General features: G+C 71.6%; 90 protein-coding genes, 8 tRNA genes and 1 pseudogene (2 of these 99 cut by a window edge). 36 read left to right on the forward strand and 63 right to left on the reverse strand.

The window, feature by feature from the left end:
• From ACGFNH_RS20540 to ACGFNH_RS20555, 4 genes are all read right to left on the reverse strand, one after another.
• Positions 1 to 1,839, reverse strand: partial view of a DEAD/DEAH box helicase gene (locus ACGFNH_RS20540; RefSeq protein WP_393655668.1) — the 5' portion only. Its footprint begins 456 nt before the window's first position; only the first 1,839 of its 2,295 coding nucleotides appear in the window; the start codon lies at positions 1,837 to 1,839; its stop codon lies beyond the left edge, outside the window.
• A gap of 617 nt (positions 1,840 to 2,456) precedes the next feature.
• Positions 2,457 to 3,080, reverse strand: coding sequence for a hypothetical protein (locus ACGFNH_RS20545; protein ID WP_393655670.1), 624 nt, complete (start codon positions 3,078 to 3,080; stop codon positions 2,457 to 2,459).
• Positions 3,081 to 3,484: 404 nt separating this feature from the next.
• Entirely contained in the window at positions 3,485 to 3,859 is a 375-nt protein-coding gene (gene crcB / locus ACGFNH_RS20550; protein WP_393655672.1) for a fluoride efflux transporter CrcB, read from the reverse strand.
• Positions 3,856 to 4,419 carry a fluoride efflux transporter FluC gene (locus ACGFNH_RS20555; RefSeq protein WP_393655674.1) on the reverse strand — a complete coding sequence of 188 codons (564 nt, stop codon included), beginning with the start codon at positions 4,417 to 4,419 and terminating at the stop codon, positions 3,856 to 3,858. The genes crcB and ACGFNH_RS20555 overlap by 4 nt, the downstream gene beginning before the upstream one ends.
• Between ACGFNH_RS20555 and ACGFNH_RS20560 the strand changes: the two genes are divergently transcribed.
• Complete coding sequence (locus ACGFNH_RS20560; RefSeq protein WP_393655675.1) at positions 4,402 to 4,626, forward strand: hypothetical protein; 225 nt, start codon at positions 4,402 to 4,404, stop codon at positions 4,624 to 4,626. The two genes, ACGFNH_RS20555 and ACGFNH_RS20560, sit on opposite strands and share 18 nt — an antisense overlap.
• Here ACGFNH_RS20560 and ACGFNH_RS20565 read toward each other — a convergent pair.
• Positions 4,617 to 4,967 (reverse strand): metallopeptidase family protein, encoded by a 351-nt coding sequence (locus tag ACGFNH_RS20565; protein ID WP_393655677.1) that lies wholly within the window; start codon positions 4,965 to 4,967, stop codon positions 4,617 to 4,619. The two genes, ACGFNH_RS20560 and ACGFNH_RS20565, sit on opposite strands and share 10 nt — an antisense overlap.
• A gap of 138 nt (positions 4,968 to 5,105) precedes the next feature.
• On the opposite strand from ACGFNH_RS20565, the gene ACGFNH_RS20570 reads away from it, so the two are divergent.
• The 4 genes from ACGFNH_RS20570 to ACGFNH_RS20585 all read left to right on the forward strand — a co-directional run bounded on the left by ACGFNH_RS20570 (position 5,106) and on the right by ACGFNH_RS20585 (position 7,261).
• Positions 5,106 to 6,812, forward strand: a complete 1,707-nt coding sequence (locus ACGFNH_RS20570; RefSeq protein ID WP_393655679.1) for a metallophosphoesterase — start codon at positions 5,106 to 5,108, stop codon at positions 6,810 to 6,812.
• A gap of 183 nt (positions 6,813 to 6,995) precedes the next feature.
• Positions 6,996 to 7,068 (forward strand) — tRNA-Glu (locus ACGFNH_RS20575).
• A gap of 40 nt (positions 7,069 to 7,108) precedes the next feature.
• Positions 7,109 to 7,183, forward strand: a tRNA-Asp gene (locus ACGFNH_RS20580).
• A gap of 4 nt (positions 7,184 to 7,187) precedes the next feature.
• Positions 7,188 to 7,261 (forward strand) — tRNA-Phe (locus tag ACGFNH_RS20585).
• 1,014 nt (positions 7,262 to 8,275) lie between these two features.
• Here the strand turns inward: ACGFNH_RS20585 and ACGFNH_RS20590 are convergent.
• Positions 8,276 to 9,922, reverse strand: a complete 1,647-nt coding sequence (locus tag ACGFNH_RS20590) for a hypothetical protein (RefSeq protein ID WP_393655681.1) — start codon at positions 9,920 to 9,922, stop codon at positions 8,276 to 8,278.
• A 577-nt stretch (positions 9,923 to 10,499) separates the two neighbouring features.
• Positions 10,500 to 11,708 (reverse strand): Ig-like domain-containing protein, encoded by a 1,209-nt coding sequence (locus ACGFNH_RS20595; RefSeq protein WP_393655683.1) that lies wholly within the window; start codon positions 11,706 to 11,708, stop codon positions 10,500 to 10,502.
• Between the two features lie 292 nt (positions 11,709 to 12,000).
• Between ACGFNH_RS20595 and hrpA the strand changes: the two genes are divergently transcribed.
• The 3 genes from hrpA to ACGFNH_RS20610 all read left to right on the forward strand — a co-directional run bounded on the left by hrpA (position 12,001) and on the right by ACGFNH_RS20610 (position 16,715).
• Complete coding sequence (gene hrpA, locus ACGFNH_RS20600; RefSeq protein ID WP_393655685.1) at positions 12,001 to 15,987, forward strand: ATP-dependent RNA helicase HrpA; 3,987 nt, start codon at positions 12,001 to 12,003, stop codon at positions 15,985 to 15,987.
• 259 nt (positions 15,988 to 16,246) lie between these two features.
• Positions 16,247 to 16,321, forward strand: a tRNA-Asp gene (locus ACGFNH_RS20605).
• A 115-nt stretch (positions 16,322 to 16,436) separates the two neighbouring features.
• Entirely contained in the window at positions 16,437 to 16,715 is a 279-nt protein-coding gene (locus tag ACGFNH_RS20610; protein WP_393655687.1) for a DUF6274 family protein, read from the forward strand.
• Between the two features lie 393 nt (positions 16,716 to 17,108).
• On the opposite strand, the gene bldC is transcribed toward ACGFNH_RS20610, so the two are convergent.
• Positions 17,109 to 17,315, reverse strand: coding sequence for a developmental transcriptional regulator BldC (gene bldC / locus ACGFNH_RS20615; protein ID WP_003949541.1), 207 nt, complete (start codon positions 17,313 to 17,315; stop codon positions 17,109 to 17,111).
• Positions 17,316 to 17,784: 469 nt separating this feature from the next.
• Complete coding sequence (locus ACGFNH_RS20620) at positions 17,785 to 18,621, reverse strand: hypothetical protein (RefSeq protein WP_393655689.1); 837 nt, start codon at positions 18,619 to 18,621, stop codon at positions 17,785 to 17,787.
• A 191-nt stretch (positions 18,622 to 18,812) separates the two neighbouring features.
• Between ACGFNH_RS20620 and ACGFNH_RS20625 the strand changes: the two genes are divergently transcribed.
• Positions 18,813 to 19,919: a Leu/Phe/Val dehydrogenase gene (locus ACGFNH_RS20625; RefSeq protein ID WP_393655691.1), complete on the forward strand. Its 1,107-nt coding sequence runs from the start codon at positions 18,813 to 18,815 to the stop codon at positions 19,917 to 19,919.
• Positions 19,920 to 20,227: 308 nt separating this feature from the next.
• Positions 20,228 to 20,488 (forward strand): DUF3073 domain-containing protein, encoded by a 261-nt coding sequence (locus ACGFNH_RS20630; RefSeq protein ID WP_393655693.1) that lies wholly within the window; start codon positions 20,228 to 20,230, stop codon positions 20,486 to 20,488.
• A gap of 116 nt (positions 20,489 to 20,604) precedes the next feature.
• Here the strand turns inward: ACGFNH_RS20630 and purM are convergent, their stop codons facing one another.
• The 4 genes from purM to ACGFNH_RS20650 form a co-directional block, all read right to left on the reverse strand.
• On the reverse strand, positions 20,605 to 21,678 hold the full coding sequence (gene purM, locus ACGFNH_RS20635) for a phosphoribosylformylglycinamidine cyclo-ligase (RefSeq protein ID WP_393655695.1): 1,074 nt from the start codon (positions 21,676 to 21,678) through the stop codon (positions 20,605 to 20,607).
• 35 nt (positions 21,679 to 21,713) lie between these two features.
• Positions 21,714 to 23,273, reverse strand: a complete 1,560-nt coding sequence (purF, locus tag ACGFNH_RS20640) for an amidophosphoribosyltransferase (RefSeq protein WP_393655697.1) — start codon at positions 23,271 to 23,273, stop codon at positions 21,714 to 21,716.
• Positions 23,274 to 23,927: 654 nt separating this feature from the next.
• Entirely contained in the window at positions 23,928 to 25,724 is a 1,797-nt protein-coding gene (locus ACGFNH_RS20645; protein ID WP_393655699.1) for a hypothetical protein, read from the reverse strand.
• Positions 25,725 to 26,147: 423 nt separating this feature from the next.
• Positions 26,148 to 26,945, reverse strand: a complete 798-nt coding sequence (locus ACGFNH_RS20650; protein WP_393655701.1) for a sterol carrier family protein — start codon at positions 26,943 to 26,945, stop codon at positions 26,148 to 26,150.
• Positions 26,946 to 27,061: 116 nt separating this feature from the next.
• Between ACGFNH_RS20650 and ACGFNH_RS20655 the strand changes: the two genes are divergently transcribed.
• Entirely contained in the window at positions 27,062 to 27,457 is a 396-nt protein-coding gene (locus ACGFNH_RS20655; protein WP_393655703.1) for a nuclear transport factor 2 family protein, read from the forward strand.
• A gap of 373 nt (positions 27,458 to 27,830) precedes the next feature.
• Here ACGFNH_RS20655 and ACGFNH_RS20660 read toward each other — a convergent pair whose 3' ends face one another.
• The 5 genes from ACGFNH_RS20660 to purS form a co-directional block, all read right to left on the reverse strand.
• On the reverse strand, positions 27,831 to 28,739 hold the full coding sequence (locus tag ACGFNH_RS20660; RefSeq protein WP_393655705.1) for a M23 family metallopeptidase: 909 nt from the start codon (positions 28,737 to 28,739) through the stop codon (positions 27,831 to 27,833).
• Between the two features lie 83 nt (positions 28,740 to 28,822).
• Complete coding sequence (locus ACGFNH_RS20665) at positions 28,823 to 29,335, reverse strand: ArsR/SmtB family transcription factor (protein ID WP_393655707.1); 513 nt, start codon at positions 29,333 to 29,335, stop codon at positions 28,823 to 28,825.
• Positions 29,336 to 29,465: 130 nt separating this feature from the next.
• Positions 29,466 to 31,715: a phosphoribosylformylglycinamidine synthase subunit PurL gene (gene purL / locus ACGFNH_RS20670; protein WP_393655709.1), complete on the reverse strand. Its 2,250-nt coding sequence runs from the start codon at positions 31,713 to 31,715 to the stop codon at positions 29,466 to 29,468.
• Between the two features lie 88 nt (positions 31,716 to 31,803).
• Complete coding sequence (gene purQ / locus ACGFNH_RS20675; protein WP_393655711.1) at positions 31,804 to 32,484, reverse strand: phosphoribosylformylglycinamidine synthase subunit PurQ; 681 nt, start codon at positions 32,482 to 32,484, stop codon at positions 31,804 to 31,806.
• Positions 32,481 to 32,726, reverse strand: coding sequence for a phosphoribosylformylglycinamidine synthase subunit PurS (gene purS / locus ACGFNH_RS20680; protein WP_393655713.1), 246 nt, complete (start codon positions 32,724 to 32,726; stop codon positions 32,481 to 32,483). The genes purQ and purS overlap by 4 nt, the downstream gene beginning before the upstream one ends.
• A gap of 298 nt (positions 32,727 to 33,024) precedes the next feature.
• Between purS and ACGFNH_RS20685 the strand changes: the two genes are divergently transcribed.
• The 8 genes from ACGFNH_RS20685 to ACGFNH_RS20720 all read left to right on the forward strand — a co-directional run bounded on the left by ACGFNH_RS20685 (position 33,025) and on the right by ACGFNH_RS20720 (position 37,994).
• On the forward strand, positions 33,025 to 33,342 hold the full coding sequence (locus tag ACGFNH_RS20685; protein ID WP_393655715.1) for an Lsr2 family protein: 318 nt from the start codon (positions 33,025 to 33,027) through the stop codon (positions 33,340 to 33,342).
• A 184-nt stretch (positions 33,343 to 33,526) separates the two neighbouring features.
• Positions 33,527 to 33,598: transfer RNA gene (locus ACGFNH_RS20690), tRNA-Gly, on the forward strand.
• A gap of 77 nt (positions 33,599 to 33,675) precedes the next feature.
• Positions 33,676 to 33,751, forward strand: a tRNA-Gly gene (locus ACGFNH_RS20695).
• A 225-nt stretch (positions 33,752 to 33,976) separates the two neighbouring features.
• Entirely contained in the window at positions 33,977 to 34,912 is a 936-nt protein-coding gene (locus ACGFNH_RS20700) for an ABC transporter ATP-binding protein (RefSeq protein ID WP_393655717.1), read from the forward strand.
• Positions 34,909 to 35,733: an ABC transporter permease gene (locus ACGFNH_RS20705; protein ID WP_393655719.1), complete on the forward strand. Its 825-nt coding sequence runs from the start codon at positions 34,909 to 34,911 to the stop codon at positions 35,731 to 35,733. The genes ACGFNH_RS20700 and ACGFNH_RS20705 overlap by 4 nt, the downstream gene beginning before the upstream one ends.
• Positions 35,734 to 35,765: 32 nt before the next feature.
• Positions 35,766 to 37,256 (forward strand): sensor histidine kinase, encoded by a 1,491-nt coding sequence (locus ACGFNH_RS20710; protein ID WP_393655721.1) that lies wholly within the window; start codon positions 35,766 to 35,768, stop codon positions 37,254 to 37,256.
• Positions 37,253 to 37,888 carry a response regulator gene (locus ACGFNH_RS20715; protein WP_393655722.1) on the forward strand — a complete coding sequence of 212 codons (636 nt, stop codon included), beginning with the start codon at positions 37,253 to 37,255 and terminating at the stop codon, positions 37,886 to 37,888. The genes ACGFNH_RS20710 and ACGFNH_RS20715 overlap by 4 nt, the downstream gene beginning before the upstream one ends.
• Positions 37,889 to 37,921: 33 nt before the next feature.
• A tRNA-Gly gene (locus ACGFNH_RS20720) sits at positions 37,922 to 37,994 on the forward strand.
• Between the two features lie 207 nt (positions 37,995 to 38,201).
• On the opposite strand, the gene ACGFNH_RS20725 is transcribed toward ACGFNH_RS20720, so the two are convergent.
• The 5 genes and pseudogenes from ACGFNH_RS20725 to purD all read right to left on the reverse strand — a co-directional run bounded on the left by ACGFNH_RS20725 (position 38,202) and on the right by purD (position 45,292).
• The gene (locus tag ACGFNH_RS20725; protein ID WP_393655724.1) at positions 38,202 to 39,101 is read right to left on the reverse strand and encodes a phosphoribosylaminoimidazolesuccinocarboxamide synthase; all 900 of its coding nucleotides are present in this window, start codon (positions 39,099 to 39,101) and stop codon (positions 38,202 to 38,204) included.
• 142 nt (positions 39,102 to 39,243) lie between these two features.
• Positions 39,244 to 40,872 carry a N,N-dimethylformamidase beta subunit family domain-containing protein gene (locus ACGFNH_RS20730; protein WP_393655726.1) on the reverse strand — a complete coding sequence of 543 codons (1,629 nt, stop codon included), beginning with the start codon at positions 40,870 to 40,872 and terminating at the stop codon, positions 39,244 to 39,246.
• 108 nt (positions 40,873 to 40,980) lie between these two features.
• Positions 40,981 to 41,340, reverse strand: a pseudogene (locus ACGFNH_RS20735) (PT domain-containing protein); the annotation flags it as partial.
• 27 nt (positions 41,341 to 41,367) lie between these two features.
• Positions 41,368 to 43,329, reverse strand: coding sequence for a hypothetical protein (locus ACGFNH_RS20740; protein ID WP_393655728.1), 1,962 nt, complete (start codon positions 43,327 to 43,329; stop codon positions 41,368 to 41,370).
• Between the two features lie 709 nt (positions 43,330 to 44,038).
• Positions 44,039 to 45,292 (reverse strand): phosphoribosylamine--glycine ligase, encoded by a 1,254-nt coding sequence (gene purD / locus ACGFNH_RS20745; RefSeq protein ID WP_393655730.1) that lies wholly within the window; start codon positions 45,290 to 45,292, stop codon positions 44,039 to 44,041.
• Between the two features lie 654 nt (positions 45,293 to 45,946).
• Between purD and ACGFNH_RS20750 the strand changes: the two genes are divergently transcribed.
• Positions 45,947 to 46,699 (forward strand): SLATT domain-containing protein, encoded by a 753-nt coding sequence (locus ACGFNH_RS20750; RefSeq protein WP_393655732.1) that lies wholly within the window; start codon positions 45,947 to 45,949, stop codon positions 46,697 to 46,699.
• 179 nt (positions 46,700 to 46,878) lie between these two features.
• Here ACGFNH_RS20750 and ACGFNH_RS20755 read toward each other — a convergent pair whose 3' ends face one another.
• The 5 genes from ACGFNH_RS20755 to ACGFNH_RS20775 form a co-directional block, all read right to left on the reverse strand.
• Positions 46,879 to 47,529, reverse strand: a complete 651-nt coding sequence (locus ACGFNH_RS20755) for a hypothetical protein (RefSeq protein ID WP_393655734.1) — start codon at positions 47,527 to 47,529, stop codon at positions 46,879 to 46,881.
• Between the two features lie 182 nt (positions 47,530 to 47,711).
• The gene (locus ACGFNH_RS20760; protein WP_393655736.1) at positions 47,712 to 49,667 is read right to left on the reverse strand and encodes a glycosyltransferase family 2 protein; all 1,956 of its coding nucleotides are present in this window, start codon (positions 49,665 to 49,667) and stop codon (positions 47,712 to 47,714) included.
• The gene (locus ACGFNH_RS20765; protein WP_393655738.1) at positions 49,664 to 50,446 is read right to left on the reverse strand and encodes a dolichyl-phosphate beta-glucosyltransferase; all 783 of its coding nucleotides are present in this window, start codon (positions 50,444 to 50,446) and stop codon (positions 49,664 to 49,666) included. Before ACGFNH_RS20765 ends, ACGFNH_RS20760 begins: the two co-directional genes overlap by 4 nt.
• A gap of 282 nt (positions 50,447 to 50,728) precedes the next feature.
• Positions 50,729 to 51,445, reverse strand: coding sequence for a GntR family transcriptional regulator (locus ACGFNH_RS20770; protein WP_393655740.1), 717 nt, complete (start codon positions 51,443 to 51,445; stop codon positions 50,729 to 50,731).
• Positions 51,446 to 51,843: 398 nt separating this feature from the next.
• Complete coding sequence (locus ACGFNH_RS20775; protein ID WP_393655742.1) at positions 51,844 to 53,205, reverse strand: aspartate aminotransferase family protein; 1,362 nt, start codon at positions 53,203 to 53,205, stop codon at positions 51,844 to 51,846.
• 529 nt (positions 53,206 to 53,734) lie between these two features.
• Between ACGFNH_RS20775 and ACGFNH_RS20780 the strand changes: the two genes are divergently transcribed.
• The 4 genes from ACGFNH_RS20780 (at position 53,735) to ACGFNH_RS20795 (ending at position 58,591) form a co-directional block, all read left to right on the forward strand.
• On the forward strand, positions 53,735 to 55,633 hold the full coding sequence (locus tag ACGFNH_RS20780) for a DUF4328 domain-containing protein (RefSeq protein WP_393655744.1): 1,899 nt from the start codon (positions 53,735 to 53,737) through the stop codon (positions 55,631 to 55,633).
• A gap of 90 nt (positions 55,634 to 55,723) precedes the next feature.
• On the forward strand, positions 55,724 to 56,356 hold the full coding sequence (locus ACGFNH_RS20785) for a DJ-1/PfpI family protein (RefSeq protein ID WP_393655746.1): 633 nt from the start codon (positions 55,724 to 55,726) through the stop codon (positions 56,354 to 56,356).
• Between the two features lie 125 nt (positions 56,357 to 56,481).
• Positions 56,482 to 56,922, forward strand: a complete 441-nt coding sequence (locus ACGFNH_RS20790) for a MarR family winged helix-turn-helix transcriptional regulator (RefSeq protein WP_393656150.1) — start codon at positions 56,482 to 56,484, stop codon at positions 56,920 to 56,922.
• A gap of 70 nt (positions 56,923 to 56,992) precedes the next feature.
• Positions 56,993 to 58,591: a serine/threonine-protein kinase gene (locus ACGFNH_RS20795; protein ID WP_393655747.1), complete on the forward strand. Its 1,599-nt coding sequence runs from the start codon at positions 56,993 to 56,995 to the stop codon at positions 58,589 to 58,591.
• A gap of 76 nt (positions 58,592 to 58,667) precedes the next feature.
• Here ACGFNH_RS20795 and ACGFNH_RS20800 read toward each other — a convergent pair whose 3' ends face one another.
• Positions 58,668 to 59,528 carry an arylamine N-acetyltransferase gene (locus tag ACGFNH_RS20800; RefSeq protein WP_393655749.1) on the reverse strand — a complete coding sequence of 287 codons (861 nt, stop codon included), beginning with the start codon at positions 59,526 to 59,528 and terminating at the stop codon, positions 58,668 to 58,670.
• A gap of 161 nt (positions 59,529 to 59,689) precedes the next feature.
• Positions 59,690 to 60,973, reverse strand: a complete 1,284-nt coding sequence (locus ACGFNH_RS20805) for an adenylosuccinate synthase (RefSeq protein WP_393655751.1) — start codon at positions 60,971 to 60,973, stop codon at positions 59,690 to 59,692.
• A 166-nt stretch (positions 60,974 to 61,139) separates the two neighbouring features.
• Here ACGFNH_RS20805 and ACGFNH_RS20810 point away from each other — a divergent pair, with 166 nt between their 5' ends.
• Positions 61,140 to 62,117, forward strand: a complete 978-nt coding sequence (locus ACGFNH_RS20810; RefSeq protein WP_393655753.1) for a hypothetical protein — start codon at positions 61,140 to 61,142, stop codon at positions 62,115 to 62,117.
• A 63-nt stretch (positions 62,118 to 62,180) separates the two neighbouring features.
• Here the strand turns inward: ACGFNH_RS20810 and ACGFNH_RS20815 are convergent, their stop codons facing one another.
• Complete coding sequence (locus tag ACGFNH_RS20815) at positions 62,181 to 62,720, reverse strand: GbsR/MarR family transcriptional regulator (RefSeq protein ID WP_393655755.1); 540 nt, start codon at positions 62,718 to 62,720, stop codon at positions 62,181 to 62,183.
• A gap of 106 nt (positions 62,721 to 62,826) precedes the next feature.
• On the opposite strand from ACGFNH_RS20815, the gene ACGFNH_RS20820 reads away from it, so the two are divergent.
• A complete protein-coding gene (locus ACGFNH_RS20820) occupies positions 62,827 to 63,822 on the forward strand; it encodes an ATP-binding cassette domain-containing protein (RefSeq protein ID WP_393655757.1) in 996 nt (331 codons plus the stop codon).
• Positions 63,819 to 65,462, forward strand: coding sequence for an ABC transporter permease (locus tag ACGFNH_RS20825; protein ID WP_393655759.1), 1,644 nt, complete (start codon positions 63,819 to 63,821; stop codon positions 65,460 to 65,462). Before ACGFNH_RS20820 ends, ACGFNH_RS20825 begins: the two co-directional genes overlap by 4 nt.
• A 74-nt stretch (positions 65,463 to 65,536) precedes the next feature.
• Here ACGFNH_RS20825 and ACGFNH_RS20830 read toward each other — a convergent pair whose 3' ends face one another.
• The 15 genes from ACGFNH_RS20830 to ACGFNH_RS20900 all read right to left on the reverse strand — a co-directional run bounded on the left by ACGFNH_RS20830 (position 65,537) and on the right by ACGFNH_RS20900 (position 82,321).
• Positions 65,537 to 66,754, reverse strand: coding sequence for a cytochrome P450 (locus ACGFNH_RS20830; protein ID WP_393655761.1), 1,218 nt, complete (start codon positions 66,752 to 66,754; stop codon positions 65,537 to 65,539).
• Between the two features lie 9 nt (positions 66,755 to 66,763).
• Positions 66,764 to 67,432, reverse strand: a complete 669-nt coding sequence (locus ACGFNH_RS20835; RefSeq protein ID WP_393655763.1) for a response regulator — start codon at positions 67,430 to 67,432, stop codon at positions 66,764 to 66,766.
• The gene (locus tag ACGFNH_RS20840) at positions 67,429 to 68,736 is read right to left on the reverse strand and encodes a sensor histidine kinase (RefSeq protein WP_393655765.1); all 1,308 of its coding nucleotides are present in this window, start codon (positions 68,734 to 68,736) and stop codon (positions 67,429 to 67,431) included. Before ACGFNH_RS20840 ends, ACGFNH_RS20835 begins: the two co-directional genes overlap by 4 nt.
• Before the next feature lie 209 nt (positions 68,737 to 68,945).
• Positions 68,946 to 69,950, reverse strand: a complete 1,005-nt coding sequence (locus tag ACGFNH_RS20845; RefSeq protein WP_393656152.1) for an alpha/beta hydrolase — start codon at positions 69,948 to 69,950, stop codon at positions 68,946 to 68,948.
• A gap of 195 nt (positions 69,951 to 70,145) precedes the next feature.
• A complete protein-coding gene (gene kynU, locus ACGFNH_RS20850) occupies positions 70,146 to 71,453 on the reverse strand; it encodes a kynureninase (RefSeq protein ID WP_393655767.1) in 1,308 nt (435 codons plus the stop codon).
• Positions 71,446 to 72,324 (reverse strand): tryptophan 2,3-dioxygenase family protein, encoded by an 879-nt coding sequence (locus ACGFNH_RS20855; RefSeq protein ID WP_393655768.1) that lies wholly within the window; start codon positions 72,322 to 72,324, stop codon positions 71,446 to 71,448. The genes kynU and ACGFNH_RS20855 overlap by 8 nt, the downstream gene beginning before the upstream one ends.
• A 266-nt stretch (positions 72,325 to 72,590) precedes the next feature.
• Positions 72,591 to 73,004, reverse strand: a complete 414-nt coding sequence (locus ACGFNH_RS20860; RefSeq protein ID WP_393655770.1) for a DUF3151 domain-containing protein — start codon at positions 73,002 to 73,004, stop codon at positions 72,591 to 72,593.
• Between the two features lie 419 nt (positions 73,005 to 73,423).
• Positions 73,424 to 75,064, reverse strand: coding sequence for an MFS transporter (locus tag ACGFNH_RS20865; RefSeq protein ID WP_393655772.1), 1,641 nt, complete (start codon positions 75,062 to 75,064; stop codon positions 73,424 to 73,426).
• Between the two features lie 158 nt (positions 75,065 to 75,222).
• On the reverse strand, positions 75,223 to 76,245 hold the full coding sequence (gene fbaA / locus ACGFNH_RS20870; RefSeq protein WP_393655774.1) for a class II fructose-bisphosphate aldolase: 1,023 nt from the start codon (positions 76,243 to 76,245) through the stop codon (positions 75,223 to 75,225).
• Between the two features lie 220 nt (positions 76,246 to 76,465).
• Positions 76,466 to 77,005, reverse strand: coding sequence for an orotate phosphoribosyltransferase (pyrE, locus tag ACGFNH_RS20875; protein ID WP_393655776.1), 540 nt, complete (start codon positions 77,003 to 77,005; stop codon positions 76,466 to 76,468).
• Between the two features lie 25 nt (positions 77,006 to 77,030).
• Positions 77,031 to 77,846 carry an aldose 1-epimerase gene (locus ACGFNH_RS20880; RefSeq protein ID WP_393655778.1) on the reverse strand — a complete coding sequence of 272 codons (816 nt, stop codon included), beginning with the start codon at positions 77,844 to 77,846 and terminating at the stop codon, positions 77,031 to 77,033.
• 111 nt (positions 77,847 to 77,957) lie between these two features.
• Positions 77,958 to 78,998 carry an SRPBCC domain-containing protein gene (locus ACGFNH_RS20885; RefSeq protein ID WP_393655780.1) on the reverse strand — a complete coding sequence of 347 codons (1,041 nt, stop codon included), beginning with the start codon at positions 78,996 to 78,998 and terminating at the stop codon, positions 77,958 to 77,960.
• A gap of 244 nt (positions 78,999 to 79,242) precedes the next feature.
• Positions 79,243 to 79,893: a PepSY domain-containing protein gene (locus tag ACGFNH_RS20890; RefSeq protein ID WP_393655782.1), complete on the reverse strand. Its 651-nt coding sequence runs from the start codon at positions 79,891 to 79,893 to the stop codon at positions 79,243 to 79,245.
• Positions 79,894 to 79,930: 37 nt separating this feature from the next.
• A complete protein-coding gene (locus ACGFNH_RS20895) occupies positions 79,931 to 81,697 on the reverse strand; it encodes a spermidine synthase (RefSeq protein WP_393655784.1) in 1,767 nt (588 codons plus the stop codon).
• A gap of 81 nt (positions 81,698 to 81,778) precedes the next feature.
• Entirely contained in the window at positions 81,779 to 82,321 is a 543-nt protein-coding gene (locus ACGFNH_RS20900) for a DUF2617 family protein (protein ID WP_393655786.1), read from the reverse strand.
• A gap of 831 nt (positions 82,322 to 83,152) precedes the next feature.
• Here ACGFNH_RS20900 and ACGFNH_RS20905 point away from each other — a divergent pair.
• Entirely contained in the window at positions 83,153 to 84,331 is a 1,179-nt protein-coding gene (locus ACGFNH_RS20905) for a pyridoxal phosphate-dependent aminotransferase (protein ID WP_393655788.1), read from the forward strand.
• Positions 84,332 to 84,596: 265 nt separating this feature from the next.
• Positions 84,597 to 85,826 carry a hypothetical protein gene (locus ACGFNH_RS20910; RefSeq protein ID WP_393655790.1) on the forward strand — a complete coding sequence of 410 codons (1,230 nt, stop codon included), beginning with the start codon at positions 84,597 to 84,599 and terminating at the stop codon, positions 85,824 to 85,826.
• A gap of 159 nt (positions 85,827 to 85,985) precedes the next feature.
• Here the strand turns inward: ACGFNH_RS20910 and ACGFNH_RS20915 are convergent, their stop codons facing one another.
• The 8 genes from ACGFNH_RS20915 to dnaK form a co-directional block, all read right to left on the reverse strand.
• A complete protein-coding gene (locus ACGFNH_RS20915; protein WP_393655791.1) occupies positions 85,986 to 86,522 on the reverse strand; it encodes a YbjN domain-containing protein in 537 nt (178 codons plus the stop codon).
• Positions 86,523 to 86,618: 96 nt separating this feature from the next.
• Positions 86,619 to 89,309, reverse strand: a complete 2,691-nt coding sequence (locus tag ACGFNH_RS20920; RefSeq protein WP_393655793.1) for an ATP-dependent Clp protease ATP-binding subunit — start codon at positions 89,307 to 89,309, stop codon at positions 86,619 to 86,621.
• 332 nt (positions 89,310 to 89,641) lie between these two features.
• Positions 89,642 to 89,935, reverse strand: a complete 294-nt coding sequence (locus ACGFNH_RS20925) for a hypothetical protein (protein ID WP_393655795.1) — start codon at positions 89,933 to 89,935, stop codon at positions 89,642 to 89,644.
• Between the two features lie 14 nt (positions 89,936 to 89,949).
• Positions 89,950 to 90,309, reverse strand: coding sequence for a cupin domain-containing protein (locus ACGFNH_RS20930; protein WP_393656154.1), 360 nt, complete (start codon positions 90,307 to 90,309; stop codon positions 89,950 to 89,952).
• A gap of 216 nt (positions 90,310 to 90,525) precedes the next feature.
• Positions 90,526 to 90,987 (reverse strand): heat shock protein transcriptional repressor HspR, encoded by a 462-nt coding sequence (locus ACGFNH_RS20935; RefSeq protein WP_393655797.1) that lies wholly within the window; start codon positions 90,985 to 90,987, stop codon positions 90,526 to 90,528.
• A gap of 17 nt (positions 90,988 to 91,004) precedes the next feature.
• On the reverse strand, positions 91,005 to 92,201 hold the full coding sequence (gene dnaJ / locus ACGFNH_RS20940) for a molecular chaperone DnaJ (protein ID WP_393655799.1): 1,197 nt from the start codon (positions 92,199 to 92,201) through the stop codon (positions 91,005 to 91,007).
• Positions 92,202 to 92,246: 45 nt separating this feature from the next.
• The gene (grpE, locus tag ACGFNH_RS20945) at positions 92,247 to 92,957 is read right to left on the reverse strand and encodes a nucleotide exchange factor GrpE (protein WP_393655801.1); all 711 of its coding nucleotides are present in this window, start codon (positions 92,955 to 92,957) and stop codon (positions 92,247 to 92,249) included.
• Positions 92,954 to 94,810, reverse strand: a complete 1,857-nt coding sequence (dnaK, locus tag ACGFNH_RS20950; RefSeq protein ID WP_393655803.1) for a molecular chaperone DnaK — start codon at positions 94,808 to 94,810, stop codon at positions 92,954 to 92,956. The genes grpE and dnaK overlap by 4 nt, the downstream gene beginning before the upstream one ends.
• Before the next feature lie 321 nt (positions 94,811 to 95,131).
• Between dnaK and ACGFNH_RS20955 the strand changes: the two genes are divergently transcribed.
• Positions 95,132 to 97,396, forward strand: coding sequence for a (Fe-S)-binding protein (locus tag ACGFNH_RS20955; protein ID WP_393655805.1), 2,265 nt, complete (start codon positions 95,132 to 95,134; stop codon positions 97,394 to 97,396).
• 187 nt (positions 97,397 to 97,583) lie between these two features.
• Here the strand turns inward: ACGFNH_RS20955 and ACGFNH_RS20960 are convergent, their stop codons facing one another.
• Positions 97,584 to 100,295 carry a SpoIIE family protein phosphatase gene (locus ACGFNH_RS20960; protein WP_393655807.1) on the reverse strand — a complete coding sequence of 904 codons (2,712 nt, stop codon included), beginning with the start codon at positions 100,293 to 100,295 and terminating at the stop codon, positions 97,584 to 97,586.
• 468 nt (positions 100,296 to 100,763) lie between these two features.
• Between ACGFNH_RS20960 and ACGFNH_RS20965 the strand changes: the two genes are divergently transcribed.
• The 5 genes from ACGFNH_RS20965 to ACGFNH_RS20985 all read left to right on the forward strand — a co-directional run bounded on the left by ACGFNH_RS20965 (position 100,764) and on the right by ACGFNH_RS20985 (position 108,538).
• Positions 100,764 to 102,308 carry an FG-GAP repeat protein gene (locus ACGFNH_RS20965; protein ID WP_393655809.1) on the forward strand — a complete coding sequence of 515 codons (1,545 nt, stop codon included), beginning with the start codon at positions 100,764 to 100,766 and terminating at the stop codon, positions 102,306 to 102,308.
• A 779-nt stretch (positions 102,309 to 103,087) separates the two neighbouring features.
• A complete protein-coding gene (locus ACGFNH_RS20970; RefSeq protein WP_393655811.1) occupies positions 103,088 to 104,197 on the forward strand; it encodes a hypothetical protein in 1,110 nt (369 codons plus the stop codon).
• A 177-nt stretch (positions 104,198 to 104,374) separates the two neighbouring features.
• Positions 104,375 to 105,892, forward strand: a complete 1,518-nt coding sequence (locus ACGFNH_RS20975) for an FG-GAP repeat domain-containing protein (protein ID WP_393655813.1) — start codon at positions 104,375 to 104,377, stop codon at positions 105,890 to 105,892.
• Between the two features lie 249 nt (positions 105,893 to 106,141).
• On the forward strand, positions 106,142 to 107,095 hold the full coding sequence (locus ACGFNH_RS20980; RefSeq protein WP_393655815.1) for a YIP1 family protein: 954 nt from the start codon (positions 106,142 to 106,144) through the stop codon (positions 107,093 to 107,095).
• A 327-nt stretch (positions 107,096 to 107,422) separates the two neighbouring features.
• Positions 107,423 to 108,538 (forward strand): DUF2235 domain-containing protein, encoded by a 1,116-nt coding sequence (locus ACGFNH_RS20985; RefSeq protein WP_393655817.1) that lies wholly within the window; start codon positions 107,423 to 107,425, stop codon positions 108,536 to 108,538.
• 376 nt (positions 108,539 to 108,914) lie between these two features.
• Here the strand turns inward: ACGFNH_RS20985 and ACGFNH_RS20990 are convergent, their stop codons facing one another.
• Entirely contained in the window at positions 108,915 to 109,412 is a 498-nt protein-coding gene (locus ACGFNH_RS20990; RefSeq protein WP_393655819.1) for a phosphoribosyltransferase, read from the reverse strand.
• Between the two features lie 55 nt (positions 109,413 to 109,467).
• Positions 109,468 to 110,043, reverse strand: coding sequence for a dCTP deaminase (gene dcd, locus ACGFNH_RS20995; RefSeq protein WP_393655821.1), 576 nt, complete (start codon positions 110,041 to 110,043; stop codon positions 109,468 to 109,470).
• 864 nt (positions 110,044 to 110,907) lie between these two features.
• Between dcd and ACGFNH_RS21000 the strand changes: the two genes are divergently transcribed.
• A tRNA-Gly gene (locus ACGFNH_RS21000) sits at positions 110,908 to 110,981 on the forward strand.
• Between the two features lie 63 nt (positions 110,982 to 111,044).
• Here the strand turns inward: ACGFNH_RS21000 and ACGFNH_RS21005 are convergent.
• From ACGFNH_RS21005 to ACGFNH_RS21030, 6 genes are all read right to left on the reverse strand, one after another.
• On the reverse strand, positions 111,045 to 112,202 hold the full coding sequence (locus tag ACGFNH_RS21005; RefSeq protein WP_393655823.1) for a tyrosine-type recombinase/integrase: 1,158 nt from the start codon (positions 112,200 to 112,202) through the stop codon (positions 111,045 to 111,047).
• A 32-nt stretch (positions 112,203 to 112,234) separates the two neighbouring features.
• A complete protein-coding gene (locus ACGFNH_RS21010) occupies positions 112,235 to 112,441 on the reverse strand; it encodes an excisionase family DNA-binding protein (RefSeq protein WP_393655825.1) in 207 nt (68 codons plus the stop codon).
• Positions 112,434 to 113,597, reverse strand: coding sequence for an AAA family ATPase (locus ACGFNH_RS21015; protein WP_393655827.1), 1,164 nt, complete (start codon positions 113,595 to 113,597; stop codon positions 112,434 to 112,436). Before ACGFNH_RS21015 ends, ACGFNH_RS21010 begins: the two co-directional genes overlap by 8 nt.
• Complete coding sequence (locus ACGFNH_RS21020; RefSeq protein ID WP_393655829.1) at positions 113,594 to 114,481, reverse strand: bifunctional DNA primase/polymerase; 888 nt, start codon at positions 114,479 to 114,481, stop codon at positions 113,594 to 113,596. The genes ACGFNH_RS21015 and ACGFNH_RS21020 overlap by 4 nt, the downstream gene beginning before the upstream one ends.
• A gap of 87 nt (positions 114,482 to 114,568) precedes the next feature.
• Positions 114,569 to 115,165, reverse strand: coding sequence for a hypothetical protein (locus ACGFNH_RS21025; protein ID WP_393655831.1), 597 nt, complete (start codon positions 115,163 to 115,165; stop codon positions 114,569 to 114,571).
• 13 nt (positions 115,166 to 115,178) lie between these two features.
• On the reverse strand, positions 115,179 to 115,343 hold the 3' portion of the coding sequence (locus ACGFNH_RS21030) for a hypothetical protein (protein ID WP_393655833.1). Its footprint extends 24 nt past the window's final position; only the last 165 of its 189 coding nucleotides appear in the window; the start codon falls outside the window, past its right edge — the gene reads right to left on this strand; the stop codon is at positions 115,179 to 115,181.

A 115,343-nucleotide genomic window follows, 5' to 3' on the forward strand; every position in this document is an offset into this window, starting at 1 on the left:
CTGGAAGCTCCCGCGGTCGTCACGGCGCTGGAACCCGCCGCGGTCGTCACGGCGCTGGAAGCTTCCGCGGTCGTCACGGCGGTCGCGGTTGAACGGGCGGTCGCCGCGCCGGTCGTCGTCCCGGCGGTCCCGGTCGCGGTCGCGACCGTAGGAGCGGGGCGCGTCACGGCGGTCGTCCCGCCGCTCGTCACGCCGCTCGTACCGGTCGTACGTGCTGCGGCGCGGCGCCTCCTGCGCGGCCGGCGCACCCGCCGAAGCCTGGGCGTTGTCCTGGGTCGCGGCGGCAGCGGCGCCGTCCACAGCGGTCGGAGCCGCCTGTGCGGGCACCTCGCCGACGACGGTCGCGGTGGCAGAGCCCTCGACGTCCGTACCGGCCACGCCCGTCTCGGCCGCGGTCCCGGAGGCGGACGCCGCCTGGTCGGCGACCGGCTCATCGCCCCGCTCGCGCGCCGCGCGCGACGTCAACCGGTCGGCCTCGTCGCGGAGTTCGGCAGCACGCCGCTGCGCCTTCTCCAGCTCGCGCGTCAGGTCGTGCACCTCGCGCTCCGCCTGCTTCGCGGCGTTCGACGCGGACTCGGCCTGCACCTCGGTGAGCGACCGGGCGCCGGTGATCAGGGCCACGTCCTCGTCGAAGGCGCCGGCACCACCGACGATGTGGCGCGAGGCGTCCACGCCCGCGTCCTCCATCAGCCGGAAGATCTGCCGCCGCTGGTGCGGGAGGGCCAGCGACACAACAGTGCCGCTCTGGCCGGCGCGGGCGGTGCGGCCCGAACGGTGCAGGTAGTCCTTGTGGTCACCGGCCGGGTCGACGTTCAGCACCAGGTCGATGCCGTCGACGTGGATGCCGCGCGCGGCGACGTCGGTGGCGACGAGCACGTTGACGTACCCGTCCTTGAAGTCGGCGAGCGTACGGGTCCGGGCGCCCTGCGTCATACCGCCGTGCAGCGCGTCGGCCCGCACCCCGGCGTCCTGCAGCTGCTCGGCGACGCGGTCGGCGCCGAGCTGCGTGCGGACGAAGATGATCGTGCGGCCCTTGCGGGCGGCGATGGCGGCCGTGACCGGCGCCTTGTCCTTCGGCTTCACGACGAGCACGTGGTGGGTCATGGTCGTGACCGCGCCCTGCGCCGCGTCGACCTCGTGCGTGACGGGCTCGGACAGGTAGCGCTTGACGAGCGTGTCGATTTCGTTCTCCAGCGTCGCGGAGAACAGCATGCGCTGACCGCCCGGCGGGACCAGGTCCAGGATCTCGGTCACCTCGGGCAGGAAGCCCATGTCGGCCATCTGGTCGGCCTCGTCGAGGACGGCGATCTGCACCTTGTCGAGCGAGGCGGCGCGGCGGTCGATCAGGTCGCGCAGACGGCCCGGGGTGGCGACGAGGATGTCCACGCCGCGCTCCAGGGCGCTGATCTGGTTGCCCATCGACGTACCGCCGCACACGACCTTGAGCTTGAGGCCGAGCACGTCGCCGTACGGCTGGAGCGCGTCGGAGACCTGCATCGCGAGCTCGCGGGTCGGGGTGAGGATCAGGCCGCGGGGGCGCTTCTTCTCGGTGGAGCCGCCGGCGAGCTGGGTCAGCAGCGGGAGGCCGAAGGAGAGGGTCTTGCCGGAGCCGGTACGGCCACGGCCGAGGATGTCCCGACCGGCCAGGGCGTCCGGGATGGTCGCGGCCTGGATCGGGAACGGCGTCGTGACGCCGTTCTGGGACAGCTTGCGGACGACGGGCTCGGCGAGCCCCAGGTCCGCGAAGGTGGTGGTCGGAGGCGCCTCGGGGGCCTCGACGACCTCGGCGACCTCACCGTTCTCGGGCACGACGGCGTGGTCAGAAGTGGAAACAGACATGCGAAATGCGAACCTTCCGGAGTCTCGGCACGCGCCCAAACTCCGTGATTCGCATACGACCGCCTCAATGCGGTCAGCCACGGGAAGGAAAAGGAACGCGCCATTCGCGGCGCGCTTCGGTTTCGGCGCCGGGCAACATGGGATCAAACGATCTACCACCATACGCACCTCGAACCCCCCGACGCAAACCGGGCGAGGGAGACCTGCGACACCCCGGAGGGCGTCGGGTGGGCGGTTCGGCCCAGCGCCACTGTGGCGCTGGGACAAGGGAGTTCGGGTACGCGGGCGGGAGCCGCGGTGCACGGTGGTGCGGAGCGCACGATCACGTCCGGGCGTATGCCTCCCGGTTACGTCCGTGCCGGTCTCCCGGTTACGCCTCCGTGCCGGTCTCCCGCGTACGCCCAGCCCTGGCGCTCGTACGGACATGTGCGCAGGCGAGAGGCCCGGTACCGCGGGCGCAGGCGAGACGCCCGGCCGCCCGTGCACAGACGAGATGCCCGGCTGATCCGCGGTCGGGGCACTGTGCGGGTTGCCGCACACAGCACGCGCCGAGATCCGTACGGCGACGAGGAAGGCTCACGTACGCGTCGGTGGAAGGAAGACCCGTGTGTACGGCGTCAGCGGCAGCTGAGTTCGTGGCACGAGGACCCGGCGCGGGCCCCCAGCCATCCCGACCCGGCCCCGGACCCGGCCACCGCCCCGGACCCGTTTCCGGACCCCGTCGTGGACTCCGGCTCGCTCTCCCCCGACGACGGGTCCTGGCCGGTCGGCGTGACCGACGGGGACGCGGATCCACTCGGCAGCGTGCCCGACGGGGACGGCTGGGGCGACGACGCGCTGGGCACCGCCGACGGCGCGCCCTGCGACGGCGAGGCGGACGGCGACTGCGACGGCTGGGAGGGACGGGGCCGGGTGTGCTCGACCCCCGAGCGCGTACGGTCGCCCGACGGGCGCGTCGATCCGCCCGCAACGGGCCGCTCGCCTCGCGCACCCCCGTCCCGTGCGCCGCCCTTGGCGTCGGCCATGCCGCTACCCCGGCCGTGCCGGGTGTCCCCTCCGGTGCCGCCCTTCGTCTGGGTGCCGCCGCCGTCCGGCGTCGACTTGCCCTCCCGGTGCCCCACCGAACCGGTCCGCTGCCCGTCCTCGGGATCGCTCACGCTCATGCAGCCCGTCGCCGCGGCGATCGCAAGAACCGCGGCGCCGAGGCGGCTCGGCGTGCCGGTGCCGTGCCGACGCGCCACGGAAGGAGCGGAGTCGACGGAGGGAGCGGAGTCGACGGAGGGAGCGGAGTCGACGGAGGGAGCGGAGTCGACGGAAGACGTGGACGGACAGGAGGAGCGGAGGCGGCGGCGGTCGGGAAACAGGAGCACGTGCGGGCACCTCCGGCGCGGCAAGAAATAGGGGGTTACCCGTGCTCAACTGCCCCTCCCCCGGCCAGGACACGGCCCGGATCCTCCCCCGGGACGCCTTCGCCCACCCCCGGCGCACGCCGAGCACGGCGGCCCGCAGCCCGCGCCGGGTCACGCACCACGTCCGCCCCCGGCACGGGCGTACGCGTCGCACCGGCCCGTCGCGCCCCAGCCACAGCGCGCCTCAGCCGAAGGCCTCAACCCAAGATCTCAACCGAGGGGCTCAACCGAACGTCTCAGCCGAAGAAGGTCTCGGCCGCGATCACTCCGAGCCAGGCCGCGCCGAGCCCCGCGCCCAGCGAGCCCACCGCGTTCGCCACCGCCAGGACCGCCCGGCCGCGCTCGGCGAGCCGCAGCGACTCGTACGAGAACGTCGAATACGTCGTCAGCGCCCCGCACAGTCCCGTCCCCAGCAGGAGCTGCAGCCGCCCGGACGCGGCGCCCGCCGCGACCGCACCGGTCACCAGGCCCAGGACCAGGCTCCCCGCGAGGTTGACGACGAAGGTCCCCCACGGAAATACCGAGTCGTGCCGGGCCTGGACCGCCCGGTCGACGAGGTAGCGGAGCGGCGCGCCCACGACGGCGCCGGCCACCACGAGCAGCCAGTTCACCGGGACGGCTCCTTCCGGGCCTTGCGGGCCTTCCGCTCCGGCTGATCCCCGCCCGGCCGCGACTCCCCACGGAACACCGCGCGGGTCAGCGCGGCCGCGGCCCAGACTGCGCCGAGCGCTGCCGTGAGCGTTCCGACGGCGTACGCCACCGCGACACCCGCCTCGCCGCGCCGCAGCAGGCCGACCAGATCCACGGCGTACGTCGAAAAGGTGGTGTAGCCGCCGAGCACGCCCGTACTGAGGAACGGCCGCAGCAGCGGATGGCCCGCGCCGCGCTCGCTCACCAGCACCATCAGCACACCGATCAGCGTGCAGCCGGAGACGTTGACCCAGAAGACGTCCCACGGGAACGCGCTCCTCGGCGTCGGCCATGCCAGCGAGGCCCCGTACCGCGCGCTCGCTCCGGCCGCGCCGCCCGCTGCGATGACCGCGAGCACCTGCCAGAGGCGGTGCGGCGCGGTCTCGGCGCGGTCGGCCGGGACGTGGAGATCGACGTCGGGGTCGACGGGTTCCCCGCGATGGGCGGTCGCGGCGGACGCCCCATGAACTGCCCGCCCCACAGGGGCCGAGACGTCAGCGCCCCGACTGCCCGGGCCGTCCCCGCCGGTGACGCCGTCACCCGTAGCGTCGTCACCGCCAGAGCCGCCGTCACCCGTAACGCCATCACCGCCACGGTCGCCGTCACCCGTAACGCCGTCATCACCCGGACCGTACGGGTCGCCGCTGTCCGGCCCTCCGTCACCCTGCGAGCCGCCGCTCACCCGTAGCCCAGGGCATGCAGACGCTCGTCATCGATGCCGAAGTGGTGCGCGACCTCGTGCACCACGGTGACCTCGGTCTCGGAGACGACCTCCTCGCGGGTGTCGCACATCCGCAGCGTGGGCCCGCGGTAGATCGTGATCCGGTCGGGCAGCACGCCCGCGTACCACTCCCCTCGGTCGGTGAGCGGCGTCCCCTCGTACAGCCCGAGCAGCTCGGGATCGTCCGCCGGCGGTTCGTCCTCGACGAACACGGCGACGTTGTCCATCAGCCTTGTCAGCTCCGGCGGGATACGGTCCAGGGCCTCGGCGACCAGTCCCTCGAACTCCTCGCGCGTCATCTCCAGCACGCCCCTCATTCTCCGCCACGCGACCGGATTCGGGCCCACCACCCGCCCGATCACCACCACCGGCGCATTCGAAGCCCCTCACCCCACAGTCCGCCCGCCGCCCGCATGGGCCTCGTGGCGCCTGGGCATACGGCCACAATGGATCGCGAACCATTCCGGTCGCCTCATCCGTCGTCCCGCTCGTCATCCCGTCCGTCGCCCGGCCGTTCGGCCACTCTGCGCGCCCTGAGCGCTCTGAGCGCCCTGAGCGCAGCAGTGCTGCGTCGCCGGTGGACACGGCTCCGCCCCCGGGACGGCTCCCCGGCCCTCGCACTCAGCCGTGGCCCGCACCCGTACGTCCGTGCCGTCGGCCTCATTACCGTGGTCCTGCTCGGCGCATGGCTCGGGCTGCTGATCGTCGGCAGCGTCCGTACGCCCGTCGGCCCGATGGACACGCGAATGACCCTGCGTCCCTCCTTCACCGGTGGCACCAAGATCAACGTGTCACCGCTCGGTTCGCTGGAGATGCAGAGCCACACCGGCCCCCTCAGGCTCGACGTCGACGTCGACCAGCTCGACCCGGACCGCTCCGCCGCGCTGGTCGACCACCCCGAGCGCATCGCCGGACTCCAGGACGAGGTCTCCCACGACGTCACCGCGGGCACCCTGGACCTGGCACTGCGCTCCTGCGTGGCCGTGGTCTCCGGCTCGTGCGCCCTCGGACTCGCCGTCTACCGCAGGCCGCGCCCCGCCCTCGCCGCGGGCGGTCTCGCGCTGGCCCTGCTCACCGCGTCCGGCGGCCTCGCCTACGCGACGTGGAACCCGAAGTCCGTCCTGGAACCCAAGTTCTCCGGGCTCCTGTCCTCCGCTCCCAGCGTGGTGGGCAACGCGCGCAGCATCGTCAGTGATTTCGACGTCTATCAGCAGGAGTTGGCGCGTCTGGTCACCAACGTCACCAAGCTGTACGACGTCACGTCCACCCTGCCCGCGTACCAGCCGGATCCCACCACCGTCCGCGTGCTGCACGTCTCCGACATCCACCTCAACCCGGCGAGCTGGCACATCATCGAGTCGCTCGTCGAGCAGTACGAGATCGATCTGATCGTGGACACCGGCGACACCATGGACCACGGCACAGCGGCGGAGAACGGCTTCCTCGACCCGGTCTCCAGCCTGGGCGCGCCGTACGTCTGGGTGCGCGGCAACCACGACTCGGGCGCGACGCAGAAGTCGATGGAGGGGCGGAAGAACGTCCACGTCCTGGACCACGGGAAAACGGTCGAGGTGGCCGGGGTGCGGCTGGCGGGCATCGGCGATCCGCAGTTCACGCCGGACCGCTCGGTCGTCACCGCCGGCAACCCGGCCGAGGAACGCGCGGGGCGCGAGCTGGCCGCATCGCTGCGCGTGCAGACCGCCGTCGGCCGGCCCGCCGACATCGCGCTGGCGCACAACCCGGTCGCCGCCGAGCAGACCGACGGCACGGTCCCCCTGGTCCTGGCCGGCCACATCCACCGCCGTACGAACCAGCTGCTGGACGGAGGCACCCGGCTGATGACGCAGGGCTCGTCGGGCGGCAGCGGACTGCGCGCGGTCGAGGGCAAGGAGCCGGATCCGGTCGAGGCATCGGTCCTCTACCTGGACCGCGACGCACACACGCTCCAGGCGTGGGACGAGATCACGCTGGGCGGTCTCGGCCTGTCGAAGGCGGAGGTCAGCCGCCATCTCCCGGAGAGCAACTCACCTGACGCGACGCCCTCGCCCAGCGATTCCGGAGCGGGGCCGGGGCAGGAGTCCGCGCCTGGATCGCCGCGGGAGTCCACGCCGGGTACGGGGGCGAGCCCGCCCCCGCGCGCCCGCCCGGAATGACATCAGCGACCAGAACGAGGGGGTGAGCCGGAACGGCCGGGGAAGGGGCCGGGTCCGTCGCCGTGCGGGGCGGCGCATGACGGCGCCGATTCGGATGGGAAACCGTTTTGGCGATCGCTCCTCCCATCCCATATGCTTCTCACGTCCCCGACGGCGCCGACAAGCGCTGCAGGTGGGCCATCAGCCCTCATCGTCTAGTGGCCCAGGACGCCGCCCTTTCAAGGCGGTAGCACGGGTTCGAATCCCGTTGGGGGCACGCAAGATCCTGTGCGAGACTTGTCCTCGCACAAGCTCTTGGTCCTGTGGAGCAGTTTGGAGTGCTCGCCACCCTGTCAAGGTGGAGGCCGCGGGTTCAAATCCCGTCAGGACCGCTGCGGCTGGGTAGCTCAGTTGGTACGAGCGTCCGCCTGAAAAGCGGAAGGTCGCCGGTTCGACCCCGGCCCCAGCCACCGCCGCCCACCAGGGCAAACGGCCCCACCGAAGATCACCGGTGGGGCTGTTCTCGTGCCGCTGCGCCAACGCGTACGCGAACGGTTCTCAGCTCGTTGGACCACGGTTGCGGGCCAGTAGGTCCGGTACTCCTCCAGCTCCATGTTCGTGTCCGGCACGGGAATGCGTGGTTCTCCTGCGCCTGGAGATCGGTGATCTTCTTCCGCACGTCATCCCGCGACGTGCCGTAGACCGAGACACACGTGCGGGACGCCGCGGGTCGTCGTCACGTACACGCGACCGTGATCCGTGCCGTGTTCTGCGAAGGGTGCTCCTGCCTTCGCCGTTGGCACGCTGAGTGGCGTCGGCGCTCGAAGTCCTTCGGGGTTGATCACGCGGCGGGCGGGCGGAGGATTCTTCCTGCCGGTCGAGTGCGTGCCGGTCGAGCCGGACCAGCAGTTCGTCCAGGTCAGAGGTGGCGAACCTGCACTGGAACGGCCGTGCCGTGGCTCGGTGGCGCGGTCTTCGAGTACGCGAGGCCGATCCCGGACCTCACCGAGGTACGGGAAGTCATCGGACGAGACGCCCTTGCGTTGGACGAGCCAGGAGAAGATCTCGATCTGGTTCGCCCCGTGGGCGTGCATGGCAGCCTTCGGAAACGCCCTGGTGAGGCGGTCCATGGCCTTTTGGTAGGCGGACCTGTGCTCAGGCAGCGATGAGCGGGCCCGCCCACGTCCTTGGGCGGAACACCATCTGCGCCGGCGTTCTACCGGGCCATGACGCCCCCTCCCCAGTCGGATGGAGAGGTAACTCGTAACGCAGTGACCGACTGCCCTATCTCTTTCACGTTACGAGTCACCTCTGAAGCGACTGCCGACCGCCGATGTCTGCATGAGGAATGCGGAATCCCGCCACGTCAGCAGCGGCAACCCGCAGTCCGAGGAACCCTTGGGTGACCCATGAGGCGGGTTTCAGGGGCGTTGATCGGCCGGCGAGGCCGCTCGACGGTGGCGCACATCCGGCGACGGCATCCGCTACCGGTAAACGGAGCTGATATTGGTCGAGTGGTCAGCCGCCTGGCACTGGCTGGTGTCGCGGGCGCCGGAGGCGGTGAGCGCCAGGTTGTTGAGGTTGGCGCAGCTGTTGTTCTGCCGTCCTTCTTGAGCAGTGTTCTGCTGGACGAGCGAGGCGGCACTGGAGCCGCCGTCGGCCTCGGCACCTCCGCCGATTTCGGCAGTACCGACGTTGCTGGAGCGGTCTGCCGCGTCACAGCTGATGTCCCTGCGTGCTCCGCTCAATTCCTCTTGCACAAGGTTGAGGTTTCCGCAGTTGGTGTTCTGGCGCCCCTCTTGGGCGGTGTTCTGCTGGGCCACACTGGACCCTGTGGTGGACCCGCCGTTGGCGTCGGCGCCACCGCTCCTGACCACGGCGGCACGGCTGAACGAGGAATCCCCGCTGCTGCACTCGGTCCCCACGGCTCCCCCGGTCACCGCGATGTTGCCTGAGGCGTTGAGGTTGCCGCAGTTGGTGTTCTGACGCCCCGCTTGGGCGGTGTTCTGCTGAGTGACGAAAATATCGCTACTGCCGCCGTTGGCGTTCGCTCCGCTGCCCTCAGCAAGAGTCCGAAGGCTGCGCGAACCGTCGGTGTTCCGGCACGCCGTACCTGACCGGCCCCCGGTCAGGATGATGTCCCCGGTGCCGTTGGGGTTGCCGCAGTTGGCGTTCTGCCGTCCCTCCTGAGCAGTGTTCTGCTGGTTCATGGCGCTGCCCGAGCCGCCGTTGGCGTTGGCGCCCCCGCTGCTGGTGAGGGCGTGATCACTGAGCGAAGTATCCCTGTTTCGGCACCGGTCGTCCGTCCGCCCGCCGGTCAGCTCGAAGGTGCTGCCGCCGAGGCTGGCGCAGTTGGTGTTCTGGCGCCCCTCCTGCGCGGTGTTCTGCTGGTTCATGATGGTGAAACCTTCATTGTTCACCCCGCCCCCGTTGGCGGCGGCCCCGCCGCTCGTGTGCTGCGTGTACTTGCTGCGCGAGGCATCGTCGTTCTCGCACTGCCCCTCGGTTCGAGCTCCGCTCAACGTCGTGTCGAACGCATTGTTCTGATTGACGCAGTTGTTGTTCTGACGGCCTTCCTGCGCGGTGTTCTGTTCGTTCACGTCGACGGTGAAGGCGCCCGTTCCTGAACCGCCGTTGGCCTCGGCGCCACCGCCGTGGACGAGAGTGTGGTCGCTGAGCGAAGTGTTCCGGTCGGTGCACCGACCCTCGACACGGCCACCGTTGAGGCTGAAGCCGGACTCGTTGAGATGGGCGCAGTTGTTGTTCTGCCGCCCGCGCTGTGCCGTGTTCTGCTGGGCGAGCGTCGTCAGTCCCGAGCCCCCCGCGGCGTCCGCACCACCGCTGCGGACCTGGGAGAACTTGCTGAGTGAGCCGTCGGCAGTCACACAGCGGCCCTTGAGCCGCCCACCACTGAGCGTGATGGTCTCCTCATTGTTGTTCGCGTGCACGCAGTTGTTGTTCTGACGGCTGGACTGCGCGGTGTTCTGCTGGAAGGCATCGGCTGCCGTCGAGGAGCCTCCGGTAGCCGTGGCGGTCGGGCCGTCGGCGAACGCCGTTCCTGCGCCGAGCGACGCCATGCCGCTCACCGCCAGGACTACCAACGCGGCTGTCGCGACTCTCTGTACCTGCATGCTGCCTCCCGGGAGGGACCTGCCAAGGTTCTGAACTTGCTCTGCCAACGGCACGCCCCGTCGCCCTGATACGGCAGTACCTCTGTCATCCCCCGAACAGCCCACCAGCCGTGGCAGGGAGGGTTCAGAAGGCCGCACCGTACGAGCTCGCGAGTGGCCGCTCGCTGGGCACCTCCCCGCCCGCGAGGGCTGTCACAGAGCGGGGGTGCGGAGCCGCGCCTGACGAGGCGCCGTCGAGTCGGCCGATTGCTCGCGTATGTCGCGCAGCACCCGGTCCTCGGGCACCAAAACGCTCAGGCTCGCCGACCAGCGCGCTCAGTCACCTGTGGCTGAGCGCTCCGGTCGGTCAGCCGTGCGCACAGTCCCGCTCCAGTCGTGCCGCCAGGTGTGCTCGCTTCGCTCAGCCGCGCCAAGGCCCGCCGCTCCGGGGATGAAGCAGCCCCGCCCTGCAGGCGTCGCTTGCCCACAGCGGCGAGGCCGCGTCGTCGTCCTGCCCCGACGGGGGTGCGCTGCTCGCGATCGGCCGGACCGGTCGTCGACGTTCTCGACGACCCGTCGCCGCATCCGCGAACGGTGGCTACTTGAGGGCGCTCAGGCCCTGCCACTGCGACCAGCTCGGGTTCCAGTCCCCGAAGCCGTTGCCCGTGGCGATCGTGTCCTCCGTCGAGCCCGAGACCTCGAAGACGTCGCCGACGTTCAGCTGCTCGTACAGCCAGGCCGCGTCGGAGGTGCTCATGCCCACGCAGCCGGAACTGTCGTTGACGACACCGAACTTGCCCGCATTCCACGGCGCGGCGTGCGCGTACGTGCCCGAGTGGCTGAGCTTCATCGAGTAGTCGACCATCTTGTCGTAGGCGTCCCCCAGGCCGACCGTCTCGGAGTTCATCCGGATGGTGCCCTCCTTGGCCATCAGCACCATCGTGCCGTTCCAGGTCGCGTTGGCCGGGCGGCCCGCTGAGATGGGGAGGGTGCGGACCGTCTCACCGTCGCGGATCAGGGTCAGCTTCTTCGCCTGCACGTCGACCTTGGCGATCTGGCTCCGGCCGATCGTGAACGACACGTCGTAGTTCTTGGCGAAGTAGCGGCCGCCACCGCCGTTCACCCCGCTCAGGTTCGCCTTCAGTGCGACCTCGGTCCCGGCCTTCCAGTACTCCTTCGGCCGCCAGTCGGCGCGGTCCCGGCCGTCATGGTTCTTCACCCAGCCCCAGGAGCCCTCGGTCCCGGGTGTGGCGGAGACCTTCAACTGCCGCTCGACCGCCGCCTTGTCGGTGACCGGGTGGTCGAAGGTGATCGACACGGGCTGTCCGACACCCACCGTGGCGCCCTCGGTGCCCGGGGACAGCGTGACCTTGTTGACGTTCGCGTCGGTCGCCGTCGTGGTGGAGAAGGATGCCTTCGAGGAGCTCTGCGCGCCGCCCTCGTTCTCGGCCTTGGTCCGCACTGTGTACGTGGCGCCCGGCGCGGTCCGCGACGAGGACTTCCACGCTGTGCCGCCGTCGGAGAGCGAGCCACCGATCTTGTTGCCCTTGCCGTCGGTGACGGTGACCTGGGTCAGCTCGCCGCCCTTCGCCGTGACGGCTATTCGCCGGCCCGGCTCGACGTCCTTCGCGCCGTCGCCCGGGTTCACCGACACCTTCGCCTTCTCGGCGGCCTCGGCGGAGGCCGGCCCGCCTCCCGAGCCGCCGCAGGCGGACAGGGCGAGCACGCCGGTGACGGCGAGGGCGGCGGCACAGGCCCTGACGAGCGCGTGCGGGCGGCGGGGACGGTGGGGGACGGGCGATCGCATGACGTGGCGGCCTTCCTGGGTGCGGCGTGACACCGGGCAAGACGGCCGCGCGGGGGGTCAGGTTCTGCTCTTTTCGGTCCGGTTTTCCACGGAACGTCACGAAGCTGTCACCAACGTGACGGAACGTCGACCTCCGGGCCGAGGACTGTGCCGCCGGCCGACCACGGAGACCTCTCCGTCCGCCGGCACGGGTAGGCACAGCCCCCAGGACAACCCTGTGGATCCGTGCGCCGCGCCCCGCCGGTGAATTCGTTGGCCGAGGGAATCCGCGAAGTGAGATCCTTGACCAGGTATGCCTACTTCCCCACCTTCCCCCGTCGCCGTCGCCGCCCTGCACGAGCGGCTCCGCGAGCTGACCCTGCGCGACGAGCGGAAGCTCGGGCGCAGGCTCGACGGTGCCCGGCGCATCCGTAAGCCCGACGCACGGCAGTCCGTGCTCGAGGAGATCGCGGCGGAGATCGACCGGGCCGAGGCCCGGCTCGTCGCCCGCCGTTCCGCCGTGCCCGAGGTCACCTATCCCGACGCGCTGCCGGTCAGCCAGAAGCGCGACGCCATCCTGGAGGCGATCCGTGACCACCAGGTCGTGATCGTCGCGGGCGAGACCGGTTCCGGGAAGACCACGCAGATCCCCAAGATCTGCCTGGAACTCGGCCGCGGCGTCCGCGGACTGATCGGGCACACCCAGCCGCGCCGGATCGCGGCTCGTACGGTCGCCGAGCGCGTGGCGGAGGAGCTGAACACGCCGCTCGGCTCGGCAGTCGGCTGGAAGGTCCGCTTCACGGACCAGGTGGGCGACGACACCCTCGTCAAGCTGATGACCGACGGCATCCTGCTCGCCGAGATCCAGACCGACCGCGAGCTGCGCCAGTACGACACGATCATCATCGACGAGGCCCATGAGCGCAGCCTCAACATCGACTTCATCCTCGGCTACCTCGCGCAACTCCTCCCCCGGCGCCCCGACCTGAAGGTCGTCATCACCTCGGCGACGATCGACCCGCAGCGCTTCTCGCGGCACTTCGGGGAGGCCCCGATCGTCGAGGTCAGCGGCCGTACGTATCCCGTCGAGGTGCGCTACCGGCCGCTGCTCGAGGAGGGTGCCGAGGACAGCGACCGCGACCAGATCACCGCGATCTGCGACGCCGTCGACGAGCTCCAGGCCGAAGGGCCGGGCGACGTCCTGGTGTTCCTCTCCGGTGAGCGGGAGATCCGCGACACCGCCGACGCCCTCACGAAGAAGAACCTCCGTCACACCGAGGTGCTCCCGCTCTACGCCCGGCTGTCGCACGCCGAGCAGCACCGGGTCTTCCAGCGCCATACGGGCCGCCGGATCGTGCTGGCCACCAATGTCGCCGAGACGTCCCTGACCGTCCCCGGCATCCGGTATGTGGTCGACCCCGGCACCGCACGCATCTCCCGCTACAGCCACCGCACCAAGGTCCAGCGGCTGCCCATCGAACGCATCTCGCAGGCCAGCGCGAACCAGCGCAAGGGCCGTTGCGGCCGTACGTCGGACGGCATCTGCATCCGGCTCTACTCCGAGGACGACTTCGTCGCCCGCCCGGAGTTCACGGACGCCGAGATCCTCCGGACGAACCTCGCCTCGGTGATCCTGCAGATGACGGCCGCGGATCTCGGGGACATCGAGAAGTTCCCGTTCATCGACCCGCCGGACCGCCGCAACATCAAGGACGGTGTGCAGCTCCTGGAGGAGCTGGGCGCGCTCGATCCGCAGCAGAAGGATCCGAAGAAGAGGCTCACCGGGCTCGGCCGCAAGCTGTCCCAGCTCCCCGTCGACCCGCGCCTGGCCCGAATGGTCCTGGACGCCGACCGCAACGGCTGTGTGCGGGAGGTCATGGTCATCGCCGCCGCGCTGTCCATCCAGGATCCGCGCGAGCGCCCCAGTGACAAGCAGCAGCAGGCCGACCAGCAGCACGCCCGCTTCCGGGACGAGAGCAGCGACTTCCTCGCCTTCCTCAACCTCTGGCGCTACATCCGCGAGCGGCAGAAGGAGCTGTCCTCCTCCGCCTTCCGCCGTATGTGCCGCAGCGAGTTCCTGAACTACCTGCGCATACGGGAATGGCAGGACATCTACACCCAGCTCCGGCAGGTCGCCAAGACCATGGGCATCCACCTGAACGACGAGGACGCGGCTCCCGACCGCGTGCACACCTCCCTCCTCGCCGGCCTGCTCTCGCACGTCGGCCTGAAGGACACGGACAAGAACGAGTACCTGGGCGCGCGCAGCGCCAAGTTCGCCGTCTTCCCCGGCTCCGCGCTGTTCAAGAAGCCCCCGCGGTGGATCATGTCGGCGGAGCTCGTCGAGACCTCCCGCCTCTGGGCGCGGGTGAACGCGAAGATCGAGCCGGAGTGGATCGAGCCGCTGGCCCAGCACCTGGTCAAGCGGACGTACAGCGAGCCGCACTGGGAGAAGGACCAGGCGGCGGTCATGGCGTACGAGCGCGTGACGCTGTACGGCGTGCCGGTCGTGGCCCAGCGGAAGGTCAACTACGGGCGGATCGACCCGGAGACCTCGCGCGACCTGTTCATCCGCAATGCGCTGGTGGAGGGCGACTGGCGGACCCACCACCAGTTCTTCCACGACAACCGCAAGCTGCTCGGCGAGGTCGAGGAGCTGGAGCACCGCGCCCGTCGCCGCGACATCCTCGTGGACGACGAGACGCTCTTCGACTTCTACGACCGGCGCGTGCCCGAACACGTCGTCTCGGGCGCGCACTTCGACTCGTGGTGGAAGCACAAACGCCACGAGGAGCCGGACCTGCTCGACTTCGAGCGGTCGATGCTCATCAACGAGCGTGCCGAGGCCGTCACGAAGGACGACTACCCGGACTCCTGGCGGCAGGGGAGGCTGAAGTTCCGGGTGACGTACCAGTTCGAGCCGGGCGCGGACGCGGACGGCGTGACCGTGCACGTACCGCTCCAAGTGCTCAACCAGGTCGCGCCTGACGGGTTCGACTGGCAGATCCCGGGGCTGCGCCCGGACCTGGTCACCGAGATGATCCGGTCCCTGCCGAAGGCGATCCGCCGCAACTATGTCCCGGCGCCGGACTTCGCCCAGCGCTTCCTGGCCGCCGCCGGCTCCCCGGAGACGGCCGGGGGATCACCGGAGAGAGCGGAGGCCGAGCCGCTGCCGGTCGCGCTGGCGCGCGGGCTCCAGCGGATGGTCGGTGTGCCGGTGAGCGCCGACGACTTCGACCCCGGCAAGGTCCCGGACCATTTGAAGATCACCTTCCGGGTGGTCGACGAACGGCGACGCAAGATCGCCGAGGACAAGGACCTGGAGACGCTGAGGCTGAGGCTCAAGCCCAAGACGCGTGAGGCCATCTCCAAGGCCTTCGAGAAGGCCTCCGGGGCCTCGGGCGGGCCGGGCGGCCCCGAGCAGCGCACGGGCCTCACCCAGTGGACGATCGGGGCGCTGCCGCGCACCTTCGAGACCCGGCGCTCGGGGCAGCCCGTGAAGGCGTACCCGGCACTGGTCGACGAAGGCGCGTCGGTGGCCGTACGGCTCTTCGACACGGAGGCGGAGCAGGCCGAGGCGATGTGGCGCGGGACCCGCCGGCTGATTCTTCTCAACATCCCGTCGAACCCGGCCAAGTTCGCCCAGAGCAAGCTCACCAACCAGCAGAAGCTGGCCCTGTCGAGCAATCCGCACGGCTCGATCCAGGCGCTGTTCGACGACTGCGTGACCGCGGCCACGGACCGGCTCATGGCCGCCCGCGGCGGCACCGCCTGGGACGAGGAGTCCTTCCGCAAGCTCTTCGACGCGGTACGGGCCGATCTGGTGGACGCGACGATGGACGCCGTCCGCAAGGTCCAGGAGGTGCTGGCCGCCTGGCAGTCCTGTGAGCGCCGGCTGAAGACGCCTCCGCTGTCGACGAGCGCCGTCCTCCTCCCGTCGCTCACGGACGTACGGCAGCAGCTCGCGGAACTCATCAGGCCCGGCTTCGTCACGGACCACGGCGTGCGCCGCCTGCCCGACCTCCTGCGCTATCTGGTGGCCGTCGACCGGCGGCTGACCCAGCTCCCCACGAATCTCCAGCGGGACACGGCGCGGACGGCCAAGGTGCACGAGATGCAGGACGAGTACGCGTGGCTGCTGGAGCAGCTGCCGCAGGGCAAGCCGGTGCCGCAGGAGGTGCGGGACATCCGCTGGATGATCGAGGAGCTGCGGGTCAGCTACTTCGCTCATGCGCTCGGCACGGCGTACCCGGTGTCGGACAAGCGGATCGTGAAGGCCGTGGACGCCGCGGCCCCGTGACGCGGCGGGCGCAGCGACATGGCGCTCACGCGACGTGGCGGGCGCATGAGGTGGCGGCGCATGAGGTGCCGGCCCGCGTGCCACGTGACACCGCGGTCGCGCGCCACGGAGGCGTCCATGGGCGCGCGTCGCCCGTAGGGCCCCGGTCAGCGCCGCGGTGCCGGTAGTGCCGCCGTTGCCAGGAGTGAGTTCGACCGGCCTCCTGAACTCCTGTAGAGTCTCCTTCCGCGGCAAGACACCAGTTCAGCCGCGAAAACCTGGTCCTGTGGAGCAGTTTGGAGTGCTCGCCACCCTGTCAAGGTGGAGGCCGCGGGTTCAAATCCCGTCAGGACCGCTTCGACACCAAGGCCCGGATCCTCAGGATCCGGGCCTTCTGCGTGTCTTGACTCGGGCACGTACCGGAGGTACCCCAGACATCAGGGGATGCCGGGTACGGGAGGTATGCGCGCATGATGCCGTCTGCGAGGCATGAGACCAGGGCCCTGCTGCGAGCTCATCTGTCGGCTGCGACCCGCTATCGACATCTCACTGGCCATTGCCCGGTATGCCGCCAGTTGCAGCGTCTTGCGATGGAGCCCACGGCGGCCGAGGCGGCAGCGATCCGAGCGGGGTCCACACCGAACCGGAATGCTCCGAAGGCAACGGAGAGCCCCCGCGACGAGGGGCAGGAGCACCCCGGGGACCTGGAGCGGAACCCCCAGTGGGACGAGGGCCCTTCGGCCCATTGACCCCGGGACCGTTGGCTGACGAAGCTCATTACCGCACACCGGGCCAATGGGACAAGCAAGTGCTCATGTGACGGGAGTCACCAAAGAAGTTCCTAAACTTATGGAACTCAACCCCCCTCCCCCAACCGTCAATTTAATATGTGCAATTGCACTTGACGGGAAAGCCTACCTGCGGGTCACCGAAGCGCGTAAGGGGACACATCCGGCCACGGCTCCGCAGGGAGCCGTGTGGGCACAAAAAGATCGCGCTGGACCCGGCGGAGTCCAGCGCGATCGACGACGCACCCTCGACACTGAGGAAATGGGCCTGTTGGGGCAGGCGCTCGTCGTATGGAGCTATTGGGCCTTCATGGGCTTGGGGGAACCCTGAATCGCCCCTTTATGGAGTTTTGTTCAGGCCTCGCTGCGCTGCTGCGGAATGCCCGCCAGCAGCGCACGCACCTCCGCTTCGCGGTAGCGGCGGTGCCCTCCGAGCGTGCGGATGGACGTGAGCTTGCCTGCCTTGGCCCAGCGCGTGACCGTCTTCGGGTCCACGCGGAACATCGTGGCAACCTCAGCCGGGGTCAGCAGCGGCTCGGCATCAGGGGTGCGAGCGGTCATGAGCGGCCTCCTCGGGAGAACCGAACCAAACGGTTCTTTCCTCTAAATTCTGCACCTTGACCCGCGTTGCCCGAAATGGCGCACGCAGGCCGAGTCGGTTATAGGACGAACGGCTTGTCCTCGGCACTACAACTACACCATCTGTCCAGCCGCGTCGGCCAAACCGATGGATTTGCCCTCTCAGGTGTTCAACCTCGACGGAAGCCGATGGACCATGCCATAACGGACAGTCACGCGTCCGTGACGATCAGTCACAGCGTTGTCCGGGGTCCTCATCAGACCCCGCGAACAGAGTGCAATGCCAATCTTCCGCCCATAGTTGGACGAAGGGAGCCCTCCGGACTCCTTGTCCTATTTTGGCACGAGGGTATGGGATCAGGGCAAGACCCGTCTTAGTGCCGTCCGTCACGCTTGCGGCATTGGCGGATCTTGAAACAAGGGTCCCGGTACGCGAATACTTCGGTCCGCGTCAGCTCGCGAACTGCCGCTCCCGCACCGCACGCCAGCGGTCCGTCAGCCGCTCGTACGCGCGGCCGGCCCGGGCTCCGTCGCCCTCACGCAGCGCCTGCAGTCCCTCGGCCACATCCGCGGCCGAATGATCCTCGGCGAGCTGCCCTTCCGGAAGAGCATGCACCAAGCCGCCGTAGTCCAGCTCCACCAGCGACCGTGGATGGAACTCCTCCAGCCACCGGCCGACGCCTTCCAGGCCGTCGATGAGCGGTCCCTCGTCCATGGAGTCGCGCAGGACTCGCAGCGCGCGGGCCACCCGCCGCCGCGCCTCCACCATCGGCGTCCGGTAGCGCAGCACCGGATCTGTGGCGTCCTTCACATACTCGCGGTCACCGGCCGAGAAGAGGGCGAACCAGAGGACGGGGACATGCCAGGTGGCCGTACGGATCCATGGCCGTGCGTCCGGGTTGCGCTCCAGCCACTGTTCGTAATCGGCCTCGGCCTGGCGCCGCACCACGGGTGGCAGGACCGCGTCCAGCACCGGCTTCGGGAGTTGCTCGGCCAGCTCCTCCAGAGCCAGCCAGCCGCGCAGCCGGGTGCGCCACGGGCAGACGCACGTCACCCCGTCCACGACCGCGACAAAGGCGTCACTGCTCTCGTGCACGGGCACGGGAACCGGCGGTACGGGCAGCAAGTCGGCCAGCGAGCGCCGGAGTTCGTCCTGCGCGGTGGGGATCTCCTTGCGCTCGGCGTACCGGTACCAATGGGAGCGCTCGGGCTCCGGGAACGCTGCCAGCGGTTCGTAGACCCGCAGGTACGCCGCATACGGGACCACCACCGAAGACGCCAAGCCCACGCGCCCACTCCTCCGCTCGCCGCCGGGAGTTGCCCCCGCTGACGCTATTGATCGTCCCACGTGTGTACGCCACACGGAGGTGATCCGGAGCACCTCGATGACCGGACCGCCCGGCAGGATCTACGCTGTGGCCACCGGGCCCTCCCCCACCCCAGGAGGGCGTCTCCTCCGCGTCTCCAGGAGTCACCACAGTGACCGACGTACGTCACACCGCCGACGATCTCGGCGTGCTGTCCACCCTGTTCCGCTCCGAGCAGGGAGGCCATGAGCAGGTCGTCCTCTGCCAGGACCGCGACAGCGGCCTGAAGGCCGTGATCGCGATCCACTCCACCGCCCTGGGCCCGGCCCTCGGCGGCACCCGCTTCCACGCGTACGCCTCCGACGAGGAGGCCGTCCTGGACGCCCTCAACCTCGCGCGCGGCATGTCCTACAAGAACGCCCTCGCCGGCCTGGACCACGGCGGCGGCAAGGCCGTCATCATCGGGGACCCGGATCTGATCAAGAGCGAGGAGCTGCTGCTCGCCTACGGCCGGTTCGTCGCCTCGCTCGGTGGCCGCTACGTCACCGCCTGCGACGTCGGCACGTACGTCGCCGACATGGACGTCGTCTCCCGCGAGTGCCAGTGGGCCACCGGCCGCTCCCCCGACAACGGCGGCGCCGGCGACTCCTCCGTGCTGACCGCCTTCGGCGTCTTCCAGGGCATGCGGGCCAGCGCCCAGCACCTGTGGGGCGACCCGACGCTGCGCGGCCGCAGGGTCGGCATCGCGGGCGTCGGCAAGGTCGGCCACCACCTCGTCGAGCACCTCCTGGAGGACGGCGCCGAGGTCGTGATCACCGACGTGCGGCAGGAATCGATCGACCGGGTGCAGGCCAAGCACCCGCAGGTGATGGCGGTGCCCCATACGGACGCCCTGATCCGCACGGAGGGCCTGGACATCTACGCCCCGTGCGCGCTCGGCGGCGCCCTCGACGACGCGACCGTCCCGGTCCTCACCGCGAAGGTCGTCTGCGGCGCGGCCAACAACCAGCTCGCCCACCCCGGCGTGGAGAAGGACATCGCCGACCGCGGCATCCTCTACGCGCCCGACTACGTCGTGAACTCCGGTGGCGTGATCCAGGTGGCGGACGAGCTGCACGGCTTCGACTTCGACCGCGCCAAGGCCAAGGCGACCAAGATCTTCGACACGACGCTGGCCATATTCGACCGTGCCAAGGCCGACGGCATCCCGCCCGCCGCCGCGGCGGACCGCCTGGCCGAGCAGCGCATGGCCGAGGCCCGCGCGCGCGGGACAGTCTGAGCGGAACCCGCAGCACGGTCGGCCGGGGAACGGCACGACCGGCCCGCCGACGGGTGACGAGACATGACTCACCACCCGTCGGCGGGTCGATCCCGAGCAGAAGGTAAAATCAGAGCTGACCAGCGGGGACGGGGCTCCTCGCGGGTTGTCGGACGTGTCGCGTCCTGCGGGCGACGTACCGTACGGCCGCGGAAGCAGGTACCGTTGAAGCCCTACGGACCGGTCTCTCCCTCGAGAGCCCGCTCCGACTCATGAACGCGTGTCAAGACTCTGGGGCCGTCGAGCCCCGTCGTTGAGGGGGTCGAGCCATGGGGCGCGGCCGGGCCAAGGCCAAGCAGACGAAGGTCGCCCGCCAGCTGAAGTACAACAGCGGTGGGACTGATCTCTCACGCCTGGCCGAGGAGCTGGGTGCAGCACCGACTTCGAGCCAACCGCCGAATGGCGAGCCGCTCGAGGACGAAGAGCTGGAGGACGACCCGTACGCACAGTACGCGGATCGCTACAACGATGAGGACGACGAGGACGACGAGGAGTCGTCCGAGCAGTCCGCATACCGTCGGCGCGCTTGACGTCGCATGCGGCCCACGCCGTAGCGCGCATATAGCGAGTCCGACCACAGCACGACACCCGACCCGGTCCGGGGCCTTCCCCCGGACCGGGTTCTGTGCTGCCCTTGCGGGCGCCCTCAGCCGGCGTAGTCACCGGTCAGGGCCACTGCCTCGGTGCGGTCACCACGTTCGGCGACCTCGCCCGCGACCCAGGCCTCGACGCCGCGGTCCGCGAGCGTGGCGAGCGCGACGTCCACCGACTCCCCGGGGACGACAGCGACCATGCCGACGCCCATGTTGAGCGTCTTCTCCAGCTCGGCGCGGGCGACGTCACCCACGCGCCCGACCAGGTCGAAGACCGGGCCCGGGGCCCAGGTGGAACGGTCGATGCGCGCGTGCAGGCCGTCGGGCACGACGCGGGCCAGATTGCTGGCGAGCCCGCCGCCGGTGATGTGCGAGAAGGCGTGCACCTCGGCCGTACGGTTCAGAGCCAGGCAGTCCAGCGAGTAGATCTTGGTGGGCTCGAGGAGCTCCTCACCGAGGGTGCGCCCGAACTCCGGGATCTCGCGGTCCAGGGACCAGCCCGCACGGTCGAACACGACGTGGCGGACGAGCGAGTACCCGTTGGAGTGAAGTCCGGAGGACGCCATGGCGATCACCGCGTCCCCCGTCCGGATACGATCCGCACCCAGCACGCGGTCGGCCTCGACCACGCCCGTACCGGCGCCCGCGACGTCGAAGTCGTCGGGGCCGAGGAGGCCCGGGTGCTCGGCCGTCTCACCGCCGACGAGCGCGCAGCCCGCGAGCACGCACCCCTCGGCGATGCCCTTGACGATCTGGGCCACCCGCTCCGGGTGGACCTTGCCGACGCAGATGTAGTCGGTCATGAACAGCGGTTCCGCGCCGCACACCACGATGTCGTCCATGACCATCGCGACGAGGTCGTGGCCGATGGAGTCGTACACGCCCATCTGCCGTGCGACATCGACCTTCGTGCCGACGCCGTCGGTGGCGGAGGCGAGCAGCGGACGCTCGTAGCGCTTGAGGGCGGAGGCGTCGAAGAGGCCCGCGAAGCCGCCGAGGCCGCCGACGACCTCGGGGCGGGTGGCCTTCTTCACCCAGTCCTTCATCAATTCGACGGCGCGGTCGCCCGCCTCGATGTCGACGCCCACGGCGGCGTAACTGGCACCAGTGATCCCGGACTCGGACATGCCTTGAGGTTCTTTCGTGTCGTTGGGTACGCCGCTTACGGGCGGCGCAGCGCGTCGGCGCCGCCGACACCTGCGGTGAGGGTCTGCACGCCGTCCACATCGGCCTTGGCCCGACCGGCCGTCTCCGACTCCAGCAGGTACTTGCCGAGCAGCTCCGGGTCCGGCAGGTCCATCGGGTACTCGCCGTCGAAGCAGGCCCGGCACAGGTTCGGCTTGGCGATGGTCGTGGCCTCGATCATCCCGTCGGTGGAGATGTAGGCCAGCGAGTCCGCGCCGAGCGATTTGCCGATCTCCTCGACCGACAACCCGTTGGCGATCAGCTCCGCACGAGTGGCGAAGTCGATGCCGAAGAAGCAGGGCCACTTGATCGGCGGGGAGGAGATCCGGATGTGGACCTCGGCGGCGCCGGCCTCGCGCAGCATCCGGACCAGGGCGCGCTGGGTGTTGCCGCGGACGATCGAGTCGTCGACGACCACCAGGCGCTTGCCCCGGATGACTTCCTTGAGGGGGTTGAGCTTGAGGCGGATGCCGAGCTGGCGGATGGTCTGGCTGGGCTGGATGAACGTCCGGCCCACGTACGAGTTCTTCACCAGGCCCGAGCCGTACGGGATGCCGCTCGCCTCGGCGTAGCCGACGGCCGCCGGGGTGCCGGACTCCGGAGTCGGTATGACCAGATCGGCGTCGGCCGGAGCCTCCTTGGCCAGGCGGCGGCCCATCTCGACGCGGGAGAGATAGACGTTCCGGCCGGCGATGTCGGTGTCGGGGCGGGCGAGGTAGACGTACTCGAAGACGCAGCCCTTGGGGCGGGCATCGGCGAAGTGGGTGCTGCGCAGCCCGTCCTCGTCGACGGCGATCAGCTCACCGGGCTCGATCTCGCGGATGAAGCTCGCGCCGACGATGTCGAGGGCGGCGGTCTCACTGGCCACGACCCAGCCGCGCTCGAGGCGGCCGAGGACCAGCGGGCGGATGCCCTGCGGGTCGCGGGCGGCGTAGAGCGTGTGCTCGTCCATGAAGGCGAGGGAGAAGGCGCCCAGGACCTTGGGCAGCACCAGGGGCGCGGCCTGCTCGACGGTCAGCGGCTTGCCGTCCTCGTCGACCTGGCCCGCGAGGAGCGCTGTGACGAGGTCGGTGTCATTGGTCGCCGCGACCTGAGTGGCTCGGCCGCCCTCGCGGGGCAGCTCGGCGACCAGCTCGGCCAGCTCCGCGGTGTTGACCAGATTGCCGTTGTGGCCGAGGGCGATCGAACCGTGCGCGGTGGCGCGGAACGTCGGCTGCGCGTTCTCCCACACCGAGGCACCGGTGGTGGAGTAACGGGCATGGCCCACGGCGATGTGGCCCTGGAGGGAGCCGAGGGAGGTCTCGTCGAAGACCTGGGACACCAGGCCCATGTCCTTGAAGACGAGGATTTGGGAGCCGTTGCTCACCGCGATGCCCGCGGACTCCTGACCGCGGTGCTGCAGCGCATACAGCCCGAAATAGGTGAGTTTGGCGACCTCTTCTCCCGGGGCCCAGACACCGAAGACACCGCAGGCGTCCTGGGGGCCCTTTTCTCCGGGGAAAAGATCGTGGCTGAGTCGTCCGTCACCACGTGGCACGCGACCGAGTCTAGGTCAGGTCGGGGATTAACCCGAACCGGGTACGGCGCCGCACCTGTCGGATCCGACGACAGGGCCGTCGAAACGGGGGTCGCGGGCGGGGTCCGGTGCGCTGTGCGAAGCGGGACTACGGGCTGCGTGCCTGGTGAGAGCAGTGCGGGAGTGGATCATGGCGCGGGCGAATGACGTCTGCGTCACACTTGCGGCGCTCTGCGGGGACGGGGGCGGAGGGCGCCCTGTCGTAGGGGGCTGATGGCGCCCGCCGTAGGGGCCGGGTGGAGCCTCGTTCGCTCGCGGCAGGGGGCGGGGCGGGGCGGCCGTTCGCTCGGGAAGGGGATGGGGACGGGGCCGACGTTTCGCTTGCCTTAGGGGCGGGGGGACGGGGGCGGGCGCCGCGCGCCCGTCGGGCGCGAGTGGCCGACAAGCGCGGGTGGCCGACGAGCGGCAGTGGTTCGCTGCAGGCAGGTGGGCGTCGGGCGTGGGTGGGCCGGCGCGCGCAGTGGGGCGGGGCGGGGCCGCCTTCGCACGATGGACACGTGCCGCTCGCTGTAAACGGGTGGGCCCGTCGTACGCGGGTGGGCCGTCGTACGCGGGTGGGCCGTCGTACGCGGGTGGGCCGTCGTACTTGGGTGGATCGCCCTGCGCGGGCGGGGCTCACATCACGTACAGCGCCCAGGCCGTCCAGGCCAGCAGCGGCAGGGCTATCAGCGGGGCCACCGGCCATCCTCGCTCGCGGCGCGTGCTGCTCCGGGCCGGCCGCAGCTCCGGGTGCACGCGCATGGCCGTGACCTCGTCGGCCGCACGGCGTCCGGGGTCGCCGTCGCGCTTGCGCCGCCAGAGCCGGGAGGGGGCGACGCGCAGACGCCAGACGCCGCCTTCGCCCCGCTCGCGTACGCGCAACTCACCGTCGTCGTACCGGGCGACGCCCAGCTGGTCCCAGGAGAGGTGCCGGACCCGCCAGGCTCCGGTCAGCCACAGCCCTTCGCGGTCGGCGGTGGCGCGCCAGTTCAGCATGCCCGCGGCCATGGTGAGCACGGAGCCGAGGAAGATCACGAGCAGGGCGTACCACCAGGGGAAGTCCTGGTCCTTCACATAACTGCCGAGCACGGCGATCACGAAGATCAGGGCGAGGAGTCCGAAGGCGCGGTCGGCCAGGCGGGGCCCCCAGTGCGCCGGCTCCTCGCGGGGTGCGAGGCGGGCGGCGGTACGGCTGGTGGCGGCGACGGCTTCGAGCTGTTCGGTCGCGTCCTTGCCGGCGAGGAGGGTGTCGAGGTCCTCGTCGTCGCGGGCGAGCGGGGCCGCCGGCGTGCGGCGAGGGGACCGGACCGGGCGTACGGCCTGGAAGGTGTACTCCGTGATGAGTTCGCCTCCCGTGGTGGCGGAGACGAGGGCGACCTCGGCGCGGGCACAGGGCAGGCCGTAGAGGACGGCCTCGCGGGGGCGGGTGAGGGTGCGCAGGCGGGCGGCGGCTTCCTCCGGGCTGGACGGCTCCGGCTCCGCGTCCTCGACCAGCGCGCGTACGCCTTCGGGGCCGTACTGCTGCCCGTCCGCCGTCGGCTCGCCGCCCTCGGCCTCGCCGTCGACCTCGCCGTCGACCTCGAACTCGCCGTCGTCCTCGTCGTCCTCCGTCTCCTGGGCGACGACGCAGGAGAAGAGGGGATCGCGGCCCTCGGAGTCATCGGCGGCGTAGACCCAGGTGTCGGCTTCGACGTCCTCCCGTATGAGCACCTTCAGGACGGGGACGGGTCCGCGCCGCAGCGCGGCGGACTTGCGGCGGGCCGGGACCGCGAAGGCGAGGACGGAGACGCCAGGGGCGGCTATCGCGGTGCCGACGAGCTGCCAGGAGCTGAACTCGACCATGTCGAAGGGCGCGGCGCCGCTCCGCACGTACCAGAACGCCGCCGCGCCGGCGGCGCACAGCACCACGCCCGCCGGGATCTGGACGATGCCGCGGGACAGCCGCGGGAGCGGCTCCGGGAGCGGTTGGGTGTGCGGTACCGCCGCGTTCTGCGCGGCGAGACGCTGGAGGCGGCGGTGGCGCACCCGCACCAGAGCGACCGACGAGCCGTAGAAGAGGGCGAGGAGCACCAGCCCGTGACCGGATGCCCGTGCCGCGTCCTCGGCGGTGAACCCGTCGTACGCGACGAGCACGCCCAGCACGGGCGCCGTGACGAGGGAGAGTTCGGGCAGCCGCAGGAACCAGTAGATCTGGGCCAGGGCCAGGGCCGTCTGCGCGACACCGATCCAGTCGGCGGGGCCGGACGAGCGGGGATCCACACCGACCGTGGCGACGACCATCGCCACCACGACCGCCAGGGCGAACGCGACGGCCGAGCCCAGCGGGTTCGCCCAGCGCGGCGGGCCTGCCGCCCGCCAGTTCTCCGCGTCCTGTGTCGTCCACGGACGGACGGCATCGAACTCTGCCGGCAGGGGCGCTCGGGTCGAACTCATGCCGGGGATTATGGCTGCCGCAGCGCGACGAGGAAGGAACATTAGTGCTATCCCTGGCCCTCGATCCGGACGAGACCCCGCCGCTGACGGCGAAGTCCCTGCGTACGGGCGGGTGGCCGGGCGCGGTCGGATGCGTCACTCCGCCGCCGGGCCGGACGCGTTCCGCATGATCGGGGCCCACGCCCGGCGGCCGCAGAGGGTGCGCCTCAGGGCCGTCCCGTCATCCCTGATGGATCAGGGCGCGGCGTGGGATCCGGTAAGGCGCACCGCCCAGCGGTATCCGCGGGCGCAAGGCGGAGGGCCGTCCTCATACCTGGTCGCATGCGTAAGGATCCGGCAACGCAGCTGAGGGCGCCTCCCGGGCGAGGTTCCGGGGAGCCGTGAACCGGCGTCGCGCGCCGGCAGGGGATGACGGGACAGCCCTCAGCCCAGCAGCGGCAGGAGAGCGGACAGGTCGGCGCGTTCCCCGCTGGCGGAGACCGCCGCGTCGCCGAGCGCGTCCGCCCAGCTCGTACGGCCCGTGGCCAGGCGGATCCAGGTCAGCGGGTCGGTCTCGACCACGTTCGGGGGTGTGCCGCGGGTGTGCCGCGGACCCTCGACGCACTGCACGACGGCGTACGGCGGGATCCGCACCTCCACCGAGCCGCCGGGCGCCTTCGCGGCCAGGCTGTCGGCGAGGACGCGCGTCGCGGCGGCCAGCGCCTGGCGGTCCAGGGGGACGGCGGTGCCGAGAGCGGCCGCCAGATCGTCGGAGTGAACCGTCAGCTCCACGCACCGGGTGACCAGAAAGTCATCGAGGCGCATCGCCCCGAGGCGGGCGGCCAGCAGACGTTCGTCGGGCGCTGAGGCGAGGGCCTCGGCCAGACGCTCGTCGGCGCGGTCCAGGATCTCCAGCGGTTCGGTGGACGCGGCGACGGTGCGTGCCCTCGCGTCGACCGCGGTGGCGACGGCCGCTGTCGCGGAGGGCCAGTCGAGGACCGTGACCTCGCGCACGGGCGGCGCCGGCTTCGCGAGGTAGGTGCGGACGGAGTCCGCGCCGAGCGCGATGTGGACGACGAGGTCGCGGACGGTCCAGTCGCCGAGTCGTGTGGGCAGCGCCCACTGTTCGTCGGACAGCCCCGCCACCGTTTCCCGGACGTGTGTGAGCTGCGCCGCGACAGCGGCCCGTAGCTTCGCGGCGTCGTACGTACGGGCACGGGATCTGCGCTGGGCGGGAGGCATGCCGCCGAGCATAGCCACGCAGCGAAGTGCGTCCGTCACTGCCGTGGACAGCCTTCCGGGCCCGGGCCGATGATGGAAGAACAGGGGATGAATCAGGACGGAAGGCGTGAATCATTATGGCTGAGCACCCCGACTGCACCGTGGTACGCCAGGGTTACGAAGCGTTCACGAAAGGTGACATGGAGACCTTGGCCGGGCTCATGACCTCGGATGCCACCCACCACGTGCCCGGCCAGCACATCCTGGCGGGCCACCACAAGGGCCGCGAGGCCTGCCTCCAGCTCTACGGCCGGATGATCGAGGAGACCAACGGGACGTTCCGGGTGGAGTTGCAGGACCTCTTCGCGGATGGCCGCGGGCATGTGATGTCCGTCCACAGGTCCTTCGCCGACCGCGGGGACCGCGGGGTCGAGATGCCGGGTGGCATCTTCTTCACCATCGTCGGCGGGAAGATCAGCGACCTCGACGAGTGCGTCGAAGACATCGACGTCGCGGACGAGTTCTGGCACTGAGGGCGGGAGTTCACCCACACCCCCACCGGCCCCGCCGCCTGTGACGGCGGGGTCGCGCCGCAGCTGCCTGTCTCGAGCCGCACCGCAGCTGCCTGTCTCGGATCGCGCCGCGGCTTGCCTGTCTCGGGCCGGTCCCGCTCAGCTCAGCAACTCCCCTGCCGTCCCCGCCGGATGCGCTCCCCGGCGGGCTCCTCTGGCGTCCCGCCCGGATCCGCTCCCTCGGCGAACTCCCCTTCCGCCCCCGCCCGATGCGCTCCCCCCGGCGAACTCACCCGGCCCCCCGCGGTCCCGGATCAGCCGCCCTGGCCGCCTCCCCATCCGGCCGCCTCCCCATCCGGCCGCCTCCCCATCCGGCCGCCTCCCACTGCCCGCCTCACCGCCGCGGTGTGGTCTCCACTGCCGCAGTCGCCTCGGCTTCCACCTCCAGGCCGCCGCCCCCGTCGGCGGCGCCTCCGTCCGCGCCGCCATCCGCGTCTGCGTCCGTCGTGAACGGTTCGTCGTTCTTCGGGACCCCGATCCCCCGCCAGCTGAACGGGACTCCGTTCGCCACATGCGGGTCCGCATCGTCCATGAGCTGGAAGTGCAGATGCGGTTCGGTCGAGTTGCCGCTGTTGCCGACACGGGCGATCTCCTGGCCCTCGCTCACCTTCTGCCCCTCGCGGACCGTTGCCGAGCCGCGCTGGAGGTGGGCGTAGAGCGCATAGGTGCCGCCGCCGAGGTCGAGGATCACGTGGTTCCCGACGAGGGCGCCCGGCCCGGACAGATCGCGGAACGCTCCCTCGATGAAGAAGGGGATCAAGGCGAGCCACGAGTTACGGCTGAGGCTCTGGTCGCGACGGCCGGCCCTGACACGCACGACCGTCGCGTCGGCCACGGCCAGAACGGGCTGCCCGTAGGCCGGGAAATCCCCGCTCGGGCGGACGACCGGCCAGAAGCCGAAGCCCGGGCGCGACCCCTCCTCGGGCTCGCTCACGACGTCGATCGCATACGCCTGTCCGTAGGCCCGGATGCCATGGCTGGGGACCTTGTCGGCGGGGCTGTTGAGCGCGTTCCAGCGGCCGCCGACCGGCGGCGCGACCTCCAGGGGCGGCGGCTCCGGCGGCCTCGCCCTCCCGGCCACGTACCGCACGAGCCCCGTGGACAGGGCCAGCAGCACGACGCCGAAGAGGACGACCGGCGGAACACGGACGTAGATGTCGACGATGACGACCACTACGAGCGAGCCGTAGAGACACGGCCGCAGCCATCGCAGCGAACGAAGGGCCGGGCGAAGGACGGACATCGGGTTCCTCCTCGATCTGTCGGGCGGTCGCGGTCGGGGTGTCGCACTGGGTCGGTGGGTCGTGGTCGTTGTCGCGATCGCGGTCAGGACGTGGCGGTGGTGGCCAGGGCGACCAGCAGCGGGACCACTCGCGTGGGGGGAATCTCGTACCGCCCGCGCACCGCCGCATGGAGCCAGCCGGCGGCCGTCAACTGCCGCAGGTGGTGGTAGATCTGGCCGGATGTGCCGACGCCGTCGAGCTCGGTCAGCTCGGCTGCGGTGCGGCGGCCGCCGAGGACTTCCCTCAGCAGACGCAGACGGACGGGCTGTCCGAGCGCGGCGAACGCCTCGGCGGCGTCCGCCCAGTCGCTCTCGACCAGGTCGTCGGTCGTGCGGCCGTACTGCCACTCGTACTGCTCGCCGGTGGGCAGGTGGACCGTGCCGGTGAACAGCACACCGCCGTTCGGCACACCGGCATCCGAGAGCTGGGCCTTCAGTCCGTCCAGCGCCCAGAAATCGGCACCGATGGGGAGAGCCGGGCCGCCCCCGTGGCGGCCCGACCCCTCCAGAGCGGCGAGCCGCTGCTCCAACGCCGTGACCCGCTGCTCCAGTCCCATGGCTCGATATTACGTAGTTACGTAGAAACCGCAAGACCCCTGTCGCAAGCCTGTGGAAAACGACTGCGGCCCCGTCCATCCCAGCCGGGATGAGCGGGGCCGCAGCCCGCGTCCGCCTACGCGCGGGCCCTCAGGCCAGCAGCGCGGGAATCGTCGCCTCGTTCGCCTGCACCAGCTCGGACAGCGGGATGCCGAACTGCCCCTGGACGTCCAGGACATCGCCGTCCACGACACCGATCCGCGTGGCCGGGAGCCCCCGTGCCCCGCACATGTCCGTGAAGCGCAGCTCCTCGCTGCGCGGCACGGCAACCACCGCGCGCCCCGCCGACTCCGAGAAGAGCAGGACGAACGGGTCGATGCCGTCCGGCACCACGATCCGGGCACCCTTGCCGCCCTTGAGGCACGACTCGACCAGGGCCTGGACCAGCCCGCCGTCGGACAGGTCGTGCGCCGCGTCGACCATGCCGTCGCGCGATGCCGAGATGAGGATCTCGGCGAGCAGCCTCTCGCGCTCCAGGTCCACCTTCGGCGGCAGACCGCCCAGGTGGTCGTGGACGACCTGCGACCAGGCCGAACCGCCCAGCTCCTCCTCGGTGTCGCCGAGGAGGTAGACCAGGTGGCCCTCGTCGGCGAACGCGATCGGCGTGCGACGCGTGACGTCGTCGATCACGCCGAGCACGGCGACCACCGGCGTCGGGTGGATGGCGGTCTCGCCGGTCTGGTTGTAGAGCGAGACATTGCCGCCGGTCACCGGGGTGCCCAGCGTCCGGCAGCCGTCCGCGAGACCGCGCGTGGCCTCCGCGAACTGCCACATCACCGCCGGGTCCTCGGGGGACCCGAAGTTGAGGCAGTCGGAGACGGCGAGCGGTGTGGCACCGGACGCGGCGACATTCCGGTACGCCTCGGCGAGCGCCAACTGCGCGCCCACGTACGGGTCGAGCTTGGCGTACCGGCCGTTGCCGTCCGTCGCGACGGCGACACCGAGGTTGGTGTCCTCGTCGATACGGACCATGCCGGAGTCCTCCGGCTGCGCCAGGACCGTGTTGCCCTGCACGAAACGGTCGTACTGGTCGGTGACCCAGGCCTTGGACGCCTGGTTCGGAGACGCGACGAGCCGCAGGACCTGCGCGCGCAGTTCATCGCCGGAGGCCGGACGCGGCAGCCGGGCCGCGTCGTCGGCCTGCAGTTCGTCCTGCCAGACCGGGCGGGCGTACGGGCGCTCGTAGACCGGGCCCTCATGCGCGACGGTGCGCGGCGGGACATCGACGATCTGCTCGCCGTGCCAGTAGATCTCCAGCCGGTCCCCGTCGGTCACCTCGCCGATCACCGTGGCGATGACGTCCCACTTCTCGCAGATCTCGAGGAAGCGGTCGACGTTCCCGGGCTCGACGATCGCGCACATGCGCTCCTGCGACTCGCTCATGAGGATCTCCTCGGGCGAGAGCGTCGCATCGCGCAGCGGAACGGTGTCCAGCTCCACGCGCATACCGCCGGAACCGGCCGAGGCCAGCTCGGAGGTCGCGCAGGACAGACCGGCGCCACCGAGGTCCTGGATGCCGGTGACCAGGTCCTCCTTGAAGATCTCCAGGGTGCACTCGATGAGCAGCTTCTCCTGGAACGGGTCGCCGACCTGGACGGCTGGGCGCTTGGCGGGGCCGGTGGAGTCGAACGTCTCGGACGCCAGGACGGACACGCCGCCGATGCCGTCGCCGCCTGTCCGGGCGCCGTAGAGGATCACCTTGTTGCCCGCGCCCGCGGCCTTGGCGAGGTGAATGTCCTCGTGCTTCATCACGCCCACGCAGAGGGCGTTGACCAGCGGGTTGCCCTGGTAGCAGGAGTCGAAGACGACCTCGCCGCCGATGTTCGGCAGCCCGAGGCAGTTGCCGTAGCCGCCGATGCCCGCGACCACACCGGGCAGCACGCGACGGGTGTCGGGGTGGTCGGCGGCGCCGAACCGCAGCGGGTCCATGACCGCGACCGGCCGGGCTCCCATGGCGAGGATGTCGCGGACGATGCCGCCCACGCCGGTGGCCGCGCCCTGGTAGGGCTCGATGTACGAGGGGTGGTTGTGCGACTCGACCTTGAAGGTGACGGCGTAGCCCTGGCCGACGTCGACGACGCCCGCGTTCTCGCCGATGCCCACCAGCAGGGCGTCGCTCTCGGGGGCCTTCTCGCCGAACTGCTTCAGATGGACCTTGCTCGACTTGTACGAGCAGTGCTCGGACCACATGACCGAGTACATGGCCAACTCGGCACCGGTCGGGCGGCGGTCGAGGATGGCGTGGATGCGCTCGTACTCGTCGTTCTTGAGGCCGAGTTCGGCCCACGGCTGATCGACATCGGGCGTCTCGGTGGCGTGCTTGACGGTATCGAGGGTCACGCTCGGTCGCTCCTTCGCGCGTGGTGGTGCTGTCGTCGCGGTTCGGGGCGCGCGGTCGCTCCCTCGGCTGCTCCGGCGTCGAGGCTCATCAGGCGTTGACCAGCTTCTTGAGGATCGAGGTGAAGAATCCGAGCCCGTCGGTGCCGCCGGTGCCGATCAGCGGCTCCACGGCATGCTCGGGGTGCGGCATGAGACCGACGACGTTGCCCGCCTCGTTGGTGATGCCGGCGATGTCGCGCTGCGAGCCGTTGGGGTTCACGTCCAGGTAGCGGAACGCGACCCGGCCCTCCGCTTCCAGCATGTCGAGCGTGCGCTCGTCGGCGACGTAGCGGCCGTCCATGTTCTTCAGCGGGATGCGGATCTCCTGGCCGGCGGTGTAGTCGGCGGTCCAGGCGGTGTCCGCGTTCTCCACGCGCAGCTTCTGCTCGCGGCAGATGAAGTGCAGGTGGTTGTTGCCGAGCATGGCGCCGGGCAGCAGGTGCGCCTCGGTGAGGACCTGGAAGCCGTTGCAGATACCGAGGACGGGAAGTCCCGACCTGGCCTGGTCGATGAGGCTGTCCATGATCGGCGAGAACCGGGAGATGGCTCCGGCGCGCAGATAGTCGCCGTACGAGAAACCGCCGGGCAGCACGATCGCGTCGACCTGCTTCAGGTCCGTGTCGCGGTGCCAGAGTGCGACCGGTTCCGCACCGGCCCGCCGGATTGCGCGCTGCGTGTCACGGTCGTCGAGGCTGCCGGGAAAAGTGACGACACCAATGCGAGCGGTCACGACTCGACCTTCACGGTGAAGTCCTCGATCACGGTGTTGGCGAGGAAGGTCTCGGCCATCTTGCGAACCCGGTCCAGGGCGGCGTCGTCGACCGGCCCGTCAACCTCGAGTTCGAAGCGCTTTCCCTGGCGGACGTCGGAGATTCCTTCGAAACCGAGGCGGGGCAGCGCACGCTGCACCGCCTGGCCCTGAGGGTCGAGGATCTCCGGCTTGAGCATGACGTCGACTACGACGCGTGCCACTGGCACTCCCGGTGGTGTGGTGCGTAAGGCGGTTCCCTCAGCGTACCCCGCGGAAAATTCTACGCGGGTAGATATCCACAGTCCGGTCACGTTTACGCATCGGCCCCAGTTCCCCCTGTGGAAAGTCAAGGGAAAACCGTATGGTCACCGATTGCGGCATGACACGCGGAACGAATTCACAGGGCTTCGCATTGCAATGGATGTCGCTGTACAAATGAAAAAGAACTGACCCCGAACTCCTGGCCTCCCGCATCTGCCCACGTCATTGCGGGCGCGCCAGACGAAAGGACCGATATCCGTGGCTCAGCGCGTAGTGGTCACACTCTCCGACGACATGGACGGCGGGGAAGCGGCGGAGACGGTCACCTTCGGTCTCGACGGCAGGTTCTACGAGATCGACCTCACTTCGACCAATGCGAAGAAACTGCGCGGAGCTCTCGCCCCTTATGTGGAAGCGGGCAGAAAGCGGTCCAAGTCGGGCAAGACCTATCGCCACACCGCCGTGGCGCCCGACCCCGCGGCCGTGCGCGCCTGGGCGAAGTCGAACGGCATGGAGGTTCCGCCGCGCGGCCGCATCCCCAAGAAGGTCTACGAGGCGTTCAACGCGTCGAGTTGAGGGACCCGCGGGCACGGCGTGCGGGGAACCCTGCCGCGAGGTGAGCGGCACCCGGGCACGACGGCTCTTCCCCCGTCCGGGTGAACGTCCGCCCCGGCCCGACTTGCACGAGACCCCGGGCGATCAGCTAAAGTCTGGAGCGCGCCGAGGGGCGAGGCCGAGAGGCCGCACCTCACGGAGCCGCGCGGGTGTAGCTCAGTAGTAGAGCGCCCCCTTTCCAAGGGGGAGGCGCAGTGTGCGATCCCTGTCACCCGCTCTCATCGCTTTCCGGCCCGTCCCATGGATCGGGTACAGTGATGGTCGCACCGGGCGGTGAAAGCCGGTCGGGAGCATGCGGACGTAGCTCAGTTGGTAGAGCGCAACCTTGCCAAGGTTGAGGTCGCGAGTTCGAGCCTCGTCGTCCGCTCCAGCGAAGAAGACCCCGGTCATCCGACCGGGGTCTTCACCTTTGTGCGACCGTACGGCGCATCATGACCCGTACGGCACATGGGGCTCCGGCTCTCGTTCGCCTCGCCGATTCCCAGGAAGCCGCCGTTCCGCCGCACTTCGGCCGCGTCCGCCCGATGACATTTGTCATGAACAGCGGTGACAGCCCGCACTGCTCGCACCCACGGGCCGCCGGAACGCTGGACGTATGAAGACCGACGAGTGCGTGATCGACGTCACCGGGCTGCGCCGCAGCTACAGCGGCGGCTTCGAGGCGGTGCGCGGCATCTCCTTCTCCGTGGCGCGCGGCGAGCTGTTCGCCCTGCTCGGGACGAACGGCGCCGGCAAGACCTCGACCGTCGAACTGCTCGAGGGCCTGGCCCGTCCCAGCGGCGGGCAGGTACGCGTCCTGGGCCTCGACCCGTACGAGCGGCGGGGCGAGGTGCGGCCGCGCACCGGCGTCATGCTCCAGGAAGGCGGCTTCCCCTCCGATCTGACGGTCGAGGAGACGGCCAGGATGTGGGCCGGCTGCACCAGCGGCGCCCGCCCCGGGGGCGAGGCCCTCGAACTCGTCGGTCTCGGACACCGGGCCCGCGTACGGGTCAAGCAGCTCTCCGGCGGCGAGCGGCGGCGGCTGGATCTGGCGATGGCCCTGGTCGGACGGCCCGAGGTGCTGTTCCTGGACGAGCCGACGACCGGGCTCGACGCGGAGGGGCGGCACGAGACCCAGCGCCTCGTGCGCCAACTGCGGGACGGCGGCACGACGGTGGTGCTGACCACCCACTACCTGGAGGAGGCCGAGGAGCTGGCCGACCGGCTGGCGATCCTCCACCAGGGCCGCATCGCGGCCACGGGCACCACGGCCGAGGTGATCGCGCAGCACCCCGGCCGTATCTGCTTCGACCTGCCCTTCGGCTATGTGCTCGGTGACCTGCCGCCGCTCCCCCGGCTCGGGGTTGTCGGCCACGAGGTGGCGGGGCAGCGGATCCGGTTGCGGACCGAGCGGCTGCAGGAGTCGCTGACCGCGCTGCTGGTCTGGGCGGAGAGCAGCGGCATGGTGCTGGCGCGGCTCGACGCGCGAGCGGCCTCGCTGGAGGAGGCATTCCTCGCGATCTCCGGCGACGCGGCGGGAGTTGAGCGATGACGGACACGACGAAGGTGGTCCGCCTCGGGCTGGCGGCTCCGCGCGGAGGCGGCGGCCGGACGACGACGGCGGGGCGGCTGACCGCCCTCGGACGGGCCGAGCTGACCCTGCTCGTACGGAACCGGACGGCGCTGTTCATGGCGCTGCTCATGCCCGTCGCGATGCTGTGGCTGATGAAGTCGACGGTCGGCGGGATGGACCTGGGCGGGACGGGAGTGAGCGCTGCCGAGGCCTCCGTGACCGGCGGGACCGGGGTGGTCCTCGTCCTGGTGGTGTACGCCAACCTCGTACCGGCCTATGTCGCGCGCCGCGAGGAACTGGTGCTCAAGCGGCTGCGGACGGGGGAGGCGAAGGACCTGGAGATCCTCGCCGGGACCGCGCTGCCGTCGGTGTCCGTGGGGCTCGTCCAGTGCGCGCTGCTCGTCGGTGCGGGCGCGCTGCTGCTCGACGTGACGGCGCCGCGGCGGCCCGAACTGCTGCTCGCGGGCCTGCTGCTGGGTTCCCTGCTGCTGGTGGCGCTGGCCGCCGCGTCGAGCGCGGTGACGCGCACGGTGGAGAGCGCACAGCTCACGGTCCTGCCGCTGATGGTGGTGTCGTTCTTCGGCTCGGGCCTGTTCGTGCCGCCCGACGTGATGCCGGAGCGGATGTCCGACGTGATGCGCCTGATGCCGCTGACCCCGGTCGTGGACCTCGTACGGTACGGCTGGCTGGGCGGCGCCGGGGCGGACGAGGTACTGGGCGCTCTTGCCCGGGCTGTGGCCTGGACGGCTCTCTCCGTGTTTGCTGTACGGCAGTGGTTCCGGTGGGAGCCGAGACGCTGAGCGCGCAGCGCGCAACGGGGAGTGGGGCGGAGATGTCGCGGCTGACGGGGTGGTGGCACCAGCGGAGCGATCCGGCGCGCATCGAGTGGTACACGCGAGGGACGTTTCATTCCTTCATCGTGGTCGAATGCCTGACCCCGATCCCCGCCATTCTGGACAGCGGGGGCACCTTCCGGGTGCAGCTCACGCTGTTCGGCCTCGTCGTGGTGCACGCCCTGCTGTGCGGGGTCCTGTCGGCGCGGGCGCTGGACTGGGTGGCGGGCCGGCGCGAACAGCCGCTGCGCCTCGCGGTGGTCGTGGGGACGGCCACGGGTGCGCTGGACCTGCTGGTGATGGTGGAGCGGAGGCTGGGCCTCATCACCGACACGGTCATCGCGGCCACGGTGATCTTCTGCATCACCGGCTTCGGCGTCGGCGCGCTCGTCCTCGCGCAACGCGGCCCGCGCCGCGCTCTCGTCACCATCGGCTGCTCCTCCGTCGGGGTCACGCTCGCGACCGTGGTCGTGGGCCTGGGGTGGGACGCCGCCGCCGGCATGGCGATCGCGACGCTCCTGGCCTCCAGCGGATTCGCGTTCACCTACGGCTTCTCGGCCTGGATCCTGCGCGCCGTATGGGAGTTGGACGAGGCGCGCCAGTTGCAGGCACGGCTTGCGGTGGCGGAGGAACGGCTCCGGTTCGGCCGCGACCTCCACGACGTGATGGGACGGAACCTCTCGGTGATCGCGCTCAAGAGCGAGCTTGCCGTGCAGCTCGCGCGGCGGGGGCGGCCTGAGGCGGTGGAGCAGATGATCGAGGTGCAGCGGATCGCGCAGGAGTCGCAGCGCGAGGTGCGCGATGTGGTGCGCGGCTATCGGGAGGCGGACCTGGCCGTGGAGTTGGCGGGCGCACAGTCGGTGCTGCGCGCGGCCGGGGTCGTCTGCCGGGTGGAGGGGGACGACGGCGCGGGGCTGCCCGCGGATGTGCAGTCGGCGCTGGGCTGGGTCGTACGCGAGGCGGCGACGAACGTCCTGCGGCACGGGGACGCACGGAGCTGCGCCGTCCGCCTGCGGGTCCCGGGCGGGGGCGAACGGGTCGTGCTGGTGGTGGAGAACGACGGCACCGGGAGCGGGGACACCGGAGGGGGCGGGGCGAAGTCCGGTGCGCCGAGCGGGACTTCGACCGCGGAGGCGCAGCGCGGGGGCGAGTTCACGGACGGTGGACCGGACGCCTCCGCAGGCGGAGTGCCGGTCGCTTCAACAGGTGGCGGAGAGAACGCGGCCGGGAAAGCGCTCGACCCCGCCGGGGACGTACGCAAGCCGAAGGCGTACACCCGGCTGCCCGGCCCCGGAGCCGGTCTCGCGGGCCTGCGGGAACGGCTGGGCGCACTCGGCGGCACCCTGACCGCCGGACCGCACCCGGGAGGCGTCTTCCGCCTCACCGCCGAGATCCCGCTCCCCCCGGCCGAGGAGTCCCCCGCGGTCCCCCCTGCCGCGCGGACCGGTGGAACACCGGCCGGCCGGCGCACCGAGGAGGCTTCCGCGTGAGCACGGCTGAGCACGGTCGGAACGAGCGCGTACGGGTGCTGCTGGCCGATGACGAGCACCTGATCCGCGGGGCGCTCGCCGCTCTGCTCGCGCTCGAGGACGATCTGCTCGTCGTCGCCGAAGCCGCGTCCGGGCCCGAAGCGGTCGCGATGGCACGGGCCCACCGGCCCGATGTGGCCGTGCTCGATCTGCAGATGCCCGGCGCGGACGGAGTGGCGGTCGCCACATCACTGCGGGCCGAACTGCCCGGCTGCCGGACGATGATCGTGACCAGCCACGGCAGGCCCGGACATCTGAAGCGGGCACTGGCGGCCGGGGTGCGGGCCTTCGTGCCCAAGACCGTCTCGGCACAACGGCTCGCCGAGATCATCCGCGCCGTGCACGGCGGAAACCGTTACGTGGACCCGGACTTGGCGGCCGACGCGATCAGCGCAGGCGACTCCCCGCTCACCGCACGCGAGGCCGAAGTGCTGGAACTCGCCGCCGACGGCGCACCCGTGGCCGAGATCGCCCAACGGGCCGCGCTGTCCCAGGGCACCGTCCGCAACTACCTCTCCTCCGCAGCCGCGAAGCTGTCCGCGGAGAACCGTCACGCGGCTGTGCGCACGGCTCGTGAGCGGGGTTGGCTATAGTGGGTCCGCACACGGCGCCCAGGCGCCTGGCGTGCGGACGTGGCTCAGTTGGTAGAGCATCACCTTGCCAAGGTGAGGGTCGCGAGTTCGAATCTCGTCGTCCGCTCGGCACAGAGGCCCCGGTCATCCCGACCGGGGCCTCTCGCCGTATGCGGTGGTGCCGCTGCGCGTATGCGTTGTGCCCCTGCGCGTATGCGGTGGGTGCCGCTGCGCGTGTGCGCCGGTCCTGAGGATCGTGTGCGGTGCATACGCCGATCCCACGGACCGAGTCGATCCGGCGGACCGGAGCATGTCCGCCGGATCCGGTGGGCCGTTACGACCAGGGCAGGCCGGTCAGGGCCTCGTACGCCTCCACGTACTTCGCCCGGGTCCGCTCCACGACCTCCAACGGGAGCGCCGGCGGCGGCTGTTCGGCGCGGCGGTCCCAGCCGGAGGCGGGCGAGGTCAGCCAGTCGCGGACGTACTGCTTGTCGAAGGACGGCTGGGTCCGGCCGGGCTGCCAGGTGCCGGCGGGCCAGAAGCGGGAGGAGTCCGGCGTCAGCACCTCGTCCGCGATGACGAGCGTTTCGGCGTCCATACCGAACTCGAACTTGGTGTCGGCGAGGATGATCCCGCGCTCGCGGGCGACGTCGCGGGCGCGGCCGTAGACGGCGAGCGTGGCCTGACGCAGCTCGGCCGCGATCTCGGCGCCGACCTGACGGGCCACTTCCTCGTACGGGACGTTCTCGTCGTGGTCGCCGACCGCGGCCTTGGTGGCCGGGGTGAAGATCGGGGCGGGCAGCTCGGATCCGTCGACCAGGCCCTCGGGGAGGGCGAGACCGCAGACCGTGCGGCTCTCCTCGTACTCGGCGAGACCGGAGCCGGTGAGGTACCCGCGGGCCACGCACTCGACGGGAAGCATGCTGAGCGACTTGCAGACGAGCGTCCGGCCGGTCCAGTCGGCGGGCGCCCCGGCGGGGACGTCGGTGCCGAGGACGTGGTTCGGGATCAGGTCGGAGAGCAGGTCGAACCACCACAGCGAGAGCCGGGTGAGGACACGTCCCTTGTCGGGGATCTCCGTGGGCAGCACCCAGTCGTAGGCGGACATGCGGTCGCTGGCGACCATCACCAGGTCACCCGTCGCATTCTGATACAGGTCCCGCACCTTGCCGGTGTGCAGGTGCACCAGACCCGGCACCTGGACGGGCTCGGGCTTTTCCACGAATCCGGACACGCTGCCTCCGCGTTGATCGTTCCTGGAGTCGGTCACGATTCTCCCGTACCGGCCCTGCTTCCTCTCTCCAGGGTGCCGCTCGCGCGCACCGGCCCGTCTCACACGGCCGCGGCGGGTCAGTCGCGCCACGGCCGCGGGCAGGTCAGTCGCGCTTGCAGATGCGGTCGAGGAGGTTGGCGGTGGCGCGCTGCACGCGGGCGTCGACATGACCGGGGCGGTCGAGCGCGGGCGACCAGGCGAAGGTGCCGGAGGCGAAGACGATGGCGCCGCTGGGGGCCTCGTACAGGGAGGTCTCCTGGAAGCGCACTTCGCCTTCGGTGTCCTCGTACGGGGAGTGGGCGAGCAGCATGCGGCGGGCATGCTCGGGCAGCGGCGTGCGGGGGAAGTAACGGTCCGCCTCACCGGCCACCAGGCCGGGCAACTCGTCGTTCTCCGTCGCTCCGGTCGCCTCCCAGAGCCAGTGGCCCGCGTTGCGGACCACCATCGGGCGGGGCTCGGGGACCCGGCCCACGTACTGGATGCCCAGCAACATCTGCTCCGGGCGCCCCAGTTCGCGCCACAGCGCCGGCCGGCCGGGGCCGCGGCGCTTGCGGCAGGTGAGGAGGCGGTCGGCGGCCCCGGACGGGGACGGGGACAGCTCGACCTGCCAGTACATGGTGTTGGCCGAGAGGAACACGAGGGAAGTGCCGCTGTCGCGGGCCCGCTCGACCGTACGGCGCATGGGGACCGACCAGTACTCGTCGTGCCCGGGGAAGACGATGCCGCGGTAGCGGGTGGGGTCGACACGGCCGGCGTGCAGGTCGCGGCTGTCGGCGTACGCGACGTCGTAGCCGTAGCGCTCGGCCCAGCGGATGAAGTCGTAGGCGTGGCCCACGTGCAGGGGCAGACCCGCGCCCGCGAAGGGGCGGTCGAAGGAGACCGTGACGGCGGCGTCCTTCTCGCCGAGCAGCCGGCCCTCCTCGTCCCACGCGTGGTAGAGGCTGGCGCCGGTGTGGCCGTCCTCCGGGTACAGGTTGTACGCCTGCCAAGTGATGTCGGGCAGCAGGAGCAGCAGATCGGCGACGGGAGGGGCGGTGCGCTCGCGCTCGCTCCGCACGAAGTCCGGGTGGGCGTCGGCGGACAGGGCGTGGGTGACGGGTGGCAGGTCCCGGACGGTGAACGGGATGTGGCTGCGGTAGCCGTCCACGGTGGTGAGCACGGCGACGTAGGCCCCGTCGGACCAGTGGGTGGGGACCTGAAGGCGCCAGGACAGCCACCAGTGGTGGCAGGAGACGGTGCGGTCCGCGGTGAGGGGTGCGGGCTGGACGATGCCGGAGAGCCGCGGGCTGGTGGTGATCTTCGCGGCGCCGTCACCGCCGTAGTGACCGATGCGGTAGACGTCGACGGAGAACTGCTGGGGCGGGTCGACGGTGATCCGGAAGTCGATCGCCTCGCCCGGGGCCACGGCGCTGGTGGAGGCGAATCCTTTGATCTGGCGGTTGACGTCGTCGGCGGTGCGAGGGCCGGGCGAACCCGAGGAGCGCGAGCCGGGTCTGCGGCGCGCGGTGCGGGGTCCGGGGATGGCGGGATCGACCGCACCGGAGAGGCCCTGGCCGGCGCTCTGCTCGTCGGCGGCGACGGCCGGGTCCACGTACCACGGCACCACGTGGCCCGTGTCGTCGAAATAGTTCTCGCTGCCCCGCAACCAGGGCAATGGGCCTTGGCCGAAGGGGTCGGAGACGGCGTGCGCGAGTGCGCCCGACTCCCAGCGGCGGATCCTGTCCGTAGCCACGGACGATCCCTCCCTCCCGGACCTGGTTCCCCTGACCGCTTACAGCACATCACACTCAGCGGTGTGTTCGTAACTGTTCGTGGTGATTCGATGTCAGGCAGCGTGATGTCAAGCGGTGATCGGCTGGTGGAAATGGGATGTCCGTACTGATGTGTCCTGATTCCGTGGACGGATGGGGCAGGTGGGACGGCTGGTACGAACTCTGCTGTCGCTGGGCGTAGGCGGACGCATATGCGGCGGGGCGCGATGCGTGGGACCGCCGCACATCGACGCGGGGGCGAGGACGTATGGCCGCGCGTGGGGCACGGTGGCGGGGGCGATGCGCGGGGGTGCGCGGGCGGTGGGCGGGCAGTGGGCAGGTGGCTTGCGGGCAGTCCGGGCGGTTGTGCCGGGCGGCTGTCCTGTCGGTTGTCCGGACGGTTCTGCGGTCGGCCGTCCTGTCGGTCGTCCGGACGGTTCTGCGGTCGGCCGCCCTGTCGGTCGTCCGGGCGCCGGCTAGACCAGGCGGACCGGTTTCTCCGGCCGTACGCCCGCCGCCGCGAGCCAGTCGCGGAGCGGCCCCGGGTCGCCGTCCTCCAGCAGGTTCAGCACGGGGGTGCCGAGGTCGGCGCCCCGCTTTCCCGCGACGAGGAGGACCGGCCCGTCCAGCCAGTCGAGACCCGGCGCTGCCCCCGCGGTGTCCACGGCGGCGCAGCAGACCATGGCGGTGATGTGGTCGGCGAGCAGTTCCCGGCCGGAACGGGGCGCCTGTACGGGGAAGAGCGGGGCCGCCGGCGAATTCGGGTCGCCCCACAGGGCGCCGTCCAGCGACAGGAGCGGGTCGTCCTCCTCCGCGCCATGCTCCGGTGCGGCGGATGCCGCCGCCCGTCGGCCTGCCGCATCCTCGCGGGCCATCTCCTCGCTGAGCCGCTCGGCCAGCTTCTCGCCGATCCCGACCCCGTCGGCGGATGCCAGCCGGTCGACGACCCGGGCAAGGGTCGGCCCCAGCGGCGGCGCACCGGTCTGGCTGCCGGGGCCGGGAGCGGGCCCGGCCGGCGGCTGTGCGGGTGCGCACGCCACGGGGTCCGGCGTCTGTGGTGTGTGCGGTGCTGTGCCCGGAGCGTCGGGGCCTGCGGACGAGCCCTCCGGCGCTCCCCCGGCATCGCCCGGAGAGGCAGCCCCCGGCCCGTCGCCATCCGTCGCGGCGGCGGGCAGTCCGACGCCGGGCCCGTCGGACCGTACGGCTGCGACGGCACTCGGTGCGGCGCTCCCCGAGGGGACCGCCGGGTGCGGGGTGTGCGAGGTGTGCGGGGGCAGCTCGTCGAGTACACGGTGGAGGCGTGCGGCCTCCATCCGCCACTTGCGGTCGACGACCTCCTCCGGATAGTCCGCCCAGTCGACGGGGCACCAGTCCGGGCCGGATCGCGCGGGCCCGCCGTGGAACAGCCGGGCGGCGAGCAGCGACGCCGCCTCGTCCATGGTTCCCGGCTCCTCCAGGAGGTCGCAGGCGGGCCGCTCCCCCAGGCGCGTGGCGTAGCCCTCCGCCAGCCGGTCGCGCCGGGAGAGTTCGGTGAGTGCCGAGACCACTCCCGCGTCCAGCCGGGACGGCCAGCGCCCCATGCGCCAGGCGGGCATGGCCACGCGGGTCAGCAGCCGGTCCCAGCCCGCGTAGGCGAGGCCGACCTGTTCCTGGGCGACGATTCTCAGCCCGTAGTCCACACCCTGTGCACGGCTCGATGCCGCGGCGGCGACTCCGCGCTCCATCTCGGCGGCCCGGTCCCGGCAGCCGCGCAGCATCACCCGCACCGGCCAGCCGACGAAGGCCAGGTGCCTGCGGCGGGCGGTGACGGCGACGGCCGCGTCCAGACCCCGTACGAAACGGCGTGCCGCCGCTATGTCCGGATGGGCCGAGGGGCCCGTCCCGGCGACGACCGGCGCGAGTATCGCGCGCAGCTCGGCCACCCGCATCCACCACAGGAACGGTGAGCCGATGACCAGGACCGGCGCCGGATGTCCGTGGCGTCCGCCGCCTCCGCCGGGCCCGCGCGCGGCAGCCTGCCCGCCCGTCAGGTGTGCACGGTCCTCCAGCCAGCTGTCGCAGTCGGGAGTGAGCGCTATGGCTGAGGGCGCCGGGACGTCGAGGCGGTCGGCGAGGTCGCGGACGAGGCGGTAGAGGTCCGGGGCCGCGGTCTCCGGGACGGGAACGGTGGGGCTGACCGCGGGTCTCGCCCGTACGACCACCAGGGCGACGGCAACGGCCACCAGCAGTACGGCGACGGCCACGCCCGTGACCGTCCAGCGCACCGCGTCCCAGGCGGCACCGCCGATCCTGCTCGTGGCTTCCGCGGTGAACAGCACCACGGCCACGGCCGCGGGCAGCAGGGCCACCGTCAGCGCGGCGCTGCGCGTGCGCAGCACGGCCAATGCGCGGGTCCGCGCGAAGTGCAGGCCCGGCTCCGCACCGGACGTCTCGGACACGATCGAAAGTCACCCCCTGCTGACTACTGGTGCACGAACGGCCTCCGGCCTTGCGACCGCGGCCCCTTGCGGCTTGCTCGTTCCCCCCACTGTGGCACCGGGATCCGACACCGCAATGCCGGTGGGCCAGTTGCCGGACGCGCGGTGCGACCGACGGCGGGAGCCCCGGGCTCCGCCTCCGCGGAACCCTAGTTGGGGGGTGCCGGTGCGTCAGCCGTATGGCGGAGCGGTCACTCGATGGAATGGCTTTGGTCAAAGGCGGTTCCGCCGGACTTGGCCCACAGGGCACAGAAGGCCGGCGGGCCAGGGCCCCGTTTCCGCCCCCACCTGGGCGGAAACGTTCCGTCCCCCCGCCTCCCCACGCGATGGTCCACGTACGCAGGCAGGGGTCCGCGCGGGCCGAGATGCGTCAACCGGCGGTGCGCCAGGTCGCGGAACGGCGCCCGGTCCGGTACGGCCCACCGTCCGGTGCGGCGAACATTCCGGTACGGCGCCCGCGGAGCACGGACGCAGAAGGGCACGGCCCGCATGAGCGGGGAAGGCGGAGCGGGAAGGGCTCATCGTGGCGGCCGTTCCGCCAGAGCCCGGCCGGCGCCGCCCGCGCGGGGGTCCCGGGGCCCGGGAGTCCGGGAGTCCGGGAGTCCGGGAGTCCGTCGGTCCGTCGGTCCGTCGGTCCGTCGGTCCGTCGGTCCGTCGGTCCGGGGAAGGCTCAGGCCTCGCCCGCCGCCTTGGCGGCGATGTCCGTGCGGTGGTGGGAGTCCGCGAGCCGGATCAGCGAGGCGGCGCCGTACGCCCGCGTGCGGGCCGCCGCCAGGTCCGGGCCCGTAGCCGTGACCGAGAGAACGCGGCCGCCCGCGCTCAGGACCTCGCCGGACTCGTTCCGCTGCGTGCCCGCGTGCAGCACGTACGCCTGCTTGTCGTGCTGCCCCGCCTCCTCCAGGCCCTCGATCGGGTCCCCCGTGCGCGGGGTCCCCGGGTAGTTGTGCGAGGCGATGACGACGGTGACGGCGGCGCCGTCGCTCCAGCGCAGGGGCGGGAAGGAGATCAGCGCGTTGGTCGCCGCGGCGTGCAGCAGGCCGGAGAGCGGCGTCTTGAGACGCGCGAGCACCACCTGCGTCTCGGGGTCGCCGAAGCGGGCGTTGAACTCGATGACCCGCACACCGCGCGAGGTGATCGCCAGACCCGCGTAGAGCAGGCCGGAGAAGGGAGTGCCGCGGCGGCGGAGCTCGTCCACCGTCGGCTGGAGCACGGTCTCCAGGACCTCCTCGACGAGCTTCGGGTCGGCCCACGGCAGCGGCGAGTACGCGCCCATGCCGCCGGTGTTCGGGCCCTCGTCCGCGTCGTAGGCGCGCTTGAAGTCCTGGGCGGGCTGGAGCGGGACGACCGTCTCGCCGTCCGTCACCGCGAACAGCGAGACCTCGGGCCCGTCGAGGAACTCCTCGATGACGACGCGGTCGCAGGCGAGCGCGTGACGGCGGGCCGTCTCCAGGTCGTCCGTGACGACGACGCCCTTGCCCGCGGCGAGGCCGTCGTCCTTGACGACGTACGGAGCCCCGAACGCGTCCAGGGCCTCGTCGACCTCCTCCTCGGTGGTGCACACGTACGCCCGGGCGGTGGGCACGTTGGCCGCGGCCATCACGTCCTTGGCGAAGGCCTTGGAGCCCTCCAGCCGCGCGGCCTCCGCGGACGGCCCGAAGGCCGCGATGCCGCGGGCGCGCACGGCGTCGGCGACACCGGCGACGAGCGGCGCCTCGGGGCCCACCACGACCAGGTCGGCGCCCAGCTCCGCCGCGAGAGCGGCCACGGCTGGGCCGTCGAGGGCGTCCACCCGGTGCAGCTCGGCGACCTCGGCGATGCCGGCATTGCCGGGAGCGCAGTGGAGCTCGCTGACGTCGGGGTCGAGGGAAAGAGAGCGGCACAGGGCGTGTTCGCGGGCACCGCCGCCGATGACGAGGACCTTCACGCGCTTCAGGGTAATGGCCCGCGCCCCGGGCTCGTCCGGCCGCCCCTCCGGGCACCGTACGAGCGCCCCTCCGCTCCCGTGTGCGGCACCTCCGGCTCTCCTCGCGGCGCGCCCCCTCGTGGCCGGTGCGCGCAGGCTCTCGTGGGCCCGTCTCGTGGGCCCGTCTCGTGGGCCCGTCTCGTGGGCCCGTCTCGTGGGCCCGTCTCGTGGGCCCGTACGGCTGCACATCCTGGCGGTCCCACGACAGCGCCCCGGATCCGTGCACGCCCGCCGGCAGTCGCCTTCGGACGTGCTCCCCTGCAGGGGCAGCCCTCGTCACCCTCTGCCGTACGGCAGTGGCGGGGCACTCTTTCGGGTGAGGTCGCGGCCCCGCCTCTCCCAGCAACCGCACTCCTTCTGGGCGGAAATCTCGCGATCTGCGGCGCGTTGCGCGCGCTTCGACGGTAGGAATGTGGGCCGCGCAGCGCATCCGGCGTCGCGCGGTCACCGTCACTGGCCGCTCGCACGCCGCGGATCGTCCGCGCCCGCATCGCGTGGCACCGCACCACGCCGTAGGGCACCGCAGGGTGCCGTACGGGTGGCGCCGCCTCGCGTCGCATCGGATCGCATCGGATGGGATTCGCATTGCACCGCCATCGCAGAGGGAGCGCACGGGTGAGCCAGCCGGAGATGCAGCCCGAGGGGCTTCCGCGGGAGGAGGGCGGGAAGAGGCAGGACGGGACGAGCCAGGGCGACCTGCTCGGACGGCCTTTCCCGCACGGCGACTGGGGCGAGCCCGCAGAGCGCCTCGAGGAGCTCTACCTGTGGGTCGAGGAGCGCGCGCTGCGCACCGCCGACTGGTATCTGGCCGACCGCCGCTGGAAGCGCCGCGCCGCGCGCGCCCTTCGCCTGGGCACGGCCGGTGCCGGCTCGGTGGCCCTGACGCTGCCCCTGCTCGATGTGACGGGCGTCCTCGGTGACGGCACCGGCTGGGGCTTTCTCGCCCTCCTCGGCGCCGTCGCCTGCGCGGGCTGCGACCGCTTCTTCGGCGTGACGTCCGGCTGGATGCGGGGTGTGGCCACGGCGCAGGCGGTGCAACGGCGGCTGGAAGTGCTGCAGTTCGACTGGGCGTCCGAGTGCGTGCGCGAGGTGCTCGGGCCGACGGAGGGCACGGCGAGCGAGGCGGCCGAGCGCTGTCTGACGGTGCTGCGGCGGTTCTCCGAGGACGTGTCGGAACTCGTACGGTCCGAAACCGCGGACTGGATGGTGGAGTTCCGGTCGACCCCGGCGCCTCTTCACACCCAGTCGCTGGTGCCGTGGGCGCCGCGGCCGGAGCAGAACGGGCAGCATGTGAGCCGGTTTCCCGCTCCGCCGCCCGCGGCCCGGCCGAGCATGCCACGTCAGCGGCCCCCGGAGGCGCCGCGCTGAGCGGCGCCGGTGGGCCTTCGGGCGAGCGCCCGGACACCCATGCCCGGGCCGCCCGTTCCGGCCGCTCGTCGGCCGGAACGGAACGGGCGGAGTGCGCCGGTGCCGGTGCCGCCGGAGCGACCCGCGCCGCCCGCCGCCTCCCCCTTGTGTCACCCGCAGCACGCCCGGAGCACGAACCCTCAGCTGAAGACGATCATCGACCCCTGGCCCAGGCTGCGCGTCGCCGCGGCATGGAGCCCCAGCCAGACGTGCCGCTCGCGCGCGTACGGGCTGTCGTCGTACGGCGCCGTGGCAGCGGGCTCCTCCAGGGACGTGGGGCGCACCGGCGCGGCGGGGGCCGCGGGCGGGTTGGCCGGGTCGATCCCGATCGACGGTGCGACGGCCTCCAGTTCGCGCAGCAGTCCATTGCTGGACCCCAACGGGCCGCCGCCCGCCATGAGTTCGTCGTTGGACAGGGGATGGCCGAAGTCGACGGGCACGTACGCCCCGGCGTGGTCGTAGTGCCAGACCAGGTGCGACTGCTGGGCCGTGGCCTCGAACATCTCCAGCAACTGCTCGTAGTCCCCGCCGAGTTCGTCGACCGGGGTCACGGGGAGCCCGCAGATCTGCAGCAGATAGGCCCGGCGCAGGAAGTGCAGCGCGTCGTAGTCGAACCCTGCGACCGGGGCGACCTCACCGGACAGGCCCGGCATGTAGCCGAAGACCGGAACCGGTGGCAGGCCCGCTTCGTTCAAGGCCTGGTTGTAGGTCGCCAGTTCGTCGGCGAAGGGGTTGTCGGGGCTGTGGCACAGCACATCGACGAGGGGGACCAGCCACAGGTCACAGGCCATGGGTGCTCTCTCTCGATCGCTTCTCGGTGTCGGTCTCGGTCGTCATGGCGACAGCTGCCGCTGCCGCCGCGAAGCAGTTCCTGTCAAGCGTGTACCCAGGCTCGGCACCAGCGATGATGACGGACATACCAGCGTAGTGCCCTGCCCGCACCGCGCGTCCGCCGAAGTCCCACCGCCGGGCGTCAGCCGACGTCCCACAGCCAGGCGTCGCCCACCCGCTCGCCCGGCTGTCCCAGCAGCCGTTCGACGGTGACGCGCAGGGCCTCCTGGTACGGCTGCGGGCCGATCACCAGGGCTCCGGCCCTCCAGAAGGCGAGGTCCGCGCGGGCGGCCCGCTGCTGCTGGGGGCCGATGGGCGGGATGCGGCCGGTCCAGCCGACATCGCGGAGCAGGTCGTTGGTGGGGCGGGGCACGGCGCCGTAGATGCCGGTCTTCTCGGGGCCGAAGGGCCCGTTGAAGTAGCCGCCGGGCAGCGGGAATCCGAACCCGGCGTCGATCTGCCACTTCAGCGCGCTCGCCTCGGCCGGCGACGGCAGCGGTACGGGCACGAGGGACCGGCCCGGCTCGACGTACGACCGCCAGGTGCCGTCGGCGACGAGGCGGGGCACGGCGGGCCGTTCGACGGTCTCCAGCGGCCTGGGAACGATGGGCAGCAGCGCGGCGACGAGGGCCACTCCGCCAGCGACCCGGATGACGAGGGCGCGGTGGCGCCGGTCCCGCTCCTCGTCCGCGCCGGCTCTGCGGGTCTCGGCGGCGGTCTCGGCCACAACGGTCCAGGCCAGGGCGAGGAGCATCCCGATGACGGGCGCGCACACCATCGCGTACCGCGATTCGATGACCGACTCGAACAGCGGCAGCCGGTCGAAGATCCACCAGGGGCCGGGGGTGATGGCGTCGGTCCACGGCAGCGGGATCTGCGCGCCGAGGGAGAGCAACGCGGCCATCAGGCCCGTCCATGTGAGGGCGCGCACGGCCACGCGGTCCCAGAGGACGACGGTGACGACGAGCAGCAGGGAGACCAGCGGCCAGCCGTAGAAGGCGTTCTGCTCGGTCGGGTTGAGCGAGAGTTCGGCGGCGCGCTGTGCGTCACCGGCCAATGCCTGCTTGGAGAACTCGACCAGGGCCAGGGGCGGGTTGCCGGTCGGGCCGTGCAGGATGCTGCTGTAGCTCTGGTCCCCATGGAACTGCCAGTACAGCGGATACGCGACGAGGGGCAGGCAGACGGCGGCGGCGATGCCGAGGCCGCGCAGCAGGGGCGGGAGGGCGGCGCGGGCGGCGGCCGGGCGCATGCACGCGTAGCCGACCGCGAAGAGCAGCATGCCGGTCGCGGCGAGCAGCAGCGCCTCCTCGCCGAGGAAGACCTGCCAGGTCAGCAGCAGCCCGAGGATCACCCCGTCCCGTACGGTGCCGCGGCGGGCGCGCGGGGGCCCGCCGCGTTCCTCGGGGGCGGGCGCGGCGAGCGGCATCACGACGGAGGGCGGGCACAGGCGCAGCGTCCGGTCGATGATCAGGGGGATGACGAACAGCACGACCAGGTTGGGGTGTGCGTTGGCGTGCGAGATCATCGGTGGCGCGAACGCGCCGACGGCGCCGCCGAGAACGGCGGCCCCGCGGTTCCGGGTGAGGTACCTGCGGATGAGCCAGTACCAGGCGGTGGCGGTCGCGGCGAGGCCGACGGTGAGAGCGCCGGCGAAGGCCGCGGTCGCGCCGAAGAGGGCGGTCACGGGGGCGAGGGGGACGGAGAGCCCGAGCATGACGGTGTTCGCCATCAGGTTCACGCCGAGCGGATGGTTCTGCAGGGTCGTGAAGAGCGGGTTGTCGCCGTTCAGGACGTTGTGGCCGGTGACGGCGAAGAACCACTCCCACTGGTTCTGGTCGCGCATGCTGTCCGCGAGATAGGCGCGGTCGAGGTCGGACCACAGGTTCACGTACAGCAGGAGGGCGGCGAGCAGATAGCCCGCGGGGACGGCGAGGGACGCCGGGCGTATCCGGCGGCGGAGACGGAGGCGTATGTCCCGCAGGAGACCCGGAGTCCGGGCGGGGCGCTCCTGGTGCGCGGCTGCCGCGGCCGTGCCCTTCGCAGGCTTCGTGCCGTCCGCCGGGTCCGCCTCGTGCGTGGTGTCGGCGCCGGCGGTCACGGCGTCCTCGTCCCGCCGAGCCGGACCCGGATGACCTCGGCGAGGACCTTGGCGTAGTCGAAGGGGCCGACTTTGGATCCCGGGCGGTGCGACCAGCGCACCGGCACCTCGGCTATCGGCCAGCCGTTGGCGTGGAACATCCGCAGTATCTCGACGTCGAAGCCCCAGCCGTCCGTACGGGCCAGGGCGAAGGCCGTACGGGCCTTGTCGCCGTCGAAGAGCTTGAAGCCGCACTGGGTGTCGCGTATCCCGGGCACCGCCACGGCCTGGATGAGCCGGTTGCCCGCTTTGCCGAGGAGTTCGCGCAGCACGTGCTGACGCGCCTCGATACGGGCGCCGGGGCGGGCGCGCGAGCCGATCGCGACCGCGTAGCCCTCGTCCAGCCGGTCGTGCAGCAGGGCCAGTTCCTCGATCGGGGTCGCACCGTCGGCGTCGCAGAAGAGGACCCGGCGTCCGCGTGACGCGCGCATCCCGATCCGTACGGCATGCCCTTTGCCGCGGTTGACGGGGGCGCGCAGCAGCCGGATGCGCGGCTCGGCGTCCGCGGCCTCGGCGGCGACGGCGGCCGTGCCGTCGGTGGAACCGTCGTCGACGACGATCAACTCCCAGCGCCGGACGGTGGTCCGCAGATAGCCGCACACCTCGTCGATGCCGGGCCGCAGCCGCTGCTCCTCGTTGTAGGCCGGGATGACCACGGTGACGTCGATGACCGCCGTCGCAGGCTCGGCAGCGGGCTGCTGCCTGGGCGCGGGCAGCGCCGCCCGGTGTACGGCGTCCATGCCTTGGCTCCCCCTTCGCGGGTCGACCGTGTGTACGGTACCGGCCCCTTGGCCGTTCTTCAGGGGTACCGGGCACCGTTCTCCGGTATCCGGATCACCGGAGGGCCGGTCCGGTGGCGCGCAGGCGCGGTGCGGATGCGCGATGCGGCGCCGGCGCGGTCCCTCCATGGGTGGAGACGGTCGCGGAGCGCGCGAGGTTCGGGCGCTCCGGAGGGAGTTCTGGACCGGCGGCGGGGCAGGGGGCGTCAGCGGGGCCTCACGGCGCAAAGTGCGCAACGGCACTCAGCCGCCCTGCATCAACTTCTCGAGGATCCGCAGGGAGTGGTCGTCGTACTCGGCGATCAGGTGCTGGGCGGCGGCCGGGTCGCGCCGCTCGACGGCCTCGATGAGCGTGCGGTGCCCGCTCCACAACCGGCCTCTGAGATCCGGCTCCTGGCGCAGATACGGCACGGCGAACGCCCAGCACTGCATGCGCATCCGGTGAAGAAAGTCCGAGATGTATGGATTTCCGGCGAGAGAGCCCAACTCGCGCCAGAAGCGCAGGTCGTACCCGATCAGGATGTCCAGGTCCCCGGCCCTCGACGCCCGCTCGGCCTCCTCAGCTCTGCGGCGTACGGAGGCGAAGGCACGGGCGGTGGCGCCGCGCAGCAGATGCTCCGTGCCCTCCCGGAAGATGCCGTCGACGATGAGGGCGCGGGCCTCGACCATGTGACGGAAGTCATCGAGCGTGAGCGAGTGCACCTGGAAGCCGCGGTGGTGCTCCATGTCGACCAGCCCCTGCGCGGCGAGGTCGACGAGCGCTTCGCGGACGGGGGTGGCGGAGACGCCGTACTGCTCGGCGATCTCCTTGACGGTCACATGGCGGCCCGCGGGGAGGCGGCCGGCGAGGATCTCGTCGCAGAGCGCCTCGGCGATCTGCTGGCGCAGCGTGTTGCGGGTGACGGTGACGGCGGAACGGTCTCCGCCGCCGTGCTGGTCGCGGCCACTGCCACCCCGCATCGGTCCGTCTCCTTCCGCGGGCCGCAGGTCAGGAGCGGCCCGCGCTCACCCTATGCGCTGGCGGGCGGGGCTGCGCGCCCGCGGACGGGGCGAAAACGGCGGGCACGGAAGGCGCGAGTGCACGACGCGTACGACCGCGCACGACCACGTACGACCGCGACCGCCGCGGCTGCTCGGCCTCGACCCGCGGTCCCTCGACCCGCGGTCCCTCGACCCGCGGTCCCTCGATCCGCGGCCCTCGACCCCCGGCCCGGCCTCTCCATCCGCGACCCTCGCCCCCGGCCCCTCCACCCGCGGCTCCTCGACCCGCGACCCACCGCCCGAGCCGACGGCAGCGGCCCGTCCGGGCCGGACGAATGCCCGGCCCGGGCGGGCCGTCAGGAGCGGCGCCGTGCGGTTCAGGCGGCGGTCGTGTGCCCGTCCGCCACCGTGAGGGCCGCGTCCAGGGCCGAGAGACCCTCCTTGGCCTCGGCCTCGGTGATCGTGCACGGCGGCACGACGTGCGTACGGTTCATGTTCACGAAGGGCCACAGACCGTTCTTCTTGCACGCCGCGGCGAAGGCCGCCATGGGAGCGTTCGCCTCGCCCGCCGCGTTGTACGGCACCAGCGGCTCATGCGTCGCCTTGTCCTTGACGAGGTCGAGCGCCCAGAAGACGCCGAAGCCGCGCACCTCGCCCACCGACGGGTGGCGCTCGGCGAGTTCGCGCAGCCCGGGGCCGAGCACCGTCTCGCCGATACGGTCCGCGTTCTCGACGATCCCCTCCTCCTCCATCGCGTTGATGGTCGCGACGGCGGAGGCGCAGGCCAGCGGGTGACCGGAGTAGGTCAGGCCACCCGGGTACGGCCGCCGGTCGAAGGTCGCCGCGATCTCCGCGGAGATCGCGACGCCGCCGAGCGGTACGTAGCCGGAGTTGACGCCCTTGGCGAAGGTCAGCAGGTCGGGCACGACGCCGAAGTGGTCGGCGGCGAACCAGCGGCCCGTTCGCCCGAAGCCCGCCATCACCTCGTCGAGGACGAAGACGATGCCGTGGCGGTCGCAGATCTCGCGGACGCCCGCGAGGTAACCGGGCGGCGGCACCAGGACGCCCGCCGTGCCGACGACGGTCTCCAGGATGATCGCCGCAATGGTCTGCGGGCCCTCGAACGCGATCGTCTCCTCGAGGTGGGCCAGCGCGCGCTCGCACTCCTGCGCCTCGGTCTCGGCGTGGAAGTGGGAGCGGTAGAGGTACGGGCCCCAGAAGTGCACGACACCGGCCGAGGCCGTGTCGGAGGGCCAGCGGCGCGGGTCACCGGTGAGATTGATCGCCGCGGCGGTGGCGCCGTGGTACGAGCGGTAGGCGGACAGCACCTTGGAGCGGCCGGTGTGCAGACGAGCCATGCGCACCGCGTTCTCGACCGCCTCCGCACCACCGTTGGTGAAGAAGATCTTGTCGAGGTCGCCGGGCGTGCGCCCGGCTATGAGGCGCGCCGCCTCCGACCGCACGTCCACGGCGAAGCCGGGCGCGATGGTGCACAGCTTGCCGGCCTGCTCCTGGATGGCCGCGACGACCTTCGGGTGCTGGTGGCCGATGTTGGTGTTGACGAGCTGCGAGGAGAAGTCGAGGTAGCGGTTGCCGTCGTAGTCCCAGAAGTACGAGCCTTCCGCACCGGCCACCGGCAGGGGGTCGATGAGCCCTTGTGCGGACCAGGAGTGGAAGACATGGGCGCGGTCGGCGGCCTTGACAGCCTTCCCGACCTGGGGATCTGCAAGAGGGTTCATGCCGCCCAGCGTATGAATCCGCACGGGGCGCCCGACACCGCCAATGTGTATGTCCTGCGCCACGTCGCCCGGCACCCTGTCGGGTCGGGTCGGGTCGGGTCGGGACCGCAGGCCGGATCGGGACCGCGGGCCGGATCGGGACCGCAGGCCGGGTCGGGACCGCGGGCCGGGGCGCCTTCGGTCCGGCCGGGCCCGCCGCCCTCCCCCTTCCGGTTCCGCACTCCTCGGGCCTCCCCGTCCCGTCCGTTCGCGCGTACGGCATTCCGGCTCGCGATTCCCGTTCGGCGTCCCGCCCCGCCTCCGTCACTGTCCGGTCCGTGGACACCGGGCACGGACCGGCCAGCGACCGCGCACGGGCCGGACACGGACTGGACCGGACACACCTGCACAACAATCCGGAGGAATACGGACGTTGAGCCCGACCGTACGGCGACACGGTCGGCACGGGGCGACCGGACCGTTGGGACGCCGTCCGACCGGGGCCCTATCCTCGTCGCACCGCAACCGCGACCGGGGGAGACCACCCGCTATGGAAGAGCTGCGAGCCGAGGATCCGCAATGGATCGGGGCGTACCGGCTGCTCGGCAGGCTGGGCGCCGGCGGTATGGGGGTCGTGTTCCTGGCGCGTTCGGACCGGGGCCGTACGGTCGCGGTGAAGCTCGTCCAGGCCGAGCTGGCCCGCCAGCCCGACTTCCGGCGGCGGTTCGCACACGAGGTGGAGGCCGCGCGGCGGGTGGGCGGCCGATGGACCGCGCCCGTCCTGGACGCCGACACCGAGGCGGAAACCCCCTGGGTGGCCACGGGCTACATCGGCGGCCCGTCACTCCAGTCGGTCGTCTCCGACGACTTCGGCCCGCTGCCGGAGCACTCCGTACGCACGCTCGCGGTCGGTCTCTCCTGCGCCCTGCGGGACATCCACGGCGCGGGGCTGGTGCACCGCGACCTCAAGCCGTCCAACGTCCTGGTCACCATCGACGGCCCGCGCGTCATCGACTTCGGCATCGCCCGCGCCACGGAGACGCTCGCGGGGGGCGGTCTCACGATGACGGGTGCGGTGGTCGGATCGCCGGGCTTCATGTCGCCCGAGCAGGTGCGCGGCGAGCGCGTGACGTCCGCGAGCGATCTGTTCTGCCTCGGCTCGGTTCTCGCGTTCGCGGCCACCGGGCGCCAGCCGTTCGGCACGGCCAACAGCGGGATGCACGCGCTGATGTTCCGCATAGCCGAGGAGGAGCCCGACCTGACCGGGCTCCCGGACGGGCTGCGGGACATCGTCCTCGGCTGCCTCGCCAAGAAGCCGGAACAGCGCCTCACCGTCGACCAGGTGCTGGAGCGGACCGGCAGCACCGACGACGAGCCGTGGCTGCCCGGCGGGCTGCTGGCCCGGCTCGGACGGGACGCCCTGCAGCTCCTGGAGACGGAGACACCCCAGCCGACGGGCCGTTCCGACGCCGCCGGCCCGTCGCACGGGCCATCGGTTCCGCCGCCCGCGACGGGCCCCGGCACAGGCCATGCCACCGGCTTCGCGGCAGGCCCCGCGACCGGCGCGATATCCCCGCCGTCCACCCCGCCGCCCGGCCCTGTGCACTCCACCCCTCCGCCGCCGTACGCCCCCTCGACGCCACCGCCGTACGGTCGATCGACTCCCCCGCCGTACGGTCCCTCGACTCCGCCGCCGCCCGGCCCGCAGGCTCCGTGGGGCATGGCAGGCGGGGCCGCCCCTTACGGCCCGGCGCCCGCGCCGGCTCCGGGCCCCGGCCCGTACCGGCCGCAGACGAGTGCGCCGCCCCTGTGGAAATCGGGGCGCAGCCTTGCCAACGCGCTCTCCGTCTTCATGGCGCTGACGCTTCTCTACGCACTGATCGATCTGTTCCTCAACTTCGCGCTCTACGACGCCTACGACAGCAATGCGTACGCCGACATCGACGACCTCAAGAGCACGGTCGAGGCCTTCGCCGGGTTCGGCGCCCTGACAGTCATTCCGACCATCGTGCTGTGGCTGGTCTGGTTCTGGCGGCTGTCGGTGAACACCGAGGTCATCGCGCCCGGGCGGCAGCGGTTCAGCCGCGGGTGGGCCGTCGGGTCGTGGTTCACGCCGGTCGTGCAGCTCTGGTTCCCGAAGCAGATGGCCAACGACATCTGGCATGTCATGGCGCCCGCGGCGCAGCACGGACCGTACGGGGGCCGCGCCCCGGCGCCCTCCCGGGCTTTGCTCAACTGGTGGTGGGGGACGTACTGCGCGACGTTCGTGACCGGCTTCCTCACCTCGCTCGTGGAGGTCGCGGCCAGTACGAACAACGACATGGCGGGCCTCGCGGCGTGGACGATCATGTCCGACATCGCCTCGCTCGTGGCGGGCGTCCTCGCCCTCGGCTTCATCCAGCGGCTGACGTCCTGGCAGGAGCGGCTGGCACCGCACCGGCCGTACTGAACCCCCCTTCTCCCGATTGACAGCATGCTGCGTTTTTGACAGCATGCTGTCCATTGGTGGTGCCGAGGCACCGGGAACCGAGGAGCAGCCATGACCAGCCGAACCGTGCACGTGGCCGTCTACGACACCCTCGCCGACTGGGAGTTCGGTCACGCGACCGCCCACATCAACGACACGACGTACCACCGCGCGCCCAAGACCCCCCTCACCGTCGCCACCGTCTCCCCGGACGGCAAGGAGTCCGTCACCACGGCAGGCGGCCTGCGCATCCGGCCCGACGCGGCCCTCGACGACCTCCGGCCCGAGGACAGCGCCCTGCTGATCCTCCCCGGCGCCCAGCTGTGGCTGACCGGCGAGAGCCTCGTCCCCTTCGCCCGCAAGGCACGGGAGTTCCTGGCCGCGGGGGTGCCGGTGGCCGCCATCTGCGGCGCCACCGCGGGCCTCGCCCGCGAGGGCCTGCTCGACGACCGGGACCACACCAGCGCCGTACCGGAGTACCTCGCCCCGCAGCCGGGGTACGGGGGTGCCGGGCGGTACCGCGACGCGGACGCGGTCAACGACCGCGGGCTGATCACAGCAGGACCGACCGAGTCCGTGGCCTTCGCGCGGGAGATCCTGGCCGAACTGGACGTGATGGAGCCGCACATCCTGGACGCCTGGTTCCGGCTGTTCGCGCACGGGGACGCCGCAGCCTTCCCCGTCCTGATGAGCGCAACCGCGTGACGTCACGGACCCCCTCGCCGCGGAGCGCTCCGCCACGGCAGGACATGACGGCAGGACGTGACGGCGGACGGGAGAACGACGTGACGAAGGACGAGGCGGAGGGAACGAAGGAAGCGCCGGAGGACATGCCCGCGCCGGAGATGCTCTCCCGCGCCGCGCTCGCCGTCTTCCGCCTCAACGGCCAGTTCCTGGGCGTCGCCGAGCAGTTGGCCCGGCCCGCGGGGCTGACCGCCGCCTGGTGGCAGGTCCTCGGCGCCGTGCTCCGGGAGCCGCTCCCCGTCTCCGGCATCGCCCGCGCGATGGGCATCACCCGGCAGAGCGTGCAGCGCATCGCCGATCTGCTGGTGGACAAGGGCCTCGCCGAATACGTGCCGAACCCCGCGCACCGCCGTGCCAAACTGCTCCGCCCGACCGACGAGGGCCTCGCGGCCGTACGCCGTATCGCCCCGGGACACGCGGAGTTCGCGGCGCGACTGGCCGACGAGCTGAGCCCTGCCGAACGCGCCGCGACCGTACGGGTTCTGGAGCGTCTGTCCCGCGCCCTGGAGGCCGCCGGGGAACCCTGAGTACCCGTGCCTCTATTCTCTCCGCTGACACGGTTGCAACTTGCGGGGGTCGGGGGAGGCGGCGGGAAACATGGACGAACTGAGGGCCGGCGACCCGCAGCGGATCGGGGCGTACCGGCTGTTGGGCCGGCTCGGCGCGGGCGGCATGGGCGTGGTCTATCTGGCCCGCTCGGACCGGGGCCGTACGGTCGCGGTCAAGCTGGTCCGCCAAGAGCTGGCGGAGCAGGACGAGTTCCGGGGGCGCTTCCGGCAGGAAGTGCAGGCCGCGCGCCGGGTCGGCGGTGCGTGGACGGCGCCCGTCCTGGACGCCGACACCGAGGCGGCGATCCCCTGGGTCGCCACCGGCTACATACCCGGGCCGTCCCTGCGGACCGTCATCGGCGAGCACGGACCGCTGCCCGAACACGCCGTACGCGTACTGGCGGCCGGCCTCGCCCACGCCCTTCAGGACATCCACGCCGCGGGCCTGGTCCACCGCGACCTCAAGCCGTCCAACGTCCTCATCACCCTCGACGGCCCCCGCGTCATCGACTTCGGCATAGCCCGTGCGCTGGAGACCTTGACCGACGGCGGGCTCACCCGCACCGGCGCGATGGTCGGCTCCCCCGGCTTCATGGCCCCCGAGCAGGTGCGCGGCGAGCGCATCACCCCGGCCTGCGACGTCTTCTGCCTGGGGACGCTGCTGGCGTACGCGGCGTCGGGGGCGATGCCGTTCGGCTCTGGCAGCGGGGTGCACGCCACGATGTTCCGGATCGCGGAGGAGCCTCCGGACCTGGCGAAGGTGCCCGCGGGGCTGCAGGGGCTCGTGACCGCGTGCCTCTCCAAGGACCCTGCCCAACGGCCCACCGCCGGAGGGGTGCTGGAGTTCGCGGGTGTGCCGGCGCACACGTACGGGGAGCCCTGGCTGCCCGGCGGTCTCATGGCCCAGCTCGGCCGGCACGCCATGCGGTTGCTGGAGGCCGAGAGCCCGGAGACGGGCGAGATCCCGGTGGTGGGTGAACCGGCGACCGGACCGGGGACGCATGCGGGAACGGCCCCGGAGACGTATCCGGGAGCGCCCCCGGCGACGATGTCCGCGACGACGCCCGCGCACGCGACCACCCCGGCCGCACCCGCGCAGGCGACTCCCCCGGCGACGCACCGCGCGACCAGCCCCCGCGCCTCCACGCCCGGCATCCCCGCCGCCACGGCGCCGAAGGCGTCGGGACGCCGCAAGGGCGCGACCGCCCTGCTGGTCGCTGTGGCGCTCGCCGTGACCACCCTGGCCGGCGTGTCCATCTACTCCCGGATGAACGACTCCGGGGCGTCCGGCTCCCCGTCCTCGGACGGCCGCGGCGCCGTGCCCAAGAAGTACCTCGGCACCTGGGAGGCCCGGTTCGGGTCGTCCAGCACCGACGTACGCCGCATCACGCTGCGCCAGGGGCCGGTCGGCGACCAGGTCTTCACCATGACCGCCCAAGGGGCCTCGTACCACTGCGAGTTCACCGCCACTCTGACATCCGCGGGCCCGCCCGTGGAACTGGGCCGGTCCAAGGTGACCCGGGGGAAGGCGGCGTCCTGCAAGCCGGGGCCCGCGACGACGCTGGAGCTGACCTCGGGCGGGGCGCTCCGCCGTATGTTCTCCGATGACAGCGCGGCGCCGCTGACGTACCGGAAGGTCCAGCGCTAGACCGCCGCCGGCCGGTCACCGCCTCGACGGCCGGCCGCCCTCGGGCCCGTACGGCCCCTCAGCCCTGTACGGCGCCTCAGCCCCGTACGGCCGCGAGCAGCGCCGCCGACTCCTCCGCGTCGAGCCCGATCCCGAAGACCTCCTCGAGCGTCTTGGGCACGTCGCCCGGTTCGAGCTGCCGCGCGTCGCCCGAGCCGTCGGGGTACATGGTCCCCAGCTCCGTCCGGTCCAGCCGGTACGTGACCTCGGGCAGCATCTGCTGGACGAGCAGCCGGCTCACGAAGGGCGAGCGGGGATGGGTCGCGGTGTAGTGGTTGATCACGTCGAAGTCGACCGCGTAGTGCGGGTCGAGCGTGAAGCCGTGCAGGTCGAACCAGCCGTCCTCACGCAGCTGGTGCAGCACCCACTGCTCCACACCGGGACCGGACGTCTGCAGTTCGAGACGGTAGTGCCAGCCGCCGTGCGAGGCCTCGCCGCCGTCGAGCAGCTCGATCGGGCTCAGGGGACTTCCGCCGAACCCGATGTCGGACAGCCACATCCGGCCCGTGTCCGACGTCTCCGCGGTCTCGACCTGCACCAGCGCGTGCGTCGCGGGCCGGAGCTTGCCGGTGGCCATACGGACACGGGCCGCTATGCCGGTGACGCCGAATCCGAGCCGTTCGAGGGCGGCGGCGAAGAGCTTGACGTGCTCGTAGCAGTAGCCGCCGCGAGGCCGGCGGACCATCTTGTCCTGCAGCCCGACGACGTCGAGACGGAGCGTCCGGCCGAGCAGGATGTCCACGTTCTCGAACGGGATCGTCGAGACGTGCCCGAAGTGCAGGGCGCGCAGCGTCTCGACCGTCGGGGCGAGGTCCCCGTCGAAGCCGATCCGGGCGAGGTAGGCGTCCAGATCGAGCAGCTCGCCGTCCCATCCGAATCCGGCGTCGGAGTGTTCCATGTCTACGACGCTAGGACCTCCGCCCCGGCTCTGCTCGGCGTCGGGACGCAGTGCGCCCCGGCAGGGCGGTGCTCTGCCGGGGCGTACTGCGTCCCGACGCCTCCCACCTGGGTGGGAGGCGGCGGGGTCCGGGGGTCCCTGGAGAGGGGCCCCAGGGGTCCCTAGAGGAAGGAGTTGATCTCGATGGTCTCCGTGCGGCCCGGGCCGACGCCGATCGCGGAGATCGGGGCGCCCGACATCTCCTCCAGCGCCTTCACGTAGTTCTGGGCGTTCTTCGGCAGGTCGGAGAAGGTCTTGGCCTGCGTGATGTCCTCGGACCAGCCCGGGAGCATCTCGTAGACCGGCTTCGCGTGGTGGAAGTCGGTCTGGCTGTAGGGGAGTTCCTCGACGCGCCTGCCGTCGATCTCGTACGCCACGCAGACCGGGATCCGCTCCCAGCCGGTGAGCACGTCGAGCTTGGTCAGGAAGAAGTCGGTGAGGCCGTTGACTCGGGTCGCGTAGCGGGCGATGACCGCGTCGAACCAGCCGCAGCGGCGGTCCCGGCCGGTCGTGACACCGCGCTCGCCGCCGATACGGCGCAGCGCCTCGCCGTCGTCGTCGAACAGCTCGGTCGGGAAGGGCCCGGCGCCGACGCGGGTGGTGTACGCCTTGAGGATGCCGATGACCCGGTTGATCTTCGTCGGGCCGACCCCGGCGCCCGTGCAGGCGCCGCCCGCGGTCGGGTTCGAGGAGGTCACGAACGGATACGTACCGTGGTCGACGTCCAGCAGCGTGCCCTGGCCGCCCTCGAAGAGGACGACCTTGCCCTCGTCGAGCGCGTCGTTGAGGACGAGCGTGGTGTCGGCGACGAACGGCCTGATCTGCTCGGCGTATCCCAGCAGTTCCTCGACGATCTTCCCGGAGTCGATGGCCCGCCGGTTGTAGAGCTTGGCGAGGATCTGGTTCTTGAAGTCGAGGGCCGCCTCGACCTTCTGCAGGAGGATCGACTCGTCGTAGAGGTCCTGCACGCGGATGCCGACACGGTTGATCTTGTCGGCGTAGGACGGGCCGATGCCGCGTCCCGTGGTGCCGATACGGCGCTTGCCGAGGAACCGTTCCGTCACCTTGTCGATCGTGGTGTGGTAAGGCGTGATCAGGTGGGCGTTACCGCTGACCAGGAGCTTCGAGGTGTCGACACCGCGCTCGTTCAGCCCGCTCAGCTCGGAGAGCAGGACCGCCGGGTCGACGACGACGCCGTTGCCGATGACCGGGGTGCATCCCGGCGACAGGATTCCGGAAGGGAGGAGGTGCAGGGCATACTTCTGGTCGCCCACGACCACCGTGTGGCCGGCATTGTTGCCGCCCTGGTAGCGCACCACATAGTCCACGGAGCCGCCGAGCAGATCGGTGGCCTTCCCCTTGCCCTCGTCACCCCACTGAGCACCGAGCAGCACAAGTGCGGGCACAGGCGTACACCCCTTCCGGGCGGGGCATGTCCAACGTGCCGGACGGCTCGCCACTACGGGCGGCGGCCGCCCGGAGCCGTCGAAGCGGTGCCCCGGATAGACGAAGCCCCTGACGCAACAGCGACAGGGGCTCTTGCACCGAGAGATTACCTGAGGAAGGACCGAGGTGTCGGCCCCAGGACCCAGTGGGCGCCCGCTGCTCGTGGTCATCGACCCGGCCGCGCGGCGAATCGACGGCGAGGCCGTCCGGATCGCGAAAGATGTGCTGTGCGCGGGCGCGAGCGCCAAGATCTGCCTCCCGGCGGATCCCGAGGAGATCGCGCGGGCGCTGGCCCGCCGCGGCAGCCGACGGCCGGTGGTCGTGGGCGACGACGCGGCGCTGCTGCGCATCGTGGGCCTCCTCCACCGGGAACGCGCTCTGGGCGCCGCGGCGCTGGCGCTGGTGCCCGTCGGCGGATCGGCGAACGAGGTGGCCCTGGCCCGCGCGCTCGGCGTTCCGGCCGGGCCGGTCGAGGCGGCACGGGCTGTGCTCGACGGGATCGACCGCCGGCTCGATCTGCTGGTGGACGAGAGCGACGGCGTCGTCCTGGGCGGGCTGCACATCCCCGAGATCCATGAGGCGGGCTGCGACGGAGCCGACCGCGGGCGGTGGTGGGAGCCGGGCCTGCGGACCTGCCGCACGCTGGTTCGGTCCCTGACGCCGGGCGGCCCCGGATCTCCCCGCCGGCGCACGGCCGCGTCCCCCGAGCCGCAGGGCCCGGGCGAGGAGCCGGACGGCCCCGGCCGCACGGGGCGGGGCGACCGCACGGGGCGGGGCGACCGTACGGGCAGAGGCGAGCGCGGGGTCCACCGGCTGCGCGTCGAGGCGGACGGCGTGCTGCTCGCCGATCTCGACCACCCGGTCGAGGCGGTGTCGGTGACCACCGGGGGACCGCACGCGGACGACGACGGGCTGGCAAGCGTCGTGGTCCGGCCGGGCGCGAACGGCGGGGGCGCGGCGCCCCGTACGGTCCGGGCCCGCGCGATCACGGTCTCGGGGCCGGACTTCCACTACCGGGCGGACGCGCAGGTGGGCGGCCCGGTCAGGACCCGCACCTGGACCGTCCATCCCTCCGCTTGGCGTCTCACGCTCCCGCGCAGGTGACGCCCGCCCGGGGTCGGTGACCGAGCCTGCGGGCCGCCACCGCTCCGGGCCCCCGGTGGCGCGCTATCCGGACCCGGCCGCCCCGGCGTCGCGGGCGCGTTCGTCGCGGGCGGCCTTGTGCTCCCGCCAGCGGTCGAGCAGTCCGAGCAGTTCGTCGTGGAGGAAGTCGAAGAACTCCGCCGTCTCGGCCAGCCGCGTGCCCGCGGGGGTGTCCTCCCCCACGGCCTCGGCGCCCTCGCGGAGGGTGGACCGCCAGCGGAGCAGGGACTGGTCCCGCCGCGTGAACGACTCGTACCAGATGTCGCTGTAGACGCGGTAGCGGTCGCGTCGGGTACCCGGCTCGCGCTCGCGGCGGACCACGTCGACCTGGCCGAGGTAGCGGATCGCACCGGAGACGGCCGCCGGGCTGATCCGGAGCCGCTCGGCCAGCTCGGACGAGGTCATCGAACCGGAGTCGGAGGCGAGCAGCGCCGCGAAGACCCGGGACGCCATGCGCTGCATGCCCGCCTCGGTCAGGTCGGCGGCGAACCGCTCGACGAAGCGGGACACGGCGTCGTCGTCGCGCTCACCGGGGTCGTCCACCGTTTCGGCCGTACCGTCCATCGCTTCATCATCTCCCCTGCTCAGCAAGCGGTCCGCATCCCCCGAGGCCTAATTTATACGGTTCCTTAACTTCACAAATTTGTGAAACTAGCGTACGTTCCAAAACATGAAGCAGGCAATCGACCCCGCTCTCGCGATCCACGCGATCGGCCTCCACAAGTCCTTCGGCCGGACCCACGCGCTGGACGGCCTCGACCTCGCCGTCGAGACCGGTGAGGTGCACGGCTTCCTCGGCCCCAACGGCGCCGGGAAGTCCACCACCATCCGCGTCCTCCTCGGCCTGCTGCGCGCCGACGGCGGCACCGCCCGGCTGCTGGGCCGGGACCCCTGGCGGGACGCGGTCGATCTGCACCGCCGCGTCGCATACGTGCCGGGAGACGTCACCCTGTGGCGCAACCTCTCCGGCGGTGAAGTCATCGATCTCTACGGGCGGTTGCGCGGCGGCCTGGACAAGGTCCGCCGCGCCGAAATGCTCGACCGCTTCGAGCTCGACCCGACGAAGAAGGGGCGCAGCTACTCCAAGGGCAACCGGCAGAAGGTCGCCCTGGTCGCCGCCTTCGCCTCCGACGTCGACCTGCTGATCCTGGACGAGCCGACCTCCGGCCTCGACCCGCTCATGGAGGAGGTCTTCCAGGACTGCGTCCGGGACGAGCGGCAGCGAGGCCGTACGGTCCTGCTCTCCAGTCACGTCCTCAGCGAGGTCGAGGCGCTGTGCGACCGGGTCAGCATCATCCGCAAGGGCGCGACCGTCGAGACCGGCTCGCTGACCGAGCTGCGGCACCTGACCCGTACGTCCGTCACGGCCGAACTGGCGGGCCCGCCCAACGGGTTGTCGCGACTGCCCGGCGTCCACAACCTCGACGTCCGGGGGACGAGGGTCGGGCTCCAGGTCGACACCGACAAGCTCGACGGCGTACTGCGGCGGCTGAGCGAGTCCGGAGTGCGCAGCCTGACCAGTACGCCGCCCACGCTGGAGGAGCTGTTCCTGCGCCACTACCAGGACTCACCGGACTCCCCCGGCTCCTCCGGCACCGCGCCCGCGGGCGACGCCTCCGCCGACACCGCCACCACCGGCGACGCCGAAGGGGCGATGTCGCGATGACCGCCGTGGCCGACGTCCCCGCCGCGCGCGCGGGCGGATCGCGCAACCTCGCGGGCACCGGCACGCTCATGCGCCTCGCGCTCCGCCGCGACCGCGTGATGCTGCCGGTGTGGGTGGCCGTCGTGACCATCGCCGTCGTCAACTCCGTGGAGGCCATCAAGTCCTACTACGGCAGCGCCGCGGACCGGGCCGACCTGGCCCGGTCGATGACCGCCAACGGCTCCCTCCGCGCCCTGTACGGACCGGTGTTCAGCGACTCCGTCGGCGGCCTGACCGCCTGGCGCATGGTCGGCTACGCCGGCGTCTTCGCCGGGATCATGAGCCTGCTCATCGTCGTCCGGCACACCCGCGAGGAGGAGGAGACCGGCCGCCAGGAGATGCTGTCCTCCGCCGTCGTCGGCCGCCGCGCCCCGCTGACCTCGGCGATCCTCGCGGCCCTGACCGCCAACGCCCTGATCGCCCTCCTCATCACCCTCGGCCTCATCGGATCCGACCAGCCGGCCGGCGGATCGCTGGCCCTCGGCCTCGCGATCGCGGGGCAGGGCCTGTGTTTCGCGGGGGTCGCCGCCGTCACGGCCCAGCTCACCGAGAGCGCGCGGGCGGCGAGGAGCCTGGCGGGCGCTGCGGTGGGCCTGGCGTTCATGCTGCGCGCGGCGGGTGACGCCGCGACCGCCGACGGATCCTCCCTGCTGACCTGGATCTCCCCGGTCGGCTGGGGGGAGAACGTCCGTGCCTTCGCCGACAACCGGTGGCCCGTGCTGCTCCTGCTGTACGCGGCCGCGGCGCTCACGGCTGCCGTCGCGTACGTCCTCGCGGGGCGCCGCGACATCGGCGCGAGCTTCCTGCCCGCCCGGCCCGGTGCGCCCGCCGCACCGGGCCGGCTCAACGGCCCGTACGGACTCGCCTGGCGGCTCCAGCGCGGCTCGCTGCTCGGCTGGTCGCTCGGCTTCGCCGCCGCCGGCGTGGTCTTCGGCAGCATGACGGACGGGGTGGCCGACCTGGTCGGCGACAGCGAGAGCACCCGGCAGGTCCTCGAGCGGATGGGCGGCCGGCAGGGCATCACCGACTCCTTCCTCGCCGGCATGATCGGGATGCTCGGCATGGTCGCAGCGATCTACGCGGTGGGCTGTGTGATGCGGCTGCGCGGCGAGGAGACCGCGGAGCGGGCGGAGCCGGTCCTCGCCGGGGCCGTGAGCCGGCTGCACTGGGCGGCGAGCCACCTTGTCTTCGCCTTCGCCGGCACGGTCGTCGTGATGCTCTCCGGCGGGCTGGGGATGGGGCTGGGCCACGGCCTCGCGGTCGAGGACATCGGCGGGCAGATGCCGCCGGTGCTGGGCGCGGCCCTGGCCCAACTCCCCGCCGCCTGGGCGCTGGCCGCGGTGGCGATGCTGCTCTTCGGAGCCGTACCGAAGGCGTCGGTCGCGGGCTGGGCGGTGGCCGGGGCGTGCCTGGCCATCGGATGGCTCGGCCCCGCCCTGAACGTGCCGCAGGGGGTCATGGACCTCTCGCCCTTCGGGCACCTGCCGAAGCTCCCGGGCGGCGAGGTCGCCGCGGCCCCGTACGTCTGGATGCCGGCGCTCACCGCGCTCATGACGGCCGCGGGACTCGCCGCCCTCCGGCGCCGCGACCTGAGCCAGTAGGACGGGGCGCGTACGGGGGTGCGTGCCCACCGCGATGGTCCTCCCGCCCTCCGCACGGCGGGAGGACCATCGCCTCAGACCTCCACCATCAGTTCCTCCAGGCCGCGGATCACATAGCCCGGCTTCCACTCCGGCTCCGCCACGAGCCGCAGCCGCGGCGCCCGCTCCAGCAACGCCCCGAAGGACGCGGCGAGTTCGATACGGGCCAGCGGCGCGCCCAGGCAGTAGTGGATCCCGCCCCCGAAGGTGATGTGCGGGTTGTCCTCGCGGGTCAGGTCGAGCCGGTCGGGCTCGGTGAACCGGGCGGGGTCGCGGTTCGCGGAGCCGAAGAGCAGAGCGACCTCCGCGCCGCGCGGGATGACCTCACCGCCGAGCTCGATGTCGTCCATGACCCAGCGCTCGAACATCTGCAACGGGGTGTCGTACCGCATCAACTCCTCGACGGCGCGCGGGAGTATCACGTCCGGCGCGGCGCGGAGAGCGGCGAGCTGTTCGGGGTGGCGGAACAGCGTCAGCCAGCCGTTGGCGGTGGTGTTGACGGTCGCCTCGTGGCCGGCATTGAGCAGCAGGACACAGGTGGAGATCATCTCCTGCTCGCTGAGCCGGTCCTCCGCGTCGTGCGCGCCGATCAGCGCGCTGATCAGGTCCTCGCCCGGGGACTTGCGCCGCTGGGCGATCACGTCGTGGAGGTAGGCGGTGAACTCGACCGACGCCCGGACCGCCCTGCGGGCCGTCTCCTCCGTCGGGTTGAGCTCGAACATCCCGACGATGTCGGCCGACCACGGCCGCAGCAGCCCCCGGTCCTCCGGCGGCACCCCGAGCATCTCCGCGATCACCGCGACCGGCAGAGGCTCGGCGACGCGGGCGAGCAGATCCCCACCACCGTCGGCGACCAGCCCGTCGGCCAGCTCGCCCGCAAGCCGCTCGACGGTCGGCGTCAGCCGCTGCACCGTGCGCGGCGTGAACGCCTTCGAGATCAGGCGCCGGATCCGGGTGTGGTCGGGCGGCTCCAGCTCCAGCAGGCCGTATCCGTTGAGCACATGGAACGGCTCGTGCTCCGGTGGCGGCGGGGTCCGCCCGAACTCCTCGTGGGTGAAGCGGTGCGTGTACGTACGGGCCAGCCGCCGGTCGCGCAGCAGCGCGCTCACATCGTCGTAGTACGGGACGAGCCACTGGTTGCTGGGCTCGAACCAGTGCGCGCGTCCGGCCGCCCGCAGCCGCGCGTACGCCGGATAGGGATCCGCGACGAAGACCGGGGACCACGGATCGAACCATGAGACCGCTGCATCCATGTGGAGACGCTACCCGCCCGGGGTGACGAGCCCGATCTCGTACGCGAAGACGGCCGCCTGCGTACGGTCCCGCAGGCACAGTTTGACCAGAATCCGGCTCACATGCGTCTTCACCGTGGCCTCGCTGACGATGAGGCGCGTGGCGATCTCGCCGTTCGACAACCCCTGGGCGATCAGCGCCAGCACCTCCGTCTCCCGCTCGGTGAGCGCCTCGATGCGGTCCATGCGCGGGGCCCTGGGCGCGCCGAGGCGGGTGAACTCCGACAGCAGCCGCTTGGTGACGGTCGGCGCGAGCAGCGCCTCGCCGGCCGCCACGACCCGTACGGCGTCGGCGAGCTGGCGGGCGGAGGCGTCCTTCAGCAGGAAGCCCGAGGCACCGGCGCGCAAGGCCTCGAAGACGTACTCGTCGAGGTCGAAGGTCGTCAGGATGAGCACCCGCGTCCCGGTGTCCTCGGCCCGGTCGGCGACGATGCGGCGGGTGGCCTCCAGGCCGTTCATGCCGGGCATCCGGATGTCCATCAGCACCACGTCCGGGCGCAGTTCGGCGACCTGGGCGACCGCCTGGTGGCCGTCGAGGGCCTCGCCGGCCACCTCGATGTCGGGCTGCGCCCCCAGCAGCACGGAGAAGCCCTCGCGGACCATCATCTGGTCGTCCGCGATCAGTACCCGGATCGTCATGCGGGCCCCTCCTGGGCGTCGGCCTGCCCCACGGGCAGGAACGCGGCGACCTCGAAGCCGCCGTCGGCAGTGGGCTCCGCGGTCAGCTCGCCGCCGAGCATCGACGCCCGCTCGCGCATGCCCATCACGCCGTGGCCGAGGCCGGGCGAGGGCCGGACGTCGGCGGTGGGCCGGGTGTTGACGATGCGCACACCGATACCGGTGAGGACGTACGCGACCTCGACACGGACCTGGGAACCGGGTGCGTGGCGCAGGGCGTTGCTCAGCGCCTCCTGGATGATCCGGTACGCGGACAGCTCCACACCCTGCGGCAGCGGCCGGGTCGCGCCGGTCCGCGCGACCTCGACGTCCAGGCCCACCGCCCGTACGCCCTCGACCAGTTCGTCCAGCCGGGAGAGGTCGGGCTGCGGCGCGTCCGGGACGGCCGTGCCGTCGGGGCTCTCGAAGCGCAGGACGCCGAGGACCCGGCGCAGCTCGGCCAGCGCCTCGACGGCGCTGCCGCGGATGGTGGAGAAGCTCTTCGTCAGCTCCTCCGGCGGATCGGACACCCGGTACGGCGCCGCCTCCGCCTGGATCGCGATCACCGACATGTGGTGCGCGACGACGTCGTGCAGCTCCCGGGCGATACGGGCGCGCTCCTCCAGCAGCGTGTGCTGCCCGCGTACGTCGGCGACCAGCGTCTCCTGCTCGGCGACCCGGCCGCGGGCGAGCCACCAGCCGCGCAGGGCGACGGCGATGCCGAGGAAGAAGCCGGACAGGACGGCGAGGCCGCCCACCTCGGTGTTGTCGCCGTCCCCCACCGCACTGAAGACACCCATGGCGAGGGCCGAGATCACCCACATCTCGATCGCCACCCGTGGCCTGGACCGGAAGGTGACCAGGACCATGACCACGACGTGCAAGAAGTAGGCCTCCCCGGACAGGTCCGGAAGGTAGAGGGACACGACGGTGACGGCGAGGGACAGCCACCACGCCCCCACGGGCCGCAGGAGGACGAGCACGAGCGGCGCTGTGTGCGCGACCGCGAAGAGCAGGGCGAGCAGATCGCTCCAGGGCGACCAGCCCGTGGCTGCCGAGTAGTCGGCCAGGAAGAAGAAGAACGCGAGGACCAGGATCGCGGCGTGGGGCAGCCAGCGTCCCCCGCGCCTCTCCAGCCTCGGCCACGCGGCGATCCGTTCGGCACTGATGGGCGGCAGCGGGCGGAAGGCCCACGCCGCACGCAGCAGATCCTCGCGCAGGCCGTGCCAGGCGACCCGGGCTATGCGGGACTCGGTCCACGCGGGGGGTGTCGTCGTCTCGTTCACCCGCAGAACGCTACGCATGACCCGGGCCCGCGTCGTCACCGTTGCAGCCGACTTTCCGGCATCCGTCTGAAGGATGACGTGCCGGTCCGCGGCCGAGGCTGTCCGGTCGCCGGCGCACCGGGGCACGGGGCGTGCGGGGTGTGTGCGCACGGGGGCACGGGGCGTGCGGGGGCACGGGGCGTGCGGGGCGCGGGGCGCACGGGGCGGGTTCAGCCCGTGAGGCGTCGGATCTCGTCGGTGACGGCCCCGGCCTCGGGGCAGTACGGGTCGATGAGCGGGAAGTGCCCCGCACCGTCGAGGAGCACGAACCGCACCCGCTCCCCCAGCCGTTCCGCCTCCGCCGCGAAAGCCCGCGCGACCTGCTGCGGAACGACGGTGTCAGTGGCACCGTGCACGATCGTCGTGGGGATGCCGGTGGGAAGCAGCGCCGCGGGGTCGGCGTACGCGCGCCGGGACGCGTACGGGGCCGGTCCGCCGAGGAACTGGACGACGGCATCGGAGCACACCCCCAGCTCCCGTGCGGTCGTGAAGTCGGCGATGGGTGCGAGGGCGACGACGCCGCTGACGGGGGGAGGCGAGGCCAGGTGCCAGCGGGAACCGGACCGCTGCCGGTGGCGCGCGGCGGCCCACAGGGCGAGGTGCCCGCCCGCGGAGTGCCCGGCGAGCACCGGACGCCCGGTGTCGACGCTGCGCCACGGACGGACGCGGGACGGGGCGCCGACGCCCGCGCCATCGCGCGGGGGCGCGGCTTGTACGCCATCGCGCGGGGGCGCGGAGGGTGCGCCACCACTCGTGCCCCGGTCGTCCGCGTACGGGCCGTGCGCGACATCGGCGGCTGCCAGGTCCGCGATCATCGTGGGGATGCGGTCGACGGCCAGCGCGACATCGTCGAGCGTCTCGGGCCACCGTCCGGCGAGGTGGGCCACCGGCGCGGGCCCGCCGCCGGGCGCCCCGGGTTCCGGGGACGCCTCCCGTCCCCCGCCGCCGGGTTCCGGCGCATGCCCGCGGCGGTACTCGACCGATGCCACGGCGAAACCGTGCACCGCCAAGTGGGCCGCGAGGGGCGAGATGTGCTGCCGATCGTACGGAGCGCGCCACGCGCCGCCGTGGAACAGGACGACGAGCGGGGCCTGACCGTCCCCTCCGCGCGGTGCGAAGAAGTCGACGACCTGGTCGGGGAGTTCGCCGTACGGGAGGGTCGCGTCGGCGGGCACGGGCGGGTACGACAGCACGGCCTCGGGGTCGCGCCGGCCGGCGCTCCGCCCGGCCCCCGCTCCGGCCCTCCGGCTCTCCCCCGTACCGTCCGCGGACCAATTCGGGCCCCTGTCGGCGGTGCGGGGCTCCCCGCTCACCCGGCCCTGCACGGGCGGGTGAGCGGGGAACTCCGGGGTGTCCGGGCCGGGCACGCGTCAGACCTCGTCCGGCTCGGCAGCAGCGGTGCCGGCCCCGGAGCCGCCGTCCTGCCCGGCGCCCCCGTCCTGTGCCTCGAGAACCTCGGCCAGGACACGGGCGGCGCGCTCCGCGTCCGCGAACGACGTGTACAGCGGCGTGAAGCCGAACCGCAGCACATCGGGGCGGCGGAAGTCCCCCACCACGTCCCTGCCGATGAGCTCCCGCATCACCGCTCCGGCACCGGCGCACCGCAGCGCGATCTGGCTGCCGCGCTCGGCGTGCGCCGCCGGCGTGACCGACTCGACCCGCCCCAGCGGTACGTAGTGCCCCACGCAGCGCAGGAAGAAGTCCGTCAGCGCCAGGCTCTTGCCGCGCACCGCCTCGACCGCGACACCGTCCCAGACCTCGAGCGCGGCCTCCAGCGCCAGCATGGACAGGATGTCGGGCGTGCCCACGCGGCCCCGGAGGGAGCCGTCGGCCGGGGTGTAGGAGGCGGCCATGCCGAAGGGGTCGGCATGCGAGTTCCAGCCGGGCAGCGGCGAATCGAACTGCGGCTGCAGCTCGCGCCGTACGTACAGATACGCCGGTGCGCCCGGGCCGCCGTTGAGGTACTTGTACGTGCAGCCGACCGCGAAGTCCACGCCGTGCTCGTCGAGTCCGACCGGCAGGGCCCCGGCGCTGTGGCACAGGTCCCACACCACCCGCGCCCCCGCCGCGTGCACGGCGGCCGTGGTGCCGGGCAGGTCGTTCAGCCGCCCGGTGCGGTAGTCGACGTGGTTGACGAGGGCGGCCGCGGTGCGCGGACCGGCCGCGCCCGGCACCTCCGCCGGCTCCACGGCGCGTACGCGGCAGCCGGTGAGCCGGGCGGCGGACTCGGCGATGTAGCCGTCGGTGGGGAAGGTCGAGGCGTCGACGAGCAGTTCGTCACGCCCCTCACCGGCGATCCGTACGGCCGCGACGACGGCCTTGAAGACATTGACGCTCGTCGAGTCCCCGACGACGACCTGGCCGGACGCGGCGCCGATGAGCGGGGCGATCCGGTCGCCGATCCGCTCGGGCGCGGTCCACCAGCCGCTCTCCTCCCACGAGCGGATGCGCAGCCGGCCCCACTCGCGCTCGATGACATCCGCCATCCGTCCGGGCACGGCACGCGGCAGCGCGCCCAGCGAGTTGCCGTCCAGATAGCTGACGGCGTCGTCGAGCGCGAACCGGTCGCGCACCGCGGCCAGTTCGTCCGCCGCGTCCAGGCGTGCCGCCTCGTCCGCGAGCGCGCCGCGGGAGGGTTCCTCGTGCAGGGCGGCGGCGCCGCGCAGGGATTCAGACATGGCTGCGCGCCGTCCACAGCTCGGGGAAGACATGCTTCTGGGCGCGCTTCTCCAGCCAGGCGACCCCCGCGGAACCACCGGTCCCGGTCTTGGAGCCCATCGCCCGTCGCGTGGCGACGAGATGGTCGTTGCGCCAGCGCCAGACCAGTTCGGCGACCTCGGTGAGCGCCTCGCCGAGCTGGACCAGCGCGTCGCTCTGCTCGCCTGAATAAACCTTTTGCCAGGCGCGCTCCACATCCGGGGAGGGCTCGTGGCGCAGGCTTGGGTCGCGGTCGAGGACGGCATCCGGGATGCCGTACCCGCGGCGGGCGAGAAGCCGGATCACCTCGTCGTAGAGGCTCGGCTCGGTCAGCGCCTTCTCCAGCTCGGCATGGACGCGCGGGGCGCCCCGGTGCGGGACGAGCATCGACGCGGACTTCTCGCCGAGCAGGAACTCCAACCGCCGGTACATCGCGGACTGGAAGCCGGAGCCCTCACCGAGCGCGCTGCGGTAGGAGTTGAACTGCGCGGGCGTCAGATGCGCCAGCGGCTTCCAGGAGGCGTTGAGCGACTCCAGCTCGTACGTGGAGCGCTTCAGGGCGGCCATCGCCACCGGCAGGTCGTCCTGGCGCAGCGCCTCGGCGGCCGTCTGCCACTCGTGGACGATGACGGTGAACCACAGCTCCATCACCTGAGTGGTGACGAGGAAGACCATCTCGCCGGGGTCGTCGGAGAGCGGGTGCTGGAGGTGGGTGAGGACGTCCGCCTGGACGTAGTCCTCGTAAGGCGTCGTGCCCGCGAAATCCAGGTTCGGGGCCTCGGCACCGGGGTCCGCGCCGCTTTCGGGACCGCTTTCGGGACCGCTTCCGGGCGCGTTGGGGTGGTGCGACATCGCTGTCTCCTCGTGCGTGCTACCGGGTAGCGGTCCGCTCCTTCCTCTCGGCATCGGAGCCCCGGTCCCCTCGCCGGCGCCGATATCAGGGATCGGGCCGACCACAGCATCATCCGTGCCCCTCGCGCGGTACGGCAAGGGCCTGCCCGGGCGATCGGCCCGGGCAGGCCCTGGGAATCCGCGGACGATCCGCGGGGTGATCAGCGCTGATCAGCCCGGCGGCCCGGTGCGCGCAACGGGGTCCGGTGGTCGCGCTGTTGCGGTGATCAGGTGAGGGTGTCGGCCGCGGTGGGCGAGGACTCGCGCAGGAAGCCGGCGCAGCGCTCGTACTCCTCCTGCTCGCCGATCGCCTGAGCGGCGCGGGCGAGGGCGTGCAGCGCCCGGAGGAAGCCGCGGTTCGGCTCATGCTCCCACGGCACCGGGCCGTGGCCCTTCCATCCGCTGCGGCGCAGCGCGTCGAGCCCGCGGTGGTAGCCGGTACGGGCGTACGCGTAGGACTCGACGACCCGGCCGTTCTCGAAGGCGCCGTCGGCGAGCTGCGCCCAGGCCAGGGAGGAGGACGGGTACTTCGCCGCCACGTCGGCGGGCGCGGTGCCCGAGGCGAGCATGTCGCGCGGCTCGGGGTCGTCGGGGAGGTGGGTCGGGGGCGGGCCCCCGAGAAGGTTTTCGTGAATGGCCATGACCTCAAGTCTGCCGGACGCCCGGACGTCCGTGGAGCCCGGCGTTCGCGCCGTGGAACGCCCTCGGCGAGCGGCACCGGCCCGCGTGCTCGCTGCGCAGTCACGCCTGCGCGGAGGGTGGACCCCGGAGGCGTGACGGCGCAGAGGGCTCCCGTACGGATCCGGCCCGCGCCCGGACGCCCGTACGCGCGCACCCACACGCCCGTGCGCTCGGGCCGCACGCTCTGCGCACCGGCGCTTGCAGCCCGCATCCGGGCGTCCGCACGCCTGCCCGCCCCAGGCTGCGCGCCCGTACACCGGCGCCCGCAGTTTGTACGCGCGCGCCCGCAGCCCGTACGTCCGCGCGCCCGCAGCCCATGCCACGCCCGCAGCCCGCATGCCGCGCCCGCGGTCGGACGCCGCGGTCGCCCGCGGCCGGCCTACGCCGGGCTCTCCCCCGCGGCCGGGGTTCGCCGCGGCTCGCCGGGCCCGCGCGACTCCCCCGGGTCGAGCGGGGGCGAGTTGACGGCGCAGTACGTACGGCACTGGGCCCGGCAGCGCTGCGGCTCTCCGACCGCGGCGGGCGCCAGGACGTCGGACCGCACCGCCAGCAACGCGATCACCGCGCCCACCAGCAGCACCCCGGCGCAGATGGGCATCGCCCGCTGGAAGGATGCGTCGAACTCCGTCGCCGACCTGTACGCCTCGGGCCCCGTCCCGGCCAGCAGCGGCAGCGCCGCCACGGCGATCAGCCCGGCCGCGCGCGCCACCGCGTTGTTGACGCCGCTCGCCAGCCCCGCGCGCGCCACCTCGACCGACGCCAGCACCGTCGAGGTGAGCGGGGCGACCAGCAGCACCATGCCCGATCCCATGGCCAGCAGCGCGGGCAGGATGTCCGTCCAGTACGAGGCGCCCTGGCCGACCCGCAACATCAGCAGCATCCCCGTCGCACACAGCAGCGGCCCCACGGTGAGCGGGATGCGCGGTCCGATGCGCTGGCCCAGCGCCCCGGAGCGCGAGGAGAGCAGCAGCATCATCAGCGTCGTGGGGAGCAGGGCGGTCCCGGCGGCGAGCGCGGAGTAGCCGACGACGACCTGCAGCTGCAGCACGGAGAGGAAGAAGAATCCGCCGAAGGCGGCGTACACGCAGAAGGTCACCGCGTTGACCGCCGTGAACTGCCGGGAGGAGAAGATCTCCGGCGGAAGCATCGGGTCGCGGCGCCGCCGCTCCAGCCGTACGAACGCCGCGCCCAGCAGCACCCCGGCGACGGCCGCGCCGATGATGGCCGGGGACGCCCCCTGCTCGGGCGCGTCGATGAGGGCGTACGTCACGGCTCCCAGGGCCAGCGCACCGAGCACGGCGCCGAGGATGTCGAACCGGCCGTGGGCGTGGGGGTCCCGGGTCTCCGGCACGTGCCGGAGCGCGACGGGAACGCACACCGCGGCCAGCGGCACATTCAGCAGGAACACCCAGCGCCAGCCCGGCCCGTCGACCAGCCAGCCGCCGACGAACGGCCCGATCGCGGCCGCGACACCGCCCAGACCGGACCAGGCGCCGACCGCCCGCGCCCGGTCGTCCGGATGGAACGAGGCCTGGATGAGCGCGAGCGATCCCGGTGTGAGCAGCGCACCGCCGATGCCCTGGAGGGCCCGCGCGGCCACCAGCACGGTGGCGTTCGGCGCGATCCCGCATGCCAGTGACGCCAGCGCGAACCACACGATGCCGATGACGAACACCCGCCGCCGCCCGAACCGGTCGCCGAGCGCACCACCGAGCAGGATCAGCCCGGCGAGCGTGAGCATGTACGCGTTGACCGTCCACTGCAGCACGGCCAGGTCGGCGCCCAGGTCCTCACCGATCCGGGGGAGGGCGACGTTGACGACCGTGCCGTCGAGCAGGGCCATCCCGGAGCCGAGCACGGTCGTCAGCACGATCCAGCGCCCGGCGGCCTCGGAGATCCGGATCCTCCCGGCAGCCGCACCGGACGCGGCCGTCACCCCCTCACCGGCCGCCGCCGACGTGTCGTCCGCCGCCGACTGCGATCCCGACTCGCTCGGGGGCCGGCGCGAGGAGTCGCTCATACCGGGGATGATCCTCGCGTTCCCACCCCCCGGCCACCCCAGCCGCCCGGTCCTGCGCCCGCTGGGCCACGCCCCCGCGTGGACACGACGGGGGACAAGAACGGGCCCGGCGCCTCGTATGAGGTGCCGGGCCCGGCGTCGTACGGAGTCCTGGGCGCCTACTTCAGCTTGGTGCCCGTGGAGCGCAGGTTCGCGCACGCCTGCGTGACGCGCTCGCCCATGCTCTTCTCGGCCGCCTTGCCCCAGCTGCGCGGGTCGTAGGCCTTCTTGTTGCCGACCTCGCCGTCGACCTTCAGCACGCCGTCGTAGTTGCGGAACATGTGGTCCGCGACGGGGCGGGTGAAGGCGTACTGGGTGTCCGTGTCGAGGTTCATCTTCACCACGCCGTTCTCCAGCGCCGTGAGGATCTCCTCCTCCGTGGAGCCGGAGCCGCCGTGGAAGACGAAGTCGAACGGGTCCTGCTTGCCGTGCTTCGCGGCGACGCCGTCCTGGAGCTGGCGCAGCAGGTCGGGGCGGAGCACGACGTTGCCCGGCTTGTAGACGCCGTGGACGTTGCCGAACGAGGCGGCCAGCAGGTAGCGGCCCTTGTCGCCCAGGCCGAGCGCCTCGGCGGTGCGCTCCACGTCGGAGACGGTGGTGTAGAGCTCGTCGTTGATCTCGTGCGAGACACCGTCCTCCTCGCCGCCGGTCGGGGTGATCTCGACCTCAAGGATGATCTTGGCCTTGACGGCCTCGGCGAGCAGTTCCTGGGCGATGGCGAGGTTCTCGTCCAGCGTCTCGGCGGAGCCGTCCCACATGTGCGACTGGAACAGCGGGTTCTGCCCGGCGGCCACCCGCTTCTGCGAGACGGCGAGCAGCGGACGCACGTACCCGTCGAGCTTGTCCTTGGGGCAGTGGTCGGTGTGCAGCGCGATGTTCACCGGGTACTTCTCGGCGACGATGTGCGCGAACTCGGCCAGCGCGACGGCGCCGGTCACCATGTCCTTGCTGAACTGGCCGCCCAGGAACTCGGCGCCGCCCGTGGAAATCTGGACGATGCCGTCGCTCTCCGCCTCGGCGAAGCCGCGGAGCGCCGCGTGGAGGGTCTGCGTCGAGGTCACGTTGATGGCCGGGTAGGCGAACTTGCCTGCCTTCGCCCGGTCGAGCATCTCGTTGTAGACCTCGGGGGTTGCGATGGGCATCTGTCCGCTCCTTGTGATGTGCGGGTTCTCGGAAAGGGCCCTGACCTAGGGGGCGACGTCATCGTCGGGGCCCATCTTCCCAGACGCGGACGTATGGTCCACCCGACCCGTACCCCTGGCCCTTCCGGTGACAGCGGCGAGGGGTGGAGAGTTTCACGTGAAACTCTCCACCCCTCGGTGAATCCGCAGGTCGGAGCGGTGACCGGCCGGCAAGAAAGGCCTAGTCGAGGTCCAGATCGGTCAGCCCGTAGGCCGGGACGTACGGCAGTCCGGCCTGCGCGATCGCGGACGCGGCACCCCGCTCGACGATCACCGCGACCGCGACGACCTCGGCACCAGCCTCACGCGCGGCCTCGACCGCGGTGAGCGGCGAGCCACCGGTCGTGGAGGTGTCCTCGACGATCAGGACCCGTCGTCCCGCGATGTCCGGCCCCTCGATACGGCGCTGCATGCCGTGCGTCTTCTGCGCCTTCCGTACGACGAAGGCGTCGAGCTTGCGGCCGCGCGCCGCAGCGGCGTGCAGCATCGAGGTGGCCACCGGGTCGGCGCCCAGCGTCAGCCCGCCCACGGCGTCGTAGTCCAGGCCGGCGGTGGTGTCCAGCATCACCTGACCGACGAGCGGGGCCGCCTCCGCGTCCAGGGTGATGCGACGGAGGTCGATGTAGTAGTCGGCCTCCAGGCCGGACGAGAGGGTCACCTTGCCGTGGACCACGGCCTTGTTCTTGATCTGCTCCAGCAGGGCGTCACGCGCATCGCTCATGTCCACGAGCCTAAGCGGTCGCCGGTCACAGCCTGCGCCAGGTCCAAGTGGTGGAGATCTCCAGCGGTTCGACGGGCGTGACCAGCTGCGGCAGCGTGTTCAGGCCGTTGGGCGGCCCTGACTGCGGCTCGACGCACACGGCCTCGGGCTGCTCGTCGTAGAGCACGACCCACTCGGCGCGGCTGGTGACCCGCAGTTCGAGCTGCCCCGGCCAGGTCAGCGTGACGTCCACGCCGTCCGGCATGCCGAAGCAGTCGTCCCAGGGACGGGGCTGCGGGGGGATGCGGCGGCCGGTCGGCAGATGGTCCTCCCCGCGCTCCTCCTGCCACTCGGGCGCGAAGGAGACCTCGGCGTCCGCGCCGCCGTCACCGAGGTTGCGCAGGAACCACGGGTGCCAGCCGGCCTGCGCGGGGAAGGAGTCGCCGATCGTCTCGACCCCCATGGTGAGGGTGACGGAGTCCTCGGCGAGCTCCACGAGCTGCGTGACGCGGCCCTGGTACGGCCAGGGGTCGGCCAGGTCGTACGTGCAGACGGCGGCGGTCTTGTCCGTACGCGCCGTACGCCAGACGGTGTCCCGGCCCGTGCCGTGGATCGCGTGCGGCGGGTTGTTGATGGGGAGTTGGCGCATCTCGGCCCCGTCGCGGAAGCGGCCGTGGTCGACCCGGCCGCACCAGGGCACCATCGGGAACGTGCCGTACTTGGCGCCCTGCCGCAGCAGCTCCGTACCGCCGACGCGCAGCGAGCCGATGCGGCAGCCGAGGGCGGGGAGCAGGGTCAACTCGGCGTCGCCGGCCTCGAGTCGGATGCCCGGGCCGGATTCCGTGGTGTCGTGGGTCGTCACATCCCCGACCCTAGAGCCTCGCCCCCGGATGGCGACGGAGGGGAACCGGTGTCCGCCCGTCGTCGCCGAAGTGCGGGCGCGTGCCCGGCGGCCCCGGGGCCGGACCCCGCTTCAGCGACGGCGGCGAAGGATCCGGCTGACGACGACCGCGGAGGCGACGAGGGCGGCGGCGGCCGGTGCGGCCCAGCGCAGGGAGACCGAGGTCACGGCGGACTCGGGTGCGGGGACCGGGGCGTACCGGCCGCGCGGGGGCGCGTGGTCGACCTCCTCCGCGCTGCGGCCGATCATGGTGCGGCGTGCGTGCGCTGCCTCGGCCGGCGGCTCGGTGCCGACCCCGTCGTCGCCTGCCTCGTCGAACTCGTCGTCCAGGTCGTCCTGCAGGGCACGCGCCGCCTCATCGCCGTCCTCCGCGTCCTGCTCGTCGCCGGAGTCGGAGAGCGGGTCCAGCGACGGGGGCGGCACCTCGGTCTCGAAGACCGACGGCGTCTCCTGCGGGGAATCCGGTCCGGTGTCGCCCGCGCCGTCCCCCTTCTTCGGCGCCTTCTCCGAGTCGGCCTCCTGCGAGCCCGGCGCGTCCGCGGGCTTCTCCGTCTGCCGCTCGCCGCGGCGGGCCTTCTCCGGCTTCTCCGGTGACGGGATGCCGGGGATGACGCGCTGGTTGTCGTCGCCGGGGTCGCTGGTACCGATCGGCGACGATTCGAGGCCCGAGCTCAGTTCCGCGGCGAAACGGTCCAGGAGACGGAGCCCGGCCGCGGTGGCCGCGGATTCGCCGGACTCGGCCAGACGGCCCTCGCTCCGTACGGCCCCGGTGCACGCGAGACGCGAACCGCCGTCCGCCGCCGACAGCCGTACGTTCAGGGCGACCTTCACGGAACCGCTGCCGCGCGACTCCGTGCCCTCGCCCTCCACCGCGAGGTCGCCGCCGTCCTGCTCGCTGACACGGAGACGGCCGCGATAGGTGATGGTCGAGTGGCCGATGCGCAGTCTGAGCCGGCCCGCGAACTCCAGGGGACCCCCCGGGGCGTCATGCGTCCCCTGCGCATCCTCGGCGTCACTCTGGAACCCCGGGATACAGCGTGAGACGCGCGCGGGGTCGGCCAGCGCCTGCCGCACGGTGCCGACGGAGAACGGAACGAACACCTCATGCTCCATGGAGACCGAGCCTACCCAGCCATTCCCGTGAGGCACCCTCATCGGACCGACATCCGCTCGCATCGGACCGCCATCCGCCCGGCGCACCGCCCGCGTCGGCCCCGGCACCATGCCCCGCATACGACGTCGCGCTCGGCCCGCAAACGACGTGCGGCCCGGCCGCGCGTACGCCGCCCACTCCGCGGAGCCCGGCCCGTCCAGGCCGTCGCGCCGCGCGTCCGACCGGTTCGCACGCCCTCCCGCCTCAGTCGTCCGACCCGGGCGTCAGCACGTTCCCCGTGGTCGCGTTGAGAAGCACCACGCGCCCTTCGTCGTCGTCGGCCGCGCCGGGAGCGGTCTGGGTGACCTCCCAGACGATCCGGCCGTCGTCACGGGTGTCGATCTCGAGGGAGTCCAGCTCGGAGGGCCGGTACGCGTAGGCCAGACGTACGGCCTGCTGGGCGGTCGTCTTGGAGAAGCGCAACCTGGCGACGTCGTCGTCCGGCGTCATGTCCCGGTGACGGGAGAGGAGCTCGGAACCGTCACCGGAGACGGTGACGTCGTACTCGTCCATGTAGTCGTCGTTGTTCTGGTCCTTGCCCTTCGACGCGACGACGATCTCCCAGATCCGGGCGCCCCGCGCATCGCGCTCACCCTCGAGCTGGAAGGACGCACCGCGGGGCACGGACACATCGGCGGTGTTCAGCGCGCGCAGGGCGTTCTCGACCGACTCCGGAGTGGACGCGGGAGCCGGCATCGTGCTCGGGGCACGGTCCTTGTCGCGGTCCCAGGCGCGCGGGGCGGAATCGGCACGGGAGTCGGAGGAGGACGGGTTCCCGCAGCCGGTGAGGAGGGCCGCTGCCGTCAGTGCGATCGCGCCGGCGCGAAAGCGGGCAGAAGTCCGGATTGCTGGCATGTGTCGCATGGAACCCGTTTCTACACCCGACGGACCGTCAGTCGAGGTAGCGCGGGTGCATCAGCGTGGACGCGGGCAGTCCGGTCACCCGCTCGCGCTCGGCGGCCCGGCCGGCGGCCCGCAGCGCCCCGGGCGTCAGCGAGCGCAGCCGGGGCCCGTCGGCGGGCAACTCCAGTGGCACGGGCCTGCGATGGGCCGAGGCGAGCACGAACCCCCAGTCCCGCGGCTGGTGCGCGCTCCGGGACACACGGTCCGGCCCCCGGGAGAGAGCCGGGAGCCGCCCGCCGACCCGGTAGGCCGCCGTCCGCAGTCCGGCGGCGCGCAGCGTCGCGTCCACGGTCCAGAACTGCTGCGGCCGGACCGACAGCGCCCCCGCGTGGACGGCGAACCTCCCGTCCGGGGTCATGACGCGGCGGACGAGACCGTAGAACTCCAGCGAGTACAGCTTGGTGCTCGCGGTGATGTCGGGGTCGGGCAGATCGGAGAGGACGACGTCGTACGGGCCGCAGGTCCGCACCGCCCCCCGCAGCCAGTCGAACGGGTCGGCCCGCACCACCCGTACCCGCCGGTCGCCGAGGGCGTCCCGGTTCAGGGCGGACAGCACGGGGTCCGTGCGGGCCAGCCGCACGACATGCGGGTCGGGTTCGACGAGCGTCACCGACACGACACCGGGGTGACGCAGTACCTCGCGCAGCGCGAGCCCGTCGCCTCCGCCCAGCATCAGGACGTGGCGGTGCGGCCCGGCCATGGCCGGGTGGACCAGTGCCTCGTCGTAGCGGAACGCGTCCCGGCCGCTGACCCGCAGCCGCCCGTCGAGGTAGAGGGACAACGACGCCGCGGGCCGGCCGCCGGGCCCGGTCACCGAACTGCGCTGTCCCGCATCGTGGTTGACGCCCGCATCGTGGTTGACGTCCGCCCCGCCGGCCCCGTCCGGATGGCCGGGGTTCTGCGCGCTTCCGCCTCTGCCGGGCCCCGCTTCTCCCGTGACGACGACCTCGTTCGTACCGGTCCGTACGGCCACCCGTACATCCGTCCCGTAGACCGCTCGGCGCGCCGCCCGTTCGAACGGCTCGACCAGGAGGGTGCCGCCCGCGAGCAGGGCAAGCACCAGCACATTGACGCCCACGAGCAACCACCGTGACCGTGGGGTCAGTTCGCGCCGGAACAGCCACAGCACCGTCACCCCGCCCGCCACAGCGTTCACCGCGCCGGTCAGCAGCGCGCCGCGCGGTTGCCCCAGGCACGGCAGCAGCAGGAAGGGGAAGGCGAGTCCGCCGACGAGCGCCCCGACGTAGTCCGCGGCGAACAGGTCGGCGACCGCGCCGCCCGCGTCCTGCTTCCTGATGCGCTGAATGAGCGTCATCAGCAGTGGCACTTCGGCCCCGATCAGCACCCCGATCGTCGCGGAGAAGGCAACGAGAACCGCGCGGGAGTGGCCGAACCAGGCGAACGCCGCGTACAGCGCCATCGCCGACGAGCCGCCGACCAGCGCGAGTACGGCCTCGATGACGCCGAACCCGACGACGGGCCGCCACCGCAGCCGCTTGGCGAGCAGCGAGCCGACCCCCATGGCGAAGACCATCACGGACAGCACGACGGACGCCTGGGTGACGGAGTCACCGGACAAGTACGAGGCGAGGGCGACGAGTTCGAGCTCATAGACCAACCCGCAGGCCGCGCACACGAACACCGCCGCCAGGACCAGGAAGCGGCCGAGGCCCTCCGGAACGGGGAGTTCCACCGGGGCCGGCTGCTCCCGCGGCGCGGCCGCACGCGAGACGCGGGCCACGGGCGGATCAATCATGCCGGGAACGGTACGTCAGGCATTTCTGCGGACCTGTCACCCACACGGGTGCGATGGGGGTTCTGCGCGGCTTGCGCGCTTTCAAGGGGGCGCGGGCTTGTCTCCGCGCGTGCCCCGTGAGCCCTGTGTGCCGATCCGCGTCCGTGTGGCGACGATCGTGCCCTCCTGGGGGTAGGCGTGCCAGGTCCGCCAGGCCAGCCGTCCCTCGCGGCAGTGCGCCAGCAGAGCGGTGAACGCGTACGGGCTGCCGGGGAAGGTCCCGGCGAGGCCGTACGGATGGTCGGCGACGAGGGCGAGCAACTCCTGGGCGCGCGCGGCGAAGGACTCCTCGGAATGCGTCTCGACATGCGCCGCGAACTCGTACTCCCAGTCCCCGATGCGTTTGTCGATGCCGAGGGGCAGGGGCGTGGCACTTCCCGACATGCAGGCCACGGTCTCCGAGCACTGTCCGTGATCGTCTTCGGCGAGTACCTGGTGGGAGGCGCCGAGCAGTCTCAACTGCAGCGTGACGTATCCGAGTTGGAGCTTCAGTTCGGCGAGGGCGGGCAACGGCTCCCGGCCCAGGGCCCAGGCCAGATCGGCGGCACGGGTATCGGTATAGGCAGTCTTGAGAGTGGTGAGCATGGGTCGGCTCCGCAAAAGCAGGCAGGGGTGATCGCGCAATGGATGACGGGTGGGCCGGCTCGCCCCGGAGAGGGGACCGAGGGAGCTTCGCTCGCCGGCTCGTGCCCACGTGGGGGTCCGGGGGGATACGAAATCATGAGATGCCCGCGGCCCACAGCGCTTTTACCCAACTTCGCCGGGTTTCCATCCTCCCGAGGGCCGCACGGTTCAACTGTTCAAAACAAAAGCGTCCGGCGGGTGTTGGAACCCGCCGGACGCATATGCCGTAGCGCATGGGACAGCCGCACAACCTGGGGTCAGTTGCGGCCGCCCGGTCCCCGTTTTCCGAGGTGAGAGCCGGGTCAGACGCCGGGTCAGGCGCCGGGTCGGGCGCCGGGTCGGGCGCCGGAGCGAGCGGCTGGGGCGCCGGGGTGAGCGGCGGAGATCAGCCGCCCCCGGACGCGGACGGGCGCGGGGCGTCAGCTGCCACCACCGCCGCAGCCACCTCCTCCGCCGCCACCGCCACCGCAGCCGCCGCCACCGCAGCTGCTGCCGCCGCCGCACGAGGAGCCGCCGCCGCATCCACCGCCACCGGAAGCGCCCCCGCCGCCACCGGCCCACCAGCTTCCCCGTCGGCGACGTGAGCGCCCGGAACTACCCGACTTGCCGGCGATCACGGCAATCACCACGATCGCGAACACGACCACGAACAGTACGACTCCCATCGTCCTCACTCTCCTCTCTGTTCCCCCGAAGCGAGGCCCCGCTTCTTGCGTGACGGGGTCATGCCCGTACCCCGGAGACCCAAAGCAGAGTTGAGGAAGTCCAGAGGTTCGGCGGAGGATGGCCCGCATGGGACGACCGCTGCTCAACCGCCGCCTCTCCGCATTCGGCACGACGATCTTCGCCGAGATGTCCGCCCTCGCCGCGACCACCGGGTCGATCAACCTCGGACAGGGCTTCCCCGACACCGACGGCCCGGACGAGGTCCGGGAAGCGGCGGTGCGGGCGCTGCGCGACGGGCACGGCAACCAGTACCCGCCAGGGCCCGGAATCCCCGAGCTGCGCACGGCGATCGCCGAACACCAGCAACGGCGGTACGGCCTCCCGTACGACCCGGACCGCGAGGTCCTCGTCACCGCCGGCGCGACCGAGGCCATCGCCGCCTCGCTGCTGGCCCTGCTCGAACCCGGAGACGAGGTCATCGCCCTCGAGCCGTACTACGACTCGTACGCCGCGTGCATTGCGATGGCCGGCGGCACCCGCGTACCTGTGACCCTGCGGCCCGACCCCGAGTCCCTGACGTACCGGCTCGACCTCGACGAGCTGCGCGCCGCCGTCACCGACCGCACCCGGCTCATCCTCCTCAACAGCCCGCACAACCCCACCGGCACCGTCCTCACCCGCGATGAGCTGGCCGCCGTCGCCGAGCTGGCCTGCGAGCGCGACCTGCTCGTGGTCACCGACGAGGTCTACGAACACCTGGTCTTCGACGGCGGTGAGCACCACCCCATCGCCGGTTTCCCGGGCATGCGCGAGCGCACCGTCACCATCGGCTCGGCGGGCAAGACCTTCTCGTTCACGGGCTGGAAGGTCGGCTGGGTGACGGCGGCCCCCGAACTGGTCACGGCCGTACGGTCCGCAAAGCAGTTCCTCACCTACGTCTCGGCCGGCCCCTTCCAGTACGCCGTCGCCGAAGCCCTGCGCCTCCCGGACAGCTACTTCGATGCCCTGCGCGAGGACCTCGGCGTCAAGCGGGACGTGCTGAGCGCCGGACTCGCGGAGTCCGGTTTCCGGGTCTTCCGCCCCTCCGGCACGTACTTCGTCACCACCGACATCCGCCCGCTCGGCGAGAGCGACGGCTTCGCCTTCTGCCGCGCCCTGCCGGAGCGCTGCGGTGTCGTCGCCATCCCGAACGCGGTCTTCTACGACCACCAGGACGAGGGGGCGCCCTTCGTCCGGTTCGCGTTCTGCAAGCGCACGGAGGTCCTGGAGGAGGCGGTGACCCGCCTCAAGCAGCTGGCGCCCTGACGGGCCTGTGCAGAGGCCACCTCCGGGGCACGCTCGACGAGCGCCCGTCGCCCCGGTCCGTGCGCGCCACCCCGCCGCTTGAGCGCGGGCTGATGCGACCGGGCGCCGGGGCGTGGGCCGATGGGGTGCACTTCGGGCCACCGTCGGGCGTCAGCGGTCGCCGCGGGCACGGGCGCCGCGCAAGGTCGGAGGTGCAGGGTCCTCCTCGCGTGCGCACGGGGGCGGGTCCGCGTCCGCCCGCTGCGCAGCACCGGAGGTGCCTGTCGTGTCAGCCGACACCCGCCTGCCCGTACGCGCCAGAGACGACCGGCCCGTACGGCTGCGGACAGGGTGGCGCGGGCAGCTGCTCGGCGCCCTGCGGCGGGCGGCGCCGGCACTCCTGATCTACGCGGCGGTGCGTCTGTGCGGGCTGCTCCTCTTGGCGCTGTGGTCCTGGCACGCCGGCAAGCAGCCGGGCAAGCTGCTCGGCCGCTCCTGGGACGCCGTCTGGTACGAGCGGCTCGCCGACCACGGCTACGGCACGGTCCTGCACGGCGCCGATCCGTCGTACATCTACAGCGACCTGGCGTTCTTCCCCCTCTATCCGATGCTGGTCCGCGGCGTGCGGGCAACGCTGTCCCTCGGGTTCGTCGAGGCCGGGCTGCTGGTGTCCTGGGCGGCGGCGGGCGCGGCCGCCTGGGGGATCTACGCGGTGGGCGAGCGGCTGGCGGGCCGCCGCGCGGGCGTGCTGCTCGTCGTCCTGTGGGGTGTGCTGCCGCACGCGATCGTCCAGTCGATGGCGTACACCGAGTCGCTGATGACCGCGTTCGCGGCCTGGGCGCTGTACGCGGCGCTGACCGGCCGGTGGCTGTGGGCGGGCGCGTTCGCCGCGCTCGCGGGGCTCTCCCGTCCCAACGGCATCGCGGTGGCGGCGGCGGTCTCGCTCGGCGCCGCCTGGCAGATCTGCCAGCTCTGGCGGAACCGGACACCCGACAGCCTCTCGCTCTCCGCCCGCCAGGACTGGCGGCTCTGGGCGGGGGCGGCGCTCGCCCCGCTGGGCTGGGCCGGCTACGTGCTGTGGGTGGGGTGGCGGAAGGGCAGCCCCCTGTTCGGCTACTTCGCGGTGCAGCGCGGCTGGGGCTCGAAGTTCGACTTCGGCCAGGACGGCTGGGAGACGGTCCGCCGTACGGTCCTGGGCCCGATGCGTCTGCCGTACCCGATGGCGATCGCCCTGGTCTCGGTCGCACTGGTGCTGTTCGTGCTGCTGGTGCTGGACCGGCCGCCGGTCGCCCTCGTGGTGTACAGCGGTGTGCTGCTGGTCATCGCCCTCGGCGGCGCGCGGTACTTCGGGTGCAAGCCGCGCTTTCTGCTGCCCGCCTTTCCGCTGCTGCTACCGGTGGCGGTGGGCATGGCGAGAGCCCGGACGCGCACCGTCGTGGTGACGGTCGGTGCGCTGGCCGGGCTCTCATGGTGCTACGGGACGTATCTGCTGGCGATCGCGACCTCGGCTCCGTAGGACCGACTCCTCGCGAGCGCCGCAGGACCGGTGTCTCATGGACGCCGCAGCGCCAACTCCCCGTGGGCCCCGTCCCGCTTCCCCCTGCGGCCCCGTTTCCGGGCACGACGCCCTGGCCCTCCGGGCGCCGGTCCCCGACGGCGCCGGGCGGAGGGGGAGTTACTCCTCGTCGTCGCCCTTCTCGTCCGGCCCCGCGGAGTCGACGTCCTTCTCCAGGCCGAGCTGTTCCACGACCCAGCGGTCGAACTCGATCGAGGCCCGCACCCAGCTCACGGTGCTGGACACGAAGTGCTCCAGGCTGACGCCGGTGCCGATCAGCATCTGCGCCTCACCGATCAGGCGGACGGTGCCGTCGTCGTTGGTGTGGCTGTAGACCTTCGGCCACAGCGTGCGGCGGTTCCAGTCGTCGATCGACTCCAGCAGCTGCGGCTTGGTCTCGATGAGGTGCGGCCGGTCGTAGAACGTGCGGACCGAGAAGACCTGCTGCTCCTCCTCCCCGCGGAACATGAAGTACGTGCGGAACTGCTCCCACGGAGCGGCGAGGTCACCCTCGTCGTCCACGACGTACTTCAGCTCCATCTGGTCGAGGAGCTGCTTGACCAGGTCCTGATCGGGGATGACGGGGCCCACCGGCCCCGACTGCTGTGGCTCGGGCTGGCCCCCGAAGTTCGGAATCGAGGACGGGTCGATAGTCACCGTGGATTTCCCTTCGTACGGTTCCTGCCATCCTCCCTCACACCGGCCCCGTCGTTGCAACCCCGGTCCACTCCACCGCCCGGGCGGGGCCGGTGGTCAGCCGGTTGCCTCCGAGCCGACGGTCAGCCGGTTGCCGTCGCGGTCCAGGTCCACACGCACCGTGTCGCCGTCCTGGACGTCGCCGGCGAGGATCGCGCGGGCGAGCTGGTCGCCGATCGCCGTCTGCACCAGGCGGCGCAGCGGCCGGGCGCCGTAGGCCAGGTCCGGTCCCGCTTCGGGCGCGTCGATCACGGGCTCGTGGCCGAGCCGGGACAGCCACTCCAGCGCCTCGTCGGTGAGGTCGAGTGTGAGGCGGCGGTCGGCGAGGCGGCGCTGCAGTTGGTCGATCTGGATCTGGGCGATCCGCTTGAGCTGGCGGGTGCCGAGCGGGTGGAAGACCACCACGTCGTCGAGGCGGTTGAGGAACTCGGGCCGGAAGGAGGCCCGTACGGTCTCCAGGACCTTGTCCCGCTTCACGTCCTCGCTGAGCGCCGGGTCGACGAGGTAGGTGGAGCCGAGGTTGGAGGTGAGGATGAGGATGGTGTTGCGGAAGTCGACCGTACGGCCCTGGCCGTCGGTCAGCCGCCCGTCGTCCAGCACCTGCAACAGGATGTCGAAGACCTCGTGGTGCGCCTTCTCCACCTCGTCGAGCAGCACGACGCTGTACGGGCGGCGCCGCACGGCCTCGGTGAGCTGGCCGCCCTCCTCGTAGCCGACATAGCCGGGCGGGGCGCCGACGAGCCGCGCGACGGAGTGCTTCTCGCCGTACTCGCTCATGTCGATGCGGACCATGGCCCGCTCGTCGTCGAAGAGGAAGTCGGCGAGCGCCTTGGCCAGTTCGGTCTTGCCGACACCGGTGGGGCCGAGGAAGAGGAAGGAACCGGTCGGGCGGTCGGGGTCGGCGACGCCCGCGCGGGAGCGGCGTACGGCGTCGGAGACGGCGCGTACGGCCTCGGACTGCCCGATCAGCCGCTTGCCGAGCTCCTCCTCCATGCGCAGCAGCTTCTCGGTCTCTCCCTCCAGCAGCCGGCCGGCGGGGATTCCGGTCCAGGAGCCGACCACGCTCGCGATGTCGTCCGGAGTGACCTCCTCTCCGACCATGCCCTCCAGGGCCTTCTGCTCGGCGGTGGCCTGCTCCAGCTCCTTGCGGGTCTGCGGGATGACCTCGGAGCGCAGACGGCCCGGGGTTACCCAGTCGCCGGTCTCGGGGGCCTTGCGCTCGGCCAGTTCGAGTTCGGTCTCCAGCTCGTCGAGGCGCTTCTTGAGGTCGCCGACCCGGTTGTGGATCTCCTTCTCCGCGTTCCAGCGGGCGCGCAGGCCACGCAGCTTCTCCTCCCTCTCCGCGCGGTCCTTGCGCAGCCGGTCGAGCCGCTCGCGCGCGTCCGGGGAGAGGTCCCTCTCGCGGTCCTGCTTCTTGAGGAGCTTGCGCTCCTTCTCGCCTGCCTGGGCGGCGAGAAGGGACTCCTCCTCCATCATCAACCGGTCGACGGCGCGCTGGAGTTCATCGATCTCGACGGGCGAGGAGTCGATCTCCATCTGGAGGCGGGCGGCTGCCTCGTCGACGAGGTCGATGGCCTTGTCGGGGAGGAAGCGGGAGGTGATGTAGCGGTCGGAGAGGGTGGCGGCGGCGACCAGCGCGGAGTCGGCGATCTGCACACCGTGGTGCGCCTCGTACCGGCCCTTGAGGCCGCGGAGGATCGCGATCGAGTCCTCGACGGACGGCTCGGCGACCAGCACCTGCTGGAAGCGGCGCTCCAGCGCCGGGTCCTTCTCGATCCGCTCGCGGTACTCGTCGAGGGTCGTCGCGCCGACCATGCGCAGCTCGCCGCGGGCCAGCATGGGCTTGAGCATGTTGCCCGCGTCCATGGCGGAGTCGCCGCCGGCGCCCGCGCCGACGACCGTGTGCAGCTCGTCGATGAACGTGATGATCTGGCCGTCGCTCTCCTTGATCTCGGCCAGGACGGTCTTCAGCCGCTCCTCGAACTCGCCGCGGTACTTGGCGCCCGCGACCATCGCACCGAGGTCGAGCGCCACCAGCCGCTTGTTCTTCAGCGACTCGGGCACGTCGCCCTTCACGATCCGCTGGGCCAGCCCCTCGACGACGGCGGTCTTGCCGACACCGGGCTCGCCGATGAGGACGGGGTTGTTCTTCGTACGGCGGGAGAGCACCTGGACGACGCGGCGGATCTCGGTGTCACGGCCGATGACCGGGTCGAGCTTGCCCGTGCGGGCCAGGGCCGTGAAGTCGGTGCCGAACTTCTCCAGGGCCTTGTACGTGCCTTCCGGGTCGGGCGTGGTCACGCGTCGTCCTCCGCGGATCGTCTCGAAGGCGTCGAGCAGCTTCTCGGCGCTCGCGCCCTGCCGGTCGAGGAGCTCGCCGGCCTGGCCGCCCTTGGCGGCGATGCCGATGAGCAGGTGCTCGGTGGAGATGTAGTCGTCGCCCAGCTCCTTGGCGCGCTGCCCGGCGTCGGCGACGACGGCGAGCAGGGCCCGGTCGGGCTGCGGCGCGGCGACGGTGGAGCCCTGGGCGCTGGGGAGCGAGCCGAGCAGCCGCTCGGCCCCGGACCGTACGGCCGCCATGTCGGCCTCGACGGCGGCCAGCAGGTCCTGGAGGTTCTCGTTCTCCTCGCCCTCCAGCAGCGCGAGCAGCAGGTGCACGGGGGTGAAGTCGGGGTTGCTTGCGGATACGGCGCGGCTGCTGGCGGCGCTGATGGCTTCCTGGCTCCTGGTGGTCAGCTCGGCATCCACGGGTGTGCACTCCTCCTCGTATCCCTCGGCGGCGTCGTCGCTCGGTGCGGCGGTCCGGCCGCACCGGTCCCACCCGCCCCAATCCTGCCAGATTCAACGTGCAGTAAGTTGAGTCTATTCCACTCAAGATAGAGGCGTCGAGCCCGGAATCACGCGGCGAAAGCCCGGGCGATGCGGACAGCGGCCGGACCGGCGGCCCGCGGCACAGGAGGAACGCCTCCGACGCCCGCGCCCTGACACCCACGGACGCACCCCGGCCCCCGTGGGCCGGTCCGCGTCCTCGGACGGAATCACGGCCGGCGTCGGGGCCGGGGCACGCGCCTCGGTGCCCCCTACCGCTGCTCGTCGATGACCTCCAGGTTCATGAACCGGGGCTCACGGGTGCACAGGTTCCGGAACTGCTCCGCCACCCGCCGCGTCTCCGGCAGATCGTTGTTGACCATCGCCTGCTCGTACGAGGGGAACTCGACGATGTCGACGTAGTGCGCGGGGTTGTCGCGGTCCTTGGTGTGCACCTCGCGGGTCAGCGTCCGCTTGCCCTCCGTGGCACGCATCCACTCGTCGAAGACCCGCTCCATCTCCTCCTCGCGCGTCGTCTCGTACTCGATGACCTGTACGAATGTCATGAGGCTCGGACCTCCTAGCGCTTCGCGTACTCCGCTGCCATCCCACCGGCGAAGTCGTACACCACGCACGGCTCGTCGCCGACCACCCAGGCGTCGTGCCCGGGCGCGCAGACGAACACGTCGCCGGCGCCGACCTCCGCCTCGCCACCGCCCTCGTCCATCCGGATGTGCAGACGGCCGTGTACGACCAGCGCGCTGTGGTGGACCTGGCAGCTCTTCGTCCCGGCGATCGGCGCCACGGCCTCGGACCATCGCCAGCCGGGTTCCATGGTGGCCACGGCGAAGTCCAGACCGGTGAGGTGGAGCGCTTCGACGTGGCCACTGGGGAAGTCGCGCCGTTCATCCGGCTTCTCGATGGTCTTGACTTCCAGCATGGCGGTCATGGCATACCTCCCATATGGGGCCACACCCCCATGGTGCTCCGCCTCCCGGGGGAGCCGCCAGGCGGAACGTCACCGGTCACGCAGGGGCCGAACACGGCTGCCCTGCGTGGCGTTTCCGTGCGGCCGGCGGCTCCGGACGGAAAACGCCACGGACCCCTCCCCGTTTCCGCAGGAAGGGTCCGTGGCGTCACGACATGGCGTCGCGGGCTACTCCACACCCGGCCGCTTGGGCCGCCAGACGACCAACGCGCTGGTCTGGTGGACGTCCTGATACGGCACCAGGTCGCGCCGGTACGAAGCGTGGACGGCCGCCTCCCGCTGCTGCATCGTCGCCGCCGCGCCCTCCAGGGCGTGCTGGAGTTCGGCGACGCGGGACTGCAGCGCCGCGACCTGGTTCTCCAGTTCGATGATGCGCTTGATGCCGGCGAGGTTGATGCCCTCGTCCTGGGACAGCTGCTGCACCTGCCGGAGCAGTTCGATGTCCCGGGCCGAGTAGCGGCGGCCGCGCCCGGCCGTACGGTCCGGGGACACCAGGCCCAGCCGGTCGTACTGGCGCAGGGTCTGCGGGTGCAGACCCGAGAGCTGGGCCGCCACCGAGATGACGTAGACAGGGGATTCGTCGGTGAGCTCGTAGGGATTACGGCTTCTGCCGCCCCTGCCTCCTGGCATGCCTCGGCCGTCCATCCTCATGCTCCCTTCGCGGCCTGGAAGAGCTCAGCCCGCGGATCGTGATCCGCGGTGGCCTCGGCGAACGACTCCAGGGCTTCCTTCGCCTTGTCGCCGAGATCCTTGGGTACGGCCACCTCGACGGTGACCAGGAGGTCGCCGCGCGTGCCGTCCTTGCGCACAGCACCCTTGCCACGGGCGCGCATCGTCCGCCCGTTCGGTGTGCCGGGCGGCAGCCTGAGCGTGACGGGCGGTCCGCCGAGCGTGGGGACCTTGATCTCGCCGCCCAGCGCCGCCTCCGCGTACGTCACGGGCACGGTGACGGTGAGGTTGTCCCCCTTGCGCCCGAAGACCGGGTGCGCGTGGACCTTCACCACCACGTACAGATCACCGTTCGGGCCGCCGCGCTCGCCCGGAGCGCCCTTGCCGCGCAGCCGGATCCGCTGGCCGTCCGAGACGCCCGCCGGGATGCGGACCTGCATCGTGCGGGAGCTGGTGGCGCGCCCGCTGCCCTTGCAGGTCTCGCACGGGTCCTGAGCGATCAGCCCGCGACCCCGGCACTCCACGCACGGGTCGGTGAGCGAGAAGCCGCCACCGCCGCCGCGCGAGACCTGGCCGGTGCCGACACAGGTCGGGCAGACCCGCGGCGTGCCGTTCTTGTCGCCCGTTCCGGAGCATGCCTTGCAGGCGGCGGAGCTGGACATCCGGAGCGGAACCGTGGCCCCGTCCACCGCCTCGGTGAAGCTGAGCGTCACCTCGGACTCGATGTCCTGGCCGCGGCGCGGCTGTGTACGCGCCCCGGGACCGCCGCGGTTGAACAACCCGCCGAAGACGTCGCCGAGACCGCCGCCGAAGCCGCCCGCACCGCCGGCGGCGCCGCCGCCGGGACCGCCCTGGGTGCCCCCGAAGAGGTCGCCCAGGTCGAAGTTGAAGCCGCCGGGGCCGCCCGCGCCGGGACCGGGACGGAATCCGCCGTTCCCGAACAGCGCGCGTGCCTCGTCGTACTCCTTGCGGCGCTTGGCGTCGGCCAGGACGTCATTGGCCTCGGAGATCTCCTTGAAGCGCTCCTCGGCCTTGGCGTCGCCCTTGTTGGCGTCCGGGTGGAACTCGCGGGCGAGCTTCCGGTACGCCTTCTTGATCTCCGCCTCGGTCGCGTCCTTGGGGACGCCGAGGACCTTGTAGAGGTCCTTCTCCAGCAAGTCCCTGCTCAGGCTCATCCTCGACGTCCCTCCTCTCCTCCTGCTGCTGCTCCTGCCGTTCCGTCACCCCTCGTCGGGGCCACTGCTGTCCTCGTCCGCCGACTGCGTGTCGCCGTCCGCACCGCCCTTTTGCTGCGCGCCCGGCTGGGGTTCGGCGACGGCGACCCGCGCGGGGCGGATCGTTCGCTCGCCGATGCGATACCCCGGCTGAAGGATCGACACGCACGTGGTCTCGGTGACATCCGGCGCGTAGCTGTGCATCAGCGCCTCATGGATCAGCGGGTCGAAGGGCTCGCCGTCCTTGCCGAACTGCTGCAGTCCCATCTTGGCGGCGATGGTCTCCAGCGACTCGGCGACGGACTTGAACCCGCCGAGCAGCTCACCGTGTTCCCGCGCACGGCCGATGTCGTCCAGGACCGGAAGGAGTTCGGTCAGGAGGTTCGCGGCAGCGATCTCCTTGACCGTGATCCGGTCCCGCTCGACCCGGCGGCGGTAGTTCTGGTACTCGGCCTGGACGCGCTGGAGGTCGGCCGTACGCTCGTTCAGCGCCGTACGGACCTGGTCCAACTGGGCCTGCAGGCCGACGGTCTGCAGATCATCCCCTGAGGGCCCGGCAGGGCCCGCCGATCCGGCGGGCCCCCCGGCCTTCTTTGCCTCGTCCGGTGCCTGAGGGCCCGGACCCTGCGCGGACGAGGGGGGACCCTCCTCCCCGAAGGGGGTCGAGGAGGGAGGGACGTCGGGCTGCTCGTCGAAGCCCGGGGTCTCCTCCGTCACGCGGCACCATCCTTCGGCTTCTCGTCGTCCACGATCTCGGCGTCCACGACGTCGTCGTCGGCCTTGGCACCCTCGGCGCCTGCGGCACCCGCGGCGTCACCGGCCTCGCCGCCCTCGGCCTGGGCATTGGCGTACATCGCCTGGCCCAGCTTCTGGCTGACGGCGGCGACCTTCTCGGTCGCGGTGCGGATCTCGGCCGTGTCGTCGCCCTTGAGCTTCTCCTGCAGGTCGCTGACGGCTTCCTCGACCTCGGTCTTCACCTCGCCCGGGACCTTGTCCTCGTTGTCCTTGAGGAACTTCTCGGTCTGGTAGACGAGCTGCTCGGCCTGGTTGCGGGTCTCGGCGGCCTCGCGGCGCTTGTGGTCCTCCTCCGCGTACTGCTCGGCCTCGCGCATCATGCGGTCGATGTCGTCCTTCGGCAGCGCGGAGCCGCCGGTGACGGTCATCTTCTGCTCCTTGCCGGTGCCCAGGTCCTTGGCCCCGACGTGCATGATGCCGTTGGCGTCGATGTCGAAGGCGACCTCGATCTGCGGGACGCCGCGCGGGGCCGGCGGAAGGCCGGTCAGCTCGAACATCCCGAGCTTCTTGTTGTACGCCGCGATCTCGCGCTCGCCCTGGTAGACCTGGATCTGCACGGACGGCTGGTTGTCCTCGGCCGTCGTGAAGATCTCCGAACGCTTCGTCGGGATCGTGGTGTTGCGCTCGATGAGCTTGGTCATGATGCCGCCCTTGGTCTCGATACCGAGGGACAGCGGGGTGACGTCCAGCAGCAGGACGTCCTTGACCTCACCCTTGAGGACACCGGCCTGGAGCGAGGCGCCGATGGCGACGACCTCGTCCGGGTTGACGCCCTTGTTGGCCTCCTTGCCGCCGGTCAGCTCCTTCACGAGCTCGGCGACGGCCGGCATACGGGTCGAGCCGCCGACCAGGACCACGTGGTCGATCTCGGAGAGCTGGATGCCCGCGTCCTTGATGACGTTGTGGAACGGGGTCTTGCAGCGCTCGAGCAGGTCGGAGGTGAGCTGCTGGAACTGCGCCCGGGTGAGCTTCTCGTCCAGGTGCAGCGGGCCCTCGGCGGACGCCGTGATGTAGGGCAGGTTGATCGTGGTCTCGGTGGACGAGGACAGCTCGATCTTTGCCTTCTCCGCGGCCTCACGGAGGCGCTGCAGAGCCATCTTGTCCTTGGACAGGTCGACGCCGTGGCCGTTGGCGAACTGCTTGACCAGGTAGTCGACGACGCGCTGGTCCCAGTCGTCACCACCGAGGTGGTTGTCACCGTTGGTCGCCTTGACCTCGACGACGCCGTCGCCGATCTCCAGCAGCGAGACGTCGAAGGTGCCGCCACCGAGGTCGAAGACCAGAATGGTCTGGTCTTCCTTCTCCAGGCCGTAGGCGAGAGCGGCGGCGGTCGGCTCGTTGACGATCCGCAGCACGTTCAGGCCCGCGATCTCGCCGGCCTCCTTGGTGGCCTGGCGCTCGGAGTCGTTGAAGTACGCCGGTACGGTGATGACCGCGTCGGCGACCTTCTCGCCCAGGTACGACTCCGCATCCCGCTTCAGCTTCTGCAGAATGAAGGCAGAGATCTGCTGGGGGTTGAAGTCCTTGCCGTCAAGGTCGATCTTCCAGTCGGTGCCCATGTGGCGCTTGACCGACCGGATGGTCCTGTCGACGTTGGTGACCGCCTGACGCTTCGCGACCTCGCCGACCAGCACCTCGCCGTTCTTGGCGAAGGCCACGACGGACGGCGTGGTCCTGGCGCCCTCGGCGTTGGTGATGACGGTGGGCTCACCGCCTTCGAGAACACTGACGACGGAGTTCGTCGTGCCCAGGTCGATGCCGACCGCACGTGCCATGGTTTCTGTCCTCCAGCTGACTTGAGTGGAACAGACTCAAGCGTGCATGATCCACAATTTCCTGTCAACAGAGCTGAGTCGACCTCACTCAACTCTTATGCCGGGGCTTCTGTCAGTACGCCGTCAAGCGGGACGGCCGGCGGGAGGAAAGGGTCGCCTGGGCGATGCAGATCACCGGCCGGGCGGTTTCATGGGACCTGCGATCCTGGGTAATGTCGTCAAGACTGGAAAAGTTACCGCTTAGTAAGTCTGGGAATTCCGCGCCGAGAGCGCAGGTCGTCCGTCCCCTCCCAGCTCGTCCGCAGGCCCGAGGAGCCCCGCATGCAACTCGCCGCGATCATCGTGTCGCTGGTTCTGACCGTGGTCGGCGTTGCGCTCATCGCCCGAGCCGTCGCGCAGATCTGGCACTTCGTGAAGCTGGGGCAGCCGGTCCCGGCGGGCAGCCGCACCGACGCCCCGAAACGGCGCACGATCACCCTGGCCAAAGAGTTCCTCGGCCACACCAGGATGAACCGCTGGGCCATCGTCGGCGTCGCGCACTGGTTCGTCGCCGTCGGCTTCCTGACCCTCGGGCTGACGATCGTCACCGCGTACGGCCAGCTCTTCCAGGCCGACTGGACGCTGCCGGTGCTGGGCGGCTTCCTGCCCTACGAGGTCTACACCGAGTTCATCGCTCTGGCGACGACGGTCGGCATCCTCACCCTCATGGGCATCCGGCTGCTGAGCCTGCCCTCGAAGGCGGGCAGGAAGTCACGCTTCACCGGCTCGAAGATGTGGCAGGGCTACTTCGTCGAGTACGTGATCCTGGTCATCGGCGTCTGCATCCTGGCGCTTCGCGGCCTCGAGGGCGCGCTGCACGGCGTGGACCACTACGAGGCCGCGTACTTCGCCTCGTACCCGCTGACCGCCGCGTTCGACGGCCTCTCCACCGAGGCCCTGCAGAACCTTGTCTACCTCTTCGCCATGATCAAGCTCGGCGTCACCATGACCTGGGCGATCACCATCGGCCTCAACACCAACATGGGTGTCGCCTGGCACCGCTTCCTGGCCTTCCCCAACATCTGGTTCAAGCGCGAGTCCGACGGTGACGTCGCCCTCGGCGCGCTTCAGCCGATGGTCTCGGCCGGCAAGCCGATCGACTTCGAGGACCCGGGCGAGGACGACCAGTTCGGCGTCTCCCAGGTCGAGCACTTCTCCTGGAAGGGCATCCTCGACTTCTCCACCTGCACCGAGTGCGGCCGCTGCCAGTCGCAGTGCCCCGCCTGGAACACCGGCAAGCCGCTCTCGCCGAAGCTGCTGATCATGTCGCTGCGCGACCACGCGCACGCCAAGGCGCCGTACCTGCTCGCGGGCGGCGGCAAGGACGCCGAGGGCGAGGAGAAGGCCACCGAGGAGCAGCTCAAGGACGTTCCGGCCGCGGCCCTCGCGGAGGCCGAGCGCCCGCTGATCGGGACGGCGGAGGAGAACGGCGTCATCGACCCGGACGTCCTCTGGTCCTGCACCACCTGCGGCGCCTGTGTCGAGCAGTGCCCGGTCGACATCGAGCACATCGACCACATCGTCGACATGCGCCGCTACCAGGTCATGATCGAGAGCTCCTTCCCGAGCGAGGCCGGGACGATGCTCAAGAACCTGGAGAAGAAGGGCAACCCCTGGGGTCTGGCCAAGAAGCAGCGGCTGGAGTGGACCAAGGAGGTCGGCTTCGAGGTCCCGGTCGTCGGCAAGGACATCGAGGACCTCTCCGAGGTCGAGTACCTGTACTGGGTCGGCTGCGCGGGCGCCCTGGAGGACCGCGCCAAGAAGACCACCAAGGCGTTCGCCGAGCTGCTGCACATCGCGGGCGTGAAGTTCGCGATCATGGGCGGCGAGGAGAACTGCACCGGTGACTCCGCCCGCCGCCTGGGCAACGAGTTCCTCTTCCAGCAGCTCGGCCAGCAGAACGTCGAGATGCTCAACATGGCCTTCGGCGAGGACGCCGACGAGGGCGTGGTCGTCGAGCAGTCCAAGAAGAAGATCGTCGCGACCTGCCCGCACTGCTTCAACACCATCGCGAACGAGTACCCGCAGCTCGGCGGCCACTACGAGGTCATCCACCACACGCAGCTGCTCCAGCACCTCATCGACGAGGGCAAGCTGATCCCCGTCACGCCGGTCGAGGGCCTCATCACGTACCACGACCCGTGCTACCTGGGCCGCCACAACAAGGTCTACACGCCGCCGCGCGAGATCATCGCCAAGGTGCCGGGCCTGCGGAACGAGGAGATGCACCGGCACAAGGAGCGCGGCTTCTGCTGCGGCGCCGGCGGTGCCCGGATGTGGATGGAGGAGCGGATCGGCAAGCGCATCAACACCGAGCGCGTCGACGAGGCTCTCTCCCTGAACCCGGACATCGTCTCCACCGCCTGCCCGTTCTGCCTCGTCATGCTGACCGACTCGGTCAACGGCAAGAAGAACGACGGCAAGGCGAAGGAGTCCCTCCAGGTCGTGGACGTCGCCCAGCTCCTGCTCGACTCGGTGAAGACGCCGGCCGAACCGGAGGAGGACGGCGAGTCGGCCGAGGAGCCGGAGCCCGAGACGGTGCAGTGACGCCGCGGGACGACGGACCGCCCGGTCCCGTCGTCCGCCCAGCAGCCGGATACGCAGCCGCTGCCGCCATCGTGCGGCGGCGGCTGCGGCCGTTCCGGATTCCGTGCCGGCCCCTTCCGCACCCCTGGGGCCCGCGTCCTCAAAGGGGTGGGGCTCCCGTATCCGTACGGAGGCGGTGGGCGGGCGGCTACTGCTCGGGCGGCGGCAGGGGCTGCTCGGTCCAGATGACCTTGCCCCCGGGTGTGTACCGCGTCCCCCAGTGCTCCGCGAACTGCGCGACCAGGAACAGCCCCCGGCCGCCCTCGTCCGTCGTCGCCGCCCGCCGCAGGTGCGGCGAGGTGCTGCTGCCGTCGGAGACTTCGCAGATCAGCGTGCGGTCGCGCACCAGCCGCAGCTTGATCGGGGGACTCGCGTACCGGATGGCGTTGGTGATCAGCTCGCTGAGGATCAGCTCGGTGGTGAACGCGACCTCGTCCAGCTTCCACTCGTCCAGCTTCTCCGCCACCGCCGCGCGCACCCCCGCCACCGCCGACGGGTCGGACGGCACCTCCCACTCGGCGACCCGCGCACCGTTGAGCACCCGTGTACGGGCCACCAGCAGCGCGATGTCGTCGCTCGGCCGCTCCGGCATCAGGACGTCCAGCACCGCCTCGCAGGTCTCCTCCGGCGTACGGTCCGGATGGGTCTCCAGGGCGCCGTGCAGGAGTTGCAGGCCCTCGTCGAAGTCCCGGTCGCGGTTCTCCACGAGCCCGTCCGTGTAGAGGACGAGCCGGCTGCCCTCGGGCAGCATCAGCTCCGCCGTCTCGAACGGCAGGCCGCCGAGGCCCAGCGGCGGGCCGCCGGGCAGTTCGGTGAACTCCACGCTGCCGTCGGGATGGACGAGCGCCGGCTCCGGGTGCCCCGCCCGGGCCATGGTGCAGCGCCGCGAACCCGGGTCGTAGATCGCGTACAGGCAGGTGGCGCCGGTGATCGGCACATTGCCGCCGTCGTGTGTCGCCTCTCCTTGGTCGATACGGGCGACCAGCTCGTCCAGGTGCCAGAGCAGCTCGTCGGGGGGCAGGTCCAGGGCGGAGAAGTTGTGCACCGCGGTGCGCAGGCGGCCCATCGTGGCGGCGGCGTGCAGCCCGTGGCCGACGACATCGCCCACCACCAGCGCGACCCGGGCCCCGGGCAGCGGGATGACGTCGAACCAGTCGCCGCCCACGCCCGCCTGCGCCGGCAGGTAGCGGTACGCGACGTCCAGCGCGCTCTGCTCGGGCAGGATCCGCGGGAGCAGGCTGCGCTGCAGGGTGACGGCCATGGTGTGCTCGCGCGTGTAGCGACGGGCGTTGTCGATGCACAGCGCGGCGCGGGCGACGAGCTCCTCGGCCAGCGACAGGTCCTCCTCGTCGAACGGCTCGGGCTTCACCGACCGCCAGAACGTCGCCATGCCCAGCATGTCGCCGCGGGCGCGCAGCGGCACCGCCATCATCGAGTGGATCCCGAACTCCACGATCTTCCGCGCCCGGGTGGGGTCCTGCACCTGCCAGCCGCTGAAGGCGGTCATGTCCGCCTCCACCGCCGCCTGCCCGGAGTGGAAGCCCTCGGCCTGCGGCGTGCCGGGGACGAAGGTGATCAGCCGGCCGAGCGGATAGATCGGCGGGTCCTCCCGGATGCCGCTGAGAGCCGTACGCCGCATGGGACGCGCCCCCGACATCGCGCCCGCGGACTGCTCGCCCCGCAGGACCTGCTCGGTCAGGTCGACGGTGACGAAGTCCGCGAAACGGGGGACGGCGAACTCGGCCAGCTCCTCCGCCGTCCGCACCACGTCCAGAGTCGTACCGATCCGCACCCCCGCGTCGTACAGCAGCTTCAGCCGCTTGCGCGCCACATCGGCACGGCCGGAGAGCGCGCGCAGCTCGGTGGTGTCGCGCAGCGTTGCGACGCTGCCCGGTGGGCCGCCGTCCCGGTCGGTGGGCTGGTGGTTGACGGCCAGCAGCCGGTCCCCCGCCAGGTGCACCTCGTCCTCCGCGATCCTGCCCGACGCGAGGAGCTGGGCGGTACGGGGGTCGAGGCCCAGCTCGTTGACGCTCCGCCCCTCGGCGTCGAACGGCAGGTCCAGCAGGCGCCGCGCCTCGTCGTTGACCAGGACGAGACGGCCGTCGCCGTCCATGATCAGCACGCCTTCGCGGACGGCGTGGAGCACCGCGTCGTGGTGCTCGTACATCCGCGTCATCTCGGGCGGGTCCAGGCCGTGCGTCTGGCGCCGCAGCCGACGCGTGATGAGCGCCGTGCCGACGGTGGCGATGGCGAGTGCCGCAGCGCCCGCCCCGAAGATGAGCGGCAGTTGCCGGTGCGCCGCTCCGCTGACGTTGCTGACCTTCAGGCCGGCCGAGACGAGGCCGATCACCCTGCCGTTGTCCCCCCGTACGGGGACCACCGCCTGCACCTCCTCGCCGAGCGGGCCGTTCACCTTCTCGGTGAGGACGCGACCGGCCAGCGAGGGCTCGATGGAGCCGACGAAGCGCTTGCCGATGCGGTCGGGGATGGGGTGGGTGTACCGGATGCCCTGCCGGTCCATCACCACGATGAAGTCGACGCCGGACGCGCGGCGCGCGGCCTCGGTGATCGGCTGGAGCTCCTTGTCCGGATCCGGGGTCTTGAGGACCTGTTCGAGACGTGGGGAACGGGCGAAGGACTCCGCGACTGCGACCGACCGGTTGCGGGCCTCGCGCTCACTCTCGCTCTGGGACTGCAGCACCAGCGCCACGACGGCGGCGATGACGAGCAGCAGGACGACGGCTACTTGCAGCACGAAGACCTGACCGGCGACGGTTCGCACGCCCATAGTCATGCGCCGGCGCCGGCCAGCCAGCGAGCGGACCGATGAGACCCAAGATCGGCCGATGGAACCGGCCATGTCCCTATTTCTAACACTGGGCCCCTCCATGGGGCGACCGGTGCGCAACCACCTCTCGCGGCACTGCTGCGGGGGCCGGGGGGTGTGCGGGATGGGCGCCCCGGGGACGTACGCGATGCGGCCGGGGGCGTACGCGACGGGCGCCGGGAACGTACGCGACGGCGGCCGGGGGCGTACGCGACGGGCCCCGAGGCGGTAGGGGGCCGGGCCGGGCAGTGCGGGCCGCAGGACGAAGGCCGGATCCGCCGCAGGACGAGGGCCGTACCCGCCGCAGCACGAAGGCCGCATCCGCTGCGGGGCGAGGGGGCCGTGAGGACTCCGGCCGGAGCCCGCATACCGAACGCCCGTTCCCCACTCCTCCCGCACAACCCTTCCATCCCATCCACCGTCCAACTGGCACCGGAAACGACGGGCTATTTCCGGCCAGTACGTCACCAGCCCGGCATTCCCGACCCAAGGAGCCGATTCGTGCACAAGAATCCTTCGACGGCCGTCGCCGCCGCCTCGTTGATCCTCCTGGCCGGGGCGGCCATCACCGCGGCTCCCGCGGCCCACGCCGGCACCCCCGGCGGGACGCACGCGAACGACCGCAACGCGGACTTCAACGGCGACGGCCGCGAGGACGTGCTCACCGGAGCACCGGGCGCCACCGTGGGGGGCCACCGCGGCGCGGGCCTTGTCGCCGTCCAGTACGGCTCGTCCCGCGGGATCACCACCGGCAGCCGCGCCGTCATCCATCAGGGCACCGCGGGCGTCCAAGGCGCCGCCGAGCCCGGCGACGCCTTCGGCCGGGCCGTGGCCTCCGGCGACCTCGACGGAGACGGTTACGACGACGCGATCGTCGGCATTCCGGGAGAGGACATCGGCACGGTGTCGGACGCCGGCGGGCTCGTCATCCTCTGGGGCTCGCCACAGGGCCTGAGCGGTACGGCGTCGCAGTGGCTGGAGTCCTCCGTCCCGGGCGCAGGACAGAACTTCGGCGCGGGCCTGGCCGCCGCCCACTTCACGGGCGGGACACCGGGCGATGTGCTGGCCGTACTCGACCGCGACGACCTGGGGCTGTACTCCTTCGAGCCCGCCCCCGAGGCCCGTACGGAGCGCAAGGCCACCGGGAGGACCGGGAGGGCCAGCGCCAGTGAAAGGGCCGCGGAGCGCGTGCAGGGCATCGGCCGGTCGGCTCTCGCCGCCGAGGACGCCCCCGAGATCCTCCCGAAGACGCTGACCACCGGCGACTACGACAACAACGGATACGCCGACCTCGTCGTCTCCGGCATCAGCACGGGCGCGGAGCCCGGGCACGGCTGGTCGGTGTTCTTCGCCGGACAGGAGGACGGCCTGGTCCACGGACGCGACCTGCGCGGCGGCCCCGTCGCCGCCTCCGGCGACATCAACGGCGACGGCTACGACGATCTGGTCACCGGAGAGCCGAACAGCCCGGACGACGGCGGCGAGACGATGACCGGCGGCCTGGTCGGCGTCCACTACGGCGGCGCGGAGGGCCCCGCGGGCACCGAAGGCCCGGACAGCCCCCCGCAGTGGTGGACCCAGGACTCCGCGGGCGTACCGGGCGTCGCCGAGCGTGGTGACGGCTGGGGCACCGACCTGTCGCTGGGCGACACCGACGGCGACGGGTACGCGGACCTGGCCATCGGCGCCTCGGGCGAGGACATCGGCACCCTGGCGGACGCGGGCGCGGTCTGGATCCTGCGCGGCTCACAGAACGGCCTGACGACGGCGAAGGTCAAGGACCTCAACCAGGACTCGGCGGGCGTCCCCGGCGAGGCCGAAGGAGCGGACCGTTTCGGGGGCCAGGTGCGGCTGACCGACCCGGACGGCGACGGCAGGTCCGTGCTGCTCGCCGCGGCGCCCGGCGAGAACACCGACGACGGCGTGGTCTGGGTCTTCCCGGCGTCCTCCGCCGGGGTGACGGCCACGGGTTCGTGGACGTACGGCGCCGGTTCCCTGGGGGCCCCGGCGGCGGACGCGCAGTTCGGGGCGGCGATCGACGACTGACGGGCGCCCGGACCGGCCCCGGGGCCAGGGGGCCGGAAGGCCCGAGTGGGGCGGCGGTGCGGTGGCGGGGTGCCGGGGGCAGACACCCCGGCCACCGGCGTCCCCGGCGCCTGTGACGGGCACCCTCCATAGGCACCGCACCACGGGTGCCCACACCGGCACAGCGCTCCCGTACGGGCCTCGAAGGAGCTCCCCGCGCGGGCGTGCGCACCGGCTCTCCGCGCGGGCCGCCCCGCACCGGAACACCTGCCGGCGGCGGCCCCTGCCACCCACCGCCGGCAACCTGTGCCAATCAGCCCTGAGCGGCCGTGCCAGGTGTCCGTGCCGGGCGCGAGCGTCACCCTGGCCTTGACGTCGGCCCGCGGTGCGGGGGCGGACCGCATCGGCCGCCCGGGGCCCCTGAAGCGTCAACCCGCGGCCCGTACGGCGACACCCGTGGACACCTGTGCCCCGGGACCCGGTCCGTGCTGCACGCCCGGTCGTCCGAAGAGGCCCAGGCGCGCGAGGGCTCGTGACAGGCCGTCCAGCACCCCTGGACCTGCGCAGAGTCCCTGCACCATCCCCGTTAGCACACGTCGGGCCGCGTACGGTCGCACCGCTCCGGGCGCGGCTCGCACCCCGCCCGCGCGGCCCGCATCCGTCGGACAGGCATAAGTCCGACCATTGCTTAGTCGCTTCTTGGCATCTATCTGAAGAATCGTCTCTTCGGGTGGGGCCACCGCCGTGCCGATTTCCTGAATACGCCACGGGGCGTTGGATCCGGCATGGAGCCGCGGCAGTTGTGGAACCGAAACACCGTACTGGCAGAGGCCTTCTGCCTCAGCGATGAACACGTGCGGTCGGCGCAGAGCGCGCTCGACGAGACGCAGGCGCAGCGATCACGGCTGCTCGCCGCGTTCGCCGTCACGATCGGCAGCGACAGTGCCGTCTCGGACCTGCTCGGGCTGAGCGAACGCGAGGTGCGAGTGGCCCGCCGTACGGTCGGCAAGGAGGACGCGCGCCGCATGGCCGACGACGTCCTGGCCACCGCCACCGTGGCGGAGGCGGCGGAGAACATGGCCGCGCAGGCAGCCCCGGACAACGGGCACGCCACGCCCCACCCGGGCCCCCACACCGGTCACGCCCCGCATACCGGCCACACCGCGCCCCCGGTGCAGCCGCAGCAGCAGACGGCCGCCGCGCCACCGCCCCCGGCCCACACCCCGCAGCACCACACGCAGGCGCAGCACCAGCCCGCGTATCAGCAGTACGCGCATCAGGCGACCTCGCACCTCGACGCCCAGGCGCCCGCCTCGTACGAGTCGCCGATGACGTCGACCGCCGAGATCCCGGTGGTGCGCGAGACGGCGTGGACGTCCGCCATGGACCTCGTCCTCATCGACAGCTGGCAGTCCGGCATCGATCTGCGCGTGCTGGCGGACGAGTTCGGGCTCGACCTGGCCCGGCTGGTGACCCGCGTCCAGCAGCTCTCCGCCGAGGGCCGTCTGACCGCCGCTCAGCCGAGTGTCGGCACGGACGACCGCTCGGGACGCCACCGCCGCGATTCGAGCGGCGCGTCCGGCGGCTCGTACACGAACGTTTCGTCCGGTGGCTCGTACGCCAACGGGGGCTACTCCAATGGGTCCTACGGCAACGGGTCCTACGGCAACGGCTCGTACGCGAACGGCTCGTACGGCACCGGGTCCTACTCCACGGGCTCCGGCGGCGGTTCGTACTCCACGGGCTCATCGGGCGGTTCGTACTCGACCGGCTCGTACGACTCCTACGGGAACGGCGTCACACCCTCCGGATGGGAGGCCCCGTCCACCATCCCGGAGGACATGGTCGCCAACTACCTTCCCCCGCAGCACACCTGGCCGAACTACATGGCGGGGTCGACGGTGCGCTAGTCCGCACGCGACGCGGCCCGAGGCCCGGTGAGACGCTCCGCGTCCCACCGGGCCTCTTCCATGATCAGTGGCCCACGATCGGGACGAGACCGTTGCCGGAACGCAATCCCGCGCAGGCAGCATCAAATGATCCCCTTGCCGTCGACTTGCGGGCACACCCCGCGCCGGAGGAAGTACGTGCGGATACGAACCCTGGCCACGGCCGTCGTCTGCGCCACCGCGCTGCTCGCCGGTACGGGCTGCGACGGGGGCGGTACGGCGGCGCAGAGCGCCTCGCCGGACGGTGCCGGCCAGGACGGACCGTCCGCCTCCCCCGCCCCCTCGGGGTCCGCGTCCGCGAAGAAGCGCGCCGCACTCGGCGACTTCGACGGCGACGGCTACCGCGACCTGGCCGTGAGCGGCTGGCGCAAACCGCGGGTCGGCGCCGATTGGGCCCGCTACCGCGCCGCCGTGCCCGGCTCCGCGGACGGCGTACGGCCGGAGAAGTCCGTACCGGTGGGACCGCTGGCACGCGACGCCGCCGAGAAGGACTGGTCCGGCGAGGCCCCCTGGGCGGACGACGCCTCCGACCGGCTCCAGGGCGACCTGGACCGCGACGGCTACGCGGACCTCGTGGTGCCAAGGGGCCAGGAGGGCGCCTCCGGCGAGGACGACTCCGACGCCTCCATCCGGTGGGGCGGGCCGCGCGGACTGGACAAGAGCGTGGGAACCGCGGTCGAGGGCCCGGAGCCGGACTCCCTGGGCGACTTCGACGGGGACGGCTGGCTCGACCTCGCGTCCGCCCGGGGCACGGTCCTCCACGGCCCGTTCTCGCGTACGGGCACCCCCGCCCGTACCAGTGAGTTCGACGCGGACCAGAGCGGCTGGGGCATCCCGCGGGAGACCGTCGCGGGCGACTTCGACGGGGACCGGCGCACCGACCTGGTGGTCCTCGGCTCCTTCGAGGAGGAGGACGCGGACCTGGAGGACCCCAACGCCCCGCGGCTGAACAGCGCGGAGTGGTTCCGGGGCACGCCCACCGGGCTCAAGGAGGCCGGCCCGGTGAAGGACGTCAACATCACCTACACCGGCGGCGCACTGGACCCGCTGCCCGGCACCGCCGGGGACTTCGACGACGACGGCCGCGACGACCTCATCTTCTCCGACCTGGAGTCCCGCAAGAGCCTGAGCGCGGGCAGCCTGACCGTCGTCTACGGCGGCGAGCGCGGCCTGGGCACCGGGCGCCCCAAGACGTACGTCGACCAGGACACTCCGGGCGTGCCGGGCGGGAGCCAGGGCTCGGACGAGTTCGGCAACGGGGCGGCGGCCGGCGACATCGACGGAGACGGCCACGACGACCTCGCCGCCCCCGCCATGGGCGAGGACCAGGGCAAGGGCCGGCTGATCGTGATGCGCGGCGGGCGCGACGGCCTGGACCCCGGCACCGCGCGCCGGTACGACATCGACACCCCCGGCGTGCCCGGCACGTCCAGCCGGTGGCCCAACCCGGACGTCATCGACGACTACTTCGGCTGGGACACCCAGCTCGTCGACCTGGACAAGGACGGCCGGGCAGAGGTGGTGACCGGCGCCCCCGGGTTCCGGAACCGCAAGGCGCCCGCCTACTGGGTGCTCCCCGGCACGCCGGACGGCCCGGCGACGCGGGGACTGCGGCACTTCACGGTGGAGCGGGACGGAACGGTCTCGGCGGACTGAGGACGGCACCGCGGGCTCACGCGCCACGAGGCGCGGTCCTACGGGCCACGAGGGCGGCCCCGGGTGGGACTCGGGCTCGGGCCCCGGAGGACCGGCCGGGGGGCGAGGACTGTGACCGGCCCTGTTGTCGCTCGTCGCTGGGGTTTTCCCTACACAGTCCCCCTAGGGGATGTCACAGCTCGGCAGCAAACCCCCACCCGATCGCCCGCCCCGGACGTGGCAAACCGCACGAGCAGGTACGTTCGAATGGTGGCTGGATTCAGGATGGGACGCGGCCGGGACTCCGCGAGGCAGCAGGGGCAGCAGCAGCCGTACGGCGGACAGCCCTACGGCGGGCCGGGCGGCCAACCGTACGGCGGGCAGCCGGCGGCCCCGCCACCACACGGACAGCAGTGGCAGCAGCCACAGGGCTACCGCGGCGGTCACGGCGGCAACGGCGAGCCGGAGTACTTCGGCGCCCCGGATCCGTACGCCGGCCAGGGGCACGGCGGCCACGACCCGTACGCCAACAACCCCGGGCACACGCAGGCGTTCGGCATAGGCGAGGCCCCGGACGCGTACGGCCACGGCGGCTACGGCCCCGACCAGGGCTACGACCCGTACGGCGACGGCGACCACGTCGGGACCTACCGCGCCGGCCGGCCCGCGGCCCCGCCCGCCGGCCCGCGGCTCCACTGGAAGCAGTTGCTGAGCGGCATCGTGCTGCGGCCGGGCCCGACCTTCATGCAGATGCGGGACTACCCGGTGTGGGGACCCGCGCTCCTGGTCACGTTCATCTACGGCATGCTCGCGCTCTTCGGCTTCGGCAAGGCCCGCGAGGACGCCCTGAACAGCACGCTCTCCAGCAGCATCCCGGCGGTCGCCGGTACCGGCATCGCCTTCGTGATCAGCGCGCTGCTGATGGGTGTGGTGACCCACACGCTGGCCCGGCAGCTCGGTGGCGACGGCGCCTGGCAGCCGACGGTCGGCCTCTCGATGCTGATCATGTCGATCACGGACGCCCCGCGATTGCTGGTCGCGATGTTCATGGGCGGCAATACGTCCTTCGTCCAGGTCGTGGGCTGGGCGACCTGGGTGGCGGCCGCGGCCCTGTTCACCTCGATGGTGAGCAAGTCGCACGACCTGCCGTGGCCGAAGGCGCTGGGCGCCTCGTCGATCCAACTGGTCGCGCTGCTGGCCCTGCTGAAGCTGGGCACGCTGTAACGCCCGTCCGCACTCCACGAGTTGACGCGTATCGAGGCCCCCGCCGGATGGCGGGGGCCTTCCACGTCGGCGCCCGGGCGGGGCCTTCCACACTGGTGCCCCGGACCGCGTTTCCGAATGGCGAGGCCTGCGGCACGATGCGATCATGGAATCAGAGTTGCCCGCCGGTAGGTCCCGGCGCGGAGTGAGACGCCGGGAGACCGGCCGAGGGATGACATCGATGATGTGCGGGCCGGAAACAGTGCGAGCCCTTCTCGCCGCCGAGCGACCGCGCGTGCCGTCGGCCGCCAAGGCCTCGGAGGGGCGAAGGCCTCGGAGGGGGATGCCATGGCCAAGCGCCTGATCGTCTGCTGTGACGGCACCTGGAACTTCGCCGACCAGTCCAGCAGGACGAACGTCACCAAAGTCGCCCTGTCCGTGCGACCGCGAGTCTCCGGGGTGGAGCAACGCGTGTACTACCGCAGCGGTGTCGGCACCCGCCGATGGGAGCGACTGCGGGGCGGCGCGTTCGGCATGGGGCTGTCCGGCAACGTCCTGGACGCCTACCGCTTCCTCGTCGACGCCTACGAGCCCGGTGACGTGCTGTACCTGTTCGGCTTCAGCCGAGGGGCGTTCACGGCCCGGAGCCTGGCCGGCCTGGTGCGCAACTGCGGCATCCTGCGCCGGGAGAACGCCGACCGGATCAAGGAAGCGTGGTCCCTGTACCGCAACCGGATCGAGAAGCCGCAGGGCACGGCCTCCACCCTGTTCCGCCGGGCGTACGCACACGAGACGGAGATCCACTTCATCGGGGTCTGGGACACGGTCGGTGCCCTCGGCATCCCGGCTCCGGGTCCCCGGTGGCTCAAGCCGGTCGTGAGCCGGTTCAACCGTCGATGGGCGTTCCATGACACCGAGTTGAGCACCTGGGTAAAGGGAGCGTTCCAGGCGCTGGCCATCGACGAGCAGCGCACACCGTTCGAGCCGACGCTGTGGCACCAGCGGCCCGGTGCCACCGACAACGGCCAGGAACTGAAGCAGGTGTGGTTCGCCGGCGTGCACTGTGACATCGGCGGCGGCTACGAGGAGACGGCGCTGTCCGACATCACTCTGCTGTGGATGCTTCACCAAGCCCGCAGATACGGGCTGGAGTTCGACCCCGAGGCCCTGAACGGGACCGTGCCGGACGAGATGACCCCGGACACGAGCACCGGCTTCCGGGTGCGGCCCGACAGTACGGGGATGGTGCACGACTCACGCACCGGCCTGTACCGGCTGGCCCGGCCGTGGCACCGGCCCATCGGACAGGCCGCGGGCGGGAAGGACCGTCTCGACGGGAGCGAATACCTCTCCGAAACCGCCAAGGAACGCCACGAGAAGGACGCGTCCTACCGGCCGCCGGAGCTCGACCGCTGTCTCGTACTGGGGCAGGTACCGCTCGAACCGGTGCCTGACCGCACGTAGAACACACCTGCCACCCACCAGCGCGGAACGGCGAACCCTGACGCACTGCGCCCGCGGGGTGCGCCGGAGCGGCCCGCCCCTGCGGATGATCGGTCGAGGGGGCCGGCCCTTCGGTGGGGGCCGCTCCCGGCCTGGCAAGCCCACACATGAGGACAGCACAGGTCCCGGGATCCCCGTTCGGGCACCCACAACCCACAACCGCAGAAGCCACGTCACAAAACGCAGCGGGCCGCGCCCCCGAGAGGGGTGGGCGGCCCGAGAAGGGTGGGCGCCCCGAGAGGGGTGGGGGCCCGAGAAGGGTGGGGGCCCGAGAAGGGTGGGCGGCCCTTTCGGCTCGGGAGGCCGAGCGATGCGCCACTCACGCGCCATGGACGTCTCAGGCGTCGAGAACCTGCCCGTCACGCCGTATGACGGGCGGATCGACCGACCACGGGAAGTTGATCCAGCTGTCCGTCCGCTTCCACACGTACTCGCACTTCACGAGCGAGTTCGGCTTCTCGTAGATCACGGCGCAGCGGACGTCCGCGACATGCCCCGCGCAGTAGTCGTGGACGAGCTTGAGTGTCTTGCCCGTGTCGGCGACGTCGTCGGCGACGAGGACCTTCTTCCGGCTGAGGTCGACGACATTGGGGACGGGCGGCAGCATGACGGGCATGTCGAGGGTCCTGCCGACGCCGGTGTAGAACTCGACGTTCATGACGTGGAGATTCTTCACGTCGAGCGCGTAACCGAGCGCGCCGGCGACGAAGAGGCCGCCGCGGGCGATGGCGAGGACGATGTCCGGCTCGTAGCCGTCGTCGGCGATGGTCTGCGCCAGCTCGCGGGTGGCCTGCCCGAAGAGGGTGTAGGTCAGATTCTCGCGTTCCTCGCTCACGGCTGTCCCCTCTCGACTGCCGCAGGCCGCTCCTACTGCCCCGGATCCACCCGGATCAGACCTGCGTGCGGTGGAAGTTCAGAAACGAGCGCGAGGGCGTGGGCCCGCGCTGCCCCTGGTACCGGGAACCGTACTTGCTCGATCCGTACGGGTGCTCGGCGGGTGAGCTGAGGCGGAACATGCAGAGCTGCCCGATCTTCATCCCCGGCCAGAGCTTGATGGGCAGCGTGGCGACATTGGAAAGCTCGAGCGTCACGTGCCCGGAGAAACCCGGGTCGATGAACCCGGCCGTGGAATGCGTCAGCAGCCCCAGGCGCCCCAGGGAGCTCTTGCCTTCCAGGCGGGAGGCGATGTCGTCCGGCAGTGTCACGACCTCGTAGGTCGAGGCGAGGACGAATTCGCCGGGGTGCAGGATGAACGCGTCGTCCTCCTCCGGCTCGACGAGGCGCGTGAGGTCGGCCTGCTCGACGGCGGGGTCGATGTGGGGGTAGCGGTGATTCTCGAACACCCGGAAGTAGCGGTCGAGCCGGACGTCGATGCTCGACGGCTGAACCATGGACTCGTCGTACGGCTCGATGCGTACGCGGCCCTTGTGGATCTCGGTCCGGATGTCGTTGTCAGAGAGAAGCACGGACCGAGACTAACGGACCGGACCTGCGCATACGAACGGGTGGAACGAGGGAACGGACGGCGCGGGAGCGGGGACGAGCGCCAGGACCGCCGATGGCGGGGCAGGGGCGGATGGCCACGCACCCAACTGGGCGGCGGAGCCGCGGAAATCGGGGCGATGGGCGAGCGGAAACGGTCGCGGCGCGCGGGTGGCGAGGCCGCTGAGGGCCTCGTACCCGCGCGCCGCGAGGGTGCTGCGTTTGACGCTGTTCCGCGTTTGAGCTGTGCTGCGTTTGACGCTGCTTCTGCGGGCCCGGCCGGCTAGCGCTTGCCTCCTTGGCCCGGCACGGGCACGGCATGCCGCAGCCGGGCGCATCGAGGACAGCGCAGGAGCCGACCGGGTCCGAGACGGTCGGTACCGAGGTTCTGCATCGGGAACGACGAGGTGCTGAAGACGTGCCCTTCGGCACAACGGACGACGGTGCGCTCCATTGAGACCCTTCCCCACGAGCGTGAACGACAAATGCCACATTAGGGGATGAGCCGGGCACCCTTCCAAGCGGCACTCCGCGCCCTGAGGGTACGCCCAACTTCCCACCCGCCGTACCGGCTTCACCCTCGGGGCCGCCCCAACGTGTGACGCACCGCACGGGCCCGCGAAACGGGCCGTAGGCGTGCCGACGGAGGGCCGCATGCGGGCCCGGCGGGGCACTGCGGGAGTGCCCGGCGGACCGCTCCCGCCAACCGCTCCGGCCCTTTCGGACCGACGTCCACCCCAAGGTCGCCGCGAACCGCTTCCGGGCAGCGCAAAGGCCATCGGCGAACACACCGGGGCCATCGATGGGGTACAGTTTGCGGCGGTGAGACGCCTCACGCGCCTTACTACGCGGGTGTAGTTTAATGGTAGAACATGAGCTTCCCAAGCTCAGAGCGCGGGTTCGATTCCCGTCACCCGCTCCAAAGACTCAGGCCCAGGTCAGGGATAGGATCCCCAACCCGGGCCTTCGTGTTGTCTAGACCGATTCAGGCGCCGCGCACTACCTCCGCACCACCTGAGCCCTTTTTCGGCTGGTCAGAGCGCTTCCTTCGCTCGTCTCGGACCATCTTGTCCAGCCCGCTCGCTACCTCCTTCTGACGCTCGCGGTCCGAGTGCTGGTAGATGAGTGCCGCCTTCTCGGAGGACTGGCCGGCGCGCACCATCGTGTCTTTGAGCGTGGCGCCGGACCGCGTGGACAGAGTGTGTCCGGTGTGGCGGAGGTCGTAGAAGCGGAAGCCGTCTGGCATGCCGACCTTGGTTCGCGCCCGGCGCCACTTCCGTCCGAACGATGACCGACGGAACGGTGCACCCTTCTCCCCTACGAACAAGAGACCTTCGGGCCCTCTCCCCTTCTCCGCGTACCAGTCGAGATGACGCCGCAGATCCTTGTGCAGGAAGCCCGGAAGAATGACATACCGCTTGCCCGCCTCGGATTTCGTGTCTCCGACGACACGCTTCCCGGTGTTCAGCTCCGGCGCGGCCTGTCGAACCCGGATCGTCATGTCGTCCAGGTCCACATCCTTCCGGCGGAGTTCTGCCTGCTCCTCCGGCCGCAGCGGGCCGTACGCCCCGAGGTAAACCATCAGCCGCCAGCGAAGGCCCACCGCATCTGCGAGCGCATCCACCTGCTCCACAGTGGCGATGTCACGTTCAGCCGCGGATTCCTTCCCGGCGCCCCTGATCCGGCACGGGTTTCTACGGATCAATTCATCGTCGGCGGCGGTCTCCAGGATGGCCTTCAACAGACGGTACGACTTGGCCACCGTCGTGGGGGCACGAGTAGCTGCGATCCGTTCGGCCCTCCACTCCCTGACCTTGGGCGGGGTGATCTGGTCCAGGTCGTACCGCTCGAAGGTGGGCAGGAGGTGTAACCGAAGGAGCCGCCTGTACAGCTCATCTGTGGTCGGAGCGACGCCACGTTCAGCGACCCACTTGAGCGCGTACTCCTCAAAGTTGACCGCGCCCGCGTCAGGGTCACGCCAGTCCCGACGGCTGATGTCCGCCTCGACCTGGGACAGCCAGACCTCTGCTTCGGTCTTGGTGTCGAAGGTGTCCGACGCCCTCCGCCGTTGGCCAGTGGGATCGATGTAGGAGGCGGTCCAGCGTCCGGACCGGTACTGCCGCACTGCGCCAAAGCGTCGCATTGATTTGCCCTTCCTCGGGCCTCTCTTGGGCACTAGGCCGCCCTCCTACGGCGTGCCCGGGACACAAGTGCCGGGACAGTGCGAGCGGCGAGGAATGCGGTTACGGCGCTCTCCGGGATGAGCACACGCCGCCTGTCTTTGACGTACGTGATGCGTCGCTCAGCAATGAGGCGCCGCACGAAGCGCTCGCCACCCAGGAACAAGGCGGCCTCACGAACGGTCAGGTGTGGTTCAAGCACGACGTTCACCTCGCTGCTCAGCACTTGAACCGGACAGGCCGGACAGCTCCAACTGCGGCTGTCCGGGTGGTTCGGCCTGGTCAGACCTAGTAACCGGACAGTCGGACAGCTCGGACACCTCTTGGGCACCCTGGGTCCTGGCCTCGGTGTCCGGGTAGTACCGGCCACTGCCGTCCCTGGCGAGTTGGCCCGCCTCGACCATGCGAGAGCAGGTACGGCGGATGGTGTCGATGTCGACGTGGGACAGCTCCCCCGCCATGTCCTTGGGCTTGGCTCCGGGATGGGCGCGGACGTACCGCAGGATCGCGGCGCGCGTGTCCCCCACGGTGTGGTCTGAGGCCGGACCGTCCAGCAAATGCCAGGCACCGGAGGCGGCTTGGAACTGGAGCGCGTATTCGGCTTCATCTACGTCTCGACCCGTGACGTGCAGGATGCCGTCTGCCTGTCCACGCGCCCGCTTCAGTACGAGCGTGGCGTCTGCCGCGCCCGCGATGCCATTGGTCCCAGAGACTTCGGTGAGGAAGTCCTCGGAGCCCGCTTTGCGGACGTGGTGGACTAGGACGACCGCGATGCCGTAGTGGTCTGCCAGGCGCTTGGCGTAGCCGACGGCGACATAGTCCGCGTCGTACGCCGACACCCCTTGTGGGGCTTGGCCGCGCATCTTGGCGAACACGTCGATGACGACCATGCGAGCGTCCTCGTTACGGTCCAGCCACCCGGCAATGGCCTCGGTCCCGCCTTGAGGAAAGGGAGGGCACTCGGTCACGAGGGTGAGTCCGGCGGGCGCCTTCCGTCCGTCGAGCAGTTTGCCCATACGGGTCTGGAGACGACGTGGTGTGTCTTCCAGCGCCAGATAGAGCACGGGACCGCCCTGGACGGGCACCGAGTCAAAGGCGCGGCCCCCGGCTGCGACAGACAGGGCGATCCCGAGGGAGAGCCAGGACTTGCCGACCTTGGGAGGTCCGGCGAGCAGGCTGACGCCTTCAGCGAGGATGCCGGGCACGGCCCATTTGGGCTCAGGGAAGTCCGCGGCCATGAGCTGATCTGCAGTCCACGCGGTCCGGGGGCGCTCACGCTTCGGTGGTGCCTCCGGTGCTGTCTCGGGGTCTCCGGGGACTGAGTACAGGTGCAGCGGGGGAATCGGGTTGGCGCTCATACGGCGACCTTCCGGGCGCGCTTGGCTCCGGCGCGAAGGCCGGATGCAATCGTGCGGGGGATCTCGCGCGGTTTCTGCCCAACCTGGGCGGCCGCATCGGTGAGCCAGGCGGTCACCTCGGCCTCGTCCAGCTCCCCGCCTGAGACGAGTTGCCCAAGCGCCACGGAGGCGAGATAGAGGGCGGCGTTGTGCTCGTCCGGAGCAGAGCGCTTCACGCGCCCTACTTCGGCTTTCACTGCTGCACGCAGATAGGCAGTTCGCCGGTCATTGGCCGTGAGGGCGATGGTGACGGGCTTCTGCGGCGGCAAGGGCGCCGGGCGAAGCAGGTTGCACAGCCAGTCCGGCAGCGGCGCCACGGGCGCGTTGTGCACGGGCGTGTAGGGCCGTCCAGTCACGATGCTGCCCGCGGCGACGACGTAGCCGCCGTGGGCTCGAGAGTCGACCTTCCAGCCCAACTTGGCGGCGGTGTTGCGCAGCTCCCCACCTTCGGGAGCGTTGAAGTACAGGTGGACGCCGCCGCGGCCGGTGCGCACGGTGTTGGTCTCATGCGGGTACGGCTGGCTGTGACGCTCGCACAGCACCGCGAGCACGTCCTCACCGCTGGTGACGCTGTCGGCGGCCCATTCGGCCGGCGGGGTGTCATCGGTGTTCTTGGGAGTGTCCAGGTCCACTACGACCAGACCGGACGGGCCGGTCGCGATACCGATGTTGTAGGGGGCGTAGGTCCAGCACCGCGTGATGCGGTCCGGGTCAGTGGTGGCCCGCGTTTGCCAGTCGCGGACTGCGGGGCGCTTGTCGCCGGGGATCAGGGGAAAGACATGCCAGCCGCGGGCAGCAGCTTCAAGCGCCGCCTCGAGCTGCCCGCTCGTGTCTGTCTGGGGCATTCTGGAGTTCTCCTGTTCTGTCTTCGACGGTCAGGGAGAACCGCGGCGGCGGACGACCTTGGTGGGGAGTTCCGCCGCCGCGGCCCGTTAACTCTCGGCGCTTGGCAGCTCGGGCAGTCCTGCCTTGGTGAGCGCTGTCGGGTCAAAGCCGGGGAGGGTGGCGCGGGCGGTCAGCGCTTCCGCTAGTGCGGTGGCGTAGGTGCTGGCTTCGCGGGCTACCTCGATCTGCGTGTGGGCCCGCATGGTCTCGATGCGCTCGACGTGGGCGTGTTCTTCGCGCCGCTCGGTCGTGCGTCGTTCGTACGCGGTTGTTTCGCGGCGGTCTGTGCGCCAGTAGCGGGCGGCGAGCCCGTAGGCGACGGCGGTGGCCAGGGCCCACAGGAGCAGCGGCAGTGAGAGCCCGTCTGCGTATCCGGCGACCCCTGCCAGCGCCAGCCCTCCGGAGGCGGCGAACGCCGTGCCCGCGAGCACGCCGTCCCCGGAGCTGCCGATGGACGCGCAGGCTCCGGCGGCTGCGGCTCCGAGGGCGAGGGCGGTCATCAGCACGGCGTTGCCGAGGCTGTGTTCGGCGCCGTTGGCGTTCCAGATCCGGGCCAGGATCAGGACCGTGGAGGTGGCCAGGGCGGGCGCTGCCTTGGGCAGGGCTGCGGCGAGCCAGTGGCGGGCGGTGATCTGTTCGTTCACGACCTTCGCTCCTCTACGGGTTGGGGATGGCGTCGATGACGGCGCGGGTGAGGTCGTTGACGGGCTGGGCGGCTCCGGTGGTGGCGAGGTAGAAGCCGAACATCACGGCGATGAACGCGGCGCCGTAGCTGAGGGAGTTGGAGCGGAGCAGGAAGAACAGGACCAGGCCGAAGACGAA

It is taken from the genome of Streptomyces sp. NPDC048639 (assembly GCF_043199075.1).
Taxonomy (GTDB): domain Bacteria; phylum Actinomycetota; class Actinomycetes; order Streptomycetales; family Streptomycetaceae; genus Streptomyces.

Excerpts from the sequence above, each read along its gene's own strand:
- ACGFNH_RS20560 (WP_393655675.1), top strand. The coding sequence starts at position 4,402 with ATGAACTGCCCGCCCCACAGGGGCCGAGACGTCAGCGCCCCGACTGCC.
- ACGFNH_RS20570 (WP_393655679.1), top strand. The coding sequence starts at position 5,106 with ATGGATCGCGAACCATTCCGGTCGCCTCATCCGTCGTCCCGCTCGTCA.
- ACGFNH_RS20590 (WP_393655681.1), bottom strand. The coding sequence starts at position 9,922 with ATGCAGGTACAGAGAGTCGCGACAGCCGCGTTGGTAGTCCTGGCGGTG.
- ACGFNH_RS20595 (WP_393655683.1), bottom strand. The coding sequence starts at position 11,708 with ATGCGATCGCCCGTCCCCCACCGTCCCCGCCGCCCGCACGCGCTCGTC.
- hrpA (WP_393655685.1), top strand. The coding sequence starts at position 12,001 with ATGCCTACTTCCCCACCTTCCCCCGTCGCCGTCGCCGCCCTGCACGAG.
- ACGFNH_RS20610 (WP_393655687.1), top strand. The coding sequence starts at position 16,437 with ATGATGCCGTCTGCGAGGCATGAGACCAGGGCCCTGCTGCGAGCTCAT.
- bldC (WP_003949541.1), bottom strand. The coding sequence starts at position 17,315 with ATGACCGCTCGCACCCCTGATGCCGAGCCGCTGCTGACCCCGGCTGAG.
- ACGFNH_RS20630 (WP_393655693.1), top strand. The coding sequence starts at position 20,228 with ATGGGGCGCGGCCGGGCCAAGGCCAAGCAGACGAAGGTCGCCCGCCAG.
- purM (WP_393655695.1), bottom strand. The coding sequence starts at position 21,678 with ATGTCCGAGTCCGGGATCACTGGTGCCAGTTACGCCGCCGTGGGCGTC.
- ACGFNH_RS20645 (WP_393655699.1), bottom strand. The coding sequence starts at position 25,724 with ATGAGTTCGACCCGAGCGCCCCTGCCGGCAGAGTTCGATGCCGTCCGT.
- ACGFNH_RS20650 (WP_393655701.1), bottom strand. The coding sequence starts at position 26,945 with ATGCCTCCCGCCCAGCGCAGATCCCGTGCCCGTACGTACGACGCCGCG.
- ACGFNH_RS20655 (WP_393655703.1), top strand. The coding sequence starts at position 27,062 with ATGGCTGAGCACCCCGACTGCACCGTGGTACGCCAGGGTTACGAAGCG.
- ACGFNH_RS20660 (WP_393655705.1), bottom strand. The coding sequence starts at position 28,739 with ATGTCCGTCCTTCGCCCGGCCCTTCGTTCGCTGCGATGGCTGCGGCCG.
- ACGFNH_RS20665 (WP_393655707.1), bottom strand. The coding sequence starts at position 29,335 with ATGGGACTGGAGCAGCGGGTCACGGCGTTGGAGCAGCGGCTCGCCGCT.
- ACGFNH_RS20700 (WP_393655717.1), top strand. The coding sequence starts at position 33,977 with ATGAAGACCGACGAGTGCGTGATCGACGTCACCGGGCTGCGCCGCAGC.
- ACGFNH_RS20705 (WP_393655719.1), top strand. The coding sequence starts at position 34,909 with ATGACGGACACGACGAAGGTGGTCCGCCTCGGGCTGGCGGCTCCGCGC.
- ACGFNH_RS20710 (WP_393655721.1), top strand. The coding sequence starts at position 35,766 with ATGTCGCGGCTGACGGGGTGGTGGCACCAGCGGAGCGATCCGGCGCGC.
- ACGFNH_RS20755 (WP_393655734.1), bottom strand. The coding sequence starts at position 47,529 with ATGGCCTGTGACCTGTGGCTGGTCCCCCTCGTCGATGTGCTGTGCCAC.
- ACGFNH_RS20765 (WP_393655738.1), bottom strand. The coding sequence starts at position 50,446 with ATGGACGCCGTACACCGGGCGGCGCTGCCCGCGCCCAGGCAGCAGCCC.
- ACGFNH_RS20770 (WP_393655740.1), bottom strand. The coding sequence starts at position 51,445 with ATGCGGGGTGGCAGTGGCCGCGACCAGCACGGCGGCGGAGACCGTTCC.
- ACGFNH_RS20775 (WP_393655742.1), bottom strand. The coding sequence starts at position 53,205 with ATGAACCCTCTTGCAGATCCCCAGGTCGGGAAGGCTGTCAAGGCCGCC.
- ACGFNH_RS20780 (WP_393655744.1), top strand. The coding sequence starts at position 53,735 with ATGGAAGAGCTGCGAGCCGAGGATCCGCAATGGATCGGGGCGTACCGG.
- ACGFNH_RS20785 (WP_393655746.1), top strand. The coding sequence starts at position 55,724 with ATGACCAGCCGAACCGTGCACGTGGCCGTCTACGACACCCTCGCCGAC.
- ACGFNH_RS20790 (WP_393656150.1), top strand. The coding sequence starts at position 56,482 with ATGCCCGCGCCGGAGATGCTCTCCCGCGCCGCGCTCGCCGTCTTCCGC.
- ACGFNH_RS20795 (WP_393655747.1), top strand. The coding sequence starts at position 56,993 with ATGGACGAACTGAGGGCCGGCGACCCGCAGCGGATCGGGGCGTACCGG.
- ACGFNH_RS20800 (WP_393655749.1), bottom strand. The coding sequence starts at position 59,528 with ATGGAACACTCCGACGCCGGATTCGGATGGGACGGCGAGCTGCTCGAT.
- ACGFNH_RS20815 (WP_393655755.1), bottom strand. The coding sequence starts at position 62,720 with ATGGACGGTACGGCCGAAACGGTGGACGACCCCGGTGAGCGCGACGAC.
- ACGFNH_RS20820 (WP_393655757.1), top strand. The coding sequence starts at position 62,827 with ATGAAGCAGGCAATCGACCCCGCTCTCGCGATCCACGCGATCGGCCTC.
- ACGFNH_RS20825 (WP_393655759.1), top strand. The coding sequence starts at position 63,819 with ATGACCGCCGTGGCCGACGTCCCCGCCGCGCGCGCGGGCGGATCGCGC.
- ACGFNH_RS20830 (WP_393655761.1), bottom strand. The coding sequence starts at position 66,754 with ATGGATGCAGCGGTCTCATGGTTCGATCCGTGGTCCCCGGTCTTCGTC.
- ACGFNH_RS20835 (WP_393655763.1), bottom strand. The coding sequence starts at position 67,432 with ATGACGATCCGGGTACTGATCGCGGACGACCAGATGATGGTCCGCGAG.
- kynU (WP_393655767.1), bottom strand. The coding sequence starts at position 71,453 with ATGTCTGAATCCCTGCGCGGCGCCGCCGCCCTGCACGAGGAACCCTCC.
- ACGFNH_RS20855 (WP_393655768.1), bottom strand. The coding sequence starts at position 72,324 with ATGTCGCACCACCCCAACGCGCCCGGAAGCGGTCCCGAAAGCGGTCCC.
- ACGFNH_RS20860 (WP_393655770.1), bottom strand. The coding sequence starts at position 73,004 with ATGGCCATTCACGAAAACCTTCTCGGGGGCCCGCCCCCGACCCACCTC.
- ACGFNH_RS20865 (WP_393655772.1), bottom strand. The coding sequence starts at position 75,064 with ATGAGCGACTCCTCGCGCCGGCCCCCGAGCGAGTCGGGATCGCAGTCG.
- fbaA (WP_393655774.1), bottom strand. The coding sequence starts at position 76,245 with ATGCCCATCGCAACCCCCGAGGTCTACAACGAGATGCTCGACCGGGCG.
- pyrE (WP_393655776.1), bottom strand. The coding sequence starts at position 77,005 with ATGAGCGATGCGCGTGACGCCCTGCTGGAGCAGATCAAGAACAAGGCC.
- ACGFNH_RS20885 (WP_393655780.1), bottom strand. The coding sequence starts at position 78,998 with ATGGAGCATGAGGTGTTCGTTCCGTTCTCCGTCGGCACCGTGCGGCAG.
- ACGFNH_RS20890 (WP_393655782.1), bottom strand. The coding sequence starts at position 79,893 with ATGCCAGCAATCCGGACTTCTGCCCGCTTTCGCGCCGGCGCGATCGCA.
- ACGFNH_RS20895 (WP_393655784.1), bottom strand. The coding sequence starts at position 81,697 with ATGATTGATCCGCCCGTGGCCCGCGTCTCGCGTGCGGCCGCGCCGCGG.
- ACGFNH_RS20900 (WP_393655786.1), bottom strand. The coding sequence starts at position 82,321 with ATGCTCACCACTCTCAAGACTGCCTATACCGATACCCGTGCCGCCGAT.
- ACGFNH_RS20905 (WP_393655788.1), top strand. The coding sequence starts at position 83,153 with ATGGGACGACCGCTGCTCAACCGCCGCCTCTCCGCATTCGGCACGACG.
- ACGFNH_RS20925 (WP_393655795.1), bottom strand. The coding sequence starts at position 89,935 with ATGACATTCGTACAGGTCATCGAGTACGAGACGACGCGCGAGGAGGAG.
- ACGFNH_RS20930 (WP_393656154.1), bottom strand. The coding sequence starts at position 90,309 with ATGCTGGAAGTCAAGACCATCGAGAAGCCGGATGAACGGCGCGACTTC.
- ACGFNH_RS20935 (WP_393655797.1), bottom strand. The coding sequence starts at position 90,987 with ATGCCAGGAGGCAGGGGCGGCAGAAGCCGTAATCCCTACGAGCTCACC.
- dnaJ (WP_393655799.1), bottom strand. The coding sequence starts at position 92,201 with ATGAGCCTGAGCAGGGACTTGCTGGAGAAGGACCTCTACAAGGTCCTC.
- dnaK (WP_393655803.1), bottom strand. The coding sequence starts at position 94,810 with ATGGCACGTGCGGTCGGCATCGACCTGGGCACGACGAACTCCGTCGTC.
- ACGFNH_RS20955 (WP_393655805.1), top strand. The coding sequence starts at position 95,132 with ATGCAACTCGCCGCGATCATCGTGTCGCTGGTTCTGACCGTGGTCGGC.
- ACGFNH_RS20960 (WP_393655807.1), bottom strand. The coding sequence starts at position 100,295 with ATGGCCGGTTCCATCGGCCGATCTTGGGTCTCATCGGTCCGCTCGCTG.
- ACGFNH_RS20985 (WP_393655817.1), top strand. The coding sequence starts at position 107,423 with ATGGCCAAGCGCCTGATCGTCTGCTGTGACGGCACCTGGAACTTCGCC.
- ACGFNH_RS21005 (WP_393655823.1), bottom strand. The coding sequence starts at position 112,202 with ATGCGACGCTTTGGCGCAGTGCGGCAGTACCGGTCCGGACGCTGGACC.
- ACGFNH_RS21015 (WP_393655827.1), bottom strand. The coding sequence starts at position 113,597 with ATGAGCGCCAACCCGATTCCCCCGCTGCACCTGTACTCAGTCCCCGGA.
- ACGFNH_RS21020 (WP_393655829.1), bottom strand. The coding sequence starts at position 114,481 with ATGCCCCAGACAGACACGAGCGGGCAGCTCGAGGCGGCGCTTGAAGCT.